The sequence below is a fragment of the Candidatus Providencia siddallii genome (genome assembly GCF_964026685.1).
Lineage (GTDB): Bacteria > Pseudomonadota > Gammaproteobacteria > Enterobacterales > Enterobacteriaceae > Providencia_A > Providencia_A siddallii_A.
Window position 1 is genome coordinate 288,357 of sequence record NZ_OZ034688.1, and the last position, 115,343, is coordinate 403,699.

The 115,343-nt window shown below is 22.2% G+C and carries 89 protein-coding genes, 1 tRNA gene, 1 other RNA gene and 4 pseudogenes (2 of these 95 cut by a window edge); 38 read left to right on the top strand and 57 right to left on the bottom strand.

All coding sequences use genetic code 4. From position 1 onward, the window contains the following. The 8 genes from rseP to rpsB form a co-directional block, all read right to left on the bottom strand. On the bottom strand, nucleotides 1–401 hold the 5' end (the start) of the coding sequence (gene rseP, locus AAGD61_RS01245) for a sigma E protease regulator RseP (protein ID WP_341765218.1). 952 nt of this gene lie to the left of the window's left edge; 401 of the gene's 1,353 nt are visible here — the first part of the coding sequence; the start codon lies at nucleotides 399–401; the stop codon falls past the left edge of the window. A 9-nt stretch (nucleotides 402–410) separates the two neighbouring features. Continuing rightward, nucleotides 411–1,322 carry a phosphatidate cytidylyltransferase gene (locus AAGD61_RS01250; RefSeq protein ID WP_341765219.1) on the bottom strand — a complete coding sequence of 304 codons (912 nt, stop codon included), beginning with the start codon at nucleotides 1,320–1,322 and terminating at the stop codon, nucleotides 411–413. Then, nucleotides 1,285–2,037, bottom strand: a complete 753-nt coding sequence (gene uppS, locus AAGD61_RS01255; protein WP_341765220.1) for a polyprenyl diphosphate synthase — start codon at nucleotides 2,035–2,037, stop codon at nucleotides 1,285–1,287. Before uppS ends, AAGD61_RS01250 begins: the two co-directional genes overlap by 38 nt. Nucleotides 2,038–2,180: 143 nt before the next feature. Continuing rightward, nucleotides 2,181–3,371 carry a 1-deoxy-D-xylulose-5-phosphate reductoisomerase gene (gene ispC / locus AAGD61_RS01260; RefSeq protein ID WP_341765221.1) on the bottom strand — a complete coding sequence of 397 codons (1,191 nt, stop codon included), beginning with the start codon at nucleotides 3,369–3,371 and terminating at the stop codon, nucleotides 2,181–2,183. Nucleotides 3,372–3,469: 98 nt separating this feature from the next. Further along, nucleotides 3,470–4,027 carry a ribosome recycling factor gene (gene frr, locus AAGD61_RS01265; RefSeq protein WP_341765222.1) on the bottom strand — a complete coding sequence of 186 codons (558 nt, stop codon included), beginning with the start codon at nucleotides 4,025–4,027 and terminating at the stop codon, nucleotides 3,470–3,472. 71 nt (nucleotides 4,028–4,098) lie between these two features. Next, nucleotides 4,099–4,827, bottom strand: coding sequence for a UMP kinase (pyrH, locus tag AAGD61_RS01270; RefSeq protein WP_341765294.1), 729 nt, complete (start codon nucleotides 4,825–4,827; stop codon nucleotides 4,099–4,101). Nucleotides 4,828–5,015: 188 nt separating this feature from the next. Next, nucleotides 5,016–5,819 (bottom strand): translation elongation factor Ts, encoded by an 804-nt coding sequence (gene tsf, locus AAGD61_RS01275; protein ID WP_341765223.1) that lies wholly within the window; start codon nucleotides 5,817–5,819, stop codon nucleotides 5,016–5,018. Nucleotides 5,820–5,967: 148 nt separating this feature from the next. Then, nucleotides 5,968–6,669 (bottom strand): 30S ribosomal protein S2, encoded by a 702-nt coding sequence (rpsB, locus tag AAGD61_RS01280; protein ID WP_341765224.1) that lies wholly within the window; start codon nucleotides 6,667–6,669, stop codon nucleotides 5,968–5,970. A gap of 353 nt (nucleotides 6,670–7,022) precedes the next feature. On the opposite strand from rpsB, the gene map reads away from it, so the two are divergent. The 3 genes from map to glnA all read left to right on the top strand — a co-directional run bounded on the left by map (nucleotide 7,023) and on the right by glnA (nucleotide 10,475). Next, nucleotides 7,023–7,901: a type I methionyl aminopeptidase gene (map, locus tag AAGD61_RS01285; protein ID WP_341765225.1), complete on the top strand. Its 879-nt coding sequence runs from the start codon at nucleotides 7,023–7,025 to the stop codon at nucleotides 7,899–7,901. A gap of 48 nt (nucleotides 7,902–7,949) precedes the next feature. Continuing rightward, on the top strand, nucleotides 7,950–8,774 hold the full coding sequence (dapD, locus tag AAGD61_RS01290) for a 2,3,4,5-tetrahydropyridine-2,6-dicarboxylate N-succinyltransferase (RefSeq protein WP_341765226.1): 825 nt from the start codon (nucleotides 7,950–7,952) through the stop codon (nucleotides 8,772–8,774). A gap of 291 nt (nucleotides 8,775–9,065) precedes the next feature. After that, nucleotides 9,066–10,475 carry a glutamate--ammonia ligase gene (gene glnA / locus AAGD61_RS01295; protein ID WP_341765227.1) on the top strand — a complete coding sequence of 470 codons (1,410 nt, stop codon included), beginning with the start codon at nucleotides 9,066–9,068 and terminating at the stop codon, nucleotides 10,473–10,475. A 285-nt stretch (nucleotides 10,476–10,760) separates the two neighbouring features. Here the strand turns inward: glnA and pabB are convergent, their stop codons facing one another. Beyond that, a complete protein-coding gene (gene pabB / locus AAGD61_RS01300) occupies nucleotides 10,761–12,131 on the bottom strand; it encodes an aminodeoxychorismate synthase component I (protein WP_341765228.1) in 1,371 nt (456 codons plus the stop codon). Nucleotides 12,132–12,863: 732 nt separating this feature from the next. Between pabB and proQ the strand changes: the two genes are divergently transcribed. Further along, complete coding sequence (gene proQ / locus AAGD61_RS01305; protein WP_341765229.1) at nucleotides 12,864–13,541, top strand: RNA chaperone ProQ; 678 nt, start codon at nucleotides 12,864–12,866, stop codon at nucleotides 13,539–13,541. An 8-nt stretch (nucleotides 13,542–13,549) separates the two neighbouring features. Next, complete coding sequence (locus AAGD61_RS01310; protein ID WP_341765230.1) at nucleotides 13,550–15,556, top strand: carboxy terminal-processing peptidase; 2,007 nt, start codon at nucleotides 13,550–13,552, stop codon at nucleotides 15,554–15,556. 329 nt (nucleotides 15,557–15,885) lie between these two features. Here AAGD61_RS01310 and gap read toward each other — a convergent pair whose 3' ends face one another. Continuing rightward, a complete protein-coding gene (gene gap, locus AAGD61_RS01315; RefSeq protein WP_341765231.1) occupies nucleotides 15,886–16,881 on the bottom strand; it encodes a type I glyceraldehyde-3-phosphate dehydrogenase in 996 nt (331 codons plus the stop codon). Nucleotides 16,882–17,332: 451 nt separating this feature from the next. Further along, complete coding sequence (gene sppA, locus AAGD61_RS01320; protein WP_341765232.1) at nucleotides 17,333–19,174, bottom strand: signal peptide peptidase SppA; 1,842 nt, start codon at nucleotides 19,172–19,174, stop codon at nucleotides 17,333–17,335. 710 nt (nucleotides 19,175–19,884) lie between these two features. Here sppA and cls point away from each other — a divergent pair. The 3 genes from cls to xthA all read left to right on the top strand — a co-directional run bounded on the left by cls (nucleotide 19,885) and on the right by xthA (nucleotide 23,315). Then, nucleotides 19,885–21,345, top strand: coding sequence for a cardiolipin synthase (cls, locus tag AAGD61_RS01325; protein WP_341765233.1), 1,461 nt, complete (start codon nucleotides 19,885–19,887; stop codon nucleotides 21,343–21,345). A 496-nt stretch (nucleotides 21,346–21,841) separates the two neighbouring features. Beyond that, on the top strand, nucleotides 21,842–22,264 hold the full coding sequence (locus AAGD61_RS01330; protein ID WP_341765234.1) for an H-NS family nucleoid-associated regulatory protein: 423 nt from the start codon (nucleotides 21,842–21,844) through the stop codon (nucleotides 22,262–22,264). Nucleotides 22,265–22,499: 235 nt separating this feature from the next. After that, nucleotides 22,500–23,315, top strand: a complete 816-nt coding sequence (gene xthA / locus AAGD61_RS01335) for an exodeoxyribonuclease III (protein WP_341765235.1) — start codon at nucleotides 22,500–22,502, stop codon at nucleotides 23,313–23,315. A 196-nt stretch (nucleotides 23,316–23,511) separates the two neighbouring features. Here xthA and htpX read toward each other — a convergent pair. The 3 genes and pseudogenes from htpX to infA all read right to left on the bottom strand — a co-directional run bounded on the left by htpX (nucleotide 23,512) and on the right by infA (nucleotide 25,541). Beyond that, nucleotides 23,512–24,374, bottom strand: a pseudogene (htpX, locus tag AAGD61_RS01340) (protease HtpX). 211 nt (nucleotides 24,375–24,585) lie between these two features. Further along, entirely contained in the window at nucleotides 24,586–25,083 is a 498-nt protein-coding gene (ftnA, locus tag AAGD61_RS01345; protein WP_341765236.1) for a non-heme ferritin, read from the bottom strand. A gap of 239 nt (nucleotides 25,084–25,322) precedes the next feature. Continuing rightward, complete coding sequence (gene infA / locus AAGD61_RS01350) at nucleotides 25,323–25,541, bottom strand: translation initiation factor IF-1 (RefSeq protein WP_341765237.1); 219 nt, start codon at nucleotides 25,539–25,541, stop codon at nucleotides 25,323–25,325. A gap of 474 nt (nucleotides 25,542–26,015) precedes the next feature. Between infA and AAGD61_RS01355 the strand changes: the two genes are divergently transcribed. The 3 genes from AAGD61_RS01355 (at nucleotide 26,016) to serS (ending at nucleotide 28,981) form a co-directional block, all read left to right on the top strand. Then, entirely contained in the window at nucleotides 26,016–26,534 is a 519-nt protein-coding gene (locus AAGD61_RS01355; protein ID WP_341765238.1) for a DNA translocase FtsK 4TM domain-containing protein, read from the top strand. Between the two features lie 323 nt (nucleotides 26,535–26,857). After that, a complete protein-coding gene (gene lolA, locus AAGD61_RS01360) occupies nucleotides 26,858–27,472 on the top strand; it encodes an outer membrane lipoprotein chaperone LolA (protein ID WP_341765239.1) in 615 nt (204 codons plus the stop codon). 210 nt (nucleotides 27,473–27,682) lie between these two features. Continuing rightward, the gene (serS, locus tag AAGD61_RS01365; protein ID WP_341765240.1) at nucleotides 27,683–28,981 is read left to right on the top strand and encodes a serine--tRNA ligase; all 1,299 of its coding nucleotides are present in this window, start codon (nucleotides 27,683–27,685) and stop codon (nucleotides 28,979–28,981) included. A gap of 318 nt (nucleotides 28,982–29,299) precedes the next feature. On the opposite strand, the gene fldA is transcribed toward serS, so the two are convergent. After that, nucleotides 29,300–29,821, bottom strand: a complete 522-nt coding sequence (gene fldA / locus AAGD61_RS01370; RefSeq protein ID WP_341765241.1) for a flavodoxin FldA — start codon at nucleotides 29,819–29,821, stop codon at nucleotides 29,300–29,302. 398 nt (nucleotides 29,822–30,219) lie between these two features. On the opposite strand from fldA, the gene elbB reads away from it, so the two are divergent. Beyond that, nucleotides 30,220–30,870: an isoprenoid biosynthesis glyoxalase ElbB gene (elbB, locus tag AAGD61_RS01375; RefSeq protein WP_341765242.1), complete on the top strand. Its 651-nt coding sequence runs from the start codon at nucleotides 30,220–30,222 to the stop codon at nucleotides 30,868–30,870. A gap of 38 nt (nucleotides 30,871–30,908) precedes the next feature. Here the strand turns inward: elbB and dolP are convergent, their stop codons facing one another. Beyond that, nucleotides 30,909–31,484 carry a division/outer membrane stress-associated lipid-binding lipoprotein gene (dolP, locus tag AAGD61_RS01380; protein ID WP_341765243.1) on the bottom strand — a complete coding sequence of 192 codons (576 nt, stop codon included), beginning with the start codon at nucleotides 31,482–31,484 and terminating at the stop codon, nucleotides 30,909–30,911. A gap of 390 nt (nucleotides 31,485–31,874) precedes the next feature. Next, nucleotides 31,875–33,245 (bottom strand): penicillin-binding protein activator, encoded by a 1,371-nt coding sequence (locus AAGD61_RS01385; protein WP_341765244.1) that lies wholly within the window; start codon nucleotides 33,243–33,245, stop codon nucleotides 31,875–31,877. A gap of 270 nt (nucleotides 33,246–33,515) precedes the next feature. Here AAGD61_RS01385 and rsmI point away from each other — a divergent pair, with 270 nt between their 5' ends. Together rsmI and rnpB are read left to right on the top strand one after the other, a co-directional pair. Further along, nucleotides 33,516–34,382, top strand: a complete 867-nt coding sequence (gene rsmI, locus AAGD61_RS01390) for a 16S rRNA (cytidine(1402)-2'-O)-methyltransferase (RefSeq protein WP_341765295.1) — start codon at nucleotides 33,516–33,518, stop codon at nucleotides 34,380–34,382. A gap of 14 nt (nucleotides 34,383–34,396) precedes the next feature. Further along, an RNA gene (rnpB, locus tag AAGD61_RS01395) (RNase P RNA component class A) lies at nucleotides 34,397–34,749 on the top strand. A 153-nt stretch (nucleotides 34,750–34,902) separates the two neighbouring features. On the opposite strand, the gene AAGD61_RS01400 is transcribed toward rnpB, so the two are convergent. Next, nucleotides 34,903–35,562, bottom strand: a complete 660-nt coding sequence (locus AAGD61_RS01400) for a DedA family protein (protein WP_341765245.1) — start codon at nucleotides 35,560–35,562, stop codon at nucleotides 34,903–34,905. 519 nt (nucleotides 35,563–36,081) lie between these two features. Between AAGD61_RS01400 and AAGD61_RS01405 the strand changes: the two genes are divergently transcribed. The 3 genes from AAGD61_RS01405 (at nucleotide 36,082) to AAGD61_RS01415 (ending at nucleotide 37,721) form a co-directional block, all read left to right on the top strand. Beyond that, nucleotides 36,082–36,154: transfer RNA gene (locus AAGD61_RS01405), tRNA-Ile, on the top strand. A 426-nt stretch (nucleotides 36,155–36,580) separates the two neighbouring features. Beyond that, nucleotides 36,581–36,904: a cell division protein ZapA gene (gene zapA, locus AAGD61_RS01410; protein ID WP_341765246.1), complete on the top strand. Its 324-nt coding sequence runs from the start codon at nucleotides 36,581–36,583 to the stop codon at nucleotides 36,902–36,904. 235 nt (nucleotides 36,905–37,139) lie between these two features. Then, nucleotides 37,140–37,721 carry a 5-formyltetrahydrofolate cyclo-ligase gene (locus AAGD61_RS01415; RefSeq protein ID WP_341765247.1) on the top strand — a complete coding sequence of 194 codons (582 nt, stop codon included), beginning with the start codon at nucleotides 37,140–37,142 and terminating at the stop codon, nucleotides 37,719–37,721. Nucleotides 37,722–37,760: 39 nt separating this feature from the next. Here AAGD61_RS01415 and rpiA read toward each other — a convergent pair whose 3' ends face one another. The 7 genes and pseudogenes from rpiA to nadC form a co-directional block, all read right to left on the bottom strand. Continuing rightward, complete coding sequence (gene rpiA / locus AAGD61_RS01420) at nucleotides 37,761–38,423, bottom strand: ribose-5-phosphate isomerase RpiA (protein ID WP_341765248.1); 663 nt, start codon at nucleotides 38,421–38,423, stop codon at nucleotides 37,761–37,763. Nucleotides 38,424–38,816: 393 nt separating this feature from the next. Then, the gene (locus tag AAGD61_RS01425) at nucleotides 38,817–39,635 is read right to left on the bottom strand and encodes a mechanosensitive ion channel domain-containing protein (RefSeq protein WP_341765249.1); all 819 of its coding nucleotides are present in this window, start codon (nucleotides 39,633–39,635) and stop codon (nucleotides 38,817–38,819) included. A gap of 479 nt (nucleotides 39,636–40,114) precedes the next feature. Beyond that, a complete protein-coding gene (gene lpdA / locus AAGD61_RS01430; protein ID WP_341765296.1) occupies nucleotides 40,115–41,536 on the bottom strand; it encodes a dihydrolipoyl dehydrogenase in 1,422 nt (473 codons plus the stop codon). A gap of 102 nt (nucleotides 41,537–41,638) precedes the next feature. Further along, nucleotides 41,639–42,346: pseudogene (locus AAGD61_RS03275) on the bottom strand (2-oxo acid dehydrogenase subunit E2); the annotation flags it as partial. Nucleotides 42,347–42,496: 150 nt separating this feature from the next. Further along, a pseudogene (locus tag AAGD61_RS03280) lies at nucleotides 42,497–42,871 on the bottom strand (biotin/lipoyl-containing protein); the annotation flags it as partial. A 13-nt stretch (nucleotides 42,872–42,884) separates the two neighbouring features. Continuing rightward, nucleotides 42,885–45,542 (bottom strand): pyruvate dehydrogenase (acetyl-transferring), homodimeric type, encoded by a 2,658-nt coding sequence (gene aceE / locus AAGD61_RS01440; protein WP_341765251.1) that lies wholly within the window; start codon nucleotides 45,540–45,542, stop codon nucleotides 42,885–42,887. A gap of 134 nt (nucleotides 45,543–45,676) precedes the next feature. After that, nucleotides 45,677–46,567, bottom strand: coding sequence for a carboxylating nicotinate-nucleotide diphosphorylase (gene nadC / locus AAGD61_RS01445; RefSeq protein ID WP_341765252.1), 891 nt, complete (start codon nucleotides 46,565–46,567; stop codon nucleotides 45,677–45,679). 340 nt (nucleotides 46,568–46,907) lie between these two features. On the opposite strand from nadC, the gene coaE reads away from it, so the two are divergent. Both coaE and yacG read left to right on the top strand, forming a co-directional pair. Further along, the gene (coaE, locus tag AAGD61_RS01450) at nucleotides 46,908–47,504 is read left to right on the top strand and encodes a dephospho-CoA kinase (protein WP_341765253.1); all 597 of its coding nucleotides are present in this window, start codon (nucleotides 46,908–46,910) and stop codon (nucleotides 47,502–47,504) included. 165 nt (nucleotides 47,505–47,669) lie between these two features. Continuing rightward, the gene (gene yacG, locus AAGD61_RS01455) at nucleotides 47,670–47,807 is read left to right on the top strand and encodes a DNA gyrase inhibitor YacG (protein ID WP_431307850.1); all 138 of its coding nucleotides are present in this window, start codon (nucleotides 47,670–47,672) and stop codon (nucleotides 47,805–47,807) included. A 25-nt stretch (nucleotides 47,808–47,832) separates the two neighbouring features. On the opposite strand, the gene secA is transcribed toward yacG, so the two are convergent. Beyond that, on the bottom strand, nucleotides 47,833–50,526 hold the full coding sequence (gene secA / locus AAGD61_RS01460; protein WP_341765254.1) for a preprotein translocase subunit SecA: 2,694 nt from the start codon (nucleotides 50,524–50,526) through the stop codon (nucleotides 47,833–47,835). 285 nt (nucleotides 50,527–50,811) lie between these two features. On the opposite strand from secA, the gene AAGD61_RS01465 reads away from it, so the two are divergent. Beyond that, nucleotides 50,812–51,330, top strand: a complete 519-nt coding sequence (locus AAGD61_RS01465) for a DUF721 domain-containing protein (protein WP_341765255.1) — start codon at nucleotides 50,812–50,814, stop codon at nucleotides 51,328–51,330. A gap of 9 nt (nucleotides 51,331–51,339) precedes the next feature. Here AAGD61_RS01465 and lpxC read toward each other — a convergent pair whose 3' ends face one another. From lpxC to rsmH, 15 genes and pseudogenes are all read right to left on the bottom strand, one after another. Further along, nucleotides 51,340–52,248 (bottom strand): UDP-3-O-acyl-N-acetylglucosamine deacetylase, encoded by a 909-nt coding sequence (lpxC, locus tag AAGD61_RS01470; RefSeq protein WP_341765256.1) that lies wholly within the window; start codon nucleotides 52,246–52,248, stop codon nucleotides 51,340–51,342. Between the two features lie 66 nt (nucleotides 52,249–52,314). Beyond that, nucleotides 52,315–53,466 carry a cell division protein FtsZ gene (gene ftsZ / locus AAGD61_RS01475; protein ID WP_341765257.1) on the bottom strand — a complete coding sequence of 384 codons (1,152 nt, stop codon included), beginning with the start codon at nucleotides 53,464–53,466 and terminating at the stop codon, nucleotides 52,315–52,317. A gap of 56 nt (nucleotides 53,467–53,522) precedes the next feature. Continuing rightward, nucleotides 53,523–54,779: a cell division protein FtsA gene (gene ftsA / locus AAGD61_RS01480; RefSeq protein ID WP_341765258.1), complete on the bottom strand. Its 1,257-nt coding sequence runs from the start codon at nucleotides 54,777–54,779 to the stop codon at nucleotides 53,523–53,525. Nucleotides 54,780–54,783: 4 nt separating this feature from the next. Continuing rightward, nucleotides 54,784–55,461, bottom strand: coding sequence for a cell division protein FtsQ/DivIB (locus AAGD61_RS01485; RefSeq protein ID WP_341765259.1), 678 nt, complete (start codon nucleotides 55,459–55,461; stop codon nucleotides 54,784–54,786). A 97-nt stretch (nucleotides 55,462–55,558) separates the two neighbouring features. Then, on the bottom strand, nucleotides 55,559–56,521 hold the full coding sequence (locus tag AAGD61_RS01490) for a D-alanine--D-alanine ligase (protein ID WP_341765260.1): 963 nt from the start codon (nucleotides 56,519–56,521) through the stop codon (nucleotides 55,559–55,561). Between the two features lie 10 nt (nucleotides 56,522–56,531). Then, on the bottom strand, nucleotides 56,532–57,944 hold the full coding sequence (gene murC / locus AAGD61_RS01495; RefSeq protein WP_341765261.1) for a UDP-N-acetylmuramate--L-alanine ligase: 1,413 nt from the start codon (nucleotides 57,942–57,944) through the stop codon (nucleotides 56,532–56,534). 86 nt (nucleotides 57,945–58,030) lie between these two features. Continuing rightward, nucleotides 58,031–59,110, bottom strand: coding sequence for an undecaprenyldiphospho-muramoylpentapeptide beta-N-acetylglucosaminyltransferase (murG, locus tag AAGD61_RS01500; protein ID WP_341765262.1), 1,080 nt, complete (start codon nucleotides 59,108–59,110; stop codon nucleotides 58,031–58,033). Beyond that, a complete protein-coding gene (ftsW, locus tag AAGD61_RS01505; RefSeq protein WP_341765263.1) occupies nucleotides 59,111–60,232 on the bottom strand; it encodes a cell division protein FtsW in 1,122 nt (373 codons plus the stop codon). Between the two features lie 33 nt (nucleotides 60,233–60,265). Further along, a complete protein-coding gene (murD, locus tag AAGD61_RS01510; protein ID WP_341765264.1) occupies nucleotides 60,266–61,588 on the bottom strand; it encodes a UDP-N-acetylmuramoyl-L-alanine--D-glutamate ligase in 1,323 nt (440 codons plus the stop codon). Beyond that, nucleotides 61,581–62,672 carry a phospho-N-acetylmuramoyl-pentapeptide-transferase gene (gene mraY, locus AAGD61_RS01515; RefSeq protein WP_341765265.1) on the bottom strand — a complete coding sequence of 364 codons (1,092 nt, stop codon included), beginning with the start codon at nucleotides 62,670–62,672 and terminating at the stop codon, nucleotides 61,581–61,583. The genes murD and mraY overlap by 8 nt, the downstream gene beginning before the upstream one ends. Continuing rightward, complete coding sequence (gene murF, locus AAGD61_RS01520; RefSeq protein ID WP_341765297.1) at nucleotides 62,666–64,051, bottom strand: UDP-N-acetylmuramoyl-tripeptide--D-alanyl-D-alanine ligase; 1,386 nt, start codon at nucleotides 64,049–64,051, stop codon at nucleotides 62,666–62,668. The genes mraY and murF overlap by 7 nt, the downstream gene beginning before the upstream one ends. After that, on the bottom strand, nucleotides 64,030–65,523 hold the full coding sequence (gene murE, locus AAGD61_RS01525; protein ID WP_341765266.1) for a UDP-N-acetylmuramoyl-L-alanyl-D-glutamate--2,6-diaminopimelate ligase: 1,494 nt from the start codon (nucleotides 65,521–65,523) through the stop codon (nucleotides 64,030–64,032). Before murE ends, murF begins: the two co-directional genes overlap by 22 nt. Before the next feature lie 40 nt (nucleotides 65,524–65,563). Continuing rightward, a pseudogene (ftsI, locus tag AAGD61_RS01530) lies at nucleotides 65,564–67,261 on the bottom strand (peptidoglycan glycosyltransferase FtsI); the annotation flags it as partial. Next, nucleotides 67,233–67,592 (bottom strand): cell division protein FtsL, encoded by a 360-nt coding sequence (gene ftsL / locus AAGD61_RS01535; protein WP_341765268.1) that lies wholly within the window; start codon nucleotides 67,590–67,592, stop codon nucleotides 67,233–67,235. The gene ftsL and the pseudogene ftsI, both read right to left, overlap by 29 nt. Beyond that, nucleotides 67,573–68,544 (bottom strand): 16S rRNA (cytosine(1402)-N(4))-methyltransferase RsmH, encoded by a 972-nt coding sequence (rsmH, locus tag AAGD61_RS01540; RefSeq protein ID WP_341765269.1) that lies wholly within the window; start codon nucleotides 68,542–68,544, stop codon nucleotides 67,573–67,575. The genes ftsL and rsmH overlap by 20 nt, the downstream gene beginning before the upstream one ends. Nucleotides 68,545–69,361: 817 nt before the next feature. Here rsmH and AAGD61_RS01545 point away from each other — a divergent pair. Further along, nucleotides 69,362–70,069, top strand: a complete 708-nt coding sequence (locus AAGD61_RS01545; protein ID WP_341765270.1) for a TerC family protein — start codon at nucleotides 69,362–69,364, stop codon at nucleotides 70,067–70,069. Between the two features lie 137 nt (nucleotides 70,070–70,206). Here the strand turns inward: AAGD61_RS01545 and speB are convergent, their stop codons facing one another. Together speB and speA are read right to left on the bottom strand one after the other, a co-directional pair. Next, on the bottom strand, nucleotides 70,207–71,127 hold the full coding sequence (gene speB / locus AAGD61_RS01550) for an agmatinase (RefSeq protein WP_341765271.1): 921 nt from the start codon (nucleotides 71,125–71,127) through the stop codon (nucleotides 70,207–70,209). Between the two features lie 59 nt (nucleotides 71,128–71,186). Beyond that, the gene (gene speA, locus AAGD61_RS01555) at nucleotides 71,187–73,088 is read right to left on the bottom strand and encodes a biosynthetic arginine decarboxylase (protein WP_341765272.1); all 1,902 of its coding nucleotides are present in this window, start codon (nucleotides 73,086–73,088) and stop codon (nucleotides 71,187–71,189) included. Nucleotides 73,089–73,418: 330 nt separating this feature from the next. Between speA and metK the strand changes: the two genes are divergently transcribed. Together metK and gyrA are read left to right on the top strand one after the other, a co-directional pair. Continuing rightward, on the top strand, nucleotides 73,419–74,570 hold the full coding sequence (gene metK, locus AAGD61_RS01560) for a methionine adenosyltransferase (RefSeq protein ID WP_341765273.1): 1,152 nt from the start codon (nucleotides 73,419–73,421) through the stop codon (nucleotides 74,568–74,570). Between the two features lie 556 nt (nucleotides 74,571–75,126). After that, nucleotides 75,127–77,673, top strand: a complete 2,547-nt coding sequence (gene gyrA, locus AAGD61_RS01565; protein WP_341765274.1) for a DNA topoisomerase (ATP-hydrolyzing) subunit A — start codon at nucleotides 75,127–75,129, stop codon at nucleotides 77,671–77,673. 80 nt (nucleotides 77,674–77,753) lie between these two features. Here gyrA and nrdG read toward each other — a convergent pair whose 3' ends face one another. The 4 genes from nrdG to pyrB all read right to left on the bottom strand — a co-directional run bounded on the left by nrdG (nucleotide 77,754) and on the right by pyrB (nucleotide 81,986). Further along, nucleotides 77,754–78,218, bottom strand: a complete 465-nt coding sequence (gene nrdG, locus AAGD61_RS01570) for an anaerobic ribonucleoside-triphosphate reductase-activating protein (RefSeq protein WP_341765275.1) — start codon at nucleotides 78,216–78,218, stop codon at nucleotides 77,754–77,756. Between the two features lie 2 nt (nucleotides 78,219–78,220). Then, entirely contained in the window at nucleotides 78,221–80,353 is a 2,133-nt protein-coding gene (gene nrdD / locus AAGD61_RS01575; RefSeq protein WP_341765276.1) for an anaerobic ribonucleoside-triphosphate reductase, read from the bottom strand. A 221-nt stretch (nucleotides 80,354–80,574) separates the two neighbouring features. Then, a complete protein-coding gene (gene pyrI, locus AAGD61_RS01580) occupies nucleotides 80,575–81,039 on the bottom strand; it encodes an aspartate carbamoyltransferase regulatory subunit (RefSeq protein ID WP_341765277.1) in 465 nt (154 codons plus the stop codon). A 2-nt stretch (nucleotides 81,040–81,041) separates the two neighbouring features. Beyond that, entirely contained in the window at nucleotides 81,042–81,986 is a 945-nt protein-coding gene (pyrB, locus tag AAGD61_RS01585; protein ID WP_341765298.1) for an aspartate carbamoyltransferase, read from the bottom strand. Between the two features lie 737 nt (nucleotides 81,987–82,723). Here pyrB and epmA point away from each other — a divergent pair. The 4 genes from epmA to dnaJ all read left to right on the top strand — a co-directional run bounded on the left by epmA (nucleotide 82,724) and on the right by dnaJ (nucleotide 88,921). Then, nucleotides 82,724–83,701 (top strand): elongation factor P--(R)-beta-lysine ligase, encoded by a 978-nt coding sequence (epmA, locus tag AAGD61_RS01590; protein ID WP_341765278.1) that lies wholly within the window; start codon nucleotides 82,724–82,726, stop codon nucleotides 83,699–83,701. A 610-nt stretch (nucleotides 83,702–84,311) separates the two neighbouring features. After that, the gene (gene tal, locus AAGD61_RS01595) at nucleotides 84,312–85,265 is read left to right on the top strand and encodes a transaldolase (RefSeq protein WP_341765279.1); all 954 of its coding nucleotides are present in this window, start codon (nucleotides 84,312–84,314) and stop codon (nucleotides 85,263–85,265) included. A gap of 508 nt (nucleotides 85,266–85,773) precedes the next feature. Continuing rightward, nucleotides 85,774–87,687, top strand: a complete 1,914-nt coding sequence (gene dnaK, locus AAGD61_RS01600; RefSeq protein WP_341765280.1) for a molecular chaperone DnaK — start codon at nucleotides 85,774–85,776, stop codon at nucleotides 87,685–87,687. Nucleotides 87,688–87,802: 115 nt separating this feature from the next. Next, a complete protein-coding gene (dnaJ, locus tag AAGD61_RS01605) occupies nucleotides 87,803–88,921 on the top strand; it encodes a molecular chaperone DnaJ (protein ID WP_341765281.1) in 1,119 nt (372 codons plus the stop codon). A 59-nt stretch (nucleotides 88,922–88,980) separates the two neighbouring features. Here the strand turns inward: dnaJ and rpsT are convergent, their stop codons facing one another. Then, entirely contained in the window at nucleotides 88,981–89,241 is a 261-nt protein-coding gene (gene rpsT, locus AAGD61_RS01610; protein ID WP_341765282.1) for a 30S ribosomal protein S20, read from the bottom strand. 350 nt (nucleotides 89,242–89,591) lie between these two features. Between rpsT and ribF the strand changes: the two genes are divergently transcribed. The 10 genes from ribF (at nucleotide 89,592) to groL (ending at nucleotide 103,294) form a co-directional block, all read left to right on the top strand. Continuing rightward, on the top strand, nucleotides 89,592–90,524 hold the full coding sequence (gene ribF, locus AAGD61_RS01615; protein WP_341764715.1) for a bifunctional riboflavin kinase/FAD synthetase: 933 nt from the start codon (nucleotides 89,592–89,594) through the stop codon (nucleotides 90,522–90,524). A gap of 37 nt (nucleotides 90,525–90,561) precedes the next feature. Then, on the top strand, nucleotides 90,562–93,372 hold the full coding sequence (gene ileS, locus AAGD61_RS01620) for an isoleucine--tRNA ligase (protein WP_341764716.1): 2,811 nt from the start codon (nucleotides 90,562–90,564) through the stop codon (nucleotides 93,370–93,372). After that, on the top strand, nucleotides 93,372–93,863 hold the full coding sequence (lspA, locus tag AAGD61_RS01625) for a signal peptidase II (protein ID WP_341764717.1): 492 nt from the start codon (nucleotides 93,372–93,374) through the stop codon (nucleotides 93,861–93,863). The genes ileS and lspA overlap by 1 nt, the downstream gene beginning before the upstream one ends. 94 nt (nucleotides 93,864–93,957) lie before the next feature. After that, entirely contained in the window at nucleotides 93,958–94,890 is a 933-nt protein-coding gene (gene ispH / locus AAGD61_RS01630) for a 4-hydroxy-3-methylbut-2-enyl diphosphate reductase (RefSeq protein WP_341764718.1), read from the top strand. 92 nt (nucleotides 94,891–94,982) lie between these two features. Continuing rightward, on the top strand, nucleotides 94,983–95,789 hold the full coding sequence (gene dapB, locus AAGD61_RS01635; RefSeq protein ID WP_341764719.1) for a 4-hydroxy-tetrahydrodipicolinate reductase: 807 nt from the start codon (nucleotides 94,983–94,985) through the stop codon (nucleotides 95,787–95,789). 172 nt (nucleotides 95,790–95,961) lie between these two features. Further along, nucleotides 95,962–97,119 (top strand): glutamine-hydrolyzing carbamoyl-phosphate synthase small subunit, encoded by a 1,158-nt coding sequence (carA, locus tag AAGD61_RS01640; protein WP_341764720.1) that lies wholly within the window; start codon nucleotides 95,962–95,964, stop codon nucleotides 97,117–97,119. A gap of 13 nt (nucleotides 97,120–97,132) precedes the next feature. After that, on the top strand, nucleotides 97,133–100,354 hold the full coding sequence (gene carB, locus AAGD61_RS01645; protein WP_341764721.1) for a carbamoyl-phosphate synthase large subunit: 3,222 nt from the start codon (nucleotides 97,133–97,135) through the stop codon (nucleotides 100,352–100,354). Between the two features lie 189 nt (nucleotides 100,355–100,543). Then, nucleotides 100,544–100,996 carry an Hsp20 family protein gene (locus AAGD61_RS01650; RefSeq protein WP_341764722.1) on the top strand — a complete coding sequence of 151 codons (453 nt, stop codon included), beginning with the start codon at nucleotides 100,544–100,546 and terminating at the stop codon, nucleotides 100,994–100,996. A gap of 319 nt (nucleotides 100,997–101,315) precedes the next feature. After that, nucleotides 101,316–101,609: a co-chaperone GroES gene (locus AAGD61_RS01655; RefSeq protein ID WP_341764723.1), complete on the top strand. Its 294-nt coding sequence runs from the start codon at nucleotides 101,316–101,318 to the stop codon at nucleotides 101,607–101,609. Nucleotides 101,610–101,644: 35 nt separating this feature from the next. Continuing rightward, nucleotides 101,645–103,294 (top strand): chaperonin GroEL, encoded by a 1,650-nt coding sequence (groL, locus tag AAGD61_RS01660; protein ID WP_341764724.1) that lies wholly within the window; start codon nucleotides 101,645–101,647, stop codon nucleotides 103,292–103,294. A gap of 123 nt (nucleotides 103,295–103,417) precedes the next feature. Here groL and epmB read toward each other — a convergent pair whose 3' ends face one another. Continuing rightward, complete coding sequence (gene epmB / locus AAGD61_RS01665) at nucleotides 103,418–104,440, bottom strand: EF-P beta-lysylation protein EpmB (protein ID WP_341764725.1); 1,023 nt, start codon at nucleotides 104,438–104,440, stop codon at nucleotides 103,418–103,420. A gap of 33 nt (nucleotides 104,441–104,473) precedes the next feature. Here epmB and efp point away from each other — a divergent pair, with 33 nt between their 5' ends. Next, nucleotides 104,474–105,043 carry an elongation factor P gene (gene efp / locus AAGD61_RS01670; RefSeq protein WP_341764726.1) on the top strand — a complete coding sequence of 190 codons (570 nt, stop codon included), beginning with the start codon at nucleotides 104,474–104,476 and terminating at the stop codon, nucleotides 105,041–105,043. Nucleotides 105,044–105,164: 121 nt separating this feature from the next. Here efp and frdD read toward each other — a convergent pair whose 3' ends face one another. The 8 genes from frdD to rne all read right to left on the bottom strand — a co-directional run. Then, nucleotides 105,165–105,518 carry a fumarate reductase subunit FrdD gene (gene frdD / locus AAGD61_RS01675; RefSeq protein WP_341764727.1) on the bottom strand — a complete coding sequence of 118 codons (354 nt, stop codon included), beginning with the start codon at nucleotides 105,516–105,518 and terminating at the stop codon, nucleotides 105,165–105,167. 15 nt (nucleotides 105,519–105,533) lie between these two features. Beyond that, entirely contained in the window at nucleotides 105,534–105,929 is a 396-nt protein-coding gene (gene frdC, locus AAGD61_RS01680) for a fumarate reductase subunit FrdC (RefSeq protein ID WP_341764728.1), read from the bottom strand. Beyond that, the gene (locus tag AAGD61_RS01685; protein ID WP_341764729.1) at nucleotides 105,913–106,680 is read right to left on the bottom strand and encodes a succinate dehydrogenase/fumarate reductase iron-sulfur subunit; all 768 of its coding nucleotides are present in this window, start codon (nucleotides 106,678–106,680) and stop codon (nucleotides 105,913–105,915) included. Before AAGD61_RS01685 ends, frdC begins: the two co-directional genes overlap by 17 nt. A 24-nt stretch (nucleotides 106,681–106,704) precedes the next feature. Beyond that, nucleotides 106,705–108,468 (bottom strand): fumarate reductase (quinol) flavoprotein subunit, encoded by a 1,764-nt coding sequence (gene frdA / locus AAGD61_RS01690; RefSeq protein ID WP_341764730.1) that lies wholly within the window; start codon nucleotides 108,466–108,468, stop codon nucleotides 106,705–106,707. A 482-nt stretch (nucleotides 108,469–108,950) separates the two neighbouring features. Then, nucleotides 108,951–109,715: a triose-phosphate isomerase gene (gene tpiA / locus AAGD61_RS01695; RefSeq protein WP_341764731.1), complete on the bottom strand. Its 765-nt coding sequence runs from the start codon at nucleotides 109,713–109,715 to the stop codon at nucleotides 108,951–108,953. 322 nt (nucleotides 109,716–110,037) lie between these two features. Then, the gene (locus AAGD61_RS01700; protein WP_341764732.1) at nucleotides 110,038–111,489 is read right to left on the bottom strand and encodes a TrkH family potassium uptake protein; all 1,452 of its coding nucleotides are present in this window, start codon (nucleotides 111,487–111,489) and stop codon (nucleotides 110,038–110,040) included. 945 nt (nucleotides 111,490–112,434) lie between these two features. After that, entirely contained in the window at nucleotides 112,435–112,953 is a 519-nt protein-coding gene (locus tag AAGD61_RS01705) for a DedA family protein (RefSeq protein ID WP_341764733.1), read from the bottom strand. 506 nt (nucleotides 112,954–113,459) lie between these two features. After that, nucleotides 113,460–115,343, bottom strand: partial view of a ribonuclease E gene (rne, locus tag AAGD61_RS01710; protein ID WP_341764734.1) — the 3' portion only. The gene runs 1,134 nt beyond the window's last position; only the last 1,884 of its 3,018 coding nucleotides appear in the window; the start codon falls outside the window, past its right edge; its stop codon occupies nucleotides 113,460–113,462.

Here is a 115,343-nt window from a genome sequence, read left to right on the forward strand (position 1 = left end):
TTTATATCTTCTATAATTGGTTTTGTTGATTGAGTACCAATCATATATACTAAACAATATACAATAACAGCTAATAAAAAATTGGCTATTGGTCCTGCTATTATTATTGCAGTTCGTTGCCATATTTTTTTATTATTGAAAGCCATATTACGAAATTCAGGAGGAATTATACTAGTATGTTCATCCATCATTTTTACATAACCACCAAGTGGTATCATGGCTATGATAAATTCTGTATTATGTTTATTAAATTTACGCCATAAAATTTTACCAAACCCAATTGAAAAACGTTCTATATGTACACCACATTGTCGTGCAATAAAATAATGACCAAATTCATGTGCGGTTATTAAAACACCTATTGTTATAATAAAAGCAGTTAGGTTTCAAATAAATTCCATTTTATCCTCCTAAAAACTAAATCCGTTAAAAATTAATAAATTTAGTCCTGCAAAAACAGGAATTGCAGCAGTTAAACTATCAATACGGTCAAGTATTCCTCCATGTCCTGGTATTAAATTACTACTATCTTTTATATTGGATTGTCTTTTAAACATACTTTCAGTTAAATCACCAAAGATTGACATTATAACTACAATTATAGAAATAGTTTTTAAGTAATTTGGTATTATATATACTGGTGCAAACGTTATAAATAACCATGAGATAATTTCTGATATAATTAAACCACCTAATAACCCTTCCCATGTTTTGTTTGGAGAAATTTTAGGTGCTAATTTATTATATCCTATAGTTCTACCAAATGCGTATGCTCCTGAATCAGATCCCCAAACTAGTAACATTACGTATAATAACCACCAAGATCCTAAAAATGTATTAGTATGATAACTAATAGTTCGCAATGTCATCATACCACAATAAAAAGGTATTATAGTTAAAAAACCAAATAAAATAATCATAATAACCGAGTTAAATAAAAAAGTTGAAGCAGGATATGTTATTGTTAAAAATATAGTTATTACCCACCAAATAAGACCAATCCATAATCCATAAATAATAATAGGTTCATTTATAATTTTTGTGATATCAGAAAAAGAAAATTGAATCATAAGTAATATTATTGTAAAAGATATTGCAAAACCAATACGTTTTTTTTGTGATTTCCAACCTATAAATTTTGTCCATTCCCATGCTCCTAATGTACAAACAATAATTACTATAAATCCAAATTTTTCAGGAGAAAGTAAAAATAATATAGCAATAACAATTGGTATTAAAATTATTGTTGTGAAAAAACGTGTTTTTAGAGTATCTTCTTTTTTTTTATTGAATGAATTCATTATTTGATTCAGTTCCTCCATAACGACGCTTACGTTTACTAAATGCATTAATAGCATCTTGAAAAGCTATTTCGTTAAAATCTGGCCACAGAACATTTGTAAAATAAAGTTCTGAGTAAGCTATTTGCCATAATAAAAAATTACTAATACGGTGTTCTCCACCTGTTCTTATTACTAAATCAATATTTTTTTGATCATTCATACAAATATAGTTATTTATAGTTTTTTCATTTACATTTTTAATAGAAAGTTCCCCATTTTTTATTTTTTTGTAAATTTGTTTTACGCTATTAACTATATCCCAACGTCCTCCATAATTTGCTGCAATGTTTAATTTTAATCCGTTATTGTTTTTTGTTAATTCTTGTGCTTTTAAAATTTCTTCTTTTATATGTTTATTAAAGCGACTGATATCACCAATTATTTTTAATATTATATTATTGTTATGTAGAGTTTTTATTTCATTGTTTAATGTAAAAGTAAATAATTCCATTAATGATTTTATTTCTTGTTCAGGTCTTTTCCAATTTTCGCTGCTAAACGCGAATAATGTAAGCGAGTTAATTTTTTTTGTTAACGCAAAACGTATAGAATTTTTTATAGATTTAATACCTGCTTTATGACCTATAATTCTAAGTTTTCCTTTTTTTTTTGCCCATCGTCCATTACCATCCATAATTATAGCAACATGTTTAGGTATTATTAATTTAGATAAATTTTTACAGCTACATTTCATTACATATTGATCCTTAATGTTATATTTTATTTTTTTGTATTTATTTTATAATAATTTTATTAATAGAAAATATTTTTGTATTTTAATATATTTTACAAATAATATATTACAATTAACAATATTTTGTAATTAAATATGTGAAATTATATTTTTGAAATTATTTCAGTGGTTTTATAACGTGCTATTTTGTCTATTTCTAAAATGTCTTCAATTGATTTTGGTTCAGAAAAATGTTCGTTTTCTAAAATAATATTATTAATTTTTGCTATGTCAGTAAAACGAATTTTTCCATTAAGAAAAGAAGCTACGGTTATTTCATTTACTGCATTTAAAATAGTTGTAGCTGCTTGTCCTTGTTGACAGGCATTTATTGCTAATTTTAAACAAGGATAACGTTTATAATCTGGTTGTATGAATGTTAATGATGAAAGTTTTGTAAAATCAAGTGGTTTTGCTCCTGATTTAATTCGTTTTGGATAAGACATGCTATATGAAATTGATGTTTTCATATCAGGGGTTCCTAATTGAGCAATTACGTTACCATCTATATATCGGACCATTGAATGTATGACTGATTGAGGATGAATTATTATTTCAATTTCTTTTGAAGAAGCATTAAAAAAATAACATGCTTCAATATATTCTAGACCTTTATTCATCATTGTAGCAGAATCTACAGAAATTTTTTTCCCCATTGACCAATTTTGATGTTTACAAGCTTCATTGGGAGTTATTTTATCAAAATAATTTAATGGGGTTTTTATAAATGGGCCTCCAGAACCTGTTAAAATAATACTTAAAATACCCGATGCATATAAATTTGCAAAACCTAATTTTTTTTGTATAATTTTAGGTAAACTTTGAAAGATTGCGTTATGTTCGCTATCAATTGGAATTACTGATGCATTATATTTATTAATAGCATTAAAAAATAAACGACCGCTAGTAATAAGTGATTCTTTATTTGCTAATAAAATTTTTTTACCGTTACGAATTGCTGCTAGTGTTGGTAATAAACCTGCAATTCCAGTAATTGCGGACATTATTTGATCAGCTTCATTTAATCCTGCTAATTCTATTGCAGATTTTTCACCTGATAATACTTCTGTTTTGCAATTATGTTCAAATAAAATTTTTTTTAATATTTTAGCAGAAAATTTATCTGTCATAGATGCATATTTTGGATTAAATTCAATGCATTGATTTGCCATTGTTTTTACATTTTTATTTGCAACTAAAGCAATAATTTTAAATCTTTTAGGATGTTGTCTAACAACTGAAAGTGTACTTGTACCAATTGATCCTGTAGAACCCAAAATAGTAATACGTTTCATATTGATCAAATGCTCTGATTAATTAATACTATAATATAGCAAAGCCACAAACTATATTATTATGTACAATTATTATTTTATGTGGCTTTAATAAAAAATTAAAATTTTAATAATTCAGTTTCTTTTTGTGTTAAAATTTCATCTGTTATTTTTATAAATTTGTCTGTTAGTTTTTGAATATAATCTTGCGATTTACGTTCTTCATCTTCTGTTATTTTTTTATCTTTTAATAAAATTTTTATTTTATCGTTTGCATATCTTCGAATATTACGTATAGTGATTTTATTTTGTTCTGAATTATTACGTATTATCTTTATAAGTTTTTTTCTGCGATCCTCGGTTAAAGGAGGAAATAAAATTCTAATTATATTACCAGATGAAGATGTGTTTAAATCTAAATTTGATGTTATAATGGCTTTTTCAATTAAATGTAAAGTTTTTTTATCAAAAACAGATACGTTTAATGTAGATGAATTTTCTACAGTTATATTTGATAATTGGCGTATAGGTATTGTGGAACCATAACATTCAACTATAATATTATCTAATATATTTGGAGAAATTCGTCCTGCATGAATTTTATTAATTTGATTTTTTAGTATCTCTATGCTTTTTTCCATACGGTTTTTAGCATCTTTATGAATTTCGTTAATCACGTTTAAACCTTTAAAAATTTTGTAGTTAAAATAAAGTTTTTTAAATTGTTTTTATAAAAATTTTTATTAATTTAGTTATGTGTGATAAGAGTTCCTATGTTTTTACCAAATATGATATCTCGTAAAGCATTTGGTTTTTTTATATTAAAAATAAGAATCGGTAAATTATGATCTTGTGCTAATGTAAATGCAGTTAAATCCATAATTTTTAATTTATGTTTTAAAACTTCTTTGTAACTTAATTTTTTATACATAAATGCTTTGTTATTTTTATTTGGGTCTGAAGAATAAACTCCATTAACTTTTGTTGCTTTTAATATTATATCTGCTTTTATTTCAAGCCCACGTAAACATGCAGCTGAATCTGTTGTAAAAAATGGATTTCCTATACCTCCAGAAAAAATTATAACATTTTTATGTTGTAATAGGCTTATTGCTTTTTTTAAATTAAAAATATTACAGATTCCATTTAATGGAATAGCAGACATTAATTTTGTATTTACGCTAATATGATTTAAAGTATCACATATTGCTAATCCATTCATTATTGTAGCTAACATACCCATATAATCACCAACAACATGGCTTATTCCAGATTTTGCTAATTTTGATCCTCGAAATAAATTCCCACCTCCAATGACAATACCTACTTCTATTCCTAATTTTATTAATTCTTTTATTTCTAAAGCTATAATTTTTAAAAGCTTATTATCAATACCAAAACCTTCTTCTCCTTGCAAAGCTTCTCCGCTTAATTTAAGTAAAATTCGTTGATAAATGATTTTTGTATTGTTTGTCATTATATTACGTCCAAACGAATTATTCATTAAGATAAATATGAATATAATCGATATATAAAATGGTTTTTATAATTGTTAATATAGTTTATATTTTTAAAATGTTTATTAAATTATTTTGATTTAAATATTTTTAATAAAAATATAAATAATTATCATTTTATTTTAAATATTTTCTAAAAAAATGGATTTTATATATTTTCACCTAATTCAAAACGAATAAAATTAGTAATATTTATATTATTTTCTTTAATAAAATCCCCAACAGTTTTTTTGGGGTCAATAACAAAAGGTTGTGTAATTAATGATATTTCTTTAGTAAATTTATTCATTTGTCCTATAACTATTTTTTTTGTAATTTCATTAGGTTTTCCAGATTGAATTGCGATTTCTAATTGAATTTTATATTCATGATTAATAATATCAGATGGAATTTTTTCAGGGCTAAAATACTGTGGTTTACATGCAGCAATATGCATTGCAATATATTTTAAAAATTGTTTATTAGTTTTTTTTGCTGATACTAAAACGCCTATGCGATTATTATGTAAATAATTTTCAATTTGAATATCTTTTAAAATTTTAAATCTACGTATATTTATATTTTCTTTAACTTTAGTAATTAAATCTATTCGAGATTTTTCTAAATCAGTTTTTAAATCTTGTAGATTACAATATTTATTAAGATATGTTAAAAACAAAATTTCTTTTCCAAATGATAAAAAATTATTATTTTTAGCAACAAAATCGCTTTCGCAATTAAGTTCTATTATAACTCCAAATTTCCCATTATCAAAAATTTTAGTTAAAATAACACCTTCTGTTGTGATTCGTCCTGATTTTTTAGTTGCTATTGTTTTACCTGATTTTCGAAGTAAGTCTATTGCTAAATCAATATCACCATTAGTTTTGATTAATGCTTTTTTACATTCAATTATGCTTATATCAGTACGTTTTCTTAATTCTTTTATTAATGAAGTTATTTTTTCATTCATGAAATTTATTTCCTTTTATATATTTCATAAAATTATGTTTTATTAATGTTTTATTTTTATTTAAAAATATTAATAATATTATTATTAAATAATTATTTTGTTTTTTTAATATAGTTTTTTTATAAAAAATATATTTATTATTGATTTTTTATATTTCTGATGTAAAATTATGTAAATTATTTTTTTTAATTACTTTAGTTATTTCATTCATATATAATTTTATTGCTCGAATTGCATCATCATTACCAGGAATTACGTAATTTATCCCATTTGGGCTAGAATTAGTATCAACTATAGCAAAAATAGGAATACCTAAATTATTTGCTTCTTTAATTGCAATATGTTCGTGATTAGCATCAATTATAAATAAAGCATCAGGTAATCCTCCCATATTTTTGATCCCACCTAAGCTATTTTCTAATTTGTTAAGTTCTCTATAACATATTAAAGCTTCTTTTTTAGTTAATTTTTCAAAAGTACCATCTTTTGATTGATTTTCTAGATCTTTCAAACGATTTATTGATTGACGAACGGTTCTCCAATTAGTAAGCATACCACCTAACCATCTATAATTAACAAAATATTGATTACAATTATTAGCTGTTTCTTTGATTGTTTTACTAGCAGCTTTTTTAGTTCCAACAAATAAGATTTTACCTCTATTTATAGTAATTTTATTTAATTCATACAAAGCATTATTAAACATTGGAATTGTATTTTCTAAATTAATTATGTGTATTTTGTTTTTAACACCAAAAATGTAAGGTTTCATTTTTGGGTTCCAATAACGTGTTTGATGTCCAAAATGCACACCTGCTTGTATCATATCTTTCATAGAAACTGTTACCATTTAATACCTCTATGTTTGTTAGTTTTATTTTTATAATGTTTATAATATTTGTTTTATTTTTTATTTATAAATAAGTAAAATATAATAATATATTTATTTATAAATAATTTTAGTTATTTAAGTTAAATATTTTTTTAAATATTATTTTTTATTTAAAAAAATATTTAAATAATTAAAACAATATATTTTATATCATAAATATAAAATTTAATATAACATTTGTTGTTTTTTATTATAAAAATATGTTATTTTACTTATTTTTAAATATACAGAATTATTTATATTTTAATTTTGTTTTTTTAAATTTGTAATTTAAATTATTTATTTTTTTATTGGTCTAATAGAATTTAATTATGTCTATTTTTATAAAAACTGAAAAAGATATTCAAAAAATGCGTATAGCAGGGCATTTAGCAGCAGAAGTTTTAGAGATGATTGAATATTACATTGTTCCTGGTGTTAAAACAGGTAAACTTAATGATATTTGTCATAAATATATAATTGATAAACAAAAAGCTATACCAGCAATTTTTAATTACAATGGATTTCCTAAGTCTGTTTGTATTTCAGTAAATGATGTTGTATGTCATGGTATCCCAAGTTATAGAAAAATTCTAAAAAATGGTGATATTGTTAATATAGATGTTACAGTTATTAAAAATGGTTTTTATGCTGATACATCTAAGATGTTTTTTGTTGGAAAACCAACAATTCAAGGGAAGCGTCTTTGTAAGATCGCCCAAGAAAGTTTATATTTAGCAATAAGAATGATAAAACCAGGTGTACGATTATGTATTATTGGCAAAACAATTCAAGATTTTGTTGAAAAATATGATTTATCAATAGTAAGAGAATTTTGTGGACATGGGATAGGTAAAAATTTTCATGAAGAACCTCAAATTTTACATTATAATGCAGAAGATAAAAATATTATTTTTCAAAAAGGAATGACTTTTACCATTGAACCGATGATCAATATTGGAGATTCTCGTATTAGAATAATGAAAGATGGTTGGACTGTAAAAACTAAAAACAGAGGTTTATCTGCTCAATATGAACATACTTTACTTGTAACTGATAAAGGTTGCGAAATATTTACATTACGTAAAGAAGAAAGATTTTCCTCTGCAATATTAATTAATGAATGATTTTTTAATAAAAAAAATAAATTATTTTATATAGTTAAAAAATATTTTCATAAAAAAAATAGAAGATTGCTTTTATATAATTAAAATTAAGTGTAGAATACTTATAATTTTTATAAAAATATAGATATATTAATGTATAAATTACAAACTATTATAGAAAGTGCTTTTGAAAATAAAGACACAATAAGACCAAATACTGTATCATTAGAAATTAAAAATGCAGTTTTTGATGTTATTAATTTGCTGAATATAGGAAAATTACGTGTTGCAGAAAAAATAAATGATATATGAATTACTCATCAATGGTTGAAAAAAGCTATATTGTTATCGTTTATTATACAAAATAATAAAATCATTAAAGGTATTGAAAGTTGTTATTTTGATAAAATTCCTACAAAATTTTTCAATTACGATCAAAAACGATTTGAAAAAGAATGTATTAGGGTTGTTCCTCAAGCAATTGCACGTAAAGGTTCTTATATTGGTAAAAATACTGTTTTAATGCCATGTTATGTTAATATTGGAGCTTATATTGATGAAGGAACAATGATTGATACTTGGGCAACTATTGGTTCATGTGCTCAAATAGGTAAAAATGTTCATATATCTGGCGGTGTAGGTATAGGTGGTGTTCTTGAACCGTTACAAAATAACCCAACAATTATTGAAAATGATTGTTTTATTGGTGCTCGTTCAGAAATAGTAGAAGGTGTTATTATAGAAGAAGGTTCTATAATTTCAATGGGGGTTTTTTTAAGTAAAAGTACAAAAATTTATAATCGTAATACTGGAAAAATTTTTTATGGTTATGTCCCAGCTGGTTCTGTAGTTGTTTCTGGAAATATGCAATCAGAAGATAAAACACATGGTGTTTATTGTGCTATTATTGTAAAAAATGTTGATAAAGATTCAAGAAATAAAATTAATATAAATAAGTTATTGAGAAATATTGAATAATTTTAAAATAAGTTATATATTATTAATATTAAATAAATTATAATAATATTATTTAAAATAATTATTAATTGCATCAATATAATATATTAATATTACATTGTATATTAGCAAATATTTATTGTTAGTTTTTACATATACTTATACAATAGAATTATAATTCTAATATATTTTATATTAAATTTTAATTAACAATAAATATTGTTTTTTAATTTTTAATTATTTTAGTATATTAATAATTTTATAATAATAAATATTATTTGTATTAGTTAATTTAACCAGGAAGTATAAAAAATGTCAGTTAAAAATATTATGTCATTAATTAAAGCACATAATGTTAAATTTATTGATTTACGTTTTACAGATACAAAAGGTAAAGATCAACATATAACAATTTCTGCAAAACAAGTAAATGAAAATTTTTTTAATAAAGGTCAGATGTTTGATGGTTCTTCGATTGAAGGCTGGAAAAATATAAATGAATCAGATATGGTATTAATGCCTGATGTATCTACAGTTTTATTAGATCCATTTTTTTTAGATACGACTTTAATTATTCGTTGTGATATTTTAGAGCCTAAGACAATGAAAAATTATAATAGAGATCCGCGTTCTATTTCAAAACGCGCAGAAAAATTTTTATCTTGCAGCGGGATCGCCGATTGTGTTTTATTCGGGCCTGAACCAGAATTTTTTGTTTTTGATGATATACGATATGGTAGTAATATGAATGGAAGTTATTATTATATTGATGATATTGAAGCTGCTTGGAATACTGGTTCTAAATATAAAAACGGTAATAAAGGTCATAGACCTGGTGTTAGAAAGGGATATTTCCCGATACCACCTGTTGATTCATCGCAAGATTTACGTTCTGCAATGTGTTCAGCTATGGAAAAAATGGGTTTGACAATTGAATCTCATCATCATGAAGTAGCAACTGCTGGTCAGAATGAAATTGCAATTCGTTTTAATACAATGACGAAGAAAGCTGATGAAATTCAAATTTATAAATATGTAGTGCATAATGTTGCTCGTTTAAATGGTAAAACAGCTACTTTTATGCCTAAACCATTAATGGATGACAACGGTTCTGGAATGCATTGTCATATTTCTTTATCAAAAGACGGTATTAATTTATTTGCAGGTAATAGATATAGTGGATTATCTGATATGTCATTATATTATATAGGAGGAATAATAAAACATGCGCGTGCGTTAAATGCATTTACTAATCCAACTACTAATTCATATAAACGTTTAGTTCCTGGTTTTGAAGCTCCAGTTATGTTAGCATATTCTGAACGAAACAGATCAGCGTCTATTCGTATTCCTATAGTTACAAATGAAAAATTACGACGTATAGAAGTTCGTTTTCCAGATCCATCTGCTAATCCATATTTAGCGTTTGCTTCTCAATTAATGGCGGGTATTGATGGAATTATTAATAAAATACATCCAGGTGATGCAATTGATAAAGATTTATATAATTTATCTATTAATGAAAGAAAAAAAATACCGGTTGTATCAAGTTCTTTAGAGGAGTCATTGGAACAACTAGACAATAATAGAGAATTTTTAAATCGTGGTGGTGTATTTACTAATGATGCTATTGATTCATATATTAAATTATTGTATATTGATATCGAACGAGTTCGTGTTATGCCTCATCCATTAGAATTTGAAATGTATTATAGTGTTTAGATATAAAATTATTGTATATTTACACTATATGTAATTTTTAAAAAATGTTTTTTAAAACTAAAAATATGATAGTTTAATATTATATATGATATATATAATACATATTTTAAAAAATATTGATATTTTATTTATAATAAAATATTTTTTTGTTTTTGTAACACGTTTTTATTATGATGTTTATTTAAAAATATAAATTTTATTGTATAAAAAAAATAAAATTTTATATGTTTAAATATATAGAATCCTTTTAAATAGTATAAAAAAATATTTATATTGTTTATACTATTAATTAATTTTTGATAAATTTTTTTCTAATAAAGGTAAAATTAAACTAATTTTATCTAATGTTTCTTGGTATTCTTTATTAATTTTACTATCAGAAACAATACCTCCTCCTGACCAGCAAAAAATATGTTTTTTGTATGTTATTAATGTTCTTATTGCAATATTAGTATCCATATTATCTAAAAAATCTATATATCCTATTGCACCACAATATCCATGTCGTTTATGTGGTTCAAGTTCTTCGATTATTTCCATTGCTCTAATTTTTGGAGCACCTGTTATTGAACCTCCAGGAAAACAAGTACGTAGTAGATCTATTGCATTATATTTTTTATTTAATTTTGCTGTTATTGTACTAACTAGATGATATACAGAAGGGAATTGTTCAACTTTAAATAACTCTGTAACTTTTATTGAACCAGGTATTGCAGTTTTACCAATATCATTTCGTAATAAATCAACAATCATTAAATTTTCCGCTAGATTTTTTTGTGAATTTTTTAATTTTTCAAATTGTTTAATGTCTTCTTTTATGTTTTTTAAACGTGGTAAAGTACCTTTAATTGGTCTTGTTTGTATGTTACCATTTCGTAATGAAATAAAACGTTCAGGAGAAAAACAAATTATTATATTGTTTTGTAAACAAATATATGAAGAGAATGGTACAGCATTATTTTTAATTAATAATATAAATGCTTGCCATTCATTACCGGTATATTGAGCTTTAAATCTTTGAGCTAAATTAATTTGATAGCAATCTCCATTTTGTAAATATTTATGAATACGAATAATATTTTGTTTGTATTTTTTTTTTGGCATGTTCGTTTGCCATTTTGTTGTCAATTTAAAATTATTTTTATATGATATTTTTTTAGATAACAACCATTTTAATCGAAGATTTGCATCTTCATGGCTTATTAATGTTATAATTTTATTATAATGATCTATAGTTAATGACCATAAATATATTCCTATTGCCATATCAGGAAAATTGATATCTGTTTTAGCTATTTCAGGTATTTTTTCAGTATGTCTAGCTAAATCATAACTCCAAATACCAAGAGCTCCACCATTGAATGGTATTGTATTATCGATTATATTTTTAATTTTATATTTATTAATAAATTTATATATAAGATTAAAAGGATTTTCTTTTGAAATATATGATTTTTTATTTTCAATAATTATTGTTTTTTTTTGATATGTAGTTAGTGTAACTATTGGATCAGATACAATAATATCAAATTGATTACATGAATGATTTGCATTTCCTGAATACAATAACATTGACCATGGTTGATTAGAAATTGGTGCAAAATATTTTATTGCAGCATCAGATTGATATTGTAATATTATTTTATTTTTACTCATTATTTATATATTTTTTTAAATGATTTTATTTATATAAAATATTTTATATAATATTATCATACTATAATAAATATATTAAAATCATAATTTTAAAAAACGTTAATAATATATATAATATTGATATTTTGTATTTTATTTTTTTGTTTTTAGTGTTATTTAATTTATTAAAAATATCTTTATATTTATGTTATTTTATTTAATTTTTTATAATTATTATATAATTTTAAAAAATAATTTGTTAGTTTTTTATTTTTTAATTTTTTTATTAAAAAACAAATTAAATTGTTTGTATATTTATTGTTTATTGTTTAAAAATTTAAATGATAATATATTAAAAAATATAAAATATTAATTTAATAATAAATAATTTATTATGAAAAAATATTATTTATTATAAAAATTAATAAATTTTATATTAAATAATATAAAATTTATTTATTAACTAATGGATATTAATTAATAAATTAATTAATATTAGTTATTAATTGAAAATTAAAAATATTTATTTATATTTAAAGTATTTTTTTATATTTTTTTAAAAATCTAAGATTATATTTTTATAAATATAAAATAATATTGAGTTACTTATAAATATGGTTTTAATAATGCTATTTAATAATTAAAAATATGAAATATATAAAAATTTTTTTATTTAATTCAAGAATTATTAATAATTTTTAATATATTAATATTATATATTTATATAATACAAGTAAATATTTAGGAAATTTTATGAAAAATCAACTTAAGTTGAATAACAAAGAAATTATATCTTTTTTAACAAAACGTTTTCCATATTGTTTTATAGAAAAAGGTAGGGTACGTCCATTAAAGATAGGTATATTTAAAGATATAATAAAATGTTTATCTGAAGAAGATAATATTAGTAAAACTAAGTTGCGTTCTGCTTTACGTTCATATACTTCTAGTCAACGTTATTTATATTCTATAAAAGCTGGTGTAAAACGAATTGATTTAGACGGAAAAGATTCTTGTGAATTAGAAAAAGAACATATTATTTACGCTCGTAAACGATTAGTTAATATAAATTCTTGTGTTCGATTAAAACAACTTGAACAAAAAAAATGTAAATATTTTTCTAAAAAAAAAATAAAAAAAAATAGTTTTAATGATATTAATCATAATATTAAATATAAAAATATAGATAATAAATGTAAAGAATGTTTAAATAGTATTTTTATAAAACCAGAAAAAAATACTTTTTTTAAAAAAGATTTAAAAACTATTATAAATATAAATTCTCTTAAAATTGGTCAAATGTTAAAAATAAAAGTTGGTAGTAATATTTTTGATGCTTTAATATTAGAAATAACTAAAGATATTTTTAGAGTTCAATTATCAAATGGACTTGAGATGATTGTACGAAAAGAACATTTATTATTAAAGTAATTTTATATATGAATATTTTTTTTATTATTTTTATTTTATTTATTTTTAATATTTCTGATTCATTTGCTTGCAAAACACGAACTATTTCGCATATTAATATTAAGGAATTACCTGTTTTAAAACAAGAAAAACATCATGCAACAGTTTCTAAAAGAATAGTATCGAAACTAATTACATTGCATTATTGTCAATTTGATTTTAATGAAGATTTTTTAAAAAAGATATTTAATCGCTATTTAAATACATTAGATTTTAGACATAATATTTTATTAGAATCGGATGTTAATAAATATTTAAGATATAAAATAAATATTATTGAATTATTAAAAAAAGGTGATTTAAATAAATTATATAATTTATTTAATTTAATACAAAAAAAGCGTTTTGAACGTTTTAAATATTCTATAGAACGTTTGAAAAAAACTATAAATTTAAATTCTTATGATTATTTTGAAGTTGATCGTTCAAATTCTTCTTGGCCAAAAAATATAGTGGAATTAAATCGACTTTGGGATAAAGAAATTATTTTTGATTGGTTAAATTTAAAATTATTAGGTAAAAATGATCAAGAAATAATAGAAAAATTAACTAAACGTTATTATTTTATTTTAAAATATTTAACACATTTAAAAAGTGAAGATGTATTTCAATTAATTATTAATTCATTTACTTATGAATTAGATCCTCATACTGTTTATTTATCTCCATATGATACTAAAAAATTTAATTCTGAAATTACTTTATATTTAGATGGTATTGGTGTAATTTTACAACAAAATTATGAAAATATAATTATTAATTCATTAATTATTAATAGCCCAGCAGAAAAAAATAAAAAATTAAACATTGGTGACAAAATAATTGGTGTAGGTCAAAATAAAAAATCTATTATAGATATATTTGGTTGGCATATTGAAGATGTTATTGATTTAATAAAAGGACCTAAAGGTAGTAAAGTTTATTTAAAAGTATTATCTAATTATAAAAAATCAAAATCTCGTATAGTAAAAATAATAAGGGATCGAATTTATCTTAAAAATAATAATGTTAAATTAGTTTTAAAACAATATGATAAAAATAAAATTGCAATTTTAAATATTCCTAGTTTTTATATTGGTTTAACAAATGATGTAAATAATAAATTACAAAAAATTATTAATAATAATTGTTCAATTGTTATTATAGATTTACGAGGTAACGGCGGTGGTATTTTAAATGAAGCAATATTGTTATCTGGATTATTCATTAAAAATGGTCCTATTGTACAAATTCGTGATAGTAATAATAATATATATCAAAAAATTGATAGTGATATAAAAAATTTTTATAAAGGATTATTGGTAGTTCTAGTAGATTGTTTTAGTGCATCTGCATCAGAAATTTTTACTGCTGCAATGCAAGATTATAAAAGAGCATTAATTATTGGTGAACCAACTTTTGGGAAAGGTACTGTTCAACAACATAAAACTTTAAATCGTATATATGATAATTTATTAAATCCTGAATGGCCAATTTTAGGATCAATACAATATACATTTCAAAAGTTTTATCGTGTTGATGGGAATAGTATACAAAATATTGGTGTTATTCCAGATATTATTTTATCAACAAAAAACATTTATGAAATAGGTGAACGTTTTGAAAAAAATTCATTAAAACATGATAAAATTAGTTCAGTAAATTATGATAAATATAATTTTATACCAAAGGATTTATCATTTATAAAAAATAGATCTTTAGATCGTATTAAAAAAAAATATTGTGATATATATTATAATTATGAAATTTTAAAATGTTTTAAAAAAAATGAAAAATTAATTTCTCTTAATTATATTTTTCGTAAAAAAGAAGAAACAAAAATGAAAATTAATTGTATTAATAAATATTATTTATGTTGTAAATCTCTATTACATTTTAATTATAGACAGAAAACATTTGATCAGTTTGATTTTTATTTAGATGAAAGTATTAGAATTGCAATTGATTTTAAAAATTTAGTATCTAATTTTAGATAAATATAATTTTATAAAATATAAAAAAATTTTTAAAAAAATAAATTATTAATAAATGTTTTTTTAATTTTTATTAATTTGATTTTTTATTGAAAATTAATTTTATATAATATTTAATAATTTAAAAAAATATTTTAATATATAAATTATAAAATATATTTTATAACTAATAATTAATAATTCAATTTATAAATAATTTTATATAAAATATTCGTTTTATTATTTTTATTTTAAATATAAAAATATTTATTTTAAGTTTTAAAATAAATATTTTTAATAATAAGAGAGCCATAAAAAATATCTTGGCTCTCATTTAATATTAATTAAATTATTTATTTTGATATAAAAGAAATTAAATCTAAAACTTTATTAGAGTAACCTGTTTCATTATCATACCAAGATATTAATTTAGCAAAATTGTCATTTAAAGAAATACTTGCTTTAGCATCAAATACTGAAGTTAAATTTTCACCATTAAAATCACTTGATACAACGTCATCTTCTGTGTATCCTAAAATACCTTTTTGTTCGTTATTAGATGCTTTTTTTATTATTTCACAAATTTTTGAATATTTTGTTGGTTTTTTTAAGCGTACAGTTAAATCTACTACTGAAACATTATGTGTCGGTACACGAAAAGATATACCGGTGAGTTTTCCATCTAATTCTGGAATTACTTTACCAACTGCTTTTGCTGCTCCTGTTGAAGAAGGTATTATATTTTGTGAAGCTGTTCTACCATTTCTCCAATCTTTATAAGAAATACTATCAATTGTTTTTTGTGTTACTGTTATAGCATGAACTGTTGTCATTATGCCTTCAATAATACCAATTTTATCATTTATAACTTTAGCTAATGGGGCTAAACAATTAGTAGTACAAGATGCATTAGAAATAATTTTTTGCCCTGAATAAGTTTTATTATTAACCCCCATAACAAACATTGGGATATCATCTTTTGGTGGTGCAGTTAAAATAACTTTTTTTGCGCCAGCTTTTATATGATCATAAGCAGTTTCGTATGTTAAAAAATTACCTGTAGCTTCAATAACAGTATCAACTAACATATTATCCCATTTTATTTTTATTGGATTTTTTTCTGAAAAAATTTTGATAATTTTATTATTTATAATTAGATTATTATTGTTTATTTCAATAGTACCATTAAAACGACCATGTGTTGAATCATATTTCAACATGTATGCAATATAATTTGTATCAAGAAGATCATTAATAGCAACAATTTCTATATCAGAACGTTTTTGAGCAGCGCGAAAAATAGTTCGACCTATTCGTCCAAAACCATTTATACCTATTTTAATAGTCATAATATTTCACCGAAAGTATTAATAAATTAAATTATAAATTAATAAATATTTTATCATTAAATAATTTTAAGTAAAAATTATATTATTTAAATTAAATATTAATATAATTAATATTTTTATTTTATAATTTGATAATATAAAAATCATTTTATTAGTAAAAATATGAAAAATATTAAAATTATGTTATAAATATAATTTTATTAAATACATTTAATATTTTATTTTTTAAAATTTTATAATAATTAATCAATAATTTATAATTATATTGTTATAGTTTATTAATTATTTTGTAATTATATGTTAAATTTATTAGATAATTACCTAATATATTTACTGTTTTATTTATTTTTAATTTTTATTTAAAATTTTATAGAATATGTGTATTAAAATAATAAAGTATTAGTTTATAAAATAAATGTTAATATTTATTTAACTTATAATATTATATTTATTATGTAATATTTGTTTTTGTACAGTTAAAACAATATGCATATTGTTTTTTTTGATTTTCGATATTAAGAAAAAAAATATTATCTTTTATATTTGTAGATATATTATATGAAAATAATGTTTGTAAAATTTTATGTATTTTACCTTGCGTTAATTCAATTAATAATTGATCAATAAATGTAAATTTTGGTTTTATCCAATAAAGTTTAGTATAATTTAAATTAGCTAATTTAGCTGCTTTATTTATAGCATCATCAAAGTCACCTAACATATCAATTAAACCGTTTTTAAGTGCATCTTCACCTATCCAAACTTGTCCTTGTGCAATTTTATTTATTTCTTTAATTGTTTTTTTGCGTGATTTTGAAACTAATTTAATAAAAGTTTCATAACCATTTTTAGTTGTAAGCTGCATCATATTTGATAGTTGTTGATTCATTCCTTTTGTTAAAATATTATTAGTTAATTGAGACGTTGTTACACTATCTGAATTAATTCCTATTGATTTAAGTGAATTTTCAAAAGTATTTATTATGGTAAAAATACCAATTGAACCAGTTAATGTATTTGGACTTGCAATAATATAATCTGCAGGGGTTGCTATCCAATAACCACCAGAAGCTGCTACTCCACCCATTGATACAACAATTGGTTTTTTAAAATTATGTAGTATTTCTAATTCATTTCGTATTAAATCTGATGCATCAACGCTTCCACCTGGGCTATTTATTCTTAAAATAATTGCTTTTATATTATTATTAAGTCGTGCGTTACGAATTTGTGAAACTATTTTTTCACAATCTGTATTAAATATTTGTTTATTATCGATAATAGCACCTTGTACAACTATTACAGCAATGTTGCTGATATTATTTGTTTCTGGAATTTTATTAAAGTAATCATATATACTTATATAATTAAAATGTTTTTTTTCTTTATTCCATCCAAAAACTTTATTTAATGTATTTTCTATTTTTTCATTTGTATAAATTTTATCTATTAATTTTTGATTTAATGCATATTGTGAGTAATCTCCATTAAGTAATTGTAATTTATTTAAAATAACGTTTGAACCTGGAAAAATTTGTTTTTTTGTTAATTGTCTATTATAAGCTAAATCATTTAAGTAGTTATTCCATGCTGTATTTAATAAATGTTGATTTATTTGACGAACTTCTTTTGACATATTATTTCGTATTAATGGCTCAACAGCAGATTTATATGTTCCAACTCTAAATATATGACTATTAATTTTTAATTTATTTAATAGTGATTTGTAATATATATAATTAGTAGAAAAACCTTGTATGTTTACAGTTCCATTAGGATATAAGTAAATTTTATCTGCAAAACTAGCTATATAATATTGTGATTGATTATAATTTCTACCTATAGCATAAACAGGTTTTTTAGTATTTTTAAATTCTTTAATTGCTTTTCCGATATATGTAAGTGATGGTTGATCAGCACCAAAAAAATTATCTAAATATAAAATTATTCCTGTAATTCGTGGATCAATTGATGCATAACGAATAGCATTTACTATATCAAATAAACAATTTTCTTGCATATGGTTATTTTGTATATTGAATATTTCATTACTGATTCTTGATAATGAATTTGGTGTTGAAATTTGATCTACAACCACACCTTGTATATCAATATATAAAGCTCCAAAAAAGTTTTTTTCTTGTTTATAATCAAATTTATATACAGAAAAGAAACAAATTGTTAATACTATTATAATAATAAAAATAGTATTAAAAATTATTTCTCTTATAAATTTTATTGTTTTACAGATAATTTTAAATAATTTTAAAATTATGTTATATATATAACGCATTTTTTCTCCAAAAAAATTTTATGATTATGTAATTATGATATTTATATGCGTTTATTTATAATATTATTTATATTAAATTATATATAAAATAAATATTTTTATGTATAAATAATTTTAATTTTATAATTTATATTATTTTATTAAAATTATTTTTTTATATTTTTTTTATAAGATAAAAAATATAATTTTAAAAGATAAAAATAAAATATATTATTAGTTATTAATATTTTATTATATTAAATAATATTTAATTAATAAAATATATTAAAAATGGTTTTTAATAAAATTAATATAATATAAATTTATATTAAATATGATTTTATCATTTTTTTAATAAAAACATTTGATAAATATATATATAATACAATATAAAATAATAAAAAATATTTTTTTATCTTTAATTATTTTAATAAATTATATTTAAGAATATAATTTATTAAAATAATTAAAGATAAAAAAATATATTTTTTAAAAAAAATGATTTTAATAATATTAGTAATATAAATATATGTTAATAATATATTTTATACAATATGGATAATTAATATATTTAGATAATATATTGATATAATTTAAAATTATATAGTTTTGTTAACAAAATATGATAACATTGTTTATGATATAAATAGTAACAATATATAAATTTAATATAATGTATATTTCATATTATTTATTATATCACATGTTTAAGTGAGGTATGTAATTATTTAATGGAAAAACTATATACATTTATAAGTTGGATTTTTTTTTTCTTTTATTGGTTATTTATATCTACAATTACTATTCGTATTTTAGTTAAAAGAAAACCAGTTACTTCAACTGTAGCTTGGCTATTGATTATTTATATTTTGCCTTTAATTGGTATTACAGCTTATATTACTTTTGGTGAACTTCATCTTGGTAAACGTCGTATTGATAATGTTCGTAAAATATTACCTTCATTGATATTATGGATGGAAAAATTACGTAATTTAAAATGTATTTTTGCTACTGATAATAGTTCTGTTGCTAAACCATTATTTCAATTATGTGAAAAATCTCAAGGGATTGCTGGAGTAAAAGGTAATAAAATTCAACTTTTAACTACTTGTAAAGATTCAATTAAAGCTATTGTAACTGATATTAATAATTCTAGAAGTTCTATTGAAATGGTTTTTTATATTTTAAAGCCAGGTGGATTAGTAAACAGTGTTATTGAAGCATCGATAAACGCTGTTAAGCGAGGAGTAAAATGTAGAATTATGGTGGATTCTATTGGTAGTTGGAATTTTTTTCATGGAGATGTTCATAATAAAATGCGTGAAGCTGGTATTGAATTTGTTGAATCATTAAAAGTTAATTTAATGCGTTTTTTTTTACGACGTATGGATTTACGTCAACATCGAAAAATTATTATAATTGATAATTGTATTTCTTATACTGGTAGTATGAATATGGTAGATCATGATTTTTTTAAGAAAAAACTTAATATTGATGAATGTATTGATATTTTAGTTAGAATGGAAGGGCCAGTTACTGCAATATTAGGAATAGTTTATGCTTTTGATTGGGAAATGGAAACTGGACAACGTCTTTTACCACCTCAACCAGATTTTAATATTACACCTTTTAAACAAAAAGAAGGATATATTACACAAATAATTGCCTCTGGACCAGGTTTTCAAAATGAATTAATTCAACAATCACTAATTACTGCTATATTTTCTGCTCGTAAACAGTTAATTATGACTACTCCATATTTTGTACCTAGTGATGTTTTACTTCATGCAATTCGTATTGCTGCAATGCGTGGTGTTGATGTTATCATCATTATACCACGAAAAAATGATTCTTTTCTTGTTAGTTGGGCAAGTAGAGCATTTTATACTGAATTATTGGAAGTTGGTGTAAAAATTTATCAATTTGAAAAAGGGTTATTGCATACTAAAAGTGTTTTGGTTGATGGACAATTAAGTTTAATTGGTTCTGTTAATCTTGATATACGTAGTTTATTATTAAATTTTGAAATTACAATTGTAATTGATGATAAAAGTTTTAGTAATGATTTAATATTAATTCAGTATAATTATATGTTGCGTTCAACACGTTTAGATGTAAAGAAATGGAATAAACGACCATTATGGCATCATATTATAGAGCGTTTTTGTTATTTTTTTAGCCCGTTATTATAAATTTATATATAAGAATATAAATGATTTATTTAAACAAATTATTATAAATATATATTTGTTATGAATTTAATATATATTAATAATTAATGTTTTATTATTGAATATAGTTTTTATATATTAAAAAAATAATTATAATATATAATTATAATTATTTTTTTAATATATAATTAATTTTTAATTTGTTAATTAAATTAAAAGTTATGTTTTTTTATTTTTTTAAAAAATTATTTTATATTTAAAAATTATTTGTAGTAATTTAAATCAAGTGATATTTATTTTATAATAAAATAAAATAGTTATTTTTATATTATTAACTATAAAATATAAATAGATATTAAATTTTATATAATTATTTAACAATTAAAATAAAGAAATATCTTTTCTTTTGTAAAAAAATTGCATTAGTTAAAATTTACTTTTAAACTGTTAAAGTAAATTATATATTGCAAATTTTTTATTAATATATATCTTTTAACAAATAATTGAGATAAAAAAAATGAGCGAATCATTAAAAGCATTAAATAATATACGTACTCTTCGTGCACAATCTCGCGAAGTTACTTTAGAATCTTTAGAAGAAATGTTAGAAAAATTAACTGTAGTAGTCGAAGAACGTCGATATGAAGAAAATCAAGCTCGTGTTGAATTAGAAGAACGTAATCGTAAATTGGAAAAAGTTCGAAAAATGATTTTAGAACAAGGAATAAATTTAAACGATCTATTACAAACTATGGATTCTATTAATAATGTTGGTGTTGTGATAAATACAAAAAGTAAACGTATTACTCGTCCTGCTAAATATAAATATATTGATGAAAATGGAGAACTTAAAACATGGACAGGACAAGGTAGAACTCCAGCAATAATAAAAATTGCAATTGAAGATGAAGGTAAAACTTTAGATGATTTTTTAATTTAATATTAATAACATAAACACCCTTATAAAGGGTGTTTATTAATAATTATATTAATTAATTTTATATTTTTATTCATATATATTACATTCATAATATATATGAATTTATATTAAAAATATAACAGTGTAATTGTTATTTAATATAATTTTATGTAAAATTAAATATTATATATATAAATATAATATTAAATATAATTTTATTTTTATATAAAATTATTTTAATTATATTACTAAATTTATGAAAATTATTTCTTTTAACATTAATGGATTACGAGCTCATTTACATCAAATAAAGGCTATTATTGTAAAACATAATCCAGATATAATAGCTTTACAGGAAATAAAGGTTCAAAATGATCATTTTCCGTTTTATGAAATAAATAAATTAGGTTATCATGCTTTTTGTCATGGGCAAAAAGCATATTATGGTGTTGCATTTTTATCAAAAGAAAAACCTTTTTTAATTAAGAAAGATTTTTCTTTTGATAAAGAAAATGGACAGTGTAGATTAATTACGTTAACTACTTATATTTGTCAAAAAATATTTATTATCATTAATGCTTATTTTCCTCAAGGTGAAAATCGTTCTAATGAAAAAAAATTTTTTTTAAAAAAAATTTTTTATAAAAAATTATATGATTATGTAGTGTCTTTACAAAAAACTGATATACAATTATTAATTGTTGGAGATATGAATGTTAGTCATACTGATTTAGATATAGGAATAGGAAAAATTAATCAAAATCGTTGGATAAAAAAAGGTAAGTGTTCATTTTTACCTGAAGAACGTGAATGGTTAACAAAATTATTAAATGGGTGTAATTTAATTGATATTTATCGTGTAAAAAATCCTAATGTAAATGATTCTTTTTCTTGGTTTGATTATCGTTCAAAAGCTTTTCAAAGAAATTGTGGATTGCGTATCGATTTAATATTATCTTCTAAAAATTTAATAAAATATTGTATTGAAGTTGGAATAGATTATGAAATACGTAATATTGATAGACCATCTGATCATGCACCGATATGGGTTGAATTTGATTTTTCAAAGTAATTTAAAATTATATAAAATAAAAATAATATAAATTTTTTTTAAAAAAGAATATTAAGTTAATTTTTTATTTATTAAAAATATTTATAATTATTCTATAAAAAATAATTTTAATAAAATTTTTTAAAATTATTAAAAATATTTTTATTAAAATATTTTTTAAATAAATAACATTTAAGACAATTTTAAAAAAAATATTTTAAATGTTGTTAGAATATTTGTTTAAATAAAGAGCTTTAATACGATCGTTTAATGATGGATGAGATAAAAATAAGTTTTTTGTATTTTTTTTATATCCATTAATACAAAATGTGATTAAGAAATTTTTTTCGTTTGATTCATAACTAATTTTTAATTTTTTTAATGCTGAAATCATTTTTTCTTTACTAACTAATTTTGCTGAATATGCATCTGCATAAAATTCTCGTTTTCTAGAAAACCACATTATAATAATACTTGCTAAAATTCCAAAAATATTTTCTAGTATTGTTGAACTAATATAATAAATAATATGATTATATTTATATTTATTATTAAATATAAATTTTGAAATAAATTGCGCAAAAAATTTAGAAATAAAAATAACAAATGTATTAAGAATACCTTGTAACATAGTCATTGTTACCATATCGCCATTTGTAATATGACCAATTTCGTGAGCTATAACTGCTTCTATTTCATCAGTATTCATATTATTTAATAAATCATTACTTATAGCTATTAACGATGAATTACGATTATATCCAGTTGTGAATGCATTCATATTAAATGATGGATATATAGAAATTTGCGGCACGGCAATTTTTAATTGTTTTGTAATTATTTTAAGTAACCAATATTCTATTTTATTATATGGTTTTTTAATAATTTTACCATTAACAGATTTTAGCGCAACCTATTTTGATATAATAATGAAACAAAAGAACCAGTAAATCCAAATAAAAAAGATAAAAATAGTAATCTTCGAATATTATTTTCTTCAATACCAATTAAATTCAACATCAATCCAAACGTAATAATAATAAATAAATTTATAAATAAAAATAAAATAATTCTTATTATTTTTATCCTTTAAATAAAATAGCTAAAATAATATTAAAATTACAAAATTTAAAATATATTTTTATATTTTAATATTGTTAAAAATTAATAATAAACGATTCATATCAATAAAATAATTATTGTTATAATATAATGAATTATTATTTTTATAATCTAATTATTTTATTTTTTATTTTAAAATATTTACTAATTTTTATTAAACTTTACATATTTATTGTTTTAAATAATCTTTTTTTATATTATTATCTAATATTAATAACCCGTTTGAATATTTATCTATTAAATTTATTTTATCAAGTATTGTTTTAAATAAATTTTCTTCTTCGTGTTGTTCTACAATATACCATTGTAAAAAGCTAAATGTAGTGTAATCTTGTATTGTTATTGATGAATGAATAATATTATTAATATTTTTTGTAATAAATTTTTCATGTTCATATGTTTGTGTAAACAAATCTATTATAGATTTGAAATTATTTGGAGGTGCTTTTATTTCGTTAATTATTGCTAAATTACCTGATTTACATATATAATCGAACAATTTTTTCATATGTTCTATTTCTTCATCAGAATGTTTTTTTAATAAAACAGAAAAACCTTCATATGTTTTATAATTGCACCATGCACTCATTTGTAAATAAAGATTTGCAGAATAAAATTCAAGATTTAATTGATTATTTAATAATTTTACAATTTCATTGTTTATCATATTTATACCTATTTTAGTAAAATAATTTTTATTTTAAAATAAAAATTATTTTGTAATTAAAAATATGTTTTTTATATTTATTTATTAAAATAATATGCCATAAATGAATATATTTTGATACATTTTATTTTAAAAATAATTAAAAATATAAAAGCAATTTTTATATTATAATATATTTTTAATTTAATAAAGATGATTATGTATATAACGTAATCATCATATATTAAATATATTTAAATTTAGCGATTACGGAAAATAATTCTACCTTTGCTTAAATCATAAGGAGTTAATTCTACTATTACTTTATCTCCAGTTAAAATTCTAATATAATTTTTTCGCATTTTTCCAGAAATATGTGCAATAATCATATGACCATTTTCCAATTCAACACGGAACATTGTATTTGGTAAAGTGTTTAAAACTGTTCCTTGCATTTCAATATTATCTTCTTTTGTCATTTATTCCTCTAAATTTTAGAAATACAATTATTTTTAAATAAATTATAAAATATAATATAAAAAATTCATATAGTTAAAAACGTTTTAATTTATATTTTTAAAATGTATTTTATAATATGGTAAAATTACATATATTATATATAATTGTTTTATATATTTTTTTAACATATAAAATGTTTAAAGTATATTTAATTGTTATTTACTTATTTAGATTTTATATAATGTAATTAATTTAAGATAAATTAATAAAAATTATTTTTTATTAATTTATCTTAAATTAATATAATGCGATTTTTATATTAATTATTTTTAGTAAAAAGTATCTTTTATTTATAAAAAATAAAATATTATATAATAAACTCATTATTTTATTAAAATATTTAAAAAATTATATTTTTTAAATATTTTTTTAAATATAAATATATTTTAAAAAATTGTTATTTTAATAATAATGATAATCAAAAAAATAAAAAAATGCAAAGTGTAAAAAAAAATTTTAGTATAAAATCATTTTTATTTCTAATATTGTCATTAATTTATATTATTTCAATTTTTTTTGTAGTTTCATTATTAAGTTTTAATAGTTCAGATAAAAGTTGGTCTCAAGCATCAAATAGTGATATTGTTAATAATTTATGTGGAAGTTTAGGTGCTTGGGTTGCTGATATTTTTTTTTCTTTTTTCGGTATTATTGCATTTACATTTTCACCTTTATTGATTTTTATTTTTTTGAATATATATAAAAAATTAAAAAAAAATGGTTTTATTGATTTTTTTTATTTGGTTAAAACTTTAGTATATATTATAATATTTATTATTACATCTTGTGGTTTAATATCACTTATTTTTAATGATTTTAAAACTTTTCATTATGGTGGTATTATTGGTGATATTTTAATAAATATTTTATTGATTTATTTTGATTTGTTAAAAATTATTTTGATTTTATTATTTTTTTTTATTATAAGTATAATACAATTATTTTATTTATAATATTATATAATAATTTTATAAATTTATTTGTTTTTAATTTTATTAATCAAAATATAATTAAATAAAAAATTTAAAAAAATAATAAAATTATTAATTTAATTTTATATTATAAAAAATTTTATTAATAAATATAATTATTTTATTTTTAAAATAGATCTAAGTATAATTTTAAATAAAAATATAAATATTTTATTAAAATTTAATATTTTATTTTTATTTTTTTGTTTTGTTTTTTTATATTTTAATGTAAATTTGATTACTTAATTAATAATTATTAAGAATTTATATAAAATTTTAATAATTAGATATTTTAAAAGGTTATTATGATAAAAAAAATATTTTTTTGTATATTATTAATTAATTATAATTTTTGTAAAGCTTTTGATAATGCAAATTATATTCTTCAAAAACGTTTAAATATAATAAATAATTTTTCTGCTTCTTTTTCTCAGGATATTATAAATAAAGAAGGTAAAATTATACAAAAAAGCTCAGGTTATTTATGACTAAAAAGACCAAATTTATTTAGATTAAAGACTACATTTCCAGATGTAAGTGATATAGTTTCTGATGGTATTAATTTATGGTTTTATAATCCACTTGTTGAACAAGTAACAATTACAAAATTATCAGATGCAATTTATAACACCCCATTTTTATTAATTATTAATAATAGTTTTAAAATATGGAAAAATTATTTTGTTACTAAAAATAATAATACTTTTTATTTAAAATTAAAACAAAAAAATGAAAATTCAAAAAAATTTTCAATTACTATTTTAAATAATGGAAAAATTAAAAATTTCTCTATTATTGAAGAAGATGGACAAGTTAATGTATATAAGATAAAAAAACAAAAAAATCATAAAATTAATATAAATAAATTTAAATTTATAATTCCAAAAGGTGTTACAATAGATAACCAATGTTTAAAATAAGAATAAATATTAAAATTTTATGATAAGATTAATATAATTTTATAAAAATATTAAAATATTGAAAAATTATTACATAATTATATTATAAATTAAAATTTAAAATTACGATTTTTATACATTATATACTTTATTAATTTTATTTTTAAATGAATTTATTAATTATTTCATAAGATATTTATAGTAGTATTTTAAAAAAAATAGGAAGAAGTTATGATAGATCCAATTTTATTACGTAAAGATTTGGATATAGTCATTAAAAATTTGGATAGAAGAGGTTTTTCGTTTGATAAAAAAAAATTTTGTGAATTAGAAAAATTGCGTAAAACTTTACAAGTTGATACAGAAAAATTACAAGCAGATTGTAATCGTCGATCTAAAATTATTAGTAATGTAAAAATACGTGGAGAAAATATTGAATTATTACGATTAGAAGTATATGAATTACGAAAAAAATTAAATATTAATAAAATAAAGCTAATTGAATTAAAAAAAGAAATTAATATATTTATATCAAATATACCAAATATTCTTAATCATGAAGTACCTGATGGTAAAAATAATTCAGAAAATGTAGAAATATTACGTTATGGTAAACCTAATGTATATAACTTTAATGTAAAAGATCATGTTACACTCGGTGAATTAACTGGTGGGTTAGATTTTAATGCAGCGGTAAAGTTATCTGGTTCTCGTTTTATTGTTATGAAAGATAAAATTGCTCTTATGCATCGCGCATTAATTCAGTTTATGTTAAACCTTCATACTGAAGAACATAAATATCAAGAAATATATGTTCCATATTTAGTAAATCAAAATACATTGTATGGTACTGGTCAATTATCAAAATTTGAAGAGGATTTATTTTATATAAAATCCACAAAAGAAAAAAATAAAAATAGTTATGCATTAATCCCAACAGCAGAAGTTCCACTTACTAATTTAGTTAGTAATTCAATATTAGATAAAAATATTCTTCCATTAAAAATGATTGCGCATACGCCTTGTTTTCGTTCAGAAGCAGGCTCTTATGGTAGAGATACTCGTGGGCTTATTCGTATGCATCAATTTGATAAAATAGAACTTGTTCAAATAGTTCATCCTAAAAAATCAATGGATGCATTGGAAGATTTAACAAATCATGCAGAAAAAGTTCTTAAACTTTTAGAATTACCATATCGTAAAATGATACTATGCGCTGGTGATACTGGTTTTTGTTCTTGTAAAACATATGATTTGGAAGTTTGGCTTCCTGCTCAAAATATGTATCGTGAAATTTCATCATGTTCTAATATGTGGGATTTTCAAGCACGTCGTATGAAAACTAGATATCGTAGTGAAAAAAATAAAAAAACTAAATTAGTTCATACTATAAACGGTTCAGCTTTAGCAGTTGGGCGTACTTTGGTAGCAATTATGGAAAACTATCAATTAAATGATGGACGGATTAAAATACCAAATATATTAAGATCGTATATGAAAGGATTAGAATATATTGATTGTAAAAAATAATTTTATATAATAATTTTATTATTTTGTTTTATTTTTTAAAAAATACATTTTTTTAAATTAATATAATAATACATTAATATAATTCTATTTGTTTTAAATTTTTTAAAAAATTTAAAACAAATAGAATTTAAAGAAATATTTAAATTATAAATTATATTAAAATAAAAAAACTTCAATGATTAATATATAATTTAATTTTTTAAATATTAAAAAATTAAATTATATATTAATCATTTTAAAAAACAATAAAAACATAAAGGTTGTTCTTAATAATTTTTTATTTTTTTTAATTATTAAATTTAAATTTTTTAATTGTTATTAAGTTTTTTCTAATTGTATTTCTTTTGAAATTTGTTCTATCCATTTATCGATTCGTTCTTCTGTTAATTCTGGTTGTCTGTCTTCATCAATAGCAAGACCAATAAAATGATTTTCATCAGCCATACTTTTTGATACTTCAAAAGTATATCCTTTAATTGGCCAATGTCCAATAATTATTGCACCACGTGGTTCTATAATATCACGTATAATACTCATTGCATCACAAAAATATTCTGCATAATCTTCTTGATCGCCACAACCAAATAAAGCTACAATTTTTCCTTCGAAGTTAATTTGTTCTAAAACAGGAAAAAAATCATCCCAATCACATTGAGCTTCACCATAATACCAAGTTGGGATCCCGAAAAGTAAAATATTAAAAGATTCTATATCTTCTTTATTAGATTTAGCGATATTATGAACTTCAGCTATATTTTTGCCTAATCTTTCTTGTATAAGATTTGCAATATTTTCTGTATTTCCTGTATCACTTCCGAAGAAAATACCTATTTTTGACATAATTATTTTGGTTAACCTCTTATAAATTTGTTAAAATTATTTTAAGTAATTTAATTATTTAATTATACTAGTCAAATTTTTTTGATTAAATATTTTAATTATAAATTTTATTTTTTTAATGATTTTAATAATTTAAAATATATAATTTATTTGTATAATACATAAATAAAATGACATTTGAAATATACAAATATTTTATTTTAACAATACAGTTTTTTATTTTACATAATATATATCAAGTATTAATTATATATGCAACAAATTTATTTAGTTAGTTAAATAAATTATTTTAAAAGCTATTTAAATACTTTTTTATATGTTATAATTATCATAGGATTTTATCATTAAACACATTTAAAAAGGTAAATTTTCTAATATTTAATTAGGATTGTTATTTTATGAAAAAAATTGCTGTTATTTTAAGTGGATGTGGGTTCCTTGATGGAAGTGAAATACATGAATCTATTTTAACATTATTAGCTTTAGATGCAAATAAAGCTAAATCATATTGTTTTGCGTTAGATGAATTACAAAATACTGTTGTAAATCATACAAATAATAAACAAAAAAAACAACAAAGAAATCAAATGGAAGAATCAGCTCGTATTTCTCGTGGTGAAATATTTTCTTTATCAACTATAGACGCTAATAATTTAGATGGTCTTATAATACCAGGTGGATTTGGTATAATAAGAAATTTATGTGATTTTGAAATAAATGGAAGTAAATGTAAAATTAATAAAAATTTAATAAAAATAATTAAAAATATGCATCAATTAAAAAAACCATTAGGTTTGATGTGTATAGCGCCAGTGATTATTCCTAAAATATTAAATATACCTATAAAATTAACTATTGGGAATGATAAAAAAATAATATCTGAAATTAAAAAAATGGGTGCTATTCACATTGAATGTGCAGTTGATAACATAATTGTAGATGAAGATAATTTAATAGTAACAACTCCTGCTTATATGTTAACTAAATCAATTTTTGAAATAAATAATGGAATTTCAAAATTAGTAAAAAAAATTTTGGAAATGATTTAATATATATTAAAAATATTAACTTTTATTATATTATAAATTTAATTTAAATAATTAAAAGCTGTAACAACTTTAGATATTCCATTGATAGAACTAACTAATTTTGATACATTATTTCCTTCTTGTTTAGTAACAATTCCTAATAAAAACACTTCACTGTTTTCGGTAATTACTTTTATATTTCCTAATTTTACAACATTACTAATTAATATTTTTGATTTTATTATTGTTGTAATTAATGTATCATTTAGCATCGTTGTTATGTTAATTGGATATCCATTACGAATTTCGTTATAAACTTCTTTTGTATCTTTTACGTTTGTTACTATTTGTTTAACATATTCAGATAAATGTAAATATGGTGATTCTCCTATTAACAAAACATTTCCTTTATATACTACAACAATAATTCTAGATTTTTTAGTAATATTCTTATTTTTATTTAATTCTAAATTTATGCGTGTTTCTAAAATAGTATCATCTACTTGTTGTATTATACTTCTTGGATCTCCAACACTTTTTGTTGCCACAACAGCAGAACAAATTATTGCTGTACTAACACAACTTTGTGTAAAAAAAACATTAAGTAATATTATAAAAATAAAAAAAAATCTCATTTTATTTTCCTTGATTTTATATAAACAATTTGTTTTTTATTTTTTTTATTAATATATTTTTATAAAAATATATTATTTTATTAATTTTGTTTTAAATTTTTTATGTTTTTAATTTATTTTATTTTTTTAAAATATTTTAGAATTAATAAATTATTTTATTTCATTAATTTTTTATATTTAAAATAATAACTTATTATAAATTTTTTTAAAAATATTAAATAATAAAAGATATATTAAATAATATCTTTTATTATTTAATATTTTTAATATTAAACATTTTTAAATTCATTATATATATTATTTTAAAATATTAATTTTAATTATTTATTTTTTTGATATTAAAATATAAATATATCAATTAATATTTTGTGTATATAATTTTATTTTTTATTAATTAATTAATTTTTTTTCACCATTTTGAAATTTTAACCATAATAATTTACGATATACAACATATTTATTAGTTAAGTTTAATAATCCAGAAACACCATTAATATATAATTGATTATTTTTTTTAAGTTTATCATAATTATTTACTAATAACCGTGCATCTACACCCATAGCATAAAGACGTAATAAAAAATAGTCATTATTTACTTTTTTTAATGCTTGTATATATGCACTATTATTATTAATATTTGCGATCATTGGAATTTCATTAAATTGTAAATTTTCCATTTCAAAATTATAGTCTATATTTAAATTATTTTGATTAATTCGAGAACTAGCATATAAAGTAGGACATAATTTTGAATTAACTGTCATTTTGATCATTGGATGAATAAAAAGTAATTCTTTATAATTAGCAAAAATATATACTGAATCAATTTTTTTATTTATTTTTTTATTTTTTAATAAATTAAATTTATCAATAATTACAGGTGTACCTACTAATTTAATTCCAATACCATTGTTAATTAATCTTTTTAATGAAGAAATTGATCCAAAAGTTTGCATAAAAACAGTTGTTTTATTTTTTTTTTGCCATTCTTTAGTAAAAGCTTTTATTATTCGTTCACCTAATTTATTTGATGGAACTAGAACTAATGGTGTTTTTTTACCTTCTTCTCTTATATGTATAGCTGCATTTTGTGCTTCGTTTTCTGGTGATAATGAAAAATAAAAAATATTTGATTTGCTTTGTAAATTTTCATCATTAAGTTCATTTAATGCTATAATTTTCATTGAGGATTCAATTTTTGTGATAGTTTCTACATTTTTTTTTAATAATGGTCCAATTATAATATTAAAATTTTCATTTTTTGCTTGTTCTAATAAATCCGATATTTTATTATTTGATGTATCAAATATTTTAATAATTTCCGTATTATTATTTTGTATATTTTCTAAATAAGATAACTTATTATTAATGTTAGATTTTTCAGTTGTTCTTTTTAAAAAAATGTCATTAAGAATTTCATTTATAATATCGTCATCTTTATTTTGTTTTTTATTATAAAATAAATGTGTATCATTTAAAAATTTTTTAAAAAAAATTTTTTTTGCATCTATAAAACCTTGTATTATAGCATTACTGTGAGTTTTAAATGATCCGGTTATAGGTAAGAAAAATGCTATTTTAGTTATATATTTGTTTGATATTTTTTTGTCAGAATCTATTACATTAGATATTTTCCAGTTTGTTAAATTTATTTTTGATAAAATATAGTTATCTTTGTAATTTTTATATATATTAAGAAGTTCAGAATATTTATCAAAAATATTGTTATAAAAAATATTTATTTTATTTTGTTGTATCATTAATATTTTTAATATTTCTTTAATAAAAAATTTTTGTTTAATATAAATAAAAGTTTTATTAATATTTTTATTGTTTTTTTTTATATTAATTATTGATTGATAATAAAATATGTTTTTTTTTTTATAAAAAATTAATTTATTTGATATATTTTGACATCCTGATAATATCAATATAAATAATATAATTATTACGTAAGTTATTTTTTTTAAAAATAAATTAATTGAAATATTCATGTGTATAATTATTTAGTTAGGTTACTAGTGAAATTAATTGATCAACAAAAACATAATGTAATCAATGTACATACAATTTATGTTGTACCAACACCTATAGGTAATATAAAAGATATTACTGAACGCGCTTTAGATGTTTTAAAATATGTAGATCTTATAGTATCTGAAGATACTAGAAAAACTAAAATTCTGCTTAAACATTTTAAAATTAATACAAAAACATATTCGTTGCATGATTATAATGAGCGAAAAAAAACACCTAAATTAATAAAAAAACTTCAATATGGTTATAGTATAGCATTGGTTTCTGATTCAGGCACCCCATTAATTAATGATCCAGGTTTTTATTTTATAAATAGTTGTCGTAAAGTAGGAATTAAAGTTGTTATTTTACCAGGTGCTTGTGCAATTATCACAGCACTTTTATCATCTGGTCTACCTACTTTTAGTTTTTGTTATCAAGGATTTTTACCAACAAAAACTAAAAAACGTAAAAATATTTTAAAAAAACTTGAAAAAGAAAGTCGTACATTAATCTTTTATGAATCAACTCATCGTTTATTATATACGTTAGAAGATATTATTGAAACTTGGGGTGATGATCGTTATATTGTTTTAGTACGAGAATTAACAAAAGCATGGGAAAATATTGAAGGTCGTCCAGCAAAAAAATTATTAGAATGGATAAAAGAAAATGAAATCCGTAAACGTGGTGAAATAGTATTAGTTATCGAAGGATATAAAGATCTTAAAAATAATTTAAATATATCTGATGATGTTATTTTTACATTAAATTTATTACAAAAAGAATTATCTCCAAAAAAAGCTGCATCAATAACTGAAAAAATTCATAAATTAAAAAAAAATATTTTATATGATTTTATGATAAAATATAATAAATAATTTTGTTGTATTTTGAAGTTGGCTAGACAACCGCTGTTTTTGATATTTTAAAAGCAGAGGAAAGTCCGGGCTCCATAGGGTATAGTGCCAGATAACTTCTGGGAGGTGTGAACCTCGACTAGTGCTACAGAAAATAAACCGCCGATGACTTAAAATGAACAGGTAAGGATGAAAAGGTATGGTAAGAGCATACCGCATTATTGGTAACAATAATGGCATAGTAAACTCCACTTGGAGCAAGACCAAGTATAGGTATTATAAATGTGACCCGCATATACCGGGGTAGGTTGCTTGAATTAACTTGTGAAAGTTAATCTAGATAAATGGTTGTCTATAACAGAACCCGGCTTATAGGCCAACTTCTTTTTTAAAAAAAATATGATAAAAATTTTTCGTTTGTTTTAAATAATTAAGAAATATTATATATATTATTTTTAATATTTTTTTTAAAATTTTTATTTTTTTTAATTATATATTAATATAGGATTAATCTATTCATTTTTAATAAAAAACTATTTTTTTATTTTGAATAAATATTTTTTTTTATAAAAAAAGCAATACTACCTAAAAATCCAATAATTAATAATATTATTGGAATTAATATTAATATATTAGTAATTCTATATTCATATTGTTGAAATAATTGACTTTTATAAAAACTATAACCAATAAAGGTCAAAATTAATACCCATAAAAAACCACTTAATAAATTAAATATTTGAAAACTTTTGAGTTTTAATTTTGTAAAACCTGCTATTATTGGTAATAAAGTTCTTATAAACGGTAAAAATTTGCCAATTAATAAAGATAATAATCCATGTTTATATAATAAGTTATATGCACGATAATGATAATTTTTTGGTAAATTTGTAAACCATTTTTTTATTAACCTAGAATTACTAAGCCATTTTCCTTGAATATATCCAAACCAACATCCTAAACTTGTTCCTAAAGTTAAAATAAATATAGTTAATGGGTAATTTAATATATTTTTAGCAATTAAAACACCAACTAAAATTAATAAACTATCTCCTGGTAAAAAAGCTGCAGGTAAAATTCCATTTTCTATAAATAATATAATAAATAATATTAAATAAATCATCCATATTAAAGATGAATTATATAAAATGATATAATTTTGATCTAAAATATCAAAAAAAAGTTTTTTAAATAATTCCATTTAATAATTTCCCATATCAATAAATTATTTTTAATTTAACAAAATATACTAAATATTTAATTAAATAAATATATTATTTTAATTAAAAATTTTAATACGATATTTTATATTATATTATTGATTAGTTAATATATTTTTTAAATAAAATTTATAATTTTATTTTTTTATTACATTATTATTTAATTTTTAAATTAAACATTAATATGAAATAATTATTTTTATAACAATTGTAATTAAATAATTTTATAAAAATGTAAGTTATAATAAAACTTATATTTTTATAATTTTAAATTTTGTATTTTTAATTATTTTTTTAAAAAAATAATTAATAATTTTATAAAATTATATATATTTATATTAAAAATTATTTGAAAATATATTATTTAAATTGTATCATTATTATATATGTAAAATTTTTTTAATATATTATTTTTATTAGAATTTTTTTAAAATAAGATAATTAATTATTTTAAATAATTAAAATTAAATATGATCATGTTTTAATAAAAAAGTATTTTTGGCCCCTTAGCTCAGAGGTTAGAGCACTCGACTCATAATCGATTGGTCACTGGTTCAAATCCAGTAGGGGCCATATTAAAAAATAATTTTAATATATAAAAACATATTTAATATTATTGATATAAATAATATATATTTGATGTTGATTAATGATTATTTATAAAAATATATTTATATAAAAGTGTTTATTTTTTAAAAAAAAATTAATATTTTATGTATTTATTTTTATGTAATTATATAAATAATTAATGTATTTTTTTTATAAAATTAATAAAAATATATTTATATAATTTAATTATAAAACTTTGTTGTTTGCTATAGATTTATAAAAAATATTTTTGTAAAAAATAATATTAAAATTAGTTATTTTATATTTTATTAATATAATTAAATATTTTAAAAAATTTTAATAAAAAAATAATTTTATTTGTTAATTGTGATGTATTATAAAAATATAAAATTGTATCATGATATATATTTTATATATTGAGGTAGTAATATGTCTGTACAAGCAGTTGATGTTAAGATATTTGGGCGTTTAATACGTGTTAATTGTCCAATTGATCGAAAAGATGCTTTGATTCAATCAGTTAAAGATCTCGAAAATCGTTTGCAAAATTTAAAAGATAAAAGTGGTGTGACAAATATAGAACAACTTATTTTTATTGTAGCATTAAATATTTGTTATGAATTAACAGAAGAAAAAACAAAAACTAGAGAATATGTATACAATATGGAAGAAAAAATAAAAATATTACAAAATACTATAGAACAAGCACTTCAAATTCAAGTAAAAATTACTGATAGTAGATTTTTAATGTAGTTTTTTATAATTATATATTAATATTCATTAAAATATTAAAAAATTGTTTTAAATATATTATGTATAAGCAAAAAAAATAAAATCGTCAAAAAAACAATAAATTTTATAAATTATAATTATTTTATATATTTATTTATTTTTAATAATGTTTTTATATACTAAAATAGTATATTTTAATATATAAAATATAGTTTTATAGTTTTTTATTATTTATAGATATGTTAAATAAATTATTATGTTTTGTAAAAAACAAATAGTAAGGAATTTCATAAGAAATATTAGACATAAATTAACTTTTGAAGAACAAAAAATATCTGCAGAAAAAATTATAAAATTTATTTTATTTCATCCTAAAATAATAAAGTCTAAAAATATTGCTTTATATCTTTCATTTGATGGTGAAATTAATACTAGACCATTAATTAATGAATTATTAAAAAATGGTAAAAATATTTTTTTACCTGTTATTAATCAATTAATTCCTCATCATTTGGACTTTTTGTATTTTGATTCTAAAACTAAGTTAATAAAAAATATTTTTAATATTGATGAACCTAAATTAAATAAATGTAAAATATTACCAATAAAATATTTAGATATTATAATTGTTCCATTAGTTGCTTTTGATAATAAATGTAATAGATTAGGAATGGGTGGTGGTTTTTATGATAAAATTTTACAAAATTGGTCAAAAAAAAATTTTTATCCAATTGGACTTGCACATAATTGTCAGTATGTAAAAAAATTATTTTTGACAGAACTAGATGTTCAATTACCTGAAATAATTACTCCAGAAAAAATATGAAAAAAACAATAAAATATATTTTTTGGTTTTTTATTTTTAATAAATATCTTTTTATTGTCTGTAATTTATTCTTATTCCTTCTGGTGTTCCTATTATAGCTATATCTGCACTACGTTTTGCAAATATTCCAACTGTTACTACACCAGCAATTCCATTTATTAAATTTTCTAATTTTATTGGATTAGTAATATATAAGTCATGCACATCTAAAATTAGATTACCATTATCAGTTATGACATTTTTACGAAATTTTGGTATTCCACCTAATTTTTTTAATTCACGAGCAACGTAATTACATGCCATAGGGATAACTTCAATTGGTAATGGAAATTTTCCTAAAACATTAACGTACTTTGATTGATCTACAATACAAATAAATTTTTCTGCAATAGCAGAAATAATTTTTTCTTGTGTTAACGCAGCCCCGCCACCTTTTATCATATACATGTAATTGTTTATTTCGTCAGCACTATCAACGTATATATCTAATGAGTTTATTTCATTGCAATAAATTATAGATATTCCGAGTGATTTTAGTTTTTCAGTAGTTTTTATAGAACTAGGTACAGCTCCTTTTATTTTATTTTTCATTGTTGCTAATGCATCAATGAAATATGATGTGGTTGAACCTGTTCCTACACCAACAATACTATTTGGTTTTATATATTTTAATGCAGCCCAAGCTACAGCTTTTTTTAACTTATTTTGAGTCATACTAATACCTTTTAATCAAGTCAGTTATAATTATATTAAAATGTTTAAATATTTAATATTTATTTTATTTTAAAAATAAAAATTAAAAATATTTAATATAATCAATTAGTATGTTTTATTATTAAGTTTATTAATTTAATTAAAAATGAATATTTTGTTTTTTTATTTTTTAATAAAAAATTAATAATAAAAAAATAATAATTTGTTTTATATTTTAAAAATATTAATTTTAACTATTTTAGATTAAATCTAAAATATTATTATTAAGTATAAAATATTATATTTAATATTTTAAATATGATATTTTTGATATTTATATATAAAAATCAGATAAAATATATATTTAAATTTTAAAATAAATTTTAAAATATTTAAAATTTATCTTTAAAAAAATTAACATATTTCTTGAGATATAATATTTATGTTGCTGTTATATAATTTTTGTTTTAAGTTTTTTAATAAGTCTAAATATACTGGCCAAGCATCATTATTTGTAGTTCAAAAATTAATTATGTAGTCTAAAGAATAAGGAGATATTTTATATAAACGAATAAACATACCATTATTTTGTTGAATACGATTTTCGTCTTTAAGAATTTTATATAAAATTTCTTTTGTTGTATTAATATTAGAATTGTGATCTACACTAATTATTATATTTTGTTGTATATTTTTTTTATTAGTTAAATTAATAATATTGTTGTTTATGATTTTATCATTTGGAATGATTGCTATACTATTTTCAATAGTTTTTATTATAGTAAAAAAAAATTGAATTTTTTTTACATACCCTTCTATTGAACAAATAATTACATGTTCTCCAACTTTTAATGGTCTTAATATTATTAATAAAATTCCAGATATAAAATTTTTTAATGAATTTTGTATTGCTAATCCAAACGCTAATCCTATAGTACCTATTATTGCAATAATAGGAGCTGTTTTTATACCAATTTTATTTAATACAATAATTAAAGTAAAAGTAATTAATATATAACGAAAGATTGTGGATAATAAATAATTAATTGTGGTATCAATATTTTTTATTATCATTATATTTTGTATCCAATGTTCTATAAATTTTGTAATTATTATTCCTATAAAAAATATTATTAATGCAAATATTATGTTAATAATATAATTAGTTAATAATTCTTGATTTATTAATATTAGATTAGTTATTTTATTTAGTATATTTGTAATATAAATCATAAATACCTTGATTTTATATGGTTTTTTAGATATTTTTATTATTATATTAATTAAAAATTAATTATTTTTATTTATAATATTATAATTTTATATATATTAAAATTTTAAATAAAAAAATTTATGTTTTAAATTTAAATATTAAACATAAATTTTTTTAATTTTTTAAAATTATTTTTTATAATATTTTTATATAATTTTAGACATTTAAAATTATATAAAAATATTATTTAGTTTTATTAACTTAAAAAGTATTTAATTTATTAAATAATAATAATATATAAATATATATTAAAAATATATTTAAAAAATAATATTTATATATATTTATAAAAATATTAATCTATATTATTTTTTAAATTTTTTTATTAAAAAAATGAATTAGTTTAATTATTAAAATTAAATTAATTAAAAGCACAATTACATTGTATTGTGTAATAATGCTTTTAGTTTTATAGTTTTTTTTAAAATAAATAAATAAATTATTTTTTAAGTTTTATATTTTGTAAATCAGTAATAGTACCTTCATGAATTTTAGCAGCCATACAAATTGTTTCATATAAAGTTGGATGTCCATGAATAGTTAAAGATATATCTTCTGCATCACATCCCATTTCAATTGCTAAACCTATTTCTCCAAGCAATTCACTACCATTGACCCCAACAACTGCTCCTCCTATTATTTGATTTGAATTTTTATCAAAAATAAGTTTAGTTAATCCTTCTGTATAACCAGAAGTAATTGCTCTTCCAGATGCATTCCAAGGAAAAATTGAGACATCATATTCAATATTTTGTTTTTTTGCTTCTTTTTCAGTTAATCCAATCCATGCTATTTCAGGATAAGTATATGCAATTGATGGGATAACCTTTGGATCAAAATAATGTTTTAAATTACATATAACTTCTGCTGCAATATGAGATTCATGAATCCCTTTATGGGCTAACATAGGTTGTCCTGTAATATCACCTATGGCAAAAATATTTTCAATATTTGTACGCATTTGTTTATCTACATATATAAACCCATTTTCATTAACTTTAATACCAGCTTTATCTGCATTTATTTTTTTACCATTTGGTTCTCGTCCTATTGCTACTAAAACAATATCATAACGTTCTTTTTGTAAAATTGAATTTTTATTTTCTATAGAAACATAAATTCCATCTTTTTTTGCTTCAACTGATGTTATTTTTGTTTCTAATAATAATTTAACTTGTTTATTTATTTGTTTTGTAAATACTTTTATTATATCTTTATCGGCATTTGGGATTATTTGATCAGACATTTCAACTATATCTATTTTACTTCCAAGTTCATAATATACACTTCCCATTTCTAAACCGATAATTCCACCTCCTATAATTAACATTCGCTTTGGAATTTCTTTTAATTCTAAAGCATCTGTAGAGTCCCAAATACGATGATCTTTAGGCATAAATGGCAATCTGATTGGACTAGAACCTGCAGCAATAATAGCATTATCAAAATTAACTATTGTATTATTATTTTCTTCATTAATAATTAATTGTTTTGAATTATTAAATTTACCAAAACCTTTAATAATTTTTACATTACGATTTTTTGCCATATAACTTAAATTATTAGTTAATTTATTAATAATTTTTTCTTTTAAAATACGAATTTTATTAATGTCATATTTTGGTTCATTTAAAATAATACCACTTTTAATTAATTCTTTAACTTCTTTAATTATTTTAGTAACATGCAATAAAGTTTTAGATGGTATACAACCAGTATTTAAACAAACTCCTCCTAAAGTAGATGATGATTCTATTAAAAAAGTTTGTAAACCTAAATCTGCACATCTAAATGCTGCTGAATATCCAGAAGGACCTGCTCCTAATACTACTACTTGAGTTTTTAATTCTTTATTCATAATAAAACACCATTATTATTTTTATATAAAAATTATTTTTTTAAATTTATTTATGCATGTATTATTAATATAATAATTATTGTTTTTACTAAAAACTTTAATATATTACATTATTAAATATCTAATATCATTTATTATTTTTTTAATAGTAATTAAAAAACGAGCTCCGTCCGCACCATCTATAATACGATGATCAAATGATAACGATATAGGTAATATGTTTCTAGGAATAAATTTATTTTCATCCCAAACAGCTTTTATTGATGAACGTGATATACCTATTATTGCTGTTTCTTGTCCATTTATAATTGGTGTAAATGCAGTAGTTCCTATAGTACCTAAATTAGAAATTGTAATACATCCATTTTGCATATCAGATGGTATAAGTTTTTCAGATTTAGCTTTATTAGAAATATCAATAAGTTCATTAGATATTTCTATAATACCTTTTTTATTAGGATTTTTTATAATAGGTACTAAAAGTCCATTAAATGTATCAACTGCAATACCAATATTAATATATTTTTTTAAAAATAATTTATTTCCATCTTTTGAAATTGAACTATTTATTTTTGGATTTTTTTCAAGTGCATGAGCAACTGCTTTTATTATAAAACTTAATATAGTGATTTTTATTTTATCATGTTTTTTTTCTAATTTTTTATTTTGATTTTTACGAAATTTTTCAAGTTCAGTTATATCAATATCTTCTATTAAAGTTACATGAGGAATAGTCATCCAATTATTAGTGATATTTTTATTAGAAATTTTCTGAATACGTCCTATTTTTATTTCTTGAATTTCATTGTTTTTAATATTATTATGTTTTGAACTTTGTGTACATATGTTAGATATAATAGAATTATTTAAGGTATTATTTTCTATAAATTTAATTGCTTGTTTTATATAAGTTTGAATATCTTCACGTAAAATACGATTTTTACGACCAGTACCATTAATATTAGCTAAATTAATGTCGAATTCGCGAGCTAATCGTCTTATTATTGGTGTTGCGTGAACATTTAAATTATTTTTGGTATATTTTTTTGTACAAGGTATTTGTGATTTTGATAAATTTTCTAATGTTTTCGTTTTTTGTGATGAATCTATAGTATCAAAAACCATAATTACAAATCCAGTTTTAATTTTATCACCAATTGAAATTTTAATTTCTTTTACTGTTCCAGAAAAAGGAGAAGGTATTTCTATTAATGTTTTATCGCTTTCAACAGTAATAATAGATTGTTCAGTAACAACTGAATCTCCTATATTTACCATAATTTCAGTAACCTCAACTTCGTCAGAACCGATATCAGGAATACATATTTCAGTAAACATTAATTATCACCTATTATGCTAAACGCGGGTTAATTTTATTTGGATCAATATTATATTTTTTTATTGCATCTTCTACAATTTGTATGTTTATTTCACCACGTTTTGCTAATTCGTTTAATGATGCAACAATTATATATGTTTCATCTATTTCAAAATAATAACGTAAATTTTTACGGCTATCAGAACGTCCAAAACCATCAGTTCCAAGTACGTGATAGTCATTTTTTGGCAAATATGCACGAATTTGTTCTGCAAAAAGTTTCATGTAATCTGTTGAAGCTACTATTGGATATTCATTTATTATTTGAGAAATATATGGAATTCGTTGTTTTTTTAATGGATGTAACATATTCCAACGTTTACAATCTTGACCATCACGTGCTAATTCAGTAAATGAAGTTACACTATATACATCTGATGCAATATCGTATTCACAAGATAATATATTTGCTGCATTACATACATGACGCATCATTGAACCAGAACCTAATAATTGAATTTTAGCTTTATTTCCATCAATTGAGGTTAATTTATATATTCCTTTACGTATACCTTCTTCAACATTATTTGGCATTGCATGCATATGATAATTTTCATTAAATGTTGTTATGTAATAAAAAATATTTTCTTGATTTTTACCATACATGCGATTCAACCCGTCTTGTATAATAACAGCAACTTCATATGCATAAGCTGGGTCATAAGAAATGCAATTCGGAATTGTTAATGATTGAATATGACTATGTCCATCTTCATGTTGTAATCCTTCACCATTTAATGTTGTTCTTCCTGAAGTAGCACCAATTAAAAACCCGCGAGCTTGTTGATCTCCTGATGCCCACAATAAATCCCCAATTCGTTGAAAACCAAAAATAGAATAATAAATATAAAATGGTATCATTGGTAAATTATTTGTACTATATGATGTAGCAGCAGCTAACCATGATGAAGCAGCACCTAATTCATTAATACCTTCTTGTAAAATTTGACCTTTGCAATCTTCTTTATAATAAGAGATTATTTCGCTGTCTTGAGGGGTATATTGTTGCCCATTAGGATTATAAATACCTATTTGTCTAAATAATCCTTCCATACCAAAAGTACGTGCCTCATCAGCAACTATTGGAACTATACGTTCTTTTATAGATTTATTTTTTAACATTATATTTAATATACGTAAAAATGCTATTGTTGTCGATATTTCTTTATGTTGTTTTTCTAAAAGTTTGCTAAATTCTAATAAAGTTGGAATATTAAGTTTTTCATCAAATACAGAACTACGAATTGGTAAAAATCCACCTAATGATTTACGTCTTTCATGTAAATATTTATATTCTTCTGAATTTTTTTCGAATGTTATATATTCTAAATTTTCAATATTTTCATTAGAAATTGTAATATCTAATTGTTTTTTAAAATAATGTAAACTATCGATATTTATTTTTTTTACTTGATGAGCAATATTTTTACATTCCATTGTTTTTCCCATACCGTATCCTTTAATTGTTTGCACTAAAATAACAGTAGGTTTATTTTTTGTTTTTTCTGCTTTTTTTAAAGCAGCATAAATTTTTTTATGATCATGACCGCCATGATTAAGTTCCCAAATTTCGTCGTCAGTCATGTCTTTTACTAAAAAAGCAGTTTCTGGATATTTGTTGAAAAAATATTTTCGAATATAAGCACCATTACGTGATTTAAGTGTTTGATAATCACCATCAAGAGTTTCATTTAATAATTTGATAAGTTTACCGCTATTATCTTTGTGTAATAATACATCCCATTTATCCCCCCATATAACTTTTATTACTTGCCATTCAGCACCAATAAATATTTTTTCTAATTCATTAATAATTTTACCATTGCCTATTACTGGTCCATCTAAACGTTGTAAATTACAATTAATTATGAATACTAAATTATCTAATTTATCTCTTGTCGCGATAGTAATAGCACCTTTAGATTCAGGTTCATCCATTTCCCCATCACCTAAAAAAGCGTAAACTCTTTTAGTTGATGTATTTTTTATACCTCTATTTTCGAGATATTTTAAAAATTTAGCTTGATAAATTGCATTTATTGGACCTAGACCCATTGATACAGTAGGAAATTGCCAAAAATTTGGCATTAATTTTGGATGTGGGTATGAACATAAACCATTACCATTAATTTCTTGTCGAAAATTATTCATTTGTTCTTTTGTTAAACGTCCTTCTAAAAACGCGCGAGCATATATTCCTGGAGAAATATGACCTTGAAAAAAAACAAGATCTCCACCATCTTTGCTATTTTGACCACGAAAAAAATGATTAAAGCAAACTTCGTATAAAATAGCTGATGATTGATAAGAGGCTATATGACCTCCAAGATCTAAATTTTTTTTAGAAGCACGTAAAACAATAATAACTGCGTTCCATCTGATCGCAGAAAGTATTCGTTGTTCTAAATTTATATTTCCAGGATAAACAGGCTCATCTTCTACTTGGATTGTATTAATATAATTTGAAGATTTAATATTGTTAATATCAACACCATTTTTTTGAGCTTCGTTTATTATTTGTTTAATAATAAATTTAGTTCTGGTAATACCTTCTTTATGAATAAGTGATTTTATTGCTTGTAACCATTCAAATGTTTCAATTGGATCCACGTCATTTTTTATATCTGACACGGTATTTTCCTTAGTTTTATTAATTATTTATTAATACATATTCAATTTTTTTATATATTTAAATTATTTAAATCATTGTATTTTACAAATAAATTATTTATGTTATAGTTAAAATTTATTTATAAATATTATTTTTAATTAAAAAGCATTGATAAATCAATTGCTTTAATGTTTTTAGTTAAAGCCCCGGTAGAAATAAAATCAACTCCTATTTTTGCTATTTCTTTTATATTTTTAATTGTTATATTTCCAGAAGCTTCTAAGAATGCTTTACCATTAGTTATATCAACAGCTTTTTTTATCATTATTGATGAAAAATTATCTAACATAATAAATTTTATATCTAAATTTATAGCTTGTAATAATTCTTCTAAATTTTTTACTTCTATTTCGATATGAATGTTATTATTAAAATTTTTAACATGTTTTATAATTTTTTCAATTGAACCAGCTAAAAAAATATGATTTTCTTTTATTAAATATAAATCTGTTAATCCAAATCTATGATTAAAACCGCCGCCAATTAAAACTGCATATTTTGATGCTGTTCTTAATCCTGGAATAGTTTTTCGTGTATCTAATAATTTTGTTTTTGTTCCTTCAAGTTGTTTTACATATTTTGCTGTAATTGTTGAAATAGATGAAAGAGTTTGTATAAAGTTTAAAGAAGTACGTTCTCCTGCTAATAAAATATGAGAATCTCCGATCATATTACAAATAGTTTGATTTTTATCAAGGAAATCACCATCTTCTACAAACCAATTAATTTTAACTTTATTACCAAGTTGAAAAAAAACTTCATCAACCCATTTTTTTCCGCAAAAAATGCAAGATTCTCTTGTGATTATTTTAGCAGTTATTTTTAAATTTTTATTAATTAATTGACTAGTAATATCTTGTTTATAGTTAATTATATAATTTAAATCTTCTTTTAAACTTATACTAACTATAGTTGGGATATCAGTTATTAGTTTTTTAAGTAGATTTTCTTTTGTTTGTAGTGTATTTATTTTTTTTATACACATTTTAATAAAACCTCATTAAATATATTTAATTTATTAAAAGTAAAATATTACTTTTAGATATAATATATTTATCAAATAAATATAAACAAATTATATATTTTTTCAATAAATATTATAATTTAGTTAATATTTTTCTATGTTTTTATTTTTTTATTATGTTTAATATGTTATTTTATTTAATAGATTATTCATTTTTTTAGATATTTTACAAAATATATTAAAACAATTGTATACTATATATAAAATTTATAAATATATATTTATTTTAATTAAATTTTATATAATTATTTCTTAAATATTAAATATTTTATAGTGTATTCTAATTTTTTAAAATAAAATTATGGCATATGTAATCGCATTAACAGGTGGTATTGGAAGTGGTAAAACTACAATATCGAACGAATTTTTCAAACTTGGCGTTCCAATAATTGATGCTGATATAATATCTCGTAAAATTATTGAATCAAATACTATAGTATATAAACGTATAATACATCATTTTGGTAAAGATATTGTAAACAATAAAAATTGTATTGATAGAAATAAATTAAGAAAAATTATCTTTTCTAATATAAGAGAAAAAAAATGGCTTGAATCACAATTGTTTAATTTAATTCAAAAAGAAACAGAAAAACAAATACAAAAAATAAAATATTCATATGTTTTATGGGTTGTTCCTTTGTTAATTGAAAAAAATATTTTTAATATTGCTAATCGAATTCTTGTTGTTGATGCTACAAAAAATGAACAAATTTCACGAGTAATTAAAAGAGATAAAATAACTAAAAAAGATGTAAATAATATATTAAAAACACAAGTAAATAGAAAGAAACGTATATATCATGCTGATGATATAATTACTAATCATACAAATGATGGAAATCTTAAAAATAAAGTTAAAATACTTCATGAAAAATATTTAAAATTAAAAATGTAATATTTTTAATTATTTTTAATACTAAAATATTTTAAAAAAATTATTTAAATAAATATATTTTTAGTTATTTAACAATTTAAATATAATTTAAATTTATCTTAAAAAAATATTTAAAAAATATTTGTATTTTATAAATTAATTAATATTAATATACTAGGTTATAATATGAATAATTATATAAATGTTAATTGTCCTATTTGTAAAAAAAATGTTATTTGGAATAAAAATAGTTTATTTAGACCATTTTGTAGTAACCGTTGTAAATTAATTGATTTGGTTGGATGGATAACTGAAAAAAAATAGTTAAAAAAATTGAAAAATAAAATAACTAAATTGATCGACCATGACAATGTTTATATTTTTTACCGGAATTACATGGGCATATTTCATTTCTACTAATTTTATTTTTTTTATTTATTTTTTTTGTTTTAGAATTATTTAATGAAAATGTTAAATTTGATTGTTGTTTTTTTATTAAAAATTTTATATTTTTAAAATGTTCTAATTCTTTTATATTTTTAAAAAAATTAAATTCTGTTTTAAATAATGTGCTAACAACATCATATTTTAATGATTCAAGCATGTTTTCAAACATATTAAAAGATTCTCGTTTATATTCTTGTTTAGGATCTTTTTGTGCATATCCTCGTAAATGAATTCCTTGACGAAGATAGTCAATTGATGCCAAATGTTCTTTCCATAATAAATCTAATGTTTGTAACATAATATTTTTTTCAAAATCACGCATTATTTTAGCACCAATAACTTTTTCTTTATATTCATAAAAATCATTGATTTTTTTTATAATATATTCATGTAGTTTTTCTTTTTTTATAATTGAATTTTTATGTATTAAATTTTTAATTGATAATTTTATATTAAAATCATCAATTAAACGCTTTTCTAATGCGTTAATATCCCATGATTCTTTTGCAGATTGATGTGGAATATAACAATTTATTATTTTAGTAAATATATTTTCATAAATATTATTAATTGTTTCTTTTATATCATTTCCATTAAGTAATTCATTACGTTGTTTATAGATAACACGTCTTTGATCGTTTGAAACATCATCGTATTCAAGTAATTGTTTTCGAATATCAAAATTACGATTTTCAACTTTTCTTTGAGCATTTTCTATTGCTTTAGTAACCCAACGATGTTCTATTGCTTCTCCTTGTTTCATACCTAATTTTTTCATGATTGAGGTAATACGATTAGAAGCAAAAATTCTCATTAAAGAATCTTCTAATGATAAATAGAATCTAGATGACCCAGGATCACCTTGTCTTCCTGATCTACCACGTAATTGATTATCAATTCGTCTAGATTCGTGTCGTTCTGTACCTATTACATGTAAACCGCCAGATGAAATTACGTTTTTATGACGGATTTCCCATTGTTTTTTTATTTGTAAAATTTGTTTTTGCGTAGGTTTTTCTATTGCATCAATTTCATTTTGCCAATTTCCACCTAATATTATATCTGTACCTCTACCAGCCATATTTGTTGCTATAGTTACAACTCCTGCTTGACCTGCATTAGCAATTATATCAGCTTCCGTTGCATGAAATTTTGCGTTTAAAACATTATGTAAAATTTTTTCTTTTTTTAATGCATTAGAAATTAGTTCTGATTTTTCAATTGAAATTGTACCAACTAAAACTGGCTGGTTATTTGATATTCTTTTTTTTATATCATTAATAATTGATGAAATTTTCTCTTTTTCTGTCATATAAACTAAATCAGGTAAATCATTTCTAATCATTGGTTTATTAGTTGGAATTACTATTGTATCAAGTTTATAAATTGAACTAAATTCAAATGCTTCTGTATCAGCAGTTCCAGTCATTCCAGCTAATTTTTTATATAAACGAAAATAATTTTGAAATGTAATAGAAGCTAATGTTTGATTTTCATTTTGAATATCAACATGTTCTTTAGCTTCTATAGCTTGATGTAATCCATCTGACCAACGTCTACCTTCCATTGTACGTCCAGTATGTTCATCTACAATAATTATTTGTTTATTTTTTACAATATAATCAACATTAACAGTAAATAATGTATGTGCACGTAACCCTGCCATTACATGATGCATTAAAATAATGTTTGATGAAGAATATAATGATTCTCCTTCTTTCATTAGTTTTTCTTTTATTAATAAATTTTCAATAAGAATAAGTCCACGTTCAGTTAGTGTAATTTGACGTAATTTTTCATCAATAGAAAAATGTCCTTTTCCTTGAAAAAAATCAGAATCTTCTTTTTCTTGACGTTTTAAATAAGGAATTATTTTATCTATTTTTATATATAATTCTGAAGTGTCTTCAGTAGGTCCAGAAATAATTAATGGTGTACGTGCTTCATCAATAAGTATTGAATCAACTTCATCTATTAATGCATAATTTAAATTACGTTGCACACGTTCTTTGGAATCAAAAACCATATTATCACGTAAATAATCAAAACCGAATTCGTTATTTGTTCCATATGTAATATCTGCTGCATATGCTTTACGTTTTTCTGTTTGAGACATACCTGGCAGAGTAACTCCTACCGTTAATCCTAAAAATTCAAATAATTTTCTATTATTTTTAGCATCTCGTTTTGCTAAATAATCATTTACAGTTACAATATGAACTCCTTTTCTACTTAATGCATTAATATATGCTGGTAATGTTGAAGTTAATGTTTTTCCTTCTCCTGTACGCATTTCAGCTATACAACCTTCATTTAATACCATTCCACCAATTAATTGTACATCAAAATGACGCATTCCAAAAACACGTTTACTTACTTCCCTGACTGTTGTAAATACTTCAGGTATAAATTTTTCAATGTTTTCACCTTTATCTATAAGATTACGGAAGTAATTTGTCTTTGATTTTAGTTCATAATCAGATAATTTTTCAAAATCTAATTCAAATTTATTTATTTTTTCAACTTCTTTAAATAATCTATCTATGATACGTTCATTACGACTACCAAAAATTTTTGTTAATATTTTTGTAAGCATATTTTAATCCAAAACTAAATTAAATATTAATTTTTATAAATTATACAATTAGATTTCATTATGTTAATATATTTATGTTTTTTAATTTTTAAAAAAAATTATTTTTTATAAAAAAATTAAAAAATTAAAAAATTAAAAAATTTTTAATAAATATATCATAAATTAATTAATACTTTTAAGGTTTATTTGTATAATAAATAAAAAAATAAAATTATTATTAATTTATATATTAAAAATAATTTTTAAATATATAATAAAATAATAAAATTATTAACATATAAAAAAATGAAAAACAATCATCCATATGTTTTTTTAGACTTTTTTAAAAAACATGTAAAAGATTCAAATATATTACAATATATTCAGCGTAATGTTAAAATTATTATCAAATTAAATAATATTTTAAATGAATTTTTTCCTACTGAAATGAAGTCGTTTTATCGTGTTGCGAATTATCGTAATAATACTATATTTATTGAAGTGTCAAATGCTAATCTATTAACTAGATTTAATTATGAAAAAAGAAAAATATTTTTTAAATTAAAAAAAAACATTCTACCAACTTTATCATTGATTATAATTAAAATAAATCCTAATTTAGTTCAAAAAAATAAACAAAATTATCTTAATAATAATCAAAATATTTTTTTTAATCGAAAAATAGAAAAATATAGAAGACAAATTAGTAAAAAAACAGCAAATGAACTTTTAATATTATCTCAAAAAAGTTCTGAAAAATTAAAAAAAAGTTTAGAAAAATTAGCTTCGCATAGTATGGATAAAATATTTTTTAAAAAAAATTAAATAATTTTTTTATTTATCGTAAAATTTAAATGATATAGGTAATTCAGATTCATTTTCAAATGTAACTAAATCCCAAGCTGATTCGTTATTAAGAATTGTTTTTAATAATTTATTATTTAAATAATGACCTGATTTATAAGCAGAAAAAGCTCCGATAATATTATGCCCGCATACAAATAAATCACCAATAGCATCAAGTATTTTATGACGAACTAATTCATCTTTGAAACGTAATCCATCTTTGTTTAGAATTTTATAATCATCAATAACTATTGCACAATCAAAACTGCCTCCTAAACATAATCCTTTTGATTTTAAAATTTCAATATCTCGCATAAAACAAAAAGTTCGTGCACTACTAATTTGATTAATAAAAGATTTTGTTGAAAAATCAATTTTATAACGTTGTGTTTCAATGTTAATTAATGGATGGTTAAAATCAATAGTAAAATCTAAGCTAAAACCATTATAAGGTTTTATTTCTGCCCATTTATCACCATCTTCTACACGAACTAATTCTTTTATAAGTAAAAATTTTTTTGCACTATTTAATTCTTTTATCCCACTAGAAAGTAATAAGAAAATAAATGGTTCTGCACTGCCATCCATAATAGGAATTTCTGGTGAATTAATTTCAACAATAACATTATCAATACCTAATCCAACTAAGGCAGCATTTAAATGTTCAACAGTTGACACGCATATATTATCTCTATTAGATAAACAAGTACATAGCATAGTATTAGATACCGATTTTACATCAGTTTGAAAGTTAACTATAGGAACAACGTCAGTACGACGGTAAATTATTTTTGTATTTTCTAGTGCAGGATACAATGTCAATGTTACTTTTTTTCCTGTATGTAACCCGATTCCAGTAGTTTTAATTATACGTTTTACTGTTTTTTGTTTGATCATTATGTTATCTCATTTTATTAAAATTTATTAATTATGATCAAGTTTAATTAATAAATATTTTATTAATTAATCAATTTGTTTTCGTAAAAAAGTAGGAATATCTAGATAATCTGGTTCTTTGTTTATTTGTTGTTCATTAATATTTTTAGATATTTTTTTTTCTTCTATTGATTTTGATATATTGTTTTGTATTTGTTGGTAACGTTGTTTTATAGATGTTTTTGAAGAAATTTTATTATTAATTAAAGTTATTTCTGAATGTTTATCCATTCCGATCCCAGTAGCAACAACTGTTACTCGTAATTCTTCGTTCATTTCTGGATCAAGAGAAGTACCAATTACTACAGTTGCATTATCTGATGCGAACGCACGTATTGTATTTCCAACAGTTTCAAATTCATCTAAACGTAAATCAAACCCAGCTGTTATATTTACTAAAACACCACGTGCACCAGATAAATCAATATCTTCAAGTAACGGACTAGAAATAGCCATTTCTGCAGCTTCTTCAGCTCTATCTTCGTTTTTTGCAACACCAGAACCCATCATTGCGTAACCCATTTCTGACATAACTGTACGAACATCAGCAAAATCTACATTCATTAATCCAGGTCTAGTAATTAATTCAGCGATTCCTTGTACAGCTCCTTTAAGAATGTTGTTTACTGCTCCGAAAGCATCTAGTAAAGAAATACCTTTTCCTAAAACTTTTAATAGTTTATCATTTGGTATTGTTATTAATGAATCGACATGTTTAGATAATTCTGTAATACCAACTTCTGCAAAAGCCATTCGTTTTTTACCTTCGAAATTAAAAGGTTTAGTTACAACTGCAACTGTTAGAATTCCTAATTCTTTAGCAATTTCAGCTACAACTGGCGCTGCACCAGTACCAGTACCGCCACCCATCCCAGCTGCGATAAAAACCATATCTGCTCCATTTAGTGTATTATATAAGATTTCACGATCTTCTTCGGCAGCATTTCGTCCAACTTCTGGATTTGCACCAGCACCCAAACCTTTTGTTATATTTGCACCTATTTGAATTGTTTGTCCTATTGTAGTTTTGCGCAATGCTTGAGCATCTGTGTTAATAGCAAAAAACTCTATACCTTCTATATGTTCACGTACCATATGTTCAACTGCATTCCCACCGCCACCGCCAACACCTATAACTTTAATTATTGCATCTTTTGTTAACTCCATTGGTTCAAACATAATATTTCTCCGTTTTACTTGCTATTTAAAAAATTTATAATATACTTAATAAAAAATTAAAATTCTTTTTTAAACCAATTAAGTATTTTTGTAAATTTATTATTAATTGATGTTTTTTTTTCTAATTCAAAAATATTATTAAGATGAGTTTCTTTACCATAATGTAACAGCCCTACTGATGTAGAAAAATATGGTTTTTGTACATAGTCGGTCAATCCTGTAATATTAATTGGAATCCCGATTCTAACTTGAGTATTAAAAACTTTTTGTGCACATTCAATTATACCATCAATTTGCACAGCACCACCAGTTAATACTATACCAGCAGCTAAATGATGTTTTATAGATTCTTGTTTTAATCGTTCTTGCAGATTCAAAATTTCTTCGTTTATTAAATAAAATAATTCTATATAACGTGGTTCAATAACTTCTGCTAAAGTTTGTCGTTTAACTTTTCTTATAGGTCTACCACCAACGCTTGCTATTTCTATCATTTCATCTTTATTTATAATAGAAGCAAATGCACACCCATGTCGTATTTTTATTGCTTCAGCATCTGCTGGAGGAGAACCAAAAGCATATGCAATATCACTAGTAACTACATTGCCTGCATATGGTATAACTTTGGTATGTCGTAAAGCACCTCCAGTATAAATTGCTAAGTCCATTGTACCACCGCCAATATCAACAACACATATACCTAATTCTCGTTCATCTTCGGTTAATACACTATAACTTGATGCTAAACCTGAAAAAATAAGTTGATCTACTTTTAAACCACATCGATCAACAACTTTAATAATATTTTTTGCTGTATCGTTATGACAAACAATTAAATGTACTTTAGCTTGCATTCTGATACCTGATAACCCCAGTGGGTTTTTTATTCCTTCTTGATAATCAATTGCAAATTCTTGTGGTATAACATGCAAAATTTTATATTCGTCACATATTTTTACAGATTTTGCTGTATGAATGACACTATCTATGTCTTCTTGTGTAACTTCTTCTTCTGAAATAGGAACTATTCCTATTTCATTTTGACAATTAATATGTTTACCAGATAAAGCAAGATAAACTGAAGAGATTTGACAATTAGCCATTATCTCAGCTTGTTCAATAGCTCTTTGTACACATTTTATAACAGATTCAAGATTATTTACGCCTCCTTTATCCATTCCATTAGACGGACAATTACCGACTCCTATGATATTTATCATATTATCTGATAAAATTTCTCCAACAAGAGTTGATACTTTAGAAGTTCCAATTTCAAGTCCTACTACTAATTTATTAACTGTTATTTTTGACATTTATCTATACTCAACTAAAATTTATATTTATATTTTTATTAAAACTTGATGATTCAGACCATATAAAACGCCATCCTACAGAAACCCCATTAGGATAACGAAGATCGATATAGTCTACTTGTTTGTCTTTTATTTTTTGTAATAAAGGATAAATTTCAAAAAATCTATTTAAACGTTCTGATAAATTGTTTTTACCTAATTCTATTCTAATATTATTGTTTAAAACAATTTGCCATGCATATCTCGATGATATTGTAAATGATTTTAATTTTAAATTATGTTTTAAAAAAATTTTAGATAAAAAATTATATTTTAATAAAACATTTTTTTGAGTTCCAATTGGACCATAAAGTAAAACATAATTTTCTTTATTAGTTTTAATATTTGGTATTTTAAATATTTGTCCATTTTCGTCTATCATATTTTGATTATTCCATTTAGCAAATGGAACATATTCAATAATATTAATTTTTAATTTATTAGGCCATTCTTTTCGTACTGTTGTTTGTTTTATCCATGGAATTAAAACAATTTTATCTTTAATATTATTAAGATTTATATTCATAAAGGTTTTTTGATGTTTTAATGATAAAACTATTTTTTTTATATCATCATTTTTTGTATAATGAAAATTACCAGTTAATAATAATTTTGATATAATAAGACAATTTATATCTTTCATTAATATTTTATATACACAAGTAAAAAAACAAAAAGTTATTAATATTAAAAAACTATAAAATATTCCACATAAAATTTTATAAAAATTTTTTTTGTTTTTATTTCGAGATTTTCGGTTTATTAAATCTTGGTGTAGCATGTAAAGTAGCCAGTTTTAAAATATATAAAACTAATTGAGAAAAACTTAAACCAGCTTGACGAGCAGCTATTGGTACTAAACTATGATTTGTCATTCCTGGTGAAGTATTTATTTCCAATAAATAAAATTCTTCATTATCGTCTTGTAATATATCTATTCTGGCACAACCAGAACAACCTATAGTTTTATAGGCATTCATTGCAAGATTTGTTAATTTTTTATCTAATATTTCTGTTAAACCACTAGGACAAAAATATTTAGTTTTATTACTTTTATATTTTGCATTATAATCAAAAAAATTATTTTGTGTTTCAATACGAATTGAAGGTAAAATAATATCATTTAATATTGCAACAGTATATTCAGGACCACATAACCATTTTTCAATTAATAATGTATTATCAAAATAAAAAGCTTTTTCAAAAGTTGGGATTAATGAATTCATATTATTTATTTTAATTGCTCCTATACTTGAACCTCCAGTATTTGGTTTTATGACTATTGGTAAACCTATAAAATTTATATGTTCAAAAAATTTTGTTAAAGGTATTGTTTTATATTCATTTTTTGTTATAACAAAAAATGGAGCTGTATTAAGCCCAGCACCTTTCCATATTTGTTTACATTTTAATTTATTCATACCAATAGCTGATGATATAACATTGCTTCCTGTATAAGGAATTTTAAGAATTTCTAACATTCCTTGAATTGTGCCATCTTCACCTTCTTTTCCATGAAGAGCAATAAATACTTTATTAAAACCTTTGCGTTTAAGGGTTATTAAAGGAAAATATTTAGTATCAATAGGATATGCATTTATTCCTATTTCATGAAGAGTTTTTAATATTGAATTACCTGATTTAATTGATATTTTACGTTCTGCAGATGTTCCTCCAAATAAAACAGCAATTTTTTCTATCATATTAATATTCCTAATTAATTGATGTATATAATTTAGTTTTTAATAAAATTTTAACTATTTTATCAATATCCCCGGCTCCTTGAATTATTATTAAATCATTTTCTTTAATAATTTTTGATAAAAAACAAGGAATTTGTTTAGGATTTGATATATAGATAGGATCTATTTGCTTACGATTACGAATTGTTTTACATAAAGATGAACTATCAATACCTTGAATTTGTTTTTCACCTGCAGAATAAATATCTAGTATTAATAACACATCTACATGTTCTAATACATTAACAAAATTATCATATAAATCACGAGTTCTTGTATATCTATGAGGTTGAAAAATCATTATAATACGTTTATTAGGCCATGATGTTCTTGCTGTTGTAATTGTTGCTTTTATTTCGGTTGGATGATGACCATAATCATCTAATAAAGTTATCTCTTTTTTTTTATTATTTATATTATTTATTAAGTAATATTTAAAAAAATCAAAACGACGTTTTGTTCCACAAAATTTTATTAATGAAGATAAAATATGATTATCATTAATTCCATCTTCTATTGCAACAGCAATAGCCGCTGTTGCATTTAACGCATTATGTACACCTGGAATATTTAAAACAATGGTTAGTTCTGGTAAGTTTTTTCGTTTGATAGAAAAAAAACATTGTTTTTCTTTTTGTTTATATTTAATTATACGTAAATCTGCATCACAACTAAATCCATAAGTAATTACATATCTATTGATTTTTGGTAATATTTTTCTGATTATTGGATCATCAATACACATTATTACACGTCCATAAAATGGTAAATTATGTAAAAAATTAATAAACGTATTAATTAATTTATTGAAATTTCCATGGTATGTATCCATATGATCTGATTCAATATTAGTAACTACTGCAACTAATGGTCTTAAATGTAATAATGATGCGTCACTTTCATCTGCTTCAGTAATAAAATAATTACTATTTCCAAGACGAGCATAAATTTCTTCTGTTTTTGTTAAACAACCATTAATAAATGTTGGATCTAAATTAGCTTGCATATAAATTTCTGAAATCATTGCTGTTGTTGTGCTTTTTCCATGAGTTCCTGCAATAGCTATACCATGGCGATAACGCATTAATTCGTTTAACATTTCCGCTCTAGAAATTAAAGGAATTCCTAATTTTTTTGCGTTTTTTATTTCTGGATTATTATTTAAAATAGCAGCAGAAAAAACAACTGCATTAGCATTTTTTATATTTTCAGCATTATGTTTAAAATAAATAGTAGCTCCTAATTTAATTAATGTTTTAGTAACTGCATTTTTTATTAAATCAGACCCACTTATATCATATCCTTCATTTAATAAAATTTTAGCAATACCACCCATACCTACTCCACCTATTCCGATAAAATGGATATGTTTTATTTTTTTCATTTTTTTATTATTATTTTTTTGATTTTTATTATTTGTTTTTATATTTATTTTATTATTTATAATTTTATATAAAAATAAATAAATATTTATATAATTTGTTTATTAGCTATTTTGCAAATTATTTTTGAAATATTATTTGTAGCATTATTAATTGCACAATTATGAGCATTTTTTGCCATTAATAATAATTTTTTTCTATCTAATATATTTAATAATTTTGCAACAGCATCAGATGTGAATAATTGTTGATGCAAAATTTTTGCTGCTCCAGCTTTTTCTAAAGGTATAGCATTCCAATATTGTTGATGATCTTTATGTGGATATGGGATAAAAATAGCAGGTAACCCAACAGACGCAATTTCACTAACAGTTAATGCTCCAGATCTACAAATAACAATATCTGCTCAAGCATAAGCTTGATCTATATTTTCAATAAATTCAATAATTTTATATTTAAAATTATTAGAATTTTGATTTTTATACAAAATTTTCGTTTTTTCTTTATTTCCTTTTCCAGATTGATGTAAAATAATTAATTGTTTTTTTATTTTTGAAACAATTGTTGGAATAGTTTGATTTAAAATATCAGCACCTTGACTGCCACCTAAAACTAATATTCGTATTGCACCATTTCTTTTTAACATTCTTTCTTCAGGTGAAGGTATATTTAAAATTTCTTTACGAATAGGATTACCAACTACATGAGCATTTTTAAACGCTCCTGGTGATGCTTGCAATATATTTTTAGTTATATATGATAAAATTTTATTTGTTAAACCAGCTATTCCATTTTGTTCATGTAAAATTATAGGTATACCGCATTGCCATGCTGCAATAATACCAGGTCCTGATACATATCCACCCATACCTAATGCTATATTTGGTTTATATTGTTTTATAATTTTTTTTGCTTGTTGTATTGCTTTATAAATATTTCAAGGGAATTTAATTATAACTTTAAAAGTTTTATTTCTAAAACTTGATATATTAATAAAGTCAATATTAATACCATTTTTTGGTACTAATACAGATTCTATATGATCAGATGTTCCTAACCAATGAATTTTCCAATTTTTACTTTTTAAATGATGTGCTATAGATAAACCTGGAAATACATGCCCGCCACTACCACCAGCTATAATTAATAATTTTTTTGTTTGATTCATTTATAAATCCTTATAAATTATTGTTTTTTTAAGACGCGTTTCAAAATCAATTCGCAATAATAAAGACATTGTTATAAGCATAATCAAAAAACTAGATCCACCATAACTTATTAAAGGTAATGTTAATCCTTTCGTAGGTAAAATACCTGATGTTGCACCTATATTTATAAGTGATTGAAAAATAAACCAAATAGCAATAGAATATGCAAAATAACCATTAAATGTTTTTTTTAACATTAATGCATTTTTACCAATTATCATTGCTTTAAATGATAAAACGAATAACATTATTAAAATTAATAATACACCTAAAAAACCTAATTCTTCAGCTAAAACTGAAAATATAAAATCTGTATGCGCTTCAGGTAAATATTCTAATTTTTGAATAGAATTACCTAATCCTTGACCAAATAATTTACCACGACCAAAAGCCATTAATGATTGCGTTAATTGGTATCCAGTATTGAATGGATCTTTCCATGGATTTAAAAAAGATATTATACGATTCCAACGATATGGTTCAAACAAAATTAATAAAAATATACCAAATATAATAATTGATATACTAATAATTAATGGACATAACTGTACTCCAGCTAAAAATAATAATCCAAGAGTTGTTACAACTAATATAATTACTGTTCCTAAATCAGGTTGTATAAATAAAAGTGTTGATGTTATTATTAAAATAAATATAGATTTTATAAAACAAAATAATTTTGTATTAATTTCATTTGATTTACGATTTAAATAACTCGAAAAATAACAAAACAATGTAAGTTTTGAAAATTCAGCGGGTTGAATTTTTATTATTCCTATATCAATTCAACGTGCTGCACCATTTATAGATTCACCTACAAATAATACAAAAATTAACATTATTAAAGAAAATATAAAAAAAATAGAACTATATTTTTCCCATATAATCATTGGTATTTGTATTATAATTAATGAAAATAATAAAGAAAATATAATATATAAAATATCACGTTTAATAAAATAAAATGGATCTTCCATTAAACGTTGTCCAATAGGTATTGATGCAGAAAATACCATTATAAAACCGATTGTAATTAAACCAAATATTATCCATAATAATATTCGATCGTATAAAATTTGCATTAAATCTACCAAAATTTATCTAATAATTAGCAATTAACCTAATCTTTTAGCTAATTTAGTAAAAACGTCACCACGATGTTCAAAATTTTTAAATTGATCTAAACTTGAACATGCTGGTGATAATAATACAGTATCACCTTTTTTTAATTTTAAGGATAATAAATATAAACTTTCGTTCATTGTTTTAGTTATAATAGATTTATTAGGTGATATTTTTGATAATTTTTTTCTATCGTATCCAAAACAATATATTTGAAAATTATCATTTATATATTTTTTTAATGGTGAAAAATCTGCGGATTTACCGTCGCCTCCTAATAATAAATAAACATTACCACTTGTTTTTAAACTTTTTAATGCGGCTTCAGTGCTAGCTACGTTTGTTGATTTAGAATCATTAATCCAATAAACTCCTTTATTAAATAAAACTAATTGAAAACGATGTTTTAATCCTGAATATTTTTTTAATGTTTGTAAACTTATATTACGTGGAATATTTATTGTATCCGCTAAAGCAAGAGCTGATAATGCATTAAGATAATTATGTTGACCAATAATATTCATTTCATTAACATCTAACACAGTTTTGTTATTTACTTTTAAAACACATTGTTTTGTATCAAATAAATAATTACCATTATCCAAACCAAAACTTATACATTCTTTTATTAAACGTTTTTTTGGAAAAGTTAAAAAATCTTGAATATTTATAATGCAATTTTTTGCATTATTGTATATTTTTAGTTTTGTTTTATAATATTTTTTAAAATTTAAAGAATATCTATCCATATGGTCTTCACATACATTAAGTATAGTGGCAGAAAAAGCTTTCAAACTATATGTTCTTTCAAGTTGAAAACTAGAAAGTTCTAAAACATATATATCGTATCCTAAATTAAGCAATGATAAAGCAGGAATTCCAATATTTCCACCGATACCTACTGAAATCTTTGCAGATTTTATTATTTCTCCAACAAGTGAAGTTACTGTACTTTTACCATTTGTACCAGTTATAGCAATAATTGGTTTATTAGTTTCTCTGCAAAATAATTCGATATCACTAATAATTTCAATGTTATTTTTTAATATTTCTTGTGATTCAAGTTCTGTTATTTTAATACCTGGGCTTATGATAATTAATTTTGTGTTTTTTAATAATGTTTTATTTAACTTACCAATATGTAATTTTACATTTTTTGGTAGTTCGTTTAAATATTTTGGTATATAATTATTATCAACAACAATAGGAGTTATACCTTTTTTTAAAAAATATTTGACACAAGATAACCCTGTTATTCCTAAACCTAAAATAATTATGTTTTTGTTTTTATATTGTGTTTTTTTACATTTAATCATATCAACGTATTTTTAAAATAAGTAATCCTATAAATACCAATATTAATGAAACAATCCAAAAACGTGTTGTTATAAATGGTTCTGGTAACCCTTTTAATTCATAATGATGATGAATTGGGGTCATTAAAAAAATTCTCTTTTTACGTATTTTAAAAGAAAAAACTTGTAAAATTACTGATATAGTTTCAATTACAAAAACACCACCCATTATTATTAATAATAACTCTTGTCGTAATAATACAGCAATTGTACCTAACGTCCCACCTAAAGACAAGGAACCAATATCACCCATAAATATTTGTGCTGGGTAACTATTAAACCATAAAAAACCAAGTCCTGAACCAACTATAGCTGTACAAATAATTATTAATTCAATTGCATTAGGTAAAAATGGAATATTTAAATTATTAGCAAAATTTACATTACTTGTTAGCCAAGCAATTAATGCAAAAGCTGCTGATATAAATACTGTTGGCATAATAGCTAAACCATCTAATCCATCTGTTAAATTAACAGCATTACTTGTTCCTACAATTACAAAATATGCAATAAAAATATATAATATTCCTAATTGAGGAGTTGTTTCTTTTAAAAAAGGTATAACTAATTGTGTTGCTTGTGTATTTTTTTCAAAATTATATATAGTAAAAATTACAAGTAATGATGTTAAAGATTGCCAAAAATATTTCCAATATGCATTTAGACCGTTTGAATTTCTTTTTGATATTTTACTATAATCATCTATAAACCCTATAATTCCATGAGTAATGAGTATAAATAATACAAACCAAGTATATATGTTATCTAAAACACCAAATAATAAAATAGAAAAAATAATTGAAAAAAAAACAATTAAACCTCCCATTGTTGGTGTTCCGCGTTTACTAAAATGTGTTTTTGGACCATCATTACGAACTATTTGAGAAATTTGAATTTTTTTTAGATATTTAATTAATGGTTTTCCTATATATAAAGCAATAAAAAATGAACTTAATAAAACAAAAATAATTCTAAATGTTAATGATAAAAAAATATTAAATATAAAAAATTTATTTACTAATAATTTAGCTAAATAAACTAACATTTGAAAAACTCCTTTAATTTATTAACAATTTCTTCCATATGAAAAGATCGTGAACCTTTTATTAAAATAGAAATAGTTTTGTTTTGTTCTATTAATTCTAATAATCTAATTAATATTTTTTTTTTAAAATTAAAATGTTCAGTATTTTTATTAAATGTTTTTATAATTGTACTAAATTTTCCAATACTTAATATTTTATTTATTTCAGAGTTTTTAATAATTAAAGCAATATTTTTATGATATTTATAAGAAAATTTACCAAGTTCAGCAGTATCGCTTATTACTAAAACTTTATAACCAGGCATTGATATTAATACATTAATAGCAGCAAACATTGAACCATTATTAGAATTATAAGAATCATCTAATAATATCTTTGATTTATCTATATAAATTGGATATAATCGTCCTAATATAGGTTTTATTTTTTTTAAACCTTGTTTTATATGATCAAGAGTTGCACCAGCAGCTATTGCTAATGCGCTAGCTGCTAATGCATTAGAAATATTATGTTTTCCAATTAATTGTAAAAAGATATTTGTATCACCTATTGGTGTATGTAATATGAAATTAGTTGTTAATTTTTCAAATTGGATATTGCTAGCATAAAAATTTGTTTTTTGTTTTTTATTTAGTGAAAAATATAATATTGTTTGTTTTGGATGAAATTTCCATTTTTTTGAATAACTATCAAGATTAACAATAACTGAACCAGTTTTATTTGTTATTTTATAAATTTCACCTTTTTCTTTTTTTATATTTTTTATTGATTGAAAACCTTCAATATGAGCATTAAATAAATTATTTACTAATGATATATTTGGTTTTATAATTTTAGTTAGATATTTTATTTCATTTGGTTTGCTCGCACCAATTTCAATTATTGCAAAATTATGTTTTGGTGTTAATTTAAATAAAGTTAAAGGAACTCCAATATCATTATTAAAATTACCAGAAGTATATAATGTATTTCCATATTCTGATAATATTGATCCTAACATTTCTTTTACAGTTGTTTTACCTGAAGATCCTGTTAAACCAATTACACATATTTTGCAATTTTGTCTTATCCATGATGCTATTTGACCCATTGCGATACGTGTATTTTTAACAATAATTTGTGCACAATTAACATCTAATTCTTGTTCTACAAGTAATAATTTTGCACCATTGGCAATAACTTGATCTATGAAGTTATGTGCGTTAAAACGTTTACCTATTAATGCAATAAATAAACAATCTTTTGTAATATTATTGCTATCTATGCTTATAGATTGTATGGTTATTTTTTTTTTAATTTTTTGTTTTATATAGCCTTTTGTTATTCTTGCTAATTGTGATAATGTTATAGGGATTATTATATCACCTCATTTAATAATTTTTTAACTATTAATCTATCTGAATATTCTATTGTTTTTTGATTTATAATTTGAAAATTTTCATGTCCTTTACCTGCTATCATTATTACATCATCAATTGTAGCTTTTGATATTGTATTAGCAATAGCTTCACTTCTATCTAATATAATTGATACTGATTTTGGATTTAAAATTCCTTTTAAAATATCATTTATAATTTTTAATTGATTTTCATTACGAGGATTATCATTTGTAATAATGATTTTATCAGCTAACTTTTCAGCTATAGAACCCATTAGTGATCTTTTAGTTGAATCACGATCACCACCACAACCAAATATACACCATAATTGTTTTTTGCAATATAAACGTGCAGCTATAAGCGCTTTTTCTAAAGCATCAGGCGTATGTGCATAATCAACAATAACAATTGGTTTATTATAATATTTTAAAATTTCCATTCGACCTATAACTGAATGTAATGAATTACTTGCAATAAGTAATTTTTTAAAAGAATAATTTAACATTAATAAACTTGATAAAGCCAATAATAAATTAGTAATATTAAATATTCCTATCAATTTACTTTTTATTACACCATTTCCTCAAGAAGAATTTAATTTTATCAAAAATTCATAATTAAAATATTTAATTTTTGTTGCTTTTAACCAATAACCATCCCAATTATTTGGAATACAATTTTTAATTGTTACTAAACAAGATTTTGGCAATAACTTTGACCATTTTAATCCTATTTTATCATCAATATTTATAATTTGATTTTTTGTTTTAATATTAGAAAATAATAACCATTTAGCTGCTTCATAATTTTTCATATTATGGTGAAAATCAAGATGATCATGGGTTAAATTAGTAAATATAGCAGAATCAAAATTAAGTGATGATACTCTATTTTGTACTAATCCATGTGAAGATACTTCAATAGCAGTTAATGATGCATTTTTTTTTAATAAATACATAAGTTCTAATTGAATATCTACAGCAGAATTTGTTGTATAACCAGAATAAATTAATTTATCTCCATAGATACCATACCCATTAGTTCCTATTACAGCACTTTTTTCTCCAATTATTTTTGCTAATTGTGCAATTAAATAAGAAACAGTAGTTTTACCATTTGTTCCAGTTATTCCGATTAGTTTCATTTTTGATGATGGAAAATTATAAAATATGTTAGCAATTAATGATATTTTACAATTTAAATTATTTAGATAAATAATAGGTATGTTATTTTTAAAATAAATTTTACCTTTTTCTAATTCGTTTTGTGTATCTGCAATAATAGCCGATGCACCTTGTGAAATTGCTTGAGTAATATAATTTTTACCATCTAGTTTTTGTCCTTTTATAGCAATAAATAAATCTCCTGCACAAACTTTTCTACTATCTATTTTTATATTTTTTAAAAAAATATTTTGTGGAGCTTTTATTCCAAAAGGTAAAAGAATATGGTAAAGATTATTATTAGTCACTTGCAACCTCTTTTTTTATAATTTTATTTTGTATTTATTTATCTGGTTTTATATTCATTAAATGTAAAACATCTTTCATAATAGCACCAAAAATTGGTGCTGAAACAGATCCACCGTAATATTTTCCTGCATTTGGTTCATTGATAAGTACAACTAATGCATAACGAGGATTTATAGCTGAAGCTATACCAGCTGTATAAGCTATATATTTATTAATATATTTGCCATTTATTCCTAATTTTTTAGTAGTTCCTGTTTTTATTGCAAGACTATAACCTTTTATTGCTGCTTGAGAACCACCCCCACCTGGTAATGCAACACTTTCCATCATATGGATAACATCTTTTATTATTGATTTTGGAAAAATTCTAATTCCAGGAATAGGTGTATTGATTTTTATAATAGATAATTTACGATAAATACCAAAACTTCCAATTGTAGCATATACTCTTGCAAGTTGTAATGGGGTTACCATTTGTCCATATCCAAAAGAAAATATGGCTTTTTCTAAATCAGACCAATTTGTTTTTTTGTATGGGAAAAATCCGTTGTTTTCTCCAATTAATCCAAGATTTGTTGTTTTTCCTAATCCAAAACTATTAAATATATTTATTAATTCAATAGGTGACATTGTTAACGCAATTTTAGAAATTCCAACATTACTAGATTTTTGTAAAATACCTGTAATTGATAATTTTTTATAATTCAAGACATCTTTAATTTTATGTCCTTTTATTTTATATGGTATTGTATTTATTATTGTATCCTTTTTGATTATTTTATGATATAACGCACTCATTATAACTAATGGTTTAATTGTTGAACCTGGTTCAAAAGTATCTGTTATAGCTCTATTTCTCATAGAATTAATTGATATTCCGGAAATGTTATTAGGATTATAAGATGGGCTGTTTGCCATAGCTAAGATTTCACCTGTATTAACATCAATTAAAATAGCTATGCCAGATTCTGCTTTGTTTTTTTGTACACCATATAATAATTCACGATATACAATTGATTGTATGCGTTCATCTATACTTAATATTAAATTATTGGCATCTTTGCTATCTATATAAGATATTGTATCAATTATTTTACCATTTAAATCTTTACGAACTGTACGTTTACCTGAAACACCTTTTAATATATTATTAAAACTTTTTTCTATCCCTTCGATACCTTCTCCATCTATATTAGTTATTCCTAATAAATGAGCTGTTATAGGTCCTAATGGATAATAACGACGTGATTCTTTACGTAAATAAACACCTGGTATTTTTAATTTATTTATATAGTTAGCTACAGATAAATTGACTTGACGAGCTAAATATATAAATCGACTTTTTTGATTTGATAATATTTTATTTGTAATTTGCTTTAGAGGAATATTTAATATATCAGATAATGCTTTCCAATATTTGTAATTACTAATACCTCCTTTTTCTGTAATTTCTTTTGGATCAATCCAAATTGCATTAACAGGTATACTAACTGCTAATTTTTTACCTTTTCTATCACTAATCATTCCACGAGCAGTTGTAATTTTTTGTATGCGTAAAGATCGCATATCGCTTTCTTTTATTAATTTTTCATGAGAAAATATTTGTAAAAAAGCAATTCTAATTAATAAACCGCATATAGCAAATGTAATACATAAGCATATAAAAGTAAAACGCCAATCATCAAATAAAAAAACATGTTTTTGTTTTTTATTTTTTATTTGATTCAATAATTTCATTATTAATTTTATTATTATTTAAAATAATAATATTTTCATTTAAAAATTCAATTGGAATTAAAGATAATTTATCAATAGATATACGTTCAATTCGATTGTGATTTCCAAATAAATTTTCTTCGATAATTAAATTTCTCCATTCTATATCTAATAAATCTTTTTCTTCATACAAATTATTTTTTAATATAGTTAAAAAACGCGTTTCGTACGTAATTATTATTACTGAAATAGCATTTATAATAATAAAAAATAACAAAATTAATTGAAGTAAATTATGTTTTAATAAATCATGTAAAATTATTTTTTTTAAATTATATTTTTTTATAACCATTGTTTATTTTTTCTGCTAATCGTAATATTGAACTACGAGATCTAGGATTGTTTTTTATTTCTTTATATGATGGTTTTATTTTGCCTAAATCTCGTAATTGTATTGTTTTTAAACTTAATTGTTCTATTTGAAACTTTGTTAATGGAATATTAATAGGTATATTTAATAATTTACTATTTTTTCTAATAAAATGTTTTACTAATCGATCTTCTAACGAATGAAAACTAATAATAGATATCCTTCCTTGTGGAGCAAGGATATTTAATGTTCCATTCAACATTTGTTTTATTTCTTCTAGTTCGTTATTAATATAAATTCTAATTGCTTGAAAAGTGCGAGTAGCTGGATGTTTTTTTGTATATTTTGGAATAGTTTTTAAAATTAAATTTGTAAGATGTTTTGTACGTGTTAATGGTTTTTTTTTTGGATTATTTTTATGTTCTATAATTGCTTTTGCGATACGCTTACATAAGCGTTCTTCTCCAAAAGTTTTTAATACAAAAATAATATCATTAACATTAGCATTCATTAACCATTGTGATGCTGTTTGTCCTTTTGTTTGATCCATACGCATATCAAGCGGACCATCAAATGTAAAAGAAAAACCACGTTCAGGGTTATCTAATTGTGAAGACGAAATACCAAAATCCAATAATATACCATTTATTTTACCTATTAACTCTTTTTTTTTTATATAATTAATAATATCTGAAAATAATCCTTGTTTAATTACAAGTCTGCGATCTTTAATTGATTTAGCTATTTTAATAGCTTCTGGATCGCGATCTATAACTATTAAACGACCATTTTTATTTAGTTTATTTAAAATTAATTTAGAATGTCCACCTGTGCCGAATGTTCCATCTATATAGATACCATTTGGTTTTATATTTAATCCGTTTATTGCTTCTTCTTGTAATACAGCTATATGTTTATATTGTTTTTTTATCATAATATATTTAAAAAAAATAGTTTTATAAAATTTTAAAAATCATTTAGTTATTAATAATAACAATAATAAAATGTATAGTGTAATTAAATATAACTTATATTGATATTTATAAATAAATTTTATTATGTAATATAAAATTATTTTTTAAATATATTATTTTTTTATAAAATGTTTAAATTATATTTTTATGTAAATATTATTTTTATATGATAACATTTGTATTTATTTTTATGAAATTATCAAATTTAAAATATATTTTTTTTATGTTTAAAAAAATATATTTTTTATTAAAAAATTAATAAAATATAATATAAATTATAATTTAATATATTTTATTAATTTTTATATAATTATTTAAATATATAATTTTTTATTTTTATATAATAATTTATATATTACAATTATCGTGAATTAATATTTTATTTAGAATATATAAGAATATTATATATGGTATAATATAAATATAATCATATAAAGATAATTTTTTAACAATAAAATTTAAGTTTTTTCGTTTTTTATCTTAAATAAAATAATATAAATGATATAATATATTTTATTTAAAACATAAAAACATAAAATATATCAATAAAATGTTAAAAATATCTTTAATATTATATATTAATGATACGTATTTTTAAATATATATTAAATTAAAAACATTTTAATTATTAAATAAAATGTTTTTTAGAAAAAAATTGTATATTTTTGTATAATTATTTTAAAAAAAATTTTTAAAAATATTAAAAATTAATAATTTTATATAAAATTTTACACAACTATTTTCTTTAATATTTTTAATTTATTTAATTGTTATAAAATGTTTAATTATATATTTAATTTAAAATTTTTTTTAGATTTATTTTTATTAACATTTTTTGAGATTATTTTAAGTGTTGATAATATTGTTTTTCTTAATATAACTGTTAATAAACTTCCAGCTTACCAACAAAAAAAAGTATGGAATATAGGATTAATTCTTGCTTTAGTTGTAAGACTTATATTTTTTATTTCTGTTAATTGGTTGTCAAATTTAACGATTCCAATATTTACTGTTTTGAATCATTTAGTTTCTATAAAAGATTTAGTTTTAAGTATTGGCGGGGCTTTTCTTATTTATAAATCTATTAAAGAAATACTTTATGATATAAAAAAACGTAAAAATATTAAAAATAATTATCAAAAAAAATCATTTTTTATAATTATTTTTCAAATAGCGATTTTAGATATTATTTTTAGTTTTGATTCTATTATGACCGCTATTGGTTTATGTGATAATTTATTTATTATGATTTTTGCGATAATTACTGCTGCTATTTTTATTATATTTACTTCAAAAATTATTGATAGTTTTATAAAAAAATATTTTTTTATAAAAAAGTTAACATTTTTATTTTTAATTTTAATTGGTATTAATTTATTATTAGAAGGAATGCAAATATACTTTTTTAAAACATATGTTTATATAATTATGTTATTTTTAATAATTGTTCAGTTACTAAGTAATTTTTATATTGAAAAACATTAAATATAATATAATTTTATTTTTATAAAAAAACAAAATATACTTTATGATATTAATTTTAAATTATTTTAAATAAAAAACTAAATTGTTTTTATAATGTTTTATTATATAATTAATTATAAAATTTATATAAAATATTATTATTTTTTTGCAGCTTGTATATATAACATTTCTAATGCAATAGTAGAAGCTAATAATGAAGTAATCCCAGATTGATCATAAACTGGTGCTACTTCTACTAAATCCATACCAATAATATTAAGAGGTTGCAAACCACGTATTAGTTTTAATACACAATAAGAAGTTAACCCTCCTGCTACTTGAGTTCCTGTTCCTGGAGCAAAAGCTGGATCTAAACAATCAATATCAAATGTTAAATAAACAGGAATTTTTTTAGTAATTGTTTTTATTTTAAATAAAATTTTATTAATATTTTGTTCGTTTACTTGTGTTGAATCTAATACTGTAAAACTATTGTTAGGACAAAATTCAGTACGGATACCAATGTGTACTGAGTGTTTTGGATCAATTAGATTTTCTATTGGTGCATAATAAAACATAGTTCCGTGATCATATTTATTATTGTTATTATATGTATCAGTATGGGCATCAAAATGAACTAATGCCATTTTTCCAAAATATTTTGCATGTGCTCGTAATAAAGGTAATGTAATAAAATGATCACCACCAAATGTTAAACATTTTTTATTTGATTTTAGTAATTTTTCTATATGTATTTGTAATTTGTCACACATATCTTGTGTGTTACCAAACGAAAAAACTAAATCACCGCAATCAATAACATTTAAACGTTCAGTTAAACTAAAATTTCAAGGCCAATGACATTTTTCCCATGCAAGATTAGTTGACATTTGACGAATTGATGCTGGTCCATATCTACTACCTGATCTCCCAGATGTGGCTAGATCAAATGGAACACCAGTAATTACCCAATCAGCTTTTGAAGTATATGGAGAAAAATTTAAAGGAAATCTTAAAAAACCGAATGCGTTAGATACTAACGAATTATCTATATTATTACCTAATGTATTATGTATCATAATAATTATATATATTAAATATTTTAATTAAATTTTATAAAATACTGTATTTTATTTTCTTAATCTTTTAAATAACTATAACCATGTAAACTATTTTTAATTTTTTTTAAAAAATCTTTTTGAATATGTTTTTCTAGTTTTATATCTTTTATTTGTTTTTTTAATTTTTCCAAAAATTCTTCTGGTATTAAATTAACATATTGTAATATATCAGCAATTGAATCACCTTTTTCAGTTTGAATATAATGAATTTTATTTTTATTGTCAATCCATATATCAATAGATGTTGTACTACCGAATAAATTATGTTTATTAGCTAAAATTTCTTGATATGCTCCTATCATAAAAAATCCGATTATAGGAGGATTTTTAGAATCGTAATCATGAATAGGCATAGTTGTTTCTATCCCATCACCATCAATATAATGATCAATGATTCCATCAGAATCACATGTTATATCCAATAAAACTACACGACGATTTAATGGATTAAATAAATCTTTAATAGGTAATATTGGAAAAACTTGATCTATCCCCCAAGAATCCGGTAATGATTGAAATAATGAAAAATTAACATAAAATTTATCTGCCATTCTTTCTTGAAGTTCATCTATAATAGGACGATGTGTTCTATTGCTTGGATTTAAATCATATTTAATTCGACGACAAATATTTAAATATAATTCTTCTGCCCAAGCGCGTTGATTTAAATCTAATGTTCCATGAGCATATTGAGTATGAACTTCTTGTAAATCAAATTGACTATCATGTAACCATTCACGAAGATTTCTACTACTTTCTTGATGTTGCATTGCTTTTCATGTTTCCCATAAAGATATTAAAGAACGAGGAGCATTTTTATTTGGAGGTGACGCTTTAGTAAATTCATTACGTTCAATACCAATTACATTTGAAATTAAAACAGCATGATGTGCTGTTAATGCTCTTCCTGATTCTGTTATAACTATTGGGTGTGGTAAATTAAATTCTTCACATGCATCACCTATTGACCAAATCACATTGTTTGTATACTCGTTTAAACCATAATTTACAGAGCAATCAGATTGTGATCTTGTACCTTCATAATCAACACCTAATCCACCACCAACATCAAAACATTTAATATTAACTCCTAAACGATGTAACTCAATATAAAAACGCGCCGATTCTCTTACTCCTGTGGCTACATCACGTATATTAGACATTTGAGATCCTAAGTGAAAATGTAATAATTGAAGACTATTTAAACTGTTTTCTTTTCGTAAGATTTCGACTAATTGAAGAACTTGTGTTGCAGATAAACCAAATTTTGATTTTTCACCACCACTTGCTTGCCATTTACCTGATCCTTGTGAAGCTAAACGAGCACGTACTCCAAGACGTGGCGTTATATTTAATTTTTTAGCTTCTTTTAATACTAATTCAATTTCGGACATTTTTTCAATTACAAGATATATTTTATGACCGATTTTTTCACCAATTAAAGCTAATCTAATATATTCTTTGTCTTTATAACCATTACATATAATTACAGTATGCGCATTATTAACATTAGCTAAAATAACTACTAATTCTGCTTTAGAACCTGATTCTAGTCCTAAAGGTTCTCCTGAATTTAATAATGATTTAATTACTCTACTTTGTTGATTAACTTTTATTGGATAAACTAAAAGATAATCTCCTTTATAACCATAAGATTTACAAGCATTTTTAAAAGCAGTATTTATAGCACGTAAACGATGTTGTAAAATTTGAGGAAAACATAATAACGTTGGTAATTGCAAATGTTTTTGTTCACTTTTAATTTTATTAATAAGATTTAATATTTCAACAAAATTATTATTATTTTCAGGATCAGGGCAAACACAAATATTACCATATTCATTTATTTGATAATAACCATTACTCCAATATGATATATTGTAAATTTGATGTGTTTTTTTATCATTTTTACGATTCACAATAAAACTCCTAATATTAGGATTATAATTTTTATTATTTATTAATCTTAAAATATATATATTTTATAATAATATAATTTTAAAAAAAATTTTTTTTGAAACATTTTTTATTAAATAAAAATTATTATATAATAATTTTTATTATTATTTAAATTATTAATAATACAATTATTAATATATTTTAAATTTTAAAAAATAAATAAGTTATTTAAGTTATTCTTTTATTTTTTTATGTATTTAAAATAAATAAATAATTCCATATAAAAAAATAAATTTATAAATTTTAAAATAACTAATTATGTATTATTGAAATTTAAGGTATAAAATCTAATGTATAAATATTTTTTTACTTCTGAATCTGTATCAGAAGGACATCCTGATAAAATTGCTGATCAAATTTCTGATGCAATATTAGATGCAATTTTAGAACAAAATCCAAACGCTCGAGTTGCTTGTGAAACTTATATAAAAACAGATATGGTTATGATTGGAGGTGAAATCACAACAAATGCATGTGTAGATTTTGAAAAAATTATACGAAAAACTGTTAGTGAAATTGGTTACACTAGTTTAGATATGGGTTTTGATGCTAATTCATGTACAATATTAAGTAAATTCAGTAAGCAATCTTTAGATATTAATCAAGGTATCAATAATATTGATCCTTTAGAACAAGGTGCTGGTGATCAAGGAATAATGTTTGGATATGCAACTAATGAAACTGATGTTTTAATGCCTGCGCCAATTACATTTGCACATCGTTTAGTTAAACGTCAAGCTGATGTACGAAAGAATGGTATTCTACCGTGGTTGCGTCCTGATGCAAAAAGTCAAATTACATTTCAATATGAAAATAACAAGATTATTGGTATTGATACAGTTGTTTTATCTACACAACATTCTGAAGATATAAAACAAAAAGAATTACGTGAAGCTGTTATAGAAGAAATAATAAAACCTGTTTTACCACATAAATGTATATTATCTACTACTAAATATTTTATTAATCCTACTGGGCGTTTTGTTATTGGTGGCCCAATTGGTGATTGTGGTTTAACTGGGCGTAAAATTATTGTTGATACGTATGGTGGTATGGCTCGTCATGGGGGCGGTGCATTTTCTGGTAAAGATTCATCAAAAGTTGATCGTTCTGCTGCTTATGCAGCACGATATGTAGCTAAAAATATTGTTGCTGCTGGTCTTGCTGATAGATGTGAAATACAGGTATCTTATGCTATTGGAATAGCGAAACCAACGTCTATTATGGTAGAAACATTTGGTACTGGTAAAATTTTAGAAAATAAATTAATTAAATTAATTTATGAATTTTTTGATTTACGACCTTATGGCATAATACAAATGCTTAATTTATTACGTCCAATTTATCAACAAACAGCTTCTTATGGACATTTTGGACGTTTAGAATTTCCTTGGGAAAAAACTGATAAAGCTGATTTATTACGTGAAGCAGCTGGTTTATAAAATATCATATTTATATCTCTTTTTAATAAATTAATATTTATATATTAAACAAAAACAAAAAAATAAAAAAAAATTATAAAAAAACAAAATTTTTAATAATTTCATTTTAAAATATATAAATTTTTTTATAAAAAAATAAACTAATATTTATTATAGAATAATATATTATAAAATTTATTTTTTTGATTAAATTTATTTAATTGTTTTTTATTAAATTTAATTAAGCATATATTATATATAACAATTTGTTTTTTTTAATTAATTAAATAATTAAATAGTTTTATTAATTATTTGAAATACAAAATAATTAGTTTTATATTTTTTAATTTTTTTATTTTATTTGATATGTAGATTATATTAATAATTATAAAGTTTAGTTATGATAATTAATTATTATTTTATTTTTTTAATTTTTATTTATAAAATTATTAAAATACTTTACTAATTAAACTTTAATCTATAGATTATCTTTTTTTTAATCTTTATTTTTTAAAATATATTATATTAACGATATTAAATATACCATAAATATAAAATTATAAGGATCAGTGGTTAAATGAGTAAAATTGCTAAAGAAATTACATCAATAAATATAGAAGAAGAATTGAAAAATTCATATTTAGATTACGCAATATCTGTTATTGTTGGACGTGCTCTTCCGGATATTCGTGATGGATTAAAACCAGTACATCGTAGAATACTTTTTGCAATGAATATATTAGGAAATTTTTGGAATAAATCATATAAAAAATCAGCTAGGATTGTAGGTGATGTAATAGGAAAATATCACCCACATGGTGATAGTGCTGTTTACGATACAATAGTACGTTTAGCTCAACCTTTTTCTATGAGATATAAATTAATAGATGGTCAAGGAAATTTTGGTTCAATTGATGGTGATTCCGCAGCTGCAATGCGTTATACAGAAATTCGTATTGCTAAAATTACTCATGAAATTTTAGCAGATCTTGATAAAGATACAGTAAATTTTATTCCAAATTATGATGATACAGAATATATTCCTGAAGTCATGCCAACTAAAATTCCAAATTTATTAATTAATGGATCATCTGGTATAGCTGTTGGTATGGCTACAAATATCCCTCCACATAATTTAGGAGAAGTAATTGATGCTTGTTTAGCATATATAAATAATGAAAATATTAGTGTTGAAAATTTAATGAATTATCTTCCAGGTCCAGATTTTCCAACTGCTGGGATTATTAACGGAAAACAAGGTATTGCTGAAGCGTATAATACTGGTCGAGGTAAAATTTATATTCGTGGTTGTGCCAAAATCAAAATAGATGCAAAAAATAAACGTGAAGCTATTATTATTAACGAAATCCCATATCAAGTTAATAAAACTCGTTTAATTGAAAAAATTGCTGAACTTATAAAAGAAAAACGTATTGAAGGTATTAGTGCCTTGCGTGATGAATCTGATAAAGATGGAATGAGAATTGTTATTGAAATTAAACGTGACGCTATTGCTGAAATTATTTTAAATAATTTATATTCATTAACGCAATTACAGGTTTCTTTTGGAATAAATATGGTAGCTTTATATAAAGGAAAACCAAAAGTTTTTAATTTAAAAGAAATTATTTCTGCTTTTATATGTCATCGTCGAGAAATTGTCATACGTCGTTCTATTTTTGAATTAAATAAAATTCGTAATAGAATACATATTCTTGAAGGTTTTACTATTGCTTTAGCAAATATTGATATAATGATTGAATTACTTCGTAAATCATCAACACCAATTGAAGCAAAAACAAAAATAATATCAAAACATTGGGATGTAAGTAACTTTAAAAATACGTTTAACTTCTTTAATAAAAATACAACGAATGTTTTTAATTATTCAAAAACATCATTTTATAATAAAAAAAGATATTGTTTAAGCGAAAAACAAGCACAAGCTATTCTAGATTTGCGTTTGCAAAAATTGACTAATTTTGAATATAAAAAAATAGTTGAAGAATTTTATATTTTAATTAAAAATAAAGAAGATTTATTGGTTATTTTAAATAATCCTAAACATCTAATAAAAGTTATTAGTGAAGAATTAAAAAATATACGTAAAGAATTTAATGATAAACGTAAAACTAAACTTGCAGAAAACAAAAAAAAATTTCAAGTAGAAGATTTAATAAATAAAGAAAATGTTATTGTTACATTATCTCATCAAGGATATGTAAAATATCAACCTTTATCTGATTATGAAGCACAACGTAGGGGTGGAAAAGGAAAATCTGCTGCACGTATAAAAGAAAAAGATTTTATTGCTAAATTAGTAATAGCTAATACACATGATACAATACTTTGTTTATCTAATAGAGGTAGATTATATTGGATGAAAGTACATCAGCTTCCAGAATCTACAAGATGGTCTCGTGGTAAACCAATTATAAATTTGTTGCCGTTGGAACAAAATGAACGCATTACTGCAATTTTACCAGTTAGTGAATATAATAATAATTGTTATGTATTTATGGCAACATCTTATGGAATTGTAAAAAAAACATTACTTCAAGATTTTGGAAAACCTAGAAGTTCAGGAATAATTGCAGTTAATTTAAAAAATAATGATGAATTAATAGGAGTTAATTTAACTACTGGAAAAAATGAAATAATGCTTTTTTCAGCTAAAGGAAAGGTAGTTCGTTTTGTAGAAAACGAAGTACGTTCTATGGGGCGTACAGCAACAGGTGTTCATGGTATAAAATTATCACAAGGAGATAAGGTTGTTTCTTTAATTATTCCAAATAAAAAAGATCATATATTAACTATTACTGAAAAAGGTTACGGTAAATGTACAGAAGAAACTGAATATCCAATTAAATCACGAGCGACTCAAGGAGTAATTTCTATTCAAGTTAGTAAAAGAAATGGTAATGTAGTTGATGCAATTCAAGTAAATAAATCTGATCAAATAATGATAATAACAGATGCTGGAACGTTAGTACGAACACGTGTTTCTGAAATCAATGTTATTGGTAGAAATACACAAGGTGTAACTTTAATTAAAACTGTATTAAACGAAAAAGTTGTTGCTTTACAACGAATAAATGAAATCACATATGATAATTTTACTTAAAAATATATTTAGTAAATAATTTTTATATAAAAATAAAAATTTTTTTATTTTATATATTTAATAAAAATTAAAAAAATAAATTAACGTAATTTATGAATTATTTGATTAGAACTTCCACGAAAAAGTAATTTTGGGTCATATAAATCTTTTTTGAATTTACCATCAATTAAAGTATTAATTAACGAAACTATTTCTAGTTGTTCTATTGTTAATTCATTTATTTTATATCCTGTTCATATCCAAATATCTTTATTTATACAAACAGTTTTTATTCGTTTTATTAATTTTAAAATAGTTGGAACATTGAATGGATGCAATGGATCTCCACCAGAAATAGACAATCCTTGTCGTTTAATTTTAGTATCTTGTAAGTCTTTAATTATAGTATTTTCAATTTGTTTAGTAAATGGTTTACCTGAATCAAGTTTTCATGTACTTTTATTATAACATCCATGACATTTATGTTCACAACCAGAAACAAATAATGTACAACGAGTTCCAGGTCCATTTACTACATCAACAGAGTAATATTTATGATAATTCATTTTTAATTAAAACTTTTAAAATGTTTAATTCTACGTTTAACTTCTTCTTGTTTTCCATAATTAAATGGTCTGGAATCTGGACTACCTAAATATCCACATACTCTACGAATAACTGATACTTTATTAGAATCATAATTACCACAATTTGGACAGACAAATCCTTTGCTTGTACATAAAAATTCTCCAGTAAATTTACATTCATAACATTCATCAATTGGGGTATTAGTTCCATAATATGGAACATAATTATAACTGTAATCCCATATATCTTCTAATGCTTTTAAATTATGTTGTAAATTTGGATATTCTCCATAACAAATAAAACCTCCATTAGAAATATATGGATATGGTTTTTCAAAATTAATTTTTTCATATGGATTAACATGTTTTTCAACATCTAAATGAAAGCTATTTGTATAATATCCTTTATCTGTTACTCCTTGTATGATACCAAATTCAAATTTATCTAAACGACAAAAACGATTACATAAATTTTCACTAGGTGTGCTATATAAACTAAAAGCATATCCAGTTTCTCTTTTCCAATCATCGGTAGTTTTACGAAGTTTTTTAACAATATCAATAGCTTTTTTACGTAAATATTCATTGTTATATATATGTGTATTTATTCCATATAAAGCATTAATGGTCTCATGTAACCCAATATAACCTAATGAAATTGATGCTCTACCATTTTGAAAAATTTTTAAAATACTATCATCAGGATTTAATCTTACACCACAAGCTCCTTCCATATAAAGAATAGGAGCTACACGAGCTTTAACTTTTTTTAGACGTTCAATACGAGTCATTAATGCTTTTTTCGCAACTAATAACCGTTTATCTAATAAATGCCAAAATTTTGATTCATCTTTTTGAGATTCAATAGCAATCCGTGGTAAATTTAAACTAATTACACCTAAATTATTTCTCCCGTCATGTATTTTTTTACCATTTTTTTTATATATACCTAAAAAACTTCTACATCCCATTGGAGTTTTAAATGAGCCAGTAACATCAATAACTCGATCATAATTTAATATATCTGGATACATACGTTTACTAGCACATTCTAAAGCTAATTGCTTTATATCATAGTTTTTATCATTAAAATTATAGTTAAGTCCTTTTTTTATAGCAAAAACTAATTTTGGAAATATTGCTGTTTTACGGTTTTTACCTAAACCAACAATACGATTTTTTAAAATAGATTTTTGAATTAAACGTGATTCTTTAGATTCACCTAAACCAAAACCAAAAGTAACAAACGGTGTTTGTCCATTAGCAGTATGTAATGTATTAACTTCATATTCTAATGACTGAAATGCATTATAACATTCTTTTTCTGTAGATTTTTCAGCATATTCTTTTGAATTTTTTATTCCCCATTCTTTTGCAGTTTTTAAATGTTTTTTATAACTAATAAGAACATATGGAGACAAAATTTCATCTATTCGATTAATTGTTGTACCGCCATATATATGACTAGCTACTTGAGCAATAATTTGTGCAGTTATTGCTGTTGCAGTTGAAATAGATTTTGGTGTTTCAATTTCTGCATTTCCCATTTTAAAACCATTAGTTAACATTCCTTCAAGATCGATTATCATACAATTAAACATTGGAAAAAATGGAGCATAATCTAAATCGTGATAATGAATTTCACCTTTTTCATGTGCAGTTACAATATCTTTAGGAAGAATATATTCTTTAGCATAATATTTAGCGATTATCCCAGCAAGTAAATCTCTTTGTGTTGGTATAACTTTACTATCTTTATTAGCATTTTCATTTAATAATGAAATATTATTTTGTTCAATAAGTCCTTTTATATCATTCATTAATTTGTTTTGTTTTTTTAATTTATCATATTTATTTTGTATATATATGATATATGCATTAGCTAAATTTTTATATTTACTGTTAATTAAATGATTTTTTACAATTTTTTTAATTTTATTAGTATCAATTTCTTTATATTTTTTAATTTCATTTTTTATATCATTAATTATTTGATTACAATAAGAATCATCTTTTATATTTATTAAAAAAGCAGCTATATTAATTTCTTTTTGTATTTTTTTTAAATTAAACATACTTTGACGTTTATCTTTTTTTAAAACAATTGTGTTCACAATTTATCACCTTTAAATTTTTAAACTAATTTTATCCTTAAAAATACTATATATTGTATTATATTTAAAAGTAAAGCACAATTTATAGAAATATTTTATTTATGATAAATATTTTTTATATTTTTTAAAAACAGTTTTATAACAAAAATATTTTTATTATAGAATATAAGCGATAATTAAAAGATTATAATTAATGTTATAAAAATATACTTTTTTTAAAATTATTGGTTATCAATTACAACTTTTCTATCAAATTCTTTTTCACAAAAATTACAAATTAAAATAATTCTTTTAAGTATTTTTTTTACAATAAATTTACTTGATACATGTTCATTATGACTAATACAATTTCCATTTGGACAAAATAATATATTATTAATATATTTAGGTAATATAATTGTTAATTTTTTAATTACTTGATAATTTTCTATAGAATTAACTGTAGCTTCTGGAGCATACAACGCTAATTGATTTGCTTGTTTTGATGTTAAAACTGTATTTTCAATTTTAATTATATCTTTTTTACCTAAATTATTTGATGGTAAATTAAGACCGATAGTAACACGTTCTTCTGTTTCTGTAAGTTTAAATAATTTTAATAATTTAAACCCAATTTGAGCTGGAATATGATCTATAACTGTTCCATAACTTATAGCTTCAACTTGTAATTTATTATTTCGTATCAAAATTATTTTCTCCTAAAAATTAATTTTTTTTTTAAAATTAATAATAATAATGCTTGTCTAGCATAAACTCCATTTCCTGCTTGTTGAAAATAATAAGCATAAGGAGTTTTATCTACACAAATTTTTATTTCATCAACACGTGGTAATGGGTGTAGTATTTTAAATGTTGGTTTTACAAAATGTAAATCTTTAGCATGCAAAACGATTTTTGATTTTACATTAACATATTCAGATGGATCCAAACGTTCTTTTTGAACACGTGTCATATATAAAATATCCAATTTAGGTAATACTTTATCTATATTGTCATGTAAACTATAAATTATTTTTTTCTCTTCAAGAATACGTAAAATATTATTTGGCATTGATAATGCATTTGGTGCAATAAAATAAAAATAATTTTTTTTAAATTTAGATAATGCTTGAGTTAATGAATGAACAGTACGACCGTACTTTAAATCTCCTACCATTGCTATATGTAAATAATCTAAACGACCTTGTATTTCATTAATAGTAAATAAATCTAATAATGTTTGAGTTGGATGTTGATTTGAACCGTCACCAGCATTTATTATTGGTGTTTTATTAGAATAAAGACTAGCAAGACGAGCTGCTCCTTCTTGTGGATGACGAATCACTATTGCATCTGCATAATGACTGATTACTGAAATAGTATCAGCAAAAGTTTCACCTTTTTTTTTAAATGAAATACTTTTGCTATCAGAAAAACCAACTACTGATGCTCCTAATCGATGAATAGCTGTTTCAAATGATAAACGGGTTCTAGTAGAATTTTCAAAAAAACAACTAGCTATTATCTTATGTTTTAATAAATATGGTAGTTGTTTTTTTTTTAAAAAACTAGCTACTTTTATTATTAATTCAAGATCTGTTCGTTTTAAATCATTAATAGAAATTATATTTTTAAGATATAAAGGGTTATGCATCATTTTATTCCATATAAAAAAATAAAACATTAAGTTATATATTTTAAAAATATTTTGTTAAATCATCATATAGTCTTATGCAATAAAATAACTATGTTATATTATTCAATAATATATCGTGAATTTTATATAAAACAAGTTTTATATTATTTATTATTTGAAGTATTTTAAAGAATATTTAAAATAAAAAATTGATCATAATACATATTAAAAATAAATATTTAATCATAAAAATAATATTATTTTTTTTATTTTACGTTATAAAACTCTATATTTAAATTTTTATAATAAATATATATTATTACATATTAATAATATTTATATATATTATGTTTATATATATAGGTTACATAATATTTTATTTATTTAAAAAAATTAAATTTCATATGAAATTATTGATAAAAATTTAATTGTTTAAAACAAATAACATTAAATATAAAATAATTATTTTGTAAATAATTTTACAAAAATTAAAAATATCTTATATAATATTTTTTAATAAAAAATAATAATAAAATTAAAAAATAATAAAATAAACTAAGTAAAATAATGTTTAATATATTACTATGATTCTTATATCACTTAAAAATATTTAAATATTTTTAATATATTATACATGCTTTAATATATATAAAACAATCAACATAGTATCTATTTATTATATTTTTGAATTAATATCTTGTTAGATACTAATTTATATATTTTTATTATTAAATTAATTTAATTTGAAATTTAATATGAATAAAATAATAAATTGAAAACCATCAATATCTATTAACAATATATCAAAAAGAGCAAATATTATAAAAAAAATAAGAAAATTCTTTAATGATAGATCTGTTATTGAAGTAGAAACACCAACAATAAGTCATTTTGCAACAACAGATGTTTATATCTCTTCATTTAAAACAATTTTAAAAAAACCAGGAATTAATAATCCTATTAAAATGTATTTAATAACTAGTCCTGAATATCATATGAAGCGTTTATTAGCAGCAGGTAGCGGACCTATATTTCAATTATGTCGTTGTTTTAGAAATAAAGAAATTGGAAAAAAACACAATCCTGAATTTACCATGCTCGAATGGTATAGACCATGTTTTGACATGTATAATTTAATTAATGAAGTTAATGATTTATTCCAATATATTTTAAAATGTGATAATACTGAACTATCATCTTATAAAGATGTTTTTATAAAATATTTAAACATTGATCCTTTATTAGCAAAAAAAACCGATTTATTGAAAATTGCAATAAATTTTAATTTAAAAGATATCATTAAATATAAAAAAAATAAGGATAGCATATTAGAAATTCTTTTTGAATTTTGTATAAGACCTTTTTTAGGTAAAAAAAAACCTATAACAATCTATCATTTTCCTTCAACACAAGCTTTATTAGCAAAAATTAATAAAAAAGATTGTCGTGTTTCTGAACGTTTTGAAATATATTATAAAGGAATGGAATTAGCAAATGGTTTTGATGAATTAACAAATTTTGCTGAACAACAAAAACGTCTAGAAGATAACAATATTAAAAGAAATATAATAGGTTTACCTGTATATCATATTGATAAATATTTTTTATCTGCATTAAAACATGGGTTACCAAATTGTTCAGGTGTTGCTGTAGGTGTGGATCGTTTAATTATGATTGCATTGAATTCTAAAAAAATTAACGACGTTATTGCTTTTCCTATTAATATTGCATAATGTTATAATAAATATATTTTTTTAATATATTATTAAAAATAAAACATTTAATTAAAATATATATTAAAAAAAACGATTTTATAAAAAATAACTTTAAATATTTATTTATATAAAATTATTTGTAATATTTAATTTTGTATAAAGTATTTTTAATATTTTTTAGAAATATTTTTATATGAAAAAACAAATTTTTTATGTTATAAACAACTATATTCTTAAATATTTTTATAAAAAAATAAAATTATTTTGATTAATATATAAAATATCGTTTTTATTACATTAATAACTTATTTGTTTTTAAAATAATCAAAAATATGTTTTTTGAAATATTTTTTATAGTTTTTAATAATATATAATTCTCATTAATTTAAATTTAAATATTTAAAATTAAATTTTATTTTTGTTATTTTATTATATTTTTATTCCATTTGTTATTTTTTATTAAATAATATAAAATTATAATTGATCATATTAAAAATATTTTTTTAAAAAAATAATATAATTTACATATTAATAATTTTAATAAAAATATTTTAATTAAAATTTTATATCATTTTGATATATATTAATTATTTTTTAAATTAATATAAAAACAAATTTGGAGTATCAAATGATTGATAAATTAACTTCATTACGTAATTCAACAATTATTGCAGCAGATACAATTGATACTGAAGTAATTAAATTATATAAGCCACATGACGTAACAACTAATCCTTCGTTAATTTTAAATGCTGTAAAATTTAATAAATATAATAAATTGATTAACGAAGCCATAACATGGGCTCGTAAGAAAAGTAAAAAACTCAAGCAACAAGTTATTGATGCATGTGATAAACTCTCTGTTAATATTGGTTTAGAAGTATTAAAAATAATTCCAGGCAGAATTTCTACTGAAATTGATGCTAATTTTTCCTATAACGAAAAAGCCTGTATATTAAAAGCAAAACGTATAATAAAAATATATAATGATTCAAATATTAATAATGATCGTATTTTAATTAAATTAGCATCAACTTGGCAAGGAATAAAAGCAGCTGAAAAATTAGAAAAAGAAGGTATAAATTGTAATTTAACTTTATTATTTTCTTTTGCACAAGCACGTGCTTGTGCAGAATCAAATGTATTTTTAATTTCCCCATTTATAGGGCGAATATTTGATTGGTATAAAAAAAATAAACAAGAAAAATATTTTACAGAAAAAGAATCACCTGGTGTAATTTTTGTTAATGAAGTTTTTAACTATTATAAAATGCATGGATACAAAACTTTAATTATGGGTGCTAGTTTACGTGATATTAATGATATTATTGAATTAGCAGGTTGTGATATTTTAACAATTCCACCTATTTTATTAAAAGAATTATCAGAATCTCAAGGAGAAATTGTTCGTAAATTAATATATTCATCTAAAATAAAAAAACCAACTGATAAATTAACTGAATCTGAGTTTCATTTACAACATAATCAAAATTTAATGGCAGTTAATAAACTTAATGATGGAATTTGTAAATTTATAAATGATCAAAAAAAACTAGAAAAATTTATAATAGATTTGATATAATGTAATTATTTTTTTGTAATAAAATACAAACGTAGTCCAAAATAGTTATTTGGATAATGTAAATATATAATAAAAATTATAATTTAATATTATAAAATATCAAAATATACATTATTCTATATGTATAGTAGAATACAAAATTATATTTTAACTATAAATTTATTTTTTTAATAAAATAGAAAAATAATTTTAACATATAAAATGCTTTTATATTAAAAAATTTAAAAAAATGAATTAAAATTAATAATTAGTTTAAATAAAAATATAATTTTATTTAAAATAATTTTTTAATAATTTTAAAAATATATTTTTATTAAAATAAAAGATTAATATTTAAAATTTTTTATTTATTTAAAAAATGAATATTATTTTTAATAATATTAATTATTATAAATATGTATATGTTAAAATAATTTGTTTTTAAAGTAAAAATCTACTTGAAAATATAATATATTAGCCTCATATGTGTTGTTATTGAAATATTAGTAAAAAATTCGGAGGCATTTAGATGGGTAAAATTATTGGTATTGATTTAGGTACAACTAATTCGTGTGTTGCTATTATGGATGGTTCATCTGCACGTGTTATTGAAAATAGTGAAGGAGATAGAACAACTCCTTCTATTATTGCTTATACTCAAGATGGAGAAATATTAGTTGGTCAACCAGCAAAACGTCAAGCTGTAACTAATCCAAAGAATACTTTATTTGCAATAAAGCGTTTAATTGGTCGTCGTTTTCAAGATAAAGAAGTTCAGCGAGATGTTGATATTATGCCTTATAAAATTATTCCTGCTGATAATGGAGATACATGGGTTGATGTAAAAGGGCAAAAAATTGCTCCCCCACAAATTTCTGCTGAAGTTTTAAAAAAAATGAAAAAAACTGCAGAAGATTATTTAGGTGAATCTATTACAGAAGCTGTTATCACTGTTCCAGCATATTTTAATGATGCTCAACGTCAAGCAACTAAGGATGCTGGTCGAATTGCAGGTTTAGATGTAAAACGTATTATAAATGAACCAACAGCAGCTGCATTAGCTTATGGTTTAGATAAAGAAGTTGGAAATCGAATAATTGCTGTTTATGATTTGGGTGGTGGAACATTTGATTTATCAATTATTGAACTTGATGAAGTTGATGGTGAAAAAACATATGAAGTTTTAGCTACCAATGGAGATACTCATTTAGGTGGAGAAGATTTCGATACAAGATTAATTAATTATTTAGTGGAAGAATTTAGAAAAGATCAAGGAATAGATTTGCGTAACGATTCACTTGCAATGCAAAGATTAAAAGAATCTGCAGAAAAAGCAAAAATTGAACTTTCTTCAGCACAGCAAACTAATGTTAATTTACCATATATAACAGCAAATGCAAATGGACCTAGTCATATGAACATTAAAGTTACTCGTGCAAAACTAGAATCTCTTGTAGAAGATTTAGTTAAACGTTCTATAGATCCAGTGAAAATTGCTTTAAAAGATGCAGGATTAAATATAAATAATATAAATGATGTTATATTAGTTGGTGGGCAAACACGAATGCCAATGGTTCAAAAAGCTGTTGCTGATTTTTTTGGAAAAGAACCACGTAAAGATGTTAATCCAGATGAAGCAGTGGCAATTGGCGCTGCAGTACAAGGCGGTGTTTTATCAGGTGATGTTAAAGATGTTCTTTTACTTGATGTTACTCCATTATCTTTAGGTATTGAAACTATGGGTGGTGTGATGACTTCATTAATTCCAAAAAACACTACAATACCAACAAAACATAGTCAAGTTTTTTCAACAGCAGAAGATAATCAATCTGCCGTTACTATTCATGTTTTACAAGGTGAACGTAAACGTGCTAATAATAATAAATCGTTAGGACAATTTAATTTAGATGGTATACAACCGGCTCCAAGAGGAATACCTCAAATTGAAGTTACATTTGATATAGATGCTGATGGTATTTTACATGTTTCTGCAAAAGACAAAAATAGCGGACGTGAACAAAATATTACTATTAAAGCTTCTTCTGGATTAAATGATAAAGAAATTGAAAAAATGATACGAGATGCAGAAATAAATTCTGAAACTGATCGTAAATTTGAAGAGTTAGTTCAAGTTCGTAATCAAGCAGATCAATTAATCCATAGCACCCGTAAACAAGTAAAAGAAGCTAATGAAAAACTACAAGTAACAGATAAAGAAAATATAGAAAAAATTATTAATGAATTAGAAAAATCAATGAAAAATGAAGATAAAAAAGATATTGAAGAAAAAATTTCTGCTTTAATAACAGAATCTACAAAACTTTTTGAAATTACACAACAAAATAAAAAACAAAAATGTGATAAAACATGCGAAAAAACAAAAAAAGATGATAATGTTGTTGATGCTGAATTTGAAGAAATTAATGATAAAGATAAAAAATAACATTGTTTATTTTATTTATAAATATTTATGTATATAAATATATAATTAATTTAGAAAATTAAATAAGCTATTAATTTAAAATTAAATAATAATTTGTTTGTTAATGGTTAGTTAAATGGTAAAAAAAGATTTTTATGATATTTTAGGTGTCGAAAAAAATGCATCAGATAAAGAAATAAAACGAGCATATAAAAAATTGGCAATAAAATATCATCCTGATAGAAATCAGGATAAAAAAAATGAATCAGAAGCTAAATTTAAAGAAATAAAAGAAGCTTATGAAGTTCTCTCTAATAATCAAAAAAGAGCAACTTATGACCAATATGGTCATTCTGGATTCGAACAAAATATATCTAGTGATAGCACTAGTTTTAGTGATATCTTTGGTGATGTTTTTGGTGATATTTTTGGAGGAAATAAAAAACAGAATCGTCAATTTCGTGGTTCAGATTTACAATATAATATAGAATTAACTCTAGAAGAAGTTGTACGAGGAATAACAAAAGAAATTAGAATACCAACACTTGTTACTTGTAATTTTTGTAATGGAACTTGTTCAAGACCTGGAACTAGTGCAGAATTTTGTTCAATGTGTCATGGAATAGGACAAATTCATGTTCGTCAAAGTTTTTTTTCAATACAACAAACATGTCCTGGTTGTAATGGCAGAAAAAAAATAATTAAAAATCCATGTAATAAATGTCACGGACAAGGTAGAATTGAACGATATAAAACATTATCTGTAAAAATACCTGCAGGTATAAATACTGGAGATCGTATTAGATTATCTGGCGAAGGAGAAGCAGGGATAAATGGTGCACAATCAGGAGATTTATTTGTACAAATAAATGTATTACCTCATAATATATTTATACGTGATCGTAATAATTTAAATTGTGATGTACCTATTAATTTTTCTATTGCAGCATTAGGAGGTGAAATCGCAGTACCAACTATTGATGGTTGTGTAAAATTAAAAATTCCAGCGGAAACTCAAACTGGAAAAACTTTTCGAATGAAAGGTAAAGGTGTAAAATCAGTGCGAGGAAATACATATGGTGATTTAATGTGTAGAATTGTTGTTGAAACTCCTGTTAAATTAAATGAAAGACAAAAAGAGTTACTTGAGATATTTGGAGAATCGCTTGGTGGTATTAGTGGAGAAAAAAATAGTCCGCGTTCAAAAAGTTTTTTAGATGGTGTAAGAAAATTTTTCGATGATTTAACAAAATAATATTTTATGAACATATTAATATATAATTAATATAAAACCGGGATTAGCCGGTTTTAATATTACATTATCTTGATTTTAGCTGATAAATTAGATTTATGACGTGCTGACTTATTTTTATGTATTATTCCTTTAGCAGCATAACGATCAACAATACGTTGCATATCGTTAAATGCTTTTTTAGCTAATTCTTTGTTACCTGTAGATATTGCAAAGTAAACTTTTTTTATAAAAGTACGAATCATAGAACGTTGACTTGTATTTTGTTTACGACGTTTTTCTGCTTGAATAACACGTTTTTTAGCTGATTTAATATTAGCCAAAATAACAACCTCCAAATTTTATTTGTTGTTTTATATTAAAAAACAAAATATTAATATGTTTTAAAATATAATTTTTTTTAAAAAAATCAAATAATAAATCATTTTATCATAAATAATTTATTTAATATTAAATAATATATAATATATATTATAATATATAATAATATTATTGTATTGTTTTGCTTTTTTGTTTTTTAATTATTATTAAATATAAAATAAATATAATTTATTATAATTATTTAACAAATTAATTATAAAATTATATTTTTATATAATTTTTTTTAAAAATGTTTTTATATTTAAAATATATCATTTTTGCAATATTATAATGATTTTGGCGTTAATTTGATATGGAGATAATTCGAGGTATGCATAATATTAAAGCATACCATTCTGGTTGTGTATTAACTATAGGTAATTTTGATGGTGTTCATAGAGGACATCAATTATTACTTAACAATTTAAAGTTAAAAGGAAAACAGTTAAATCTTCCAACTGTAGTAATACTTTTTGAACCTCAACCACTTGAATTTTTTTCAAAAAATACAAAAACACCTGCTCGTTTAACGAGTTTTCGTGATAAAGTAAAATATTTATTAGAAATTAATATACATTATTTGTTAATCATTAAATTTAATAAATATATTGCATCGTTAACACATTTTGATTTTGTATCTAAAATTCTTGTTAATAAATTAAATACTAAATATCTTATTATAGGTGATGATTTTCGTTTTGGAAAAAATCGTATAGGAGATTTCAATTTTTTAAAAAAAATTTCTAAAATATTTAATTTTAATATTATTAATACAGAGAGTTTATGTGATTCTAAAATTAGAATCAGTAGCACATTAATTCGAAAGGTAATTCAAAAAAATAATTTTATTTTAGCAGAAAAATTATTAGGGCATCATTATTGTATTAGTGGACGAGTTATATATGGTGAACAAATTGGTAGAAAAATAGGTTTTCCTACAGCAAATTTATTATTAAAACGTTTTGTTACTCCTGTTACAGGAGTTTATATTGTAGAAATATATGGATTACATAAAAAAGTATTACAAGGTGTAGCAAATATCGGTAAAAAACCAACTTTATCATCAAAAGAAATACAATTAGAAGTTTATATAATTGATATAAATATGAATTTATATGGATGTTATATAAATGTAGTATTGCTTAAAAAATTACGAAATGAACGTAAATTTAAATCTTTAAAAAAATTAAAAAAACAAATTATAAAAGATGTAATTGCAACAAAAAAATATTTTAATAAAATTTAAAAAAAATATTTTTTAACATATAAATGGAATAAAATTCATGAGTGATTATAAAGATACATTAAATCTTCCAAAAACCAATTTTGAAATGCGTGCTAATCTTGTTAAACACGAACCAGAAATATTAGAATATTGGTATAAAAATAAATTATATCAAAAAATACGTGAATCTAAACTTGGAAAAAAAATGTTTATTTTACACGATGGACCTCCATATGCAAATGGTAACATCCATATTGGACATTCAGTTAATAAAATTCTTAAAGATATTATTATAAAATCTAAAGGATTAAATGGATATGATTCTCCATATATTCCTGGTTGAGATTGTCATGGTTTACCAATTGAACATAAAATCGAACAGTATTTAAAAAAAAATAAAAAACATATATCTGATACTGAATTTCGTATTAAATGTCGTGAATATGCTCAATTTCAAATTGAAAAACAAAAAAAAGATTTTATTCGTTTAGGTGTACTAGGTGATTGGAATAAACCATATTATACAATGAATTTTAAAGTAGAAGCTGATACTATAAGAGTTTTAGGAAAAATCATCAAAAATAATAATTTAGTAAAAAAATTTAAACCTGTTTATTGGTGTACAGAATGCAAATCTTCACTTGCTGAAGCTGAAGTTGAGTATCATAAAAATATATCTCCAGCTATATATGTTCGATTCGAAGCTTTGAATAGTGATGAAATATGCAAAAAATTTGGATTTATATGTAATAAAAGTATATCTATAATAATTTGGACAACCACACCATGAACTTTACCTGCTAATCGTGCTATTTCTATAAATCCAAAAGCACAGTATAGTTTAATTGATGTAGATAATGAATTAATTATTTTAGCTAGTGATCTTGTTATAGATTTAATGAAAACAATTGGAAAAAAAAATTGGACTATACATGGTATATGCAATGGTAATGAATTAGAATTATTTTATTTTAAACACCCATTTATGAATTTTAATGTTCCTATAATTTTAAGTAATCATGTTGTATTAAATGTAGGCACAGGTGCAGTTCATACAGCTCCAGATCATGGTCAAGAAGATTATATAGTTGCTTCAAAATATAAATTAAAATTAGCAAATCTAATTGATTCTAACGGATGTTTTTTATTTAATATTCATCCATTATTAAACGGGATTTTTATTTTTAAATCTAATGACATTATTATTAAAATATTAAATGAAAAACAATGTTTATTTTATAAAAATTATATTACTCATAAAGTTCCATTTTGTTGGCGTCATAAAACACTTGTTATTTTTCGTGCTACTAAACAATGGTTTATATGCATGAACAAAAACAATTTACGTAAACAATTATTAAATGAAATTAATTATGTAAAATGGATCCCATCCACAGGTTTTTTACAGATAAAATCAATGTTAGAAAATCGTCCTGATTGGTGTATTTCAAGACAACGAATTTGGGGAACACCAATCACTTTATTTGTTCATAAAAAAACAGGAAAATTACATCCTCGTACATTAGAATTAATTGAAGATATAGCAAATAAAGTTGAAAATAATGGCATACAAGCTTGGTGGGATCTTAATATAAAAGATATACTTGGTAATGAAGCTAATTCTTATGAAAAAATCCAAGATACATTAGATGTTTGGTTTGATTCAGGTTCAACATATTTTACGGTTATAGATAATCGCCTAGAATATCATGGTAATTCTGTAGATTTATATCTTGAAGGATTAGATCAACATCGTGGTTGGTTTATGTCATCACTAATATTATCTGTAATAACAAAAAAAAAACATCCTTATAATCAAGTTTTAACTCATGGTTTTGTTGTTGATGGACAAAATCGTAAAATGTCTAAATCTATAGGTAATACTATTAGTCCAAAAGATATTATTAATAAATTTGGTGCTGACATTTTACGCTTATGGGTTGCTTGTAGTAATTATAACAATGATATAGCAATTTCAGATGAAATTTTAAAAGGTGTTATAGATTCATATCGTCATATTCGTAATACAGCTCGTTTTTTATTAGCAAATTTAAATGATTTTAATCCTGAAATAAATATTGTAAAACCAAAAAATATGATTTCAATAGATTATTGGGCTGTTGGGCAAGCATTTAAAACACAAAAAAAAATTATAAAATCATATAATAAATATGATTTTTTTTCTGTTATAAAACATATAACTCATTTTTGTTCTATTAAAATGAGTTCTTTTTATTTAGATATTATTAAAGATCGAAAATATACAACTAAAAGTAACAGTTTAAATTGTTATAGTTGTCAATCTGCTTTATTTCATATAATAGAATCATTAGTTCGTTGGATTTCTCCTATTCTTTCATTTACCTCTGATGAAATATGGAAAAAGTTACCAGGTAAAAGATCTAAATTTGTTTTTACAGAAGAATGGTATGATGGTCTATTTTGTTTAAATAATTCTATTGAAATGAATGATAATTTTTGGAAAAAAATACTAATAATTAAAACAGAAGTAAATAAAATTTTAGAACAAGCTCGTAGAAATAAATATATAAAATCTTCATTAGAAACATCGTTAATTTTATATGCTGACAATGATATATTTAAAAAATTAAATATGTTACGTGATGAACTACATTTTGTTTTTATGACATCACAAATTAAAATTTTAAATATCAATGAATCTCCTAATGATGCAAAAAATAGCGGATTAAATGGACTTAAAATAATTTGCAATAAAGCTGAAGGTAAAAAATGTAATAGATGTTGGCATTATACAAAGGATATATCTATAAATTTACAACAAAAAGATATTTGTAATCGATGTATTAGTAATATTTTTGGTGATGGGGAGGTACGTAAATTTGTTTAATGAAACTATATATTTGTTCTACTGGACTACGATTTACATGGTTAATTATTATAATTGCAACTTTTGATTTATTAATAAAACAAATTATTTTTAATAAATTTAAACTATATGAATCATATCATATAATGAAATCATTAAAAATAGTATACACACAAAATTTTGGAATTGCATTTGGATTTTTATCTAGCGATCATGAATTACAACGTTGGTTTCTATCAATCATTGCTATAATTATCTCTATTGTTCTAATATATATAATGTATCAACAAAGTTCAAAAAAATATTTAAGTAATTTTGCTTATGGATTTATTATTGGCGGGGCAATTGGAAATATTATTGATCGTTTAATTCATGGTTTTGTTATAGATTATATATATTTTTATATTAAAAGTTTTTGTTGGCCGATTTTTAATTTTGCAGATATATTTATTAGTATTGGAACTTTTTTAATAATATTTGATAACTATTATATAATAAAAAATAAAAAATAAATTTTTATAAAACATTATTTTTGTAATATATGATTATATATAGTTTTTTTAAAAAATAAATTTTAATTTTAAAAAATAAATAATTTTAAAAATTATGAAAATATTATTAGCTAAACCTCGTGGACTTTGTGCAGGAGTAAAACGTGCAATTAACATTGTAGAATTAGCATTAAAAAAATATGGAGCACCAATTTATGTTCTTCATGAATTAGTGCATAATAAATATATTATAAATAATTTATTAAAACAAGGAGTTATTTTTATAGAAAATTTTTCAGAAATACCAGACAATTCAGTTTTAATATTTTCTGCACACGGTGTATCCAAATCTATTCGTCAAGAAGCATATTCTCGTAATTTTAATGTAATATTAGATGCAACGTGTCCATTGGTAAAAAAAAATCATATAAAAGTAACTAAAGCGAATAACAAAGGCAATGAAGTTATTTTAATTGGACATCATGGTCATCCAGAAATTAATAGTACTATAGGTCAATATAATAATGATAAAGGAGGAATATATTTAATTAAAAATATAAAAGATGTTTATAATTTAAAAGTTAAAAATATAAATAAATTATTGTTTATAACACAAACAACATTTTCTATTGATGACGCATCTAATATTATTAATGAACTTACAAAATCTTTTCCAAACATTATTGGCCAAATTAAATCTGATATTTGTTATGCAACTATAAATCGTCAAAAAGCAATAAAAAAAATAGCTAAAAAATCTGATCTTATTTTAATTGTAGGATCTAAAAATTCATCAAATTCAAATCGTTTATTAGAATTAATATTAAAAATTAACAAACCAGCTTATTTAATTGATTGTGTTAACGATATTAATATTGAATGGTTGCGTAATATAAAAATAATTGGTTTAACTGCTGGAGCATCAGTACCTAATATTTTAATATTACAAATATTAAAAAAATTAAAAAAACTTGGAGTTAAACATGTAATTGAAATGCAAGCAAATGACGAAAAAATGTTTTTTACATTACCAAAAATTTTAAAATAAATTATTTAAAATAAAGCTATAAATATAATAATTTTATATAAATAAACTTAAATTTTAGATTTATTTTTAACATTAACTACAAACAGAATAAAATGAAAAAATCAATTATACGTATTGTAATTACTGGAGCTGCTGGACGAATGGGTCGTCAATTAATTAAACTTTTAAAAAATGAAAACAATATGATACTTATAGCAGCTATTGCACGAAAAGATTCTGAATATATTAAAGTTGATGTAGGAAATTTTATTAAAACAAAAAAACTTGGAGTAATTATTACCGATTCATTAAATGAAATTATTGATGATTTTGATGTTCTTATAGATTTTAGTATTCCAAAATTTACTTTAGAATGCTTGTCTTTTTGCATAAAAAAATTAAAACCAATGATTATTGGAACAACTGGTTTTAATGATCAAGAAAAACAAATAATTATTAATGCTAGTAAAATTATACCAATTGTATATTCTTCAAATTTTAGTATTGGAGCTAATTTATTATTAAAATTAGCAGAAAAAACTACCAAAATAATTGGAATTAATAGTGATATAGAAATTATAGATCTACACCATCGCAATAAAATTGATTCACCTTCAGGAACAGCATTAACTATTGGAGAATCAATAGCTAATGCATTAGGAAAAAACTTAAAAAATTGTATTTCTGATATAAAAAATCGAAAAAAAGGTACAATTAATTTTACAACGATTAGAGCTGGAGATATTGTTGGTGAACATACTGTAATATTTGCGAATATTGGTGAACAAATCGAAATAATACATAAAGTATCAAATAGAGCAACATTTGCTAAAGGTGCAATAAAAGCTTCTAATTGGATAATAGATAAAAAAATAGGTTTATATAACATGAAAGATGTATTAAATATAAATGATTTATAATTATCTTTCGTATAAAAATTATTATATTTTTATAATTTTTTTGTAAAAACTTTATCAATTTATATTTTTATTTTATTTTCACTTACTTATTCAATTTAAATAAAATTAATATTGCTTTTATAAAGAATAAAATTAAAAATCTAAAGTATAATCATTATTTTGGAGGACCATTTTGAATAAGTTAGCTACATTAATTTTAGAAGATGGTACAGAATTTCACGGTTACAGTATAGGTATTGAAGGAATCACAATTGGAGAAATAGTTTTTAATACATCAATGACTGGATATCAAGAAATAATTACAGATCCTTCTTATTCTAATCAAATTATTACTTTTACATATCCACATATTGGTAACGTTGGTGTTAATAATAATGATGAAGAATCACAAAAAATACATATAAAAGGTTTAATAATTCGTGATTTATCAATAACATATAACAAACTTAGAGGAAAAGAAAGTCTTAACAAATATCTCAAACGGCACAAAATTATTGCAATTTCAGATATAGACACTAGAAAATTAACTCGTTTATTAAGAAATAAAGGAACACAAAATGGATGTATTTTTACTGGTAAAAAACAAAAAAAAAAAATAATTTTAGAAAAAATAAATTTTTTTTCAAAATCAAAAAATGTAAATTTATCACAAAATATTGGTACAAATAAAATTTATAATTATAAAAAATGTTTTTTGCCATTAAAAAATAATAAATTAAGCACAAATAAAAAAAAATTATTACATGTTGTTACCTATGATTTTGGTGTTAAAAAAAATATTTTACATATGTTAATTAATCGTGGTTGCAATATAACACTTGTCCCATCTATAACATCAACAGAAAAAGTATTATCAATGAATCCAGATGGTATTTTTTTATCTAATGGCCCTGGTGATCCATCTTTATGTATTAATGTAATTAAAGAAATAAAAAAATTTTTAAAAAAAAATATACCTATATTTGGTATATGTTTAGGTCATCAATTATTAGCATTAGCTAATGGAGCTAATACTGTAAAAATGAAATTTGGTCATCATGGTGCAAACCATCCTGTTAAAGATTTAGATAATGATACAATTATAATTACATCACAAAATCATAACTTTATAGTTGATGAGCTTACATTACCAAAAACATTACGAATAACTCATAAATCATTATTTGATGGAACATTACAAGGTATTCATCATATAAATAAACCTTTTTTTAGTTTTCAAGGACATCCTGAAGCAAGTCCTGGACCACATGATGCTAATAAATTATTTGATCACTTTATTAATTTAATTAATAATTATAAACAAAAACATATCATATCAAAATGCAAATAATACAGGAGTAAAAATGACAAAACGTATAGATATAAAAAGCATTTTGATTTTAGGAGCTGGGCCAATCACAATTGGTCAGGCATGTGAATTTGATTATTCCGGGGTACAAGCATGTAATGCAATAAAAGAAGAAGGATATCGAGTTATTTTAGTTAACTCAAATCTAGCAACCATTATGACTGATCCGGATATTGCAGATGTAACTTATATTCAACCAATTAATTGGGAAATTGTTAGTAAAATTATCGAAAAAGAATTACCAGATGCTATTTTGCCTACTATGGGTGGGCAAACAGCACTTAACTGCGTTATTGATCTTGAACGCAATGGTATTTTAAAAAAATTTAATATTAAAATGATTGGGGCAACTGTGGATGCTATTGATAAAGCAGAGAATCGATATCGTTTTAATAACGCTGTAAAAAAAATTGGATTAAATACTACTCGTTCAGGTATAGCACATAATATACATGAAGCATATTATATAGTAAAAAAAATTGGATTTCCATGTATTATTCGTCCATCGTTTACAATGGGTGGGGCTGGTAGTGGAATTGCTTATAATAATAACGATTTTAAAGAAATTTGTTTTTCTGGATTTAATTTATCGCCAAATAATGAATTATTAATTGATGAATCATTAATTGGTTGGAAAGAATATGAAATGGAAGTGGTACGTGATAAAAAAGACAATTGTATTATTGTTTGCTCTATAGAAAATTTTGATCCAATGGGCATACATACTGGAGATTCTATAACAGTTGCTCCAGCTCAAACTTTAACTGATAAAGATTATCAAATAATGAGAAATGCTTCTATTTCTGTATTGCGAGAAATTGGTATAGAAACTGGTGGGGCTAATGTTCAATTTGCACTTAATCCAAAAGATGGTAGATTAGTTATTATAGAAATGAATCCACGTGTTTCACGATCATCTGCATTAGCATCAAAAGCCACAGGTTTTCCTATAGCAAAAATATCAGCAAAATTAGCTATAGGATATACACTTGACGAATTAACAAACAGCATTACCGGTAATAAAACACCTGCATCTTTTGAACCATCCATAGATTATGTTGTAACAAAAATTCCACGTTTTAATTTTGAAAAATTTTTTGGTACAAATGATAGATTGACCACTCAAATGAAATCTATTGGTGAAGTAATGGGAATTGGACGCACATTTCAAGAATCAATACAAAAAGCATTATGTGGATTAGAGGTTGGTGCTGCCGGTTTTGATTCTAAAATTTTAAAAAATGACAAAAATACGTTAAAACATATTATTTACGAATTAAAAAATCCTGGCGCAGAACGCATTTGGTATATTGCAGATGCTTTTCGTATAGGTTTATCAATTAATTTTATTTTTAATTTAACAAATATTGATTGTTGGTTTTTATCTCAAATAAAAGAATTAATAAAATTAGAGCAATTAATAGCAAAAAAATCTATTAATAAAATAACAAAAAAATTTTTACGAATATTAAAACGTAAAGGCTTTTCTGATGCACGATTAGCTTACTTAATTAGAACGGATGAAAAAACAATACGTAAATTACGTCAAAATTATAATCTATATCCAGTTTATAAACGTGTTGATACTTGTGCTGCAGAATTTATAACACATACAGCTTATATGTATTCTACTTATGAAGATGAATGTGAATGTAATCCTAATAATAAAAAACCAAAAATCATAATATTAGGTTCTGGACCAAATCGCATTGGTCAAGGTATAGAATTTGATTATTGTTGTGTGCATGCTTCTATTGCTTTAAGAGAAGATGGTTACGAAATAATTATGATTAATTGTAATCCAGAAACTGTTTCAACAGATTATGATATATCAGATCGTCTATATTTTGAACCAATTACTCTTGAAAGTATAGTAGAAATTGTTCGTATCGAAAAACCTAAAGGAGTAATAGTACAATATGGTGGGCAAACCCCATTAAAGTTATCAAAATCATTAGAAGAAGCTGGCGTTCCAATCATAGGAACTAGTTCTGATTCAATAGATAGAGCAGAAAATAGAAAACGTTTTCAACAAGTAATTAATCATTTACATTTAAAACAACCAAAAAATATAACAGTAACAAACGTAAAAGAAGCAATTGATAAATCATATAATATTGGATATCCATTAGTAGTTAGACCATCTTATGTATTAGGTGGAAAGGCTATGGAAATTATATATAACGAAAAAGATTTACGTAATTATTTTAAAAATATATTTAATATTTCTAGTAATGAACCAGTTTTATTAGATCGTTTTTTAGAAAATGCGATAGAAGTTGATGTAGATATTGTTTGTGATAAAAAAACAGTGTTAATCGGTGGAATTATGGAACATGTTGAACAAGCAGGGGTTCATTCAGGCGATTCTGCATGTTCATTACCAGCTTATACTTTAAGTAATGAAATACAAAATTTAATACGTAAACAAGTACATAATCTTGCTGTTGAATTAGGTATTTGTGGACTTATGAATGTACAATTTGCAATAAAAAATAATGAAATTTATATTATAGAAGTAAACCCACGTGCTTCAAGAACTATACCTTTTGTGTCAAAAGCAACAGGTGTTTCTTTAGCTAAAGTTGCAGCGCGTATTATGGTTGGTAAAACATTAAAACAATTGAATATTACAAAAGAAATCATACCGCCATATTTTTCTATAAAAAAAGCAGTATTACCGTTTAATAAATTTCAAGGTATAGATCCAATTCTTGGTCCTGAAATGAGATCAACAGGAGAAGTTATGGGTGTTGGTAATACCTTTGCAGAAGCTTTTTCTAAAGCAATGTTAAGTAGTAATTCTATTATAAAAAAACCTGGACGTGTATTATTATCTGTTCGTGATGAAGATAAAACACGTGTTATCAATTTAGCTATTGAATTATTAAATCAAGGTTTTAAATTAGATGCAACTAAAGGTACGTCATTAGCTTTAAAAAAAGCAGGAATTTTTTCAAGATTGGTAAATAAAGTAAATGAAGGCAATCCACATATTCAAGATATGATTCAAAATGGTGAATATAATTATATTGTTAATACAACTTCTGATAAACAAGCAATTAAAGATTCAAAATTAATACGTTATAATGCATTAAAATATAACGTTTATTATGATACTACTTTAAATGGTAGTTTTGCTACAATAATATCATTAAATATAAACCCAATTAAAAATATAATTTCATTACAAGAAATGCATGCATTGATTAGATAATATACTACAAAATATTAATATTTATATTTTATATAAAAATTACGCATATTTTATATAAAAAATTTTAATTAAGTTAAAAAATAATTTAAAAAATATTTTATTTATACTTGAAATATTAAAATAAATTCTTATATATATTATATATAATAAAATGATATATTATATAATAAATAAAATCGAGAGGTATTTATGGATAAAATTAAACCTTTTTCTTTTTTTCCTTTAATTTCTGATAATGTTTTATCAAATAGATTTGATCAAATAGATCGTTTGTTTAGTCAATTAACAGGAACAAAACCAATTTCAAGACCATTACAAACATATAATCTTAAACAAATTAATGAAAGTCATTATGAATTAACAGTTAGTGTACCAGGATATAAAGAAAATGAATTAGATATTTCATTAAAAAGTGGACTTTTATCAATAAAAGGTGAAAAAAAAGAAAAAAAACAAGATAATGAAAAATGGATACATCGTGAAATATTACAAGGACAATTTTCATTAAAATTTGATTTAGGAAAAAACGTAAAAATAGAAAAAGCTAATTTATCAAACGGGCTTTTAACAATTACTATAGAATATGAATTACCAGAAGAGGAAAAAATACAAATAATATCTATAGAAGAAAAAGATAAATAAAAAAATAAAAAATAAATAATTTATTATAATTTTTACATAAAGATAAAAATTAAAAACATTTATTAAATATTAATATTTTAGTATAGTATTCTTATTATAATTAAATCATTTAGAATTTAAAATTAATATAATTCTTTAAAATTAAGAATACTATTTTTTTATAAAAAATAAAAATAATTATATAAAAATAAAAAAAATAATAACACCCCACTTGAAAACTGTTTGTATAACCCCCAAATGTTATCAAACATGATACTAATTTTTCTTATAGTATCAGTTCTTTTTAAGTAAAAACTTTGTTTATTTAGAGGAATTGTTAATGAAAATTCGCCCATTGTATGATCGTGTTATTGTAAAACGTAAAGAAGTTGAATCTAAATCAGCTGGTGGAATTGTATTAACTGGAACAGCAGCAGGGAAATCAAATCATGGCGAAGTACTTGCTGTAGGTAATGGACGTGTTCTCGAAAATGGTGAGATTAAAATACCAGATGTAAAAGTTGGCGATATCGTAATTTTTAACGATGGTTATGGTGTAAAAGTCGAAAAAATTAATAACGAAGAAGTATTAATAATGTCAGAAAGTGAAATTTTAGCGATTGTTGAAGCATAATTTCTTAATAAAATAAAAGTTAAAAGGAATAGATAATGGCAGCTAAAGACGTTAAATTTGGTAGTGATGCACGTACGAAGATGCTTCGTGGTGTTAACATTCTTGCTGATGCAGTAAAAGTAACTTTAGGACCTAAAGGACGTAATGTAATTCTTGATAAATCTTTTGGTTCGCCTGTTATAACTAAAGATGGAGTATCTGTAGCACGTGAAATAGAATTAGATGATAAATTTGAAAACATGGGTGCACAGATGGTAAAAGAAGTAGCTTCTAAAGCAAATGATTCATCCGGTGACGGGACAACAACAGCTACTGTTTTAGCACAATCAATTGTTGCTGAAGGACTAAAAGCAGTTGCTGCTGGAATGGATCCTATGGATTTAAAACGTGGTATAGATAAAGCTGTATTAGCAGCTGTTGAAGGATTAAAAGAACTATCTGTTCCTTGTTCAGATAGTAAATCAATTGCTCAAGTTGGTACTATATCTGCAAATTCTGATGAAACTGTAGGTAAATTAATTGCAGAAGCTATGAAAAAAGTAGGAAAAGAAGGAGTAATTACTGTAGAAGAAGGTACAGGATTAGATGATGAACTTGATGTAGTAGAAGGAATGCAATTTGATCGTGGATATTTATCACCTTATTTTATTAATAAAGCAGAGACTGGTTCTGTTGAATTAGAAAACCCATTTATTTTATTAGTTGATAAGAAAATTTCTAATATTCGCGAATTATTACCTATATTAGAAAATGTTGCAAAAGTAAGTAAATCTCTTCTTATTATAGCTGAAGATGTTGAAGGAGAAGCATTAGCAACATTAGTTGTTAATACTATTCGCGGGATAGTAAAAGTAGCAGCTGTAAAAGCACCAGGATTTGGTGATCGTCGTAAAGCAATGTTACAAGATATAGCTACATTAACTAACGGAACAGTTATTTCAGAAGAAATTGGGATGGAATTAGAAAAAGCAACATTAGAAGATTTAGGCCAAGCAAAAAAAATTGTTATAAATAAAGATACTACAACTATTATAGATGGATTAGGTAAAGAAACTGCTATTGCAGGACGTATTATTCAAATTCGTCAACAAATAGAAGAATCAACTTCAGATTATGATCGTGAAAAATTACAAGAACGCGTTGCTAAATTAGCTGGTGGTGTTGCAGTAATAAAAGTAGGTGCAGCAACTGAAGTTGAAATGAAAGCAAAACGCGCTCGTGTTGATGATGCATTACATGCTACAAGAGCTGCTGTAGAAGAAGGAGTTGTTGCTGGTGGTGGTACCGCTCTTGTTCGTGTTGCAACTAAATTAGAAACATTAAAAGGTGATAACGAAGAACAAAATGTTGGTATACGTGTTGCATTACGTGCAATGGAAGCTCCTATGCGTCAAATAGTTACAAATGCAGGAGAAGAAGCATCAGTTATAGTTAACAATGTAAAAGCAGCTAAAGGTAATGAAGGATATAATGCTGTAACAGCTAACTATGGCGATATGATTAAAATGGGAATTTTAGATCCAACTAAGGTTACACGTTCTGCTCTTCAATTTGCTGCTTCTGTAGCAGGTTTAATGATTACTACTGAAGCTATGATTGCCGATCTTCCTAAATCAAATACATCTGATTCAAATGTAACAGGTGGAATGGGTGGTGGAATGAACGGGATGAATGGAATGATGTAATATATTTATATAATTAATATTTTTAAATTTTTAAATATCGGTATTAACATTTTAGTTGTACCGATATTTTTTTCAAAAAATATTTTTAAAAAATCAAATATTTAAAACAAAAAAAATAATTCATTAATTTAAATTAATATCTAGTAAAATTTTACTTAATTTACCGGCTTTTTCTTTTACAAGTTTTGGTACAAGATACCCAGATAGCTTAGTTAATAATTCTCTTATTAATCTTTTTGCTTTAGCATCTGTAACTAAAAAATGATATGTTCCTTGAACTTTATCTAATACATGCAAATAATAAGGTAAAATTCCAACATCAAATAATGAATTACTTAAATTTAATAATGTATTAGTATTATCATTTATTCGTTTTAATAAAACACTTTGATTAAGTAAGATAATATTAGATTGTTTTAATTTCTTCATTGCGAAAGCGAATTCTTCATCAATTTCATTAGCATGATTAATATGAGTAACAAAAATTATTTGCAATCGTGAATTCGATAATATTTTACATAAATTATCAGTGATACGTTCCGGTATTACAATTGGAAACCTAGTATGTATTCTAAGACGTTTTATATGTGTAATTTTTTCAATTTTTTTTATTATTCAATATATTTCGTGATCTTTCGCAATTAATGGATCACCTCCTGATAAAATAACTTCATCTAACATAATATGTTTTTTTATATAATTTATTGCAAACAACCAATTTTTTTTATTTCCTTTGTTATTTTTATATGGAAAATTTTTACGAAAACAATAACGACAATTTAATGCACATCTTCCTTTTACTATAAGTAAAACTCTATTATAATATTTATGTAATAATCCTGGTATTTTATTAAAATGTTCCATATTAGGATCAATTGAAAAATTAATTTTTGTTTTTAATTCGTTTTTTACAGATAAAATCTGCAATAATAATGGATCTAAAGGATCTCCTTTTTTTATTTTATTTAAAAAATGTAATGGTACGTACAAAGGAAATGTTTTATCATTATTAATGATTTTATTTAAAACTTGATTATTTTTTAAATTAAGTAATTCTAGTAATTTATTTGAATCAGTAACTACTTCAGTTAATTTTTGCATTCAATTTTCTTTATATATTTTTTTATTATTTATAATATTATTCATTTTAAATTATTTTCTATAAAATCAGGAGAATCTATGATCACTTATAATACTAATGAATTTTGTTCCGGACTTAAAATTATATTAGATAAAGAACCTTCTGTAATTCTTAATGCCGAATTTGTTAAACCTGGAAAAGGTCAGGCATTTGTACGTGTACGTATTAAAAAATTAATTTCTAAAAAAATTTTAGAAAAAATATTCAAAACAACTGATTATGTTGAATCTGCTAATATTACGGAAATAAATTTAACTTATTTATATAATGATAATGAATTATGGTATTTTATAAATAATAAAACTTTTGAACAATTATCAGCAGATAAAAAATCTGTTGGTTCTAATGCTAAATGGCTTATTCATCAAATAGATTGTTGTATAACATTATGGAATGGACATCCAATTATAGTAACACCTCCAAATTTTATTGAATTAAAAGTTATTAGTACAAGTCCTTATATAAAAGGTAACACAGTAAATGGATCTAGTAAACAAGCAATTTTAAATACAGGAGCAATTGTCAAAGTTCCTTCATTTATTAAAAAAAATGAAATAATTCGTGTAGATACTCGTTCTGGAGAATATATTTCACGTATAAAATCCTAAAAAAATAACTATAATTATTTTTAATAAAAAATATTTTTTTACAAAATTATAAAATTATAAAATTATAAAAAATAAATACCAAACAACAATTAAAATTGTATGATATTTATCAAAAATAATTTTATAAAATAAATAAAGAAAAAAACGCAATTACATTCACAATTATTGTTATACCATAAAATATTATTTTAGATCTAGGTATATAAAATTTTATATCATTCAAAGTGTGATAAATGCGATGCATTCCACACCATATAGGTAAAACAATCATAAAAAAAATAAAAAAACTACCTATAATACTTTTACAAAAAATTAAATTTCTTTCATAACAAGATAATTTAGGTATCAAATCAAATGGGATTAAAAATCCTACTAAAATAATAATTATAGGACTAATAAGAGAACTCCACATTCCACCAAAACTAAATAACAACCAAAAAATAGGTTCATTAGAACGTTTATAATTTAAATTCATTAAAAATCTCCAATATTAAAATATAAATGATATGATTAAAATCATACTAGTGATTAAAATCATTAATATCCAAAGAATTTTAACAATAGTTAACTCAGAAATTTTTTTATCTTTTATAACAATATTAATTGCTTTTGGAATTAAGTTAAACCACGTAATACTATGAAAAAAAGCAGCAATAATCGTAAAAATATTTATTATAATTACAATTGGGTGTTTTAAAAAATTAATAAAATCAATCCAAAATTCATTACCATTTTTTAACATTAAAATCCCAAATAATAATAAAATACTAAACCAAACTTGAAAAATTGATGCAAATTCACGTATAATATATCTTTTATAAAAATTATTTGTTTTCCACCAATTACTTTTTATTTTATTTATATATGGTTTACGTTTTGTTATCATAATTTTTATTTTCCTTATTATATGGTTTTATTATTGATATTGCAAAATCTTGAGCACTAGTTATTTTGCATTGTTGTATAGCAGAAGCTGGATCTATATTTTTAGGACATACTTCAGAACAATAACCTACAAAAGTACAATTCCACACACCATTATTATCATTTAAAATATGACTTCTTTCCTTAATACCATAATCACGATCATCTTTATTATATCGCTCTGCTAATGTTATTGCTGCAGGACCTATAAAATTTAAATTCAAACCAAATTGAGGACATGCAGAATAACAAAGACCGCAATTAATACATCCAGAAAATTTATGATATTTATTCATTTTAGTTGAAGTTTGAATATTTACACCATCTGATATTTTACGATTATTTCCAATGATATAAGGTTTTATCTTTTCTATATGTTTAATAAGTATTTTAATATCAACGATAAGATCTCGCTCAATTGGAAAATTAGTTAATGCTTCAACGTTTATATTATCATTATAATCACGTAAAAATGTTTTACATGCTAATTTAGGAATATTATTAACCATCACGCCGCAAGAACCACATATCGCCATACGACAAGACCAACGATAAGAAAAATCATTTGAAAAATTATCTTTTATATAATTCAATGCATCCAATAATGATGTTTGTTCATCATAAGGAACTTTATATGTTATAAAATATGGTTTTTTATCTTTTTCAGGATTATAGCGCATAACTTTTATTTTTGAATATTTTGTATTAATCATTATTAACCTACTTTTATTTTTTTATTATTCAGATAATTCATTACCATAAACACGTTTAGCAGGATTTAATTTAGTAATTTTTACATCTGAATACTCAATTCGTGGAATTTCGTTATTATTATAAAATGCTAATGTATGTTTTAAAAAATTTTTGTTATCACATAAAATATAATTTTCATCTAATCTCTGATGAGCACCACGAGATTCTTTGCGATTAATTGCAGAATGTACTATACATTCAGCTATATCTAAACCAAAACCTAATTCTATTACGCAAAATAAATTAGTATTATATACACTACTTTGATCAATAATTTTTATATGTTTAAAACGTTCTTTTAATTCAGATATTTTATATGATAATTTTTCCATTAAATTTGCTGTACGATAGATTCCACAATATTCTTCCATTGAAAAACAAAGTTCATTACGAATTTTAACAAAATTTTCTGTTCCATTTTGATTTAATAATTTATTAAATGTATTTTTTATATCAGATACATATGATTTTGTTATATAATTATTTACTACATTAACTTCTTCTATATAGCTAACTGCTTCTTCACCAGCAAGTCTACCAAATACAACTAATTCAGCTAATGAATTAGAACCTAAACGATTTGCACCATGCAATCCAATAGATGAACATTCGCCAACTGCAAACAAACCATTAATACGAGTTTTAGTTAAATTATTAGTTTCAATCCCACCCATTGTATAATGAGCAGTTGGACGAACAGGAATTGGGCTATTTACTGGGTTTATACCAATATAAGATTTAGCAAGTTCACAAATAAATGGTAATCTTTCATATAGTTTTTTTTCACCAATATGTCTTAAATCTAAATGAACTACATCACCTAAATTAGTATTAATAGTTTTACCTGCACGCCATTCATGCCAAAATGCTTGTGATATTTTATCACGAGGACCTAATTCCATATATTTATTTTCAGGTTTTCCTAATAGTGTTTCTGGTCCTAAACCATAATCTTGTAAATAACGATATCCATCTTTATTTATAAGAACCCCACCTTCACCACGACAACCTTCTGTTATTAATATACCTGTACCAGGTAGACCTGTTGGGTGATATTGTATAAATTCCATATCACGTAATGGAATACCATGACGAAAAGCAATACACATACCATCACCTGTTACAATCCCACCATTTGTATTATAATGATACAAACGACAAGCCCCACCAGTTGCTATTATTATAGCTTTAGCATTAATTTGAATTATTTTCCCTTCCATCATATCAATTGCAATTAAACCATGTATTTGATTTTCATCTACAATAATATCTAAAACAAAAAATTCATCAAATCTTTTAATTTGAGAATATTTTAAAGATGTTTGAAACAATGTATGAAGTATATGAAATCCTGTTTTATCTGCAGCAAACCATGTACGTTCAATTTTCATTCCTCCAAAACGACGAACATTAATTTCTCCATTTTTTTTTCTACTTCATGGACACCCCCATAATTCAAGTTGAGTCATTTCTATTGGACAATGTTTAACAAAATATTCAACGACATCTTGTTCGCATAACCAATCTCCTCCGGAAACAGTGTCATTAAAATGATAATCATAAGAATCATGAGATTGAATAACAGCTGCTGACCCTCCTTCTGCTGCAACAGTATGACTACGCATTGGGTATACTTTTGAAATTATAGAAATTTTAATGTTATTATTCTTTTCAGCAGCAGCAATAGCTGCACGTAATCCAGCTCCACCAGACCCAATAATTGCTAAATCAGTATTTATTATATTCATTTTAAACCTCCAAATATTTAAAAATAAATTAAAATTTTAATTTTTAATTTATATATTTATTTTATTTTTTTGTTTTTTTTTTTAAATATTTATTTTAAGCAAAATAAATAATTATGAATATATATTATGATTTTTGATGATTATTTAAATTATATTATTATTTATAATAAAATATATTATTTTAAAATATTTTTTTTAATTTTAATTAATATCTATTACATATAAATAATTTAAAATTTTTAAAAAATTCATAATAATATGTAAAATAATTAATTTTAAATTAAAATTAATTATTTATAAATGTATTTATGTTTCTTATAAAGAATAAAATATATAAATAATATTTTATATAAAATTTTTTTTAATTATTATTAATATAATTATTTATAAAATTTTTTTTTAAAATTAATAAATAGTTATATGTAAAAATAAAAATCTAACGTTTTAACATAATAAAAATAATTTAAAAGATATGATTATTTTTAATATTTTGCTTTTTTTGCACATTGTATAATTGTAATAAATGCATCTGTATCTAATGAAGATCTACCAATTAACGCCCCATCAACATCTTTTTGTGAAAATATTTCAAAAGCATTATTAGTATCTACAGAACCACCATATAGAATAAGTATTTGTTCTGCTATAGTATTATCTCTTTTAGCAAAATAAGAACGAATAAAATAATGAACTGATTGTATTTGCGTTGGGGTTGCTGATTTATTTTTACCTATCGCCCAAATTGGTTCATAAGCAATTACTGAATTCTTAAAAACTTCTATTCCTAATAGTTTTATTATAGCATTAATTTGATATTCACATTTTTCTTTTGTTTTTCCAGTATTCTTTTCAATTTCTGTTTCTCCTATACATAGGATAGGTATTAAACCTTCATTTAATACTATAGAAAATTTTTTAGCGATAATTTCATCAAATTCATTATGAAAAAAACGACGTTCTGAATGTCCTATAATTACATATTTTACACCTATATCATTAAGCATTTTAACTGAAATTTCACCTGTAAATGCACCTGATAAATTTACATCAACATTTTGCGAAGCTAATGAAATATAATTATTATAAATTGCATATTTAGCATTAGTTAAATAAACAACTGGCGGTGCTATTGCTATATTACACTCGTTAGTATTTTTAACTTTTTTACATACATTTGTAATAATATCGTTAACAGTATTTTTATTACCATTTAACTTTCAATTTCCAACTATTAAAAGATTACGCATATTTTTCTCAGAGTTTATTTTTTTAAGATCATTTTTTTATATAAATAATATAATTTATTAAAAAAATTTACATTAATTTAAACAAATTATATTTAAATACTAATAACTTTTATAATATAAAATTAAAATAATATATATAAAAAAATTTATGTTTTTTTAAATTTTAAAATAATTTATAAAGAATATTATAATATATTTAATAATTTATATAAATAATATTTTATAAAATTATTATTTTATATTTTTATATAACTATTATAATTATTTTTTTATATTATTAAATAACTATTTTTTAATTCAAATATAAAATATTAAAAACATTTTATTTTTTCCAAAAAGTAGGTGTTAATAATACTAATATAGTAAAAATTTCTAAACGACCAAATAACATTGTAAATATTAATATCCATTTACCAATGGGGTTCATAGTTGAGAAGTTATCAGTAAATAAACCTAAAGCTGGACCTAAATTATTTAATGTTGTTGTAACTGCAGAAAAAGCTGAAATTTCATCTACATTTATTGAAACTAATGCTAAAAAACTAGTTATAAAAACTAATAAATATGCAGAAAAAAACCCCCATACAGCTTCAATTATTCTTTCTGGTAAAATTCTTGATCCAATTTTAATTGGATATATTGCATTAGGATGAACTAATCTTTTTAATTCACGAAAACATTGTAATAAAAGTAATAAAACACGAATAACTTTTAATCCCCCACCTGTTGATCCAGCACAACCTCCAAAAAATGACATACATATTATTAGCAATGGTAAAAACAATGGCCATTCTGCAAAATTACAACTGGTAAAGCCTGCGGTAGTTGTCATTGATACAATTTGAAAAAAAGATTGATTTAAAGTTTTCCAAAAACTATCATAAACTGAATGATAATAAAGAATTAATGTACAAATCAATGCAAACACAAATTGAAAAATAATAAATGTTTTAAATTCAAGATCTTGTAAATAAATACGTAAATTACGATTACTTAATGCTGCAAAATGTAAACTAAAATTACATCCTGAAACAATTAAAAAAAATATAACTATAATATTTATTTTTGAACTATTAAAATAACCTAAACTTGCATCATGAGTTGAAAAACCACCGTTTGCAACTATTGCAAAACTATGTGTAATAGCATCAAATACACCCATCCCCGCAAACCATAAAGATATTGAACAAGAAATAGTTATAAAAACATAAATTATCCAAAGTGTTTTAGCGGTTTCTGCAATTCTTGGTCTAATTTTATTTTCTTTTAATGGACCAGGCATTTCAGCTCTATAAAGCTGCATTCCACCAACACCTAATAATGGTAAAATAGCAACAGTTAATACTATTATCCCCATACCTCCAAACCATTGTAAAATTTGGCGATAAAACAAAATAGCTTTAGGTAAAAAATCTAATCCTACAAAATTTGTTGCACCTGTAGTTGTTAATCCAGAAAAAGACTCAAAAAAAGCATCTGTAATAGATATATTAGGTGTTTTTAAATAAATAAAAGGCAATGCACCAATACTACCTAAAACTAACCAAAACAAAACAACTATTAAAAATCCGTCTTTTACTCTAAATTCTTCTTTATTTTTACGTGTTGGAAACCATAAAAAAAAACCAATTAATATAGTTGTTAAAAATGTTTTTCTAAAAACTTGCGTTGAACCATCAGAATAAATAATTGCTATAATAGTAGGCACTATCATAGTAAAAGAAAACATTATAATAAGAAGTCCAACAACACGTATAATTGCACGAAAATGCATTATAAAAAACTCATTTTAATTAAAATTTACTTTTAAATTTTTTTTGCAAAATAATCCAAAATAATTATTATATATTATTATGATATATTTAATACTAATTAAATATTTTAAAAAATATAAAAATTAAAATAATAAAAATCTATAGTAATAATCTTAGATTATAAAAAAATTAAATTATATAATTTAATTTTTTAGATATTTTATATTTTTATATAAAATTTATTAATTTTATTAAATATCAATTTATGATAAATTTATTAAATAATTTAAAATAATTATTTTATTAAAAAATAATTATAAAATAAATATTATATTACATAATTTTAAAAAAAATTTTAAAGATTAACAAATAATATTACATAAATATTATATTTAAATTATTTTTTTTTGTATATTAATAATAAAATTATTTATTTTTACATATAATAAAAAACTAATTTTTATATAAAAAAAACAAATATAATTTAATTAAAACATTTAATTAAATTATATTTGTTAATAGTTATTTTGAATATAAAAAATTTAATATTTATAATTTTAAATTTTCTAAAATTATAAAGTATTGTATAATAATTATAATTATTTTATAAAAATAAATAAATTTGTATTAAAATATATATAATATTATTATATTTTATAATTTTTAAAAGATAAATAATCTTAATATAAGTATAAATATATATTTTATTTTAATAATATATTTCATATAAAATATATTTTAATTTCATAATCCAATATTACATAATTAATTTTTTATTTAATATTTATTTAAAATTAATTTTTTATGTAATTTAATATTGAAAATTATATTTTTTTAAAAACTCCTTAAAAATTAAATTAAATATTATTTTTTTATTAATTGTATTTTATATTATTATTAATATTTTATTATTAATATTATTATTTTAAATAATATAATTAATAATCATTATATTATTAATATAATTAACGAAACCAATGTATCCATAATAATCCAGGAGATAATATACTAAATGCCCATATAACAGAAGAAAAAATATTTATAAATTGAAAGTAATATTTTGGCATATTATAAATCCCAGCTATCAATGGGACTATAGCTCTAAATGCTCCAAAAAATCGACTAAAAAAAACACACCATATACCCCAACGTTTAAAAAAAATATATCCTTTATCAATTATTTTAGAATTATAAGAAAATGGCCATATATTTCTAATATTTTCTTTATAACGAAATCCAAACCAATAAGAAAACCAATCACCAAAAAATGCACCTAATGATGTCGATATTAAAACTGGCCAAAATAAAGTATTACTTTTACTAATAAAAACACCTAAACAAATCAATATTATCGTTGCTGGAAATAACAAAGAAATAAATACTAATGATTCACAAAACGCAAGAAAAAAAACTATAAGTACAAGTAACATTTTATGTTCTTGATTATATTTTAATATAATTATTGTTATTTCATTAAAATTCAAATTATTATTCCTATAATAAATGAAATATTCTAAAATTAATTTATTAAAAAAACAATAACTATTATATAAAACACTTATTTTTTTTGATCAAATTATTTTAAAATACTTAATAGATTAATTGTATATTAATTTAACGTAAAATATCAATTATACAATTTATTTTCTAACAGTTTAATTATTATAATCTTTATATTATAATATCTTTACTAAAATTATTTAATATTTTAATAATTAAATATTTTTTAAAAAACATATAAAATTATATTATCTTTAATATTAAAAAAATAAAAAAAATAACTAATTATTTTGTTATTAATAAACATTACAAAATATAATAGTTATTTTTATAACTATTTAATTTTTTAAATATTTTATACAAAAAATTGTTTAAAATACATTAATTTTACATCTTTATTTATATAAAAATATTAATTAATATATAAAATAATTTAATTTAGTAAAAAACATATTTTTTTATAAGATATATTTATTTTATTGTTAAAATATTAAAGATGTTTTGCAATTTCTGATGTAGCAATATTAGATGCAACATGCCCACCAGCCCCACCTTTGCCTTTAAAAGTTGATATTTTTCGTTGATATTCAGTAATTTCAAATAATGGTTTAATATAATTTAATGTTGGAACTTTAGTCATTGGTGAATAAGCATATTTTTTAGATATTTTATTAATATCGTCAATTGGTTTAACAGGAATATTTTTTGTTTTTAAATAATTTTGTTTTTTATAAAAAAAATTATTATTTTTTATTTTTTGATTTTGTATTTCTTTTAAAAAAACATCTTTTTTTAAAAAACAATTTTTTAAATCAGATATTGGTTCTATTTTTTTTAAAAAAAATTTTGTTTTATTTATATTATTATCAATTATATTTTTATTAATATTAGTATTAATAGATTTATTATAATTTGCATTCAAAGAAAATTCAGATATTTTTGCAACTTTTATACCATTAGATTTTATTACAGTTTTTAAAAATTTATTTTCAGTGTTTTTAATAATCGAACTTTTAATAATAGCTTCTGAAATTTTTGTTTTATTTTGTTTTATATCATTTTGTTCAATAGATTCTTTATTAGAAAAAAAATCTTTTTGTTTATATTTTGATATTGGATAATTAATTAAAACATCATTTGAATTAAAATCAAATGATGTTATAGAATTAGATAATGACATTTTAGTTTTATTTAAATTACGTTCATCACGAAAACGACTACGATTATTACTTATGCGCAAATAACGAGATGAACGTTTTAAAGGTCGAAAAATGATTTTATCTTGTTTAAATTCATTGCATATTTGATGATTAGTTTTTTTTATTTTATGTTTTTGAGATTCAAATTTTACTGGTATCGATATACTATTAATTGAAGATTCAATTAACTTTTCAGTATTATTAAATTGTTTAACAATAGTAAACGTTTCTTTATTAGTATTTTTTATACTATTATTTTTTTCTATTTTTTGATCTTTAAATTTTTTATTTAAATTTTGTTGAAAATCTTTTTTGTTATCTAATAATGTAAAATTTTTAATATATTTATTTGTCTTTTGTTGGTTTTTATTTTGTTGGTTATATTTTTTATATTGATAATCTTGATTATAATTTTTATAATTTGATTTTATTTGTTCATTTTGTTTAATTATATCGTTATTTTTACAATTATTACAATTATTATCAAATTTAATATTTTTATTATATTTTTTTTTATTTTTATTATTATAAAAATTATAATTTTTGATTATTTTGTGACGATAATTATTAATTATATATTTAAAAAACGAAAATATTTTATTAAAAAAACTTAATCCATTATTTTTATTTTTTAACTTGACTTTAATTGTTACATTTGAAGAAAGTTTCTTTGTATCAAAAATAGATTTTTTAATAGATTCTTTAATAAAAATAGTTGAATCAACTGATGTTTTATTTAAAGATTTACGATCAATTGTTGATTCTTCAATATAATTTAAAGTTTCAATTTCATGATATTCTGCTAATTTATAACTTAATTCATTAATTTCTTCTCCTTTACGAATACGTATTATATGAAAATGAGGAGTTTGCATTTGATCATTTGGAACAATAATTACACGAACATTTTTTTGTCGTTGTTCAATATCACTTATAAATGTACGTTTTTCATTAAGTAAATAAGAAGCAATTTGAACTGGAACAATTGTATGTACTTCATGAGTATTTTCTTTTAAAGCTTCTTCTTCAATCAAACGCAAAACAGATAGAGACAATGATTCATTATCACGAATTGTTCCAGTACCTAAACAACGCGGACAAATATGATGACTTGATTCACCAAGTGATTGACTTAATCTTTGTCTTGACATTTCTAATAAACCAAAACGAGAAAT